Source organism: Dyadobacter sp. CY345, assembly GCF_021502725.1.
Taxonomy (GTDB): domain Bacteria; phylum Bacteroidota; class Bacteroidia; order Cytophagales; family Spirosomataceae; genus Dyadobacter.
Genome location: NZ_JAKFFS010000004.1, coordinates 1 through 115,343, shown reverse-complemented (window position 1 = coordinate 115,343; position 115,343 = coordinate 1). Strand labels below are relative to the sequence as shown.

Here is a 115,343-nt window from a genome sequence, read left to right as displayed (position 1 = left end):
TCAATGGATAAACCCCAGCTTTCGTAAAGTTTTTCACCACTTTTCTTGGCAAAAAGATCGTTTGCAGCTTCATCCAAGGCACATTGCGCAAAAGAATCATCCGCCAGGTAAGGATTTACCTTCGCCCACAAAATTTCAGGAGAAGCCAACTCGTCCGCCTCGATAATAGCGCGTATACTTTCCAGTGAAGCGATCATTTTTTCAATCGTAACACCATAATAAGGATTCGACGTCGCTTCTCCGAACCCACGAAAATCACCATCCCTTAATTCTACAATAAGTGTTGGCTGCACATCGCGGGAATCGTGTGCAATCGTAAAAGTATGTTTTAGTTCAAGATTGAAGGGATGAAAAAAAAGCTGCATGCTGTATTTTTAAAGAAGATTATAATCTGTTTCGCATGTCAAGACCCCAAGACAATTTACTGCGCAGGGTATCGAGGAAACTGTCGTCTCTCATTTTGATCAATCGTGCTGTAAAATCTGCTTTGCTTACAGTCAATTCGGTAACTTCATCCACAACTCTCGAACGCGAATCCATGGAAACCAGGAAATTATTACTTCGGCTTTTTACTTCCAAACGGATTACCGAGGAATCTTCCACAACCAGAGGGCGCACATTCAGATTATGCGGACTAACTGGCGTTATAATAAAATTCTGGGAATGCGGCACCAACACCGGTCCGCCACAACTTAAAGAATAACCTGTCGATCCTGTCGGCGTTGAAATAATGAGCCCGTCTGCCCAATATGAATTAAGAAATTCGTCATTCAGATACGTATGAACCGTGATCATGGAGGCCGTATCCGTTTTGGTGATGGTGAAATCATTCAAACCGAAATTTCTTCCTTCAAATAAATCGATATTAGATTCAACTTTAACTAAAGTTCTTTCGTCAATCTTGTACTGATTGTTTTCCAATGCCTCGATCATATCGGATATGCGCTCCGGAGAAACCGTTGCGAGAAATCCTAAACGGCCTACATTGATACCAATAACTGGAATTCTTCTTTTTCCAACGTGCGAAATTGTTTCGAGCAAAGTTCCGTCGCCGCCCATACTTACAACAAATCGCGCATCGCAGAGCTCGTTAGGATTTCCATAAACCATATGAGAACAATGCTGAATATTCTGCTCATCCAAAAACGATCTGAATGTTGCCGAAAGCTGAACATCGATTTTCCGACGAGACAACTCACCGAACATAGACTCTATATACGGGCGGGCAGATTCAGTAAAGTTACGTCCGTGAATTGCTATTTTCATGAAAGAAAAAGTATGTGATCCTTTATGCCCGAAAGATACGGGACAAAATGCCGATTGGCAATGTACTATTCCGGGAAATTAGGTGGCTAAATAACGAAGTAACATATCAAGGCGCTCCTGATCGACACTTTCGATCGGATCGTTGGCATGCGCTTCTTCAATATCGTAACCAAAGCGTTCCAGCGTCGCAATTACCGGCGTTATATTTGTACGATTCAGCTTCAAAGTAAGAAGAGAATGATCGGCCGGATGCAAAGATTCGCTGGAAGAATAATAACTGCTGAGCACCTTCGTACCATTCGATTCAATCAGGCGGCTGATCTCAGAAAGAGAATAATCACGCTCTGCAATTTTCAGCACAATCACTGCGCCTTTTTCCTGGATACCGAGTTCACTTACAAAGCGTTCCACCAGATCCTTAACTAAAATGCTTCCGGACATTGCCTTTCCTTCATGAACCACTGGAATAATATCCAGCCCGAATTCATTGACAAGCCTTAACAGCTCATAAGGATGATTATCTTCGGAAGCGAAAACATCTTGATGCTGAATAATAATTCTGGAAATGGGCTGCGTAGAATCGGCTATATCAAAAAGAATATCTTCCGAAACAATTCCCTTATAAATTCCGTCATCGGCCACGACAAGCTGCCCGATCCGAAATTCATCCATCCAGTCCATAGCTGTACCTACCGTATCGGTAAGTTTCAGTATCGGAATCATGGGATTAATTAACGTTGCAGCTAGCATAACTGAAAAGGTGTTTTTGTCTAATCTATGAAAAAACTAATTACCTGTCAACTTTCTTGTAAAAAGAATATTTATAAAACAAAAAAGAGCCGTTAAAGGCTCTTCGAAAAATGACTATTCCACCGGAACTGACACATGTTTTTCTAAAAAGCGTTCTACTATGACATTAAATTTGTCGGGATGTTCCATCATCGGAGCATGACAACATTTATCTATAAAATGCAATTCTGACCCTGCAATAAGGCGATTAAATTCGTAACCTACGTGAGGCGGTGTAATCGTATCATTCAGTCCCCATACTAATAACGTCGGAACCTTGATTTTATATAAATCCTTTGCGAGATTATGACGTTGCGCCGACTTTGCAATACCTACGATACTCATGCACTTTGGGATGCTTGAAGTTGTTTCAAAAACTTCGTCGATCAAATCTTTCGTCGCAACTTCCGGATCATAAAAAGTGTATGCCACACGTTCCCTGATATATTCATAACTTCCTCGTTTCGGGAAGGAACCACCCATAGAATTTTCAAAAAGCCCTGAACTTCCGGTTAAAACCAGACGCTGAACATTTTCCTGATTCTTTAAAGTATAAAGCAAACCAATATGTCCTCCCAGAGAATTCCCCAAAACTGTCATATTGGTCAGATTTTTGAACACAACAAAAGCTTCGAGAAAGTCCAGTAAAGCGTCCAGACCAGCTTCACGCGGAGGAAGCTCATAGATCGGCAACAGGGGAATAAGTACGCGGTAGCGGTCGGAAAAGCACTCAATTATTCCATCCCAGTTACTCAAAGCACCGAAAAGCCCATGCAATAGCAGTAACGTTTCGCCCTTTCCTTCGTCGATGAATTGAAACTTGCCTTCAGCATGTACCTCGTATTTCATTCTGTTACCGGGGGTTATTTTATTCAGAATTTCTTTAAAAGCGAAAAAGTTCAATTATTTCGACTAAAAATATAGTGGGATAATGAAATTACCTTTCCGATAGTATACAAAACTAGTTCTTTTTTTTAGATTGTCCGAAGCTATCAGACAATTAATATCATTTTATTTTCTTGTAAATATTATATTAATATATCAATATCAATACATTTTACATAGAAAGGTGCAATTTGGGATATTAGTTCCGGCGAACCGTAATCTTATCGAATGGATCGTATTTTATATGGGTAAATCCAGGTATAAATTGTCTTAGGTTGGTTACGGCTATCTTAAAACGAAGAAAACAAAAGAATGCTGCCACTTTTTGGTCGTGTTATAATTTTCAAAGATGTCCTCTTTGGTTTTTAAACTAAGAACTGATATTATTTATGAACCGCTCCGGCTTTACTTTTTTATTCGTATCCTTTTTATGTTCAGTAACCATAACCTTTGCACAAAAGGTTATCCCTCTTTATTCAGGAAAAATCCCTAATGCGAAATCAGCTACGGATGAAGAGACAACTGAAAAAGGTATTGTCAGAAACGTTTCAATACCTACCCTATCTATTTTTCTTCCGGAAAAAGGAACTGCAAATGGCACATCTGTGATTATTTGCCCCGGTGGCGGTTACGGCGTTTTGGTAATTGAAAGAGAAGGTTATGAAGTAGCAAAAGCTTTTAATAAGGTTGGCATAACGGCGTTTGTTTTAAAGTACCGACTTCCTAGCGACAAATTTTCAGAGGATAAGTCAATTGCACCTTTGCAGGATGCGCAGCAGGCGATTAAATTAGTTCGGGAAAGAGCGAAGGAATGGAATGTTGATGCGGGTAAAATCGGGATTATGGGTTTTTCAGCTGGCGGACATTTAGCTTCCACTGCGGGAACTCATTTTGATAAATCTGTTATCGAAAATAAAGAAAATACCAGCGTCAAGCCTGATTTTATGGTTCTGGTTTATCCGGTAATCAGTTTTCTGGAAGCTCCGACGCACAAAGGTTCACGCAGCAATTTATTAGGATCGACACCGACTGAAGAGCAGATAAAATATTTTTCCAATGAATTGCAAGTGAATCAATCAACGCCACCTGCATTTATTATACATGCCGGAGATGATACGGTGGTTCCTGTATCAAACAGTCTCATTTTTTATGAGGCTTTAAATAAATTCAAGAACCCATCGGATCTGCATATTTATTCCAAAGGAGAACATGGATTTTTGAAAACGCCGCCTTTTGATGAATGGTTTACGCGTTGTATCAACTGGATGAAAACGAATCAATTTATTCCGTAATATTCTTTTCAGCTTTTACAGCCCGTAGGATATCGAGCTTTTCGAATTCTGAATTATGGCTGATATATTCAGGGATTGTATCTTTCAGGATCTGTATCATTTCATTATCCTCGCCGGTATCAAGCGCCTTTTCAAGTTGCGTCAACACATGTCCAACTTCAAATCCATCCACTACCGCTAACCGGGAAATCCTTAGTTTCGGATGATGCGCCGGTGTATCTTCTTCATCAATTCCCGACCTCTCCTCCACAAGCTTTTCCCCTGGCCGCAGACCGATATAGATAATTTCAATATCATCATTTGGCTGAAGACCGGTTAAACGAATCATTTTCTCCGCCAGTGCTTTCAGTAACACCAGCTCTCCCATATCCAAAGTGAATATCTCATTGGCATGACCGGTCGCACCTGCTTCAAGCACTAACTGACATGCCTCATTCATCGTAATGAAATAACGTTTTACGTCGGCATGCGTAATTTCCACCGGGCCGCCTTTGTCAATTTGTTTTTTAAAAGCAGGAATAACAGAGCCTTTTGTACCCAAGACATTACCAAATCTCGTTACGATGAATTGTGTGGAGTTATTGGTTTTATTGAGATTTTGCAAAATTATTTCTGCAAATCTTTTTGTCACGCCCATCACATTCGACGGATTTACAGCTTTATCTGTGGATATCAAAATAAATTTTTCTACCCAAAATTCAACAGAAAGATCCGCTAGCACCTTTGTTCCAAAAATATTTGTTTTGATTGCTTCGTACGCATTTCTTTCGAGAAGAGGTACGTGTTTGTTAGCCGCTGCGTGAAAAATAATCTGAGGTTGATTTTTTTGAAACAAAGGCTTCATCCGCTTGTCATCTGAAACATCGCCTATGAATGAAACTATTTCTATTCCAGAAATCCGCATTTCCCTAATCTCTTCATCCAGTTCATAAATAGCAGATTCCGATTTATCAATTAAAATGAGTCTTTTTGGTTTGAATAAAATAATCTGTTTCACAAGATTTCTCCCGATTGATCCGGCCGCGCCTGTGATCAGGATTCTTTTATTCTTAATAAATTCACTGATATTCTTGTTATCAAGGTTGATAGCTTCCCGATCCAAAAGATCTTCCAGTTTAAAATTCAGAAGGTTTTGATGATAACGGGATTTCCTAAAATCTTCATTAAATTGAGGTATTTCATTCGAAGAGAAATCTGTCATAGCAACAATAATTAAACGTGTAATTATAGACTAGTGAAGATTTTCAGAGACGTTGGGGGAGTTGTTATATCCTTACGGGAATTTGGGTAAAAAGTAACAAAAAAAGAGCCACACCGAAGCGCAGCTCTTTAAACCTTTGGCTATCTATCTTTTAAAAAATCCCTTCTAACAATCCAGGAGCCAAACCAAATACGATGGTTAGCACCGTAGCAAGAATTAAAACAATTTTATAAAACGGCGCAACGCGAATTTCCGCGATATCACCTTCTTTCAGGTATGATGCAATAATTACACGGAAGTAGTAATAAATACCAACAGTTGACATCAGAACTGCAATTGCCGGCACCCAGATAATCCCGCGTTCCGCAGCACTGCTGAATACCATGAATTTCCCCCAGAAACCTGCTGTTAATGGAATACCTGCCAGAGACAACATCGCAACAGTTAATACAAAAGCAAGGAAAGGATTTTCTTTCGCCAATCCGTTGAAGGCATCGTAACGCTCGTCCGGCTGCCCTTCAAAAGTTCTTTGTTTAGAAACCAACATTAATATACCAAACGCTGCAATTGTTGAAAGTGAATAAGCCAGTGAGTAAAATACGATTGCATTTTGTGTTGGTTTCGAAAGGGCTGTTAATGCAATCAGCAAATATCCCGCGTGGGAAATCCCTGAATACGCCATCATCCGTTTGAAGCTATTCTGTGTTGTTGCACCGATATTTCCAACCAATAACGTAAGAATAGCAATAACTGCGATTACAAGCCACCAGAAACCGTATACTCCGGTAAATGAATGTGATAATAATCTGTAAAGTGCTGCAAAACCGGCTGTTTTTACAATCGTTGACATGAACGTTGTAAAGATTGTCGGTGCTCCTTCGTAAACATCCGGTGTCCAGAAGTGGAAAGGAGCAGCAGAAACTTTGAATAACATTCCTATTAATAACAACAATAATCCTGCATATAAAATGTAAGAAGGAGCGGCTTGTTGTGTTGTAGAAACGAAGGCCTGAATATCATTTAATTCGAATGAGCCGGTTGCTCCGTATAGTAATGTCATACCGAAAAGCATGATGCCGGTTGCAAATGCTCCCATCAAAAAGTATTTCAATGCCGCTTCGTTCGAACGCAAATTACGTTTGTTGCTACCTGTCAATACGTACATGGCAACAGAAAGTATTTCAACCCCGATGAAAAGCATGATCAAATGCTCAAAACCCACCATCATAATGGCACCGACCAGAGAGAAAAGCATTAAAGCATAATACTCAGCCGGTTCAGCTTCTGCGTTATCCTGAAAACCCCCGGAGATCGCAACGATCATAAAAGCAGAGGCCAGAATGATGCCGTTGAAGGCCAGTGTCAGGTTATCAACCCGGAACATATCGTAAAAATATAACAACGGCCCTTTGTTCCACTCAAAGAAATTACCCGCCAAAGCAATGGCAAGGAAAAGCAGGACAGCTGGCAATAAGATATTCTTCGATTTCGAGAACCCTAAGAAGAGTGTTACGATTCCAAGAACTGACAACAAAACAATGGGATACATAATTATTTATTATCGTTTGTCATTAATAGTAGCTTTCGGCGGTCGGCTTTCGGCTATCAGACTATATTAATTATTCTTTTTCCTTAGAAACTATTTCCCTACGAATTGCAAAAGATTATTTACAGCTGGTTCGGAAATGCTCAAAAATGTATTTGGGTAAATTCCAATCCATAACACCATAATCACCAAAGGCAATAAAACTGCTTTTTCACTAAACGTCAGATCCTGGAAACCTTCAACCCATTTGGATTTTGGTCCGAACATTGACATTTGGAATAGACGAAGCATATATACTGATCCAAGAATGATCGTCAGACCTGCAATAGCACCTAACCAACCGTTGAATGCAAAAACACTGGAAAGCAATAGAAATTCTCCAACAAATCCGTTGGTCAAAGGCAATGCGACACTTCCTAAAAGAATGATCAAAAAGTATACACTCAACTGAGGCGCAACCTGCGTAATACCACCCAACTGATCCAGACTACGCGTTTTGGTACGGGAAAGGATAATATCAATTACAAAGAATAAACCAACGACGTTGATACCGTGAGCCAGCATTTGAATCATCGCGCCCTGCAAACCATTTGTTGAGGCGGCAAAAACACCAGCGGCCATCAATCCAACGTGAGCGAAAGAAGAATAAGCGATCAGGCGTTTCATATCACGCTGCTGAATGGCGATGATCGAACCGTAGATAATTCCAATCACCGATAAGATCACGGCAAGCATTCCATAAGACTGTAAACCAAGCGGAACGATAGGAAGTAATAAACGGATCAAACCATATACCCCCATTTTAAGCATAATACCGGAAAGTAACATCGTCGCCGGTGTTGGCGCTTCTGTGTAAGTATCAGGCTGCCATGTATGGAAAGGAAATAATGGCATTTTGATAGCAAAAGCTACAAAGAAAGCCCAGAATATAAATCCTTGTGCCTTGGCAGTTAATTGTAAGTTATAAAAAGCAGTTATTTCAGAAGTATGCGTTCCTGGCGTCTGGTAGTATAAATAAATCAATGCAACAAGCATGAACAAACTACCGAACATGGTATAAATGAAGAACTTGAACGTTACTTTCAAACGATTTTCTCCACCCCAGACAGCGGCCAGGAAATAAACCGGAATAAGTGCTGCTTCGAAGAAAAGGTAAAATAAGAAAGCGTCTGTGGCAGTGAAAACACCCACAAGCGCAGCTGACATAAACAGAATTAACGAATAAAATGCAGCACTGTTTTTATAAGTGTGGTTGAAAGTCGAAAGGATAATCAGCGGTGTCAGAAAAGCTGTTAATAATACCAGCACCAAACTGATTCCGTCTAATCCGCCGGCAAACGAAATTCCTGCGGATGCAAGCCAATGATATTTAAAACCAAACTGAACCCCGGCCGCCGGATCAAATTGAGACCAGACAAAAAGAGCAAGTCCTAACTCCGCAAGAGCGCCGACTAAGGCTACCTGTTTCGCCAGATTAGCTCCAACCAAGAGGGTAATAACGCCGGCCACAATGGGCAAAAGTATTAAAAGAAGAGTAAGCATATTTTCAAGTCAACGGTCAGCAATAAATGGTGAACGGTATAAATATTTAATATGTCAGTTTCAACAAAATGCCTATAACAACAGCTTCCAGAACAGAATCACTACGATTCCAAGAACCATGGCAAATACATAATCCCCGGTTGATCCCGTTTGAGTTTTTCGTAACAATCCTCCCAGAAAAGCAATAAGCCTTGCTGTGCCATTCACAAAAAGATCAATGAAAAATTCACCGAAACTGTAAAGGACGTTGGATAGTGATTTGATTGGTTTTACAAAAACAGCATTGTAAAGTTCATCAACGTAATATTTGTTGTAAATCAAATTCTGAACCGCTGATTTTTCTTCCGAGTCCGGAGCCGGCACATTTTCCTTTTGAACATACATCACGTATGCAATAATCAGAGAAATTAAAGCAACGCCAACCGAAACAGCCATCAGAATATATTCTTCTGAATGCGATAAAGTTGTTGGAAGGAAAGCTTCAGGATTAACCTGACGAGAACCTTCATACAAAGGACTCATAAATTCAGCGAGTTTGTGCGTTCCATGCAAAGCTTCCGGCACTCCGATAAATCCACCCAAAGCAGAAAGAATGGCAAGGATTACCAGAGGAACTGTCATCGAAGCAGGCGATTCATGTAAATGATGTTCCTGATCGTGCGTTCCGCGGAATTTCCCAAAGAAAGTAAGGAAAAGCAGACGGAACATATAGAAGGAAGTCATCAACGAACCCAATACACCAACTACCCAAAGTAATTTGTTATGCTCAAAAACATGCGCTAAAATCTCATCTTTTGAGAAGAAACCTGCAAATGGCGGAATCCCTGAAATTGCGATGGTTGCGATTAAAAATGTCAGGAATGTGATAGGAAGTTTTTTACGCAAACCGCCCATTGAACGGATATCCTGTTCGTCGGACATGGCGTGGATCACACTACCAGCTCCAAGGAATAATAATGCTTTGAAAAATGCGTGGGTAATTACATGGAACATCGAGGCAGAATAAGCCATCGCGCCTAAACCCATGAACATATAACCTAGCTGACTCACGGTAGAATAAGCCAGTACTTTTTTGATATCGTTTTGTAAAAGTCCGATCGACGCAGCGAAAAGCGCTGTGGCACCACCAATAACTCCAACCAGTTCAAGCGTCGAAGGCGCAAGAGAATAGAGGACGTTGGAACGGATCACCATATAAATCCCGGCCGTTACCATCGTTGCTGCGTGAATAAGTGCAGAAACCGGTGTTGGTCCCGCCATCGCATCTGGTAACCAGGTATATAACGGAATCTGTGCTGATTTTCCCATGGCTCCAATAAATAGAAACAAGGTAATCGCAATGATTACAGGATCACCAACCTGAAAACCTGTGGCTTTACTAAACACTTCAAGATATTCTACTGAACCGAAAGTAGCGATGATTGTAAAAATTCCTAAAAGGAAACCCAAATCACCTACACGGTTCATGATGAACGCCTTACGTGCAGCGTTGTTGTAGTTTGTATTTTTATTCCAAAACCCGATCAGTAGATAAGAACAAAGTCCTACACCTTCCCAACCGATAAACATAATCACATAATTGGAACCCAGAACGAGCAGCAACATGAAGAAAAGAAAGAGGTTCAGATAAGCAAAAAACTTACCGAAACCTTCGTCATGTTTCATGTAGCCAATTGAATAAATGTGGATCAGCGAACCTACACCGGTAATGATCATCAACATCAATAACGAAAGCTGATCGATCTGGAAAGAAAATGGGATGTTAAGATCGCCAACAGTGATCCAGTCAAAAAGAGGCAGAACGAATGGGGTGCTTCCCGCAGCTACAAATGCGTTAAATGCATTCAGAGAAAGAGCAAAACTACCGATAACAGCTAATGACCCGATTATTCCAACGGCACCTTTTGGTATAGTACGGAATCCGATACCATTGATCAGAAAGCCGAGAAAAGGTAATAATGGAATCAGAACTAGTAATGAAGCAGACATATTCTATATTTTGTATATTAACCAATAAGGCTTACCATTTCAATTTATTAAGGAAACCGATGTCCGTATTTCGCGTATTCCGGTAAATCATAACGATAATCGCCAAACCAACGGCTACTTCTGCTGCGGCCACAGCCATGATAAAAAACACGAAAACCTGCCCGGAAGGATCCGACCGGTAGGATGAAAAAGCAATCAATAAAATGTTGGCTGCATTTAACATCAACTCAACAGACATGAAAATGATGATCGCATTACGACGCGTGAGTACGCCAATAATGCCAATCACAAAAAGTAATGTGCTGAGGATGAGATAATATTGAAGTGGGACATTCTGAATAACCTCTGGTATATTCGGGTTCGGGATCATAGCAGATTTACCTAAATGGGTATTCGTTTAAAATAGTCAATGATTTAAAATTTTCAGGATCAAGTATTTTCTACCTTCATCACTGAAACTTATCGGGCAAAAATAGACATAAATACCGCTTACTCAAATGTTAAGCGTACCTATTATATTATCTCTGTGTTAAAGCGCGTAATTTTATTTCTGTCAACTTGCGTTTGGTATCCAATGGAAACTCTGCTTTCATAAGCCAATCATAAAAAGATGGCTCGCTTTTCAAGACATCCGCAACACGTTTTCCATTGTGTTTTCCAAAGTTGAAAACCTCTTCACCCTTCTCGTTATAAACCATTCTTCCGGCAAAATCTATAAGCTTGGATGCTGTTAAAGCATGTAAGGCGGCAACATCATTTTCTACCGTTCCCAATTCTTTTCCGTGCGAATCAATTACCTTTTGACCCTCATAACGAGCGATTTGACCCTGCAAAACTTCAAAAGTTGCTATCGTATCTGCTTCGGCACTATGTGCATCTGTCAGCGATTTATCACAATAAAATTTGTAGGCAGCAGAAAGATTTCTCGGCTCCATCATGTGGTAAATCCGCTGTGCATCCACAGTACGGCGGTTTTTGATATCAAACTCAACACCAACCCGCAAAAACTCTTCAACAAGCATTGGAATATCAAAACGATTGCTGTTAAATCCGGCCAGATCACAGCCTTCCAGAAACGTTGCAAGGTTTTTTGCAAACATTTTGAAGGTCGGCGCATCCTTTACGTCTTCATCATAAATACCATGTATCAGACTGCTTTCCAGCGGAATAGGCATTTCAGGATTGACGCGTCTTGTCCGAATTTCCATTTCCCCATTAGGCAGAGCCTTCACCACCGAAATTTCTACGATCCGATCCCGGGCAATGTTTACACCGGTAGTTTCTAGATCAAAAAAAGCGAGTGGCTTTTTAAGATGGAGGGTATGCATAAGGCTACTTTAATTAGGTTTTCGCGGCGCGAAGTTACGCTTTAAAGGAACACAGGCCAACAAAAGAGTTTAGTTTATACAGATTATAAAATAGTTCATTCATGCATTAAATTTTTATTAATCCATCCAGGCGTATGATTTTGTTACCGCTTTTTGCCATCCTTTATATAATGTTTCTCTTTTTGTTTCGTCCATATCCGGGTTCCAGGTATGTGCAATGGCCCAGTTACTTTTCAGTTCGTCTGTATTTTTCCAATAACCAACGGCAAGTCCTGCCGCATAAGCAGCACCCAATGCCGTTGTTTCTGCAACTGCCGGAGAAACGACTTGCGTATTGAGCATATCAGCCTGGAATTTCATCAACAACTCATTCAAAACCATTCCCCCATCGACACGCAGTGAAGATAATTTAATACCGGAATCCTGCTCCATCGCATTGACAACATCCAGCGTCTGATAAGCAGTTGCTTCCAAAACTGCCCTGGCGATATGTCCTTTCGTAACATAACGGGTCAAACCGGCAATGACACCACGTGCATCATTCCGCCAGTAAGGTGCATATAATCCGGAAAATGCGGGAACAAAATAGGCACCACCGTTATCTTCAACTGTCTTCGCCAGACTTTCGATATCACTGCTTCTTTTAATTAATCCCAAATTATCCCGCACCCATTGAACCAGCGCACCGGTTACCGCAACACTGCCTTCCAATGCATACTGAACAGGTTCGTTTCCAAATTTATAAGCGATGGTAGTTAACAAACCGTTATCAGACATTTTCAATTCTGTCCCGGTATTCATTACTAAAAAGCAACCGGTTCCGTAGGTATTTTTAGCCATACCCGGTTCAAAACAGGTTTGTCCGACCAACGCAGCATGTTGGTCACCCAGAATACCAGCCACAGGAACGCCTGGCAAAACCTCATTGCTCACCGTGCCATAAACCTCGCTGCTGCTTTTTATTTCAGGCAACATAATTGCAGGAATATTGTAAGCATCCAGCATATCCTGATCCCATTGCAAAGTCCGAAGATTCATCAATTGCGTCCGGCTGGCGTTAGTAACATCCGTAACATGAATTCCACCATGGCCTCCGCCTGTCAGGTTCCAGATTAAAAAAGTATCAATATTTCCAAAAATGGCTTCACCCTTTTCCGCGTCTGCACGCAATCCTTCCACATTTTCTAAAAGCCATTTTAATTTTAAACCACTGAAATAAGTTGAAACCGGAAGTCCAGTTTTATCACGAAACTGGTTTAGTCCGCCTTCTTTTTCATATTTTGCTACCAGATCCGTCGTTCGGGTATCCTGCCACACCAATGCGTTATAGTATGGTTTTCCTGTCCGGCGATTCCAGACAACCGTTGTTTCTCTTTGATTTGTAATACCAATGGCTGCTATATCGGCGGCTGTGGCAGAGGCTTTTATTCGGGAAATAGCAATTACTTCCAGCGTATTTTTCCAGATTTCTTCCGGATTATGTTCAACCCAACCCGGCTGCGGGTAAATCTGTTCGTGCTCCTTTTGCCCGACGGAAACAATATTTCCCTGATGATTAAATAGAATGCAACGTGTGCTCGTTGTTCCCTGGTCAATAGCCGCAATATATTTTGACATAATGGTATTATGATTGTCTTTATTTGTAATATGTCAGTAAATAAGGAAATTTTGGCGGGATGGGCAAATGGAAGGAAATTAGATCGGAATATTTATTTTTATACACTTCAAATCCTTAAATCATATTTTCACAAACCTGATTGATCTTTTATGATTTAAGCTGTTATTGAAACTCTCTTTTTATAATTTAAATCAAATTGTTGTTGTTAAAATCCGTTAATAAATCTTTCATAAAAAAGGCAGCCATTACATTGGGCTGCTTTATCACTGCATTTTTTCTACTCGACCTCCTCTTCCCATTCAAACCAAAAGTCCAATACGCAACCCAAATCACCGCCAATGACGGCACCGTTTTACATGCGTTTTTAAGTCCGGATGACAAATGGCGGCTTTATACCAACATTTCTGAAATCACACCGCTTTTACAGAAAACCCTTATCCATAAGGAAGATCAGTATTTCTATTATCATCCCGGCATAAATCCCTTTGCAATGCTTCGTGCGACGGGTAGAAATATTTTTAGCGGTAAAAGAACTTCTGGCGCTTCAACCATTACCATGCAGGTTGTCAGGTTATTGGAGCCTAAAAAACGAACTTACCTGAATAAATTGACTGAATCTTTCCAGGCTATGCAGCTGGAATTACATTATTCAAAAGATGAAATTCTTCAATTGTATCTTAATCTGGTGCCTTATGGTGGGAATATTGAAGGAATTAAAGCGGCTTCACTTTTCTATTTTGGTAAAACTCCTCAGCTGTTAAGTCTGGCGGAAATTACTGCACTTACCATTGTTCCAAACCGGCCGTCAAGTTTACGGCCTGGAACGAGAAATGATGCGTTGAAAATGGCCAGAAATCAATGGCTGACACGGTTTGGTAATGAAAATTTATTTGATAAAAACACAATTCAGGATGCTATGGCAGAGCCTCTGACTGTCAAAAGGCTGACCGCGCCAAAACAGGCACCTCACCTTTCGCAGCGTTTGAAAAAAGATTTTCCTGACGAGCCAATTATCAATACCACCATAAAAATCCAGACGCAAAAACAGATTGAAGAACAGGTAAAAAATTATGTCAACAGGCTGCAAAGTATGAATATTCATAATGCGGCGGTTTTGGTTATTAACAATGAAACGATGGCGGTTGAAGCTTATGTCGGTTCGGCTGATTTTAACAATCCTTATGACGGCGGACAGGTGGACGGAATCCGGGCAATCCGTTCTCCCGGAAGTACGTTGAAACCGATACTTTATGCGACCGCTTTTGATAAAGGAATTATTACGCCGAAAACAGCTCTAAATGATGTTCCGACAAATTTCAGCGGTTATGAACCCGAGAATTTTGATCAGCATTTTAACGGTCAGGTTACAGCGGAATTTGCCTTGGCCAATTCCCTGAATATTCCGGCAGTCAAGATTTTGAAGGAAGTGAGCACTCCGGCTTTGATTGATAAATTGAAAGAAGCAGATTTTCAAACAATCAGAAAACAATCCAAAGATTTGGGATTATCCATGATTTTGGGAGGTTGCGGCGTGACGCTGGAAGAGCTTACCCGACTTTTTGCAGCTTTTTCGAACGAAGGAGAATTAAAACAATTACAGTATTGTAGAGAAACGCCAGTTTCTAAAAAAGGCGAACAACTTGTTTCAAAAGAAGCGACATTTCTTTTAAATAACATCTTAACGCAAGTCACCCGCCCCGACCTGCCTACAAACTTTGACAATACTTATCACCTACCGAAAATCGCCTGGAAAACCGGAACGTCTTATGGAAAGCGGGATGCGTGGAGTATTGGTTATAATAGAAAATACACGATTGGCGTCTGGGTTGGAAATTTTTCCGGTGAAGGTGTTCCTGAGTTAAGTGGTGCGAATACTGCTACGCCCTTGTTGTTTTCAATCTTCAATTCGCTGGATTATAATGCTACCAATAGCTGGTATCAAATGCCGGAAAATGTGTCGCTACGAAAAATCTGTGCAATCAGCGGAGACATTCCAGCTGATTTCTGTGATCATCAGATTACGGATTACTTCATCATGGGTGTTTCTCCTTATCGAAAATGTCAGCACCTGCGATATGTTTTTACGGATCAGGCTTCGAGAATTTCTTATTGTACTTATTGTCTGCCTGAAAGTGGTTTCGTTAAAAAAACATATCCCAATCTGGCTCCGGAATTGATTGCATATTACGAATCAAAAAAAATTCCATATCAGAAATTGCCTTCGCATAACCCTTCCTGCGAAAGGGTTTTCCGGGAAGGTTCGCCTTTGATCATTAGCCCGAATGACGGAAGTGAATATTTTATTCAAACGAGTGAGCCGCAGCAAATTCAGTTAAGCTGCCAGACAGGGAATGATGTGCAGGAGGTTTTTTGGTATGTGAATGATAAGCTCGTGAAACGTTCTGCGCCGCATGAAGCGGTATTTATTAGTCCGCCGGTTGGGCGGGTTAAGATTTCTTGTAGTGATGATAAGGGGAGGAATTCGGATATTTCAATCTTGGTGAAGAAGCTTTAAAGGGTTTCACGCAAAGACGCAAAGAGAAAAACGCTAAGACCGCTATGGACTAAAAACTTAGCGGTCTTAGCGTTTCAACTTTTTTGTTTTGCGTGAAACTTTTAAAACTTAAAGCACAGCTTCACTCTCCTGATACAAAACCTGGATCAAAGTTTGTCCAACTGCTTGCAAAGTTTTCGGATCTATATTTTCGAGATCATCATGCGCTGTATGCCATTGATCAAAAAACGTCCGTTCCGGATCATTTTGTTTGATGTGAATAATATCAATCATCGGAATTTTAGCCGTTTCGTTGACTGGAATATGATCATCTGTAATAGATGGACCTGCTTTGTCAATAAAATAATTACTATATCCAAGCTGACTGGCAATTCCCCAAACATTCCGAACTACGCCTTCCGCCATACTTACTGAATAACCCTCCTTCGGGAAAGTAGCTCCCTTCGCTCCTACCATATCCAGCAATACACCAAAATAAGCCGTGTAATTTGGAATATGTTTATTCGTAGCCCAGTATTGAGATCCTAAACAAAAACCGCCAAACTTATCCGTCGCCTTTTCAGAATTGCCCCAGTCTTCGGCATCAAAAAGAATTATATCTACACCCAGATTTAATTTATTTCCGGAAGAAGAAAGCACTCTTGCGATTTCAAGTAGCACCGCTACTCCGCTCGCACCATCATTTGCTGCCAAAACAGGCTTATCCTTTAAAACAGAATCCTGATCAGAAAACGGACGGGAATCCCAGTGCGAAGTCAGCAAAATTCTTTTAGTCGCTTTTGGGTTGAAACTGGCAATAATATTTCTGGCATTTAATTTTTTACCATCGTAAGTCGTAGGCGTAAAATTTTGCTCCGTTACTTCCAGTCCAAACATTTTAAAAGTCCCAACCAGATAATCGCCACACGCTTTATGCGCAGGCGAATTGGGCACCCGCGCTCCAAATTCAACCTGCTTTCTGACAAATTGAAAAGCTGAATCTGCATTAAAAGCCGGACTTGCTACTAACTTTTCTATTTGTTCTGTGGCCTGTTCTGAACTCGTTTTTGACTTACAGCAATACAAAAATAATGTGCAGGTCAAAAAATAAGCCATCAAAACGGAACTCAAAAATCCACTTTTTCTCATTTTCCTACTCTTCATATGCCCAATCCACACGCAATTTGCTATCACGGATCGCAAGTCCCTGAAGTTTGAAATAAGTACGGATCTCATCCACTTTTTCGTAATTCTGAACCGCTTTGTATTCGCGGTAAAGATTTAACATGCCGTCCAGCACCGCGTGTCCTTCGCTAAGCTCCTCTTTTACCCCAAGTACATTTTCTATAAAAACAATAAAGTTTTCCAGCAAAGATGTAAAAGTTGACTCACCCAAAGCGGCTGATTTCACCTGGTTCATGTTCAGCATATTGATGTATTTCAACATATTAAACAGATTGGCAATGGCCACAGCCGTGTTCAGATCATCATTCATGGCGTCGTAGAAACCCTGAATTGATTTTTCTATATCTTCAATTTTCTTATCGTCACGAGCAACTTCCTCGTCAGAATATTTTAGCATTTTAGCCAAACGGATACCATTTGCCAATCTTTTATATCCTTTTTGAGCCGCTTTTAAGGCATCGTTAGAAAAGTCAAGCGTACTTCTATACTGACTCTGCAACATAAAAAAGCGAACGGTCATCGGACTATAAGCCTGGTCCAGCAATTCATGATCTCCTGAAAATAACTGACTTGGAAGGAATGAATTGTTCAGCGATTTTGACATTTTTTGTCCGTTTACCGTCAGCATATTCGTATGCATCCAATAACGAACCGGTTCGATGTTGGTCAACGCTCTTCCCTGCGCAATTTCACATTCGTGGTGCGGGAATTTTAAATCCATTCCACCGCCATGGATATCAAACTGTTTGCCTAAATATTTGGCACTCATGCAAGTACACTCCAAATGCCAGCCAGGAAAACCCATTCCCCATGGAGAATCCCATTGCATGATGTGCTCAGGACTTGCTTTTTTCCAGAGCGCAAAATCAAGCGGATTACGTTTCTCGGACTGTCCGTCCAGATCACGCGTTTCATTCAGAAGATCTTCCAGAATTCTTCCAGAAAGTTTTCCATATTCATTTCCGGCGTCATTATATTTTGTGATATCAAAATAAACTGAACCGTTAGATTCGTAAGCCGCGCCTTTTTCGATTAGTGATTTAACCGCTTCAATTTGTTCAATCAAATGTCCCGTTGCAGTCGGTTCGATACTTGGCGGCAACAAATTAAATTCAGCCGTAACATCATGAAAATCATTGGTATAGCGCTGAACAATTTCCATCGGTTCAAGCTGTTGCAGCTTCGCCATTTTGCCAATTTTGTCTTCGCCTTCGTCACCATCACCCACCAAATGACCAACATCCGTAATATTTCTTACATATCGCACTTTATAGCCAATATGCGTCAGATAACGGTACAGTATATCAAAGGATAGAAAAGTCCGGATATTTCCAAGGTGAACGTTGTTGTAAACCGTTGGCCCACAGACATACATGCCCACATAAGGCGCAGCAAGCGGTTCAAACAAATCCTTTTTACGTGTAAGTGTATTGAATATTTTAAGGGGCTGGTAAGTTTTATCAGTCATGAATATTTTACTTTCTTGTAATCAATTTAGTAATTCACTTTTCAGGTTTTGAAAGTCTGTTTTCAACCCAACTTATAATTTTCTCTGCTTCTTCGATTCCTATTTTGGCTAATTTGGCACTTTGAGCTCCTCCATATCCCATGTCCAAGTGCAATATTTGATAGGCTGTTGAGAAATCAGAAAGGACTCTTTTATCGATGCCCGATATTTCTTTTTGATACCATTCAACACTTTTTTTTGTCTTCTTCCTCTTTTCTCCTAACAATTCATCAAGTGCAAGTAAAATTCCTGTGTAGGCAGTGTGTCCGGCTATTTTCACATACTTTTTATCTTTATACAGGCCATCTTCCTTATTTGCATTATTACTAAGAAATCCCTTTGCATTGTCAATGTGTCTTCTTGCTTCGATAATTGCTTCCATGATAGTGCGATTCTTTTGTATGAAGAAATAATTGATTTAATAATTCATTAAGAAGTTTTTCACACCATATTTAACGTTGCCTGACAAAAATAGCAAATAACTTAGGATTGACCGCCAACTGTTTAGCATTATACATTCTTATAAATGTGCTATTCGGACGTTTTTATTATCTTCGCAGCGTTTTTGTCTTCCAATCAAAAATTGAAACTTACTTAAAATCAATACTATACTTCTTTATGAGTTTATTAACAGTTGGCTCTGTGGCGTTTGATGCCCTTGAAACACCCTTCGGAAAAACCGATAAAATCATTGGCGGCGCGGCAACCTATATCACACTATCTGCATCGTATTTCACCAAAAAAAATAATCTGGTAGCCGTTGTAGGCGGCGATTTCCCTCAGGAAATGGTTGACCTTCTTGTAGAACACGGTGTTAATACCGAAGGTTTGAAAACAATCCCTGATGGTAAAACTTTCTTTTGGTCGGGTAAGTACCATGAGGATATGAATACACGTGATACGCTTGAAACTCAGCTGAATGTAATGGCTGATTTTGATCCCATCATTCCTGAATCTTACCAGGGCACAGAATATCTGATGTTGGGAAATACGGTTCCGGCTACACAGAAATCTGTTATTGAGCGTATGGCCAAACGTCCGAAACTGATCATGCTTGATACCATGAATCTTTGGATGAACATCGCCATGGATGATTTGAAAGACGTTATTTCATTGGTTGATGTTTTGACGATCAATGATGAGGAAGCACGCCAGCTTTCGGGAGAATATTCTTTGCGTAAAGCAGCGAAAACAATTATGGCGTTAGGGCCAAAAACTTTGATCATCAAAAAAGGAGAGCACGGAGCACTTTTGTTTCAGGGAGAAAGAATTTTCTTCGCACCGGCATTGCCACTGGAAGTTGTATTCGATCCAACCGGAGCAGGCGATTGTTTCGCAGGCGGATTTATCGGATATCTTGCCAAAACGGATGATATCTCTTTTGAAAACATGAAACGTGCGATCATTTACGGTTCTGCTATGGCATCTTTCTGTGTTGAGAAATTTGGTACCGAACGTATCATCAATCTTACACAAGAAGAAATTGATGCGCGTGTTCAGGAATTTGTGAAATTGTCGAGTTTTGAAATAGTTTAATAGCTATGGCTGTTAGCGGTTAGCTTCTAGCCAAGATCAAATAGGTAATTTCTGATCAATATAAAAGGTCTAAGAATTTGGGAGAAAAAACCTCACTTTCTTAGACTTTTTTCTTAACACTTATAAGTGGCCTGTATTGTAAAAAAAATAGTATAGAAAGGCGTTTTACTCGTTTTTCAAACAACAAATTAGTTTTACAATGTCCGCGTACAAAAATAATTTTCTTCTGATTCAGATTATATTCTGTTTTATTTCAACCCTTTCAACAGCGCAGAATTTACCTGCAAGTAAGCACAAGCTGATTGTGATTGCTCATCGTGGAAATCATGTTAACGTTCCTGAAAATACACTGGCCTCAATTGATGAAGCCATTAAATATGGCGTGGATTATGTTGAAGTGGATTTACGTACCACGAAAGATGGCCATTTGATCATTCATCACGACGGAAATGTCGACCGTACTACAAATGGGAAAGGGAAAATAAGTGATCATACCTTGGCTGAAATCAAGAAACTTCAGGTATTCAATCATAACCATAAAACACACAAAATACCGGAATTCAGAGATGTTTTGAAATTGTGTAAAAACAAGATCAATATTTATCTGGATTTTAAAGATGCAGATGTGGCGCAAACGTGGAAACAAATACAGGAAGCAGGTATGGAAAAACAGATTGTAGTCTATATCAATAAAAAGGAACAATATCCGCAATGGAAATCGATAGCACCTCAAATGCCATTAATGACCAGTGTTCCGGACGAGATTAAAAATATTGAACAGTTGTCCTCCTTTTTAACCGAAATTAACATCAGCGTTATTGATAATGTTGTGAATCCGGGCATGGAAAAAATGATAAAGGAAAAGAAAATTTCAACCTGGCTAGACGTTCAAAGTCCAACGGAGGGGCCAGCCTCGTGGAATGAGGCGATAAATAAGGGCGTTCAAGGTTTACAGACAGATCATCCGGAAGCGTTGATAGAGTATTTGAAACAGAGAGGTTTGAGGTAAGGAATGAGTTTTAGGAAACGGCTCCATTGGAGCCTCCTGTTTATAGAAAAGCTATCTAATGGCAGATTCCTAACTCCATCGGAGTTCCCTACACATTCGAGGAGGCTCCGAAGGAGCCAGGATTTGGTACTTCGAAATGGTTGCTATAAACAGGAGACTGCGATGCAGTCATTTAATTGCCCAAATTCTTTCATAAATCTTTCGTCAATACCTTCCTTTAAAATTCAACTCAATATATTTACATCCACAAAAATTTAAAATACCTTACCATGCCAAGACAAAATATCCTTACCGGTTCGCCGTGGGAAGATAAAATGGGTTATTGCCGCGCCGTTCGCATCGGAAACATTATTGAAGTTTCAGGAACTGTCGCTATTGTTGACGGAGAAATTGTGAAAGCGGATGATGCTTATGCACAAACCAACAACATCATAGAAAGAATTTCAAAAGTGCTTGAAGAAGCTGGTGTATCGTTGAAAGATGTTGTACGCACAAGAATCTTTACAACGGATATCACCAAATTTGATGCTATCGCCAAAGCACATGGTGCTTATTTTGGAGACATAAAACCAACGACCGGAATTTATGAAATCAGCAAATTAGTGTCGCCTGATTATCTGGTTGAAATCGAATTTACTGCTATTGTAGAGTAAATTATATTAAAACGATTGGTCTACGAACTAGATCGTAGACCAATCGTTTTTAGCTAAATAATGCCATTATATCATCCTGGCTTAGCTTTTTGATAAATCCAGCTTCGCCGCCTACCAAATCTTCGGCCAGTTCCTGCTTGCGTTCTTGCAGCAGCAATATTTTTTCTTCAATTGTATCCTTACAGATCATTTTATAAGCAAACACCTTACGCGTTTGTCCGATTCGGTGCGTTCTGTCAATCGCCTGACGTTCAACCGCCGGGTTCCACCATGGATCCATCAGATAAACATAATCCGCTTCCGTAAGGTTAAGTCCTACTCCACCAGCTTTCAAACTCATTAGGAAAACACGACAATTCTGATCATTCTGAAAACGATTTACACGCCCGGCACGGTCAACGGTTTGTCCATCCAGATATTCATAAGGAATATTTACCTTTTCCAGATGCTGACGGATTAAGTCAAGCATACCCAGGAATTGACTAAATATAAGAATCTTATGGTTTGACGCATTTTCCTCAATCTCCCTTACAATCTCTTCCAGTTTTGCAGACTCATTTCCATAGTCCACATCATCCGAAAGTAACACCGGAGAATCGCAGATCTGACGAAGTTTCAGTAATGCTTCGAAGATTAAGAAGTTACTTTTATTCAGGCCATCCGTTGCCAGCTTTTCAGCAATCTGTAATCTGTATTTTTCACGAATGGTTTCATATACCTTCCGTTGCTTCTTGCCCATCTCACAATACAGGATCGTTTCAGTCTTATCCGGCAAGTCAGTTGCAACCTCCTCCTTCGTCCGTTTTAACATAAAAGGATATACCAGACGACGTAATTCTTCGGCCTTCACTTTGTCCTGAAACTTGTCGATCGGCGTAGCATATTCTGCACGGAAAAAGTCAGCATGACCTAGTAATCCCGGATTTAAAAATTCAAACTGAGAATAAAGATCGAAAGTATTATTTTCAACCGGCGTACCCGTCATCGCCAGACGATTATTTGATCTCAGCAATCTGGATGCTTTTGCCGTCAATGAATCCGGATTTTTGATTGCCTGCGATTCATCTAAAACGATATAATTGAATTGTATTTTTTTCAACAACTCCACGTCACTTCTCATCGTGCCGTACGTTGTCAAAACAATATCATAATTCTGGAAAATTTCGAGATCTTTCCGGCGGTCCATCCCGCGGTGAACGTACAATTTCAGATCCGGCGTAAACTTGGCTGACTCTGCCTGCCAGTTAAAAATCAACGTGGTAGGAACTACGACTAAATTCGTAGCCAGCGGATTCTTGTTTTTCTGGTGTTGCAAGAAAGTTAGCATTTGCAGGGTTTTTCCCAAACCCATATCATCCGCCAAACATCCGCCCCAGCCAAATTCTTCAAGGAAATTCAGCCATTTGTATCCTTCCTCCTGATATTGTCTCAGCGTCGCATTGATATTTTCAGGAAGCGGCACACTTGGTATCTCTTTAAAATTCAGGAGTTTTTGTTTTTTTTCCCAAAGCTCCTGCAAAACTTCTTCGTTATCAATTTGCGAAGCAAGTTCTTCAATCAGCGAAAAATGGAATTTTGACAAGTGCACTTCGTCGCCATCCACCCTTCCGAATTTCAACAAAGGTTCAAGTTTCTGGATCCATTCTTCCGGCAAAATTCCCATTGAGCCATCTTTCAGCTCCACGTAATTCTGTTTTTTCAGCAAGGCTTTTTTAGCATCTGCGAGTGATACCTGCTGATCTCCAAAAGTAATTTCGATCTGCATATCAAACCAGTCGATACCCGAAGAAGCTCTGATCTGCACCTTTCCCCGATTTGGGTTAATGCGCATTTTTTTCAGATCTTTAAAACCTAAAAGCTGGACTTCCTTTTCCTCAACCGTATCAACAAAATGGAATAACCACCCATCTTTCATAACCTCTTCAAAAGGTATGAAGAAAAATGGTTGGTCAGGTTGCTGCGCAAAATCAGGATGCAGTGATTTCACCCATTCCCAATGTACCTTCTCAGCGGCGATATCACGCTCCAATAACTGAATTTTATTGTCTTCAAATCCTGCTTTAGTACGCTGATTATCGTGAATTAATTCTGCTTCCTCCGATTCTTCATCGCCCTCGTAAACATAAGTAGGGACGATCAATAAATTAGCGTCATCTTCTTTCAGATAAATTCTGCCTTTCACATATTTCATTGCGCTTGTTTCCAGCGCATGACGCGTTTGGAATATAACCTCGAAATGTTCTGTTACAGGCATCACCCAATCTTTCATGAAACTGTCGGAGTGATCTTTGCGGACACGGATTTTAAAACCGTTCTGACGCAGGTAATCAACCATTTCAGCATCATTGATACTTGCCCAACGGAACAAAATGTCCTCCTTGTAAATGCCAAGCCAGAAACTATCAAATGTTGCAGCAACCTGCTGAAGATCAATCGGCTTGCCCTTTTCAATTTCTGCGTATGGATTCAGGCTTATAAATTCCTGATCCTCTGTTAAAACAAAAAATATCTTGGCAGGCGTCGGGTGAAGTTTTACTTCCTGAAGCTGGTTTTGATTTGTGACGTAATCATTTTCAGTAATGAATAAACGCTCTCCGCTCAGATCCTTAAAAATCCTGACAAGCTGACGACCTACCCATTTATGTGCCTCACTCTGATAATCGGAAGATTCGTCGCTTAAATGAGCGCTAGACTGCCCACGACTTTTCATATATTTTTGAAGACCTTCCGGGCTGAAATGTCTTGCAATTCTTACTAATCTGGAATCACCTGCTGTTAAAACCGGAATTTCCTCTGGCAAATAAGCTGTTCCGGAGCCTCCGGCAATACTGCGGATATGCGTATATTTCTGCGTTTTCGAACTGCTTTTTGCAGAAAAAATTCCAAAACCAACATCCAGCGAACTATCAGCACCTCTCGGCCAAAACACATAAAGCGATAGTCTTTCATCTCCCGAATGTGAATCGTTATCCGTAACCTGATAGGTCGGCTGCAAATCTGGTATTACCTTATCACGCAGCGTGCGCCAGTTTTGGAAAGAGCCTACTTTCTGAATGCCTTTATCCTGCTTTATCAACTGTAAAGCACCGCTCTGATCAATTTTGAAATCAAATTTCCCTTCCAGATTATCTTCCAGCGCATAACCATATTCCGCAAGAAGATTCGTTTTATCTTCCGTCCAGTCACGCATCATATCAAACGCACGCTCGCCAAACTGGTCCCGCAGTTTTAATAATGCAGCCAGTTTGTGCTCGCAAACGGGAACATATAATATTTGTCCACATGAGCAGCTTGTCTGTATCTGGTTTGAATTCGGAACTTTTGTGAATTGAACCGCAAAGTCGATATCCCGGACATTGACTTTACATGCTGCAAATCCGTCCCGCGTAGAAACGATATCAACCTTTGCAAGCTGATTTCGATTATTCCAGGTTTCCCTTTGGACAATATCTTCAAGATATACGTCTTTCAGTGACGGAAGTACAACCATGGTGTCCGCCATGTCATGTTCCGTTGGCTTTACGTACGCTGGCATTTTATCCAGAACATACAATGTCATTGCGATGCGATGCTTGCAAAGTCCGCCGTAATCATGCGTACATGTACAGGAAGTACTAATATTTGGGGTAAGAAAATCCTGGATTTTTATAACATAATCCCGGACCGAGTAATCACTTTTTACTTTGAACTCGGCATAACCTCCTCCATTGTAGTCCAATTTCACGATATTATATCCACCGCTGCTGAAAATGGAACGCCCTTGTGATAATGTCTGGCCCTCAGAGTTCCGCCTTAAAAACTGTGATAATCGCTCCTTCCTCTCGTTGTCCATTTATCCTAGAAACTCGTTAAACCGCAAAAGTACGGTTTGTTTCTGTTTTTGTGAAGCCTATTCTAAAAGTATAATAGAAATGGCATAAAAAAACATTTTATAATTCAAGTTTGGACGATATTATATTTTCGATTTTGGGAATTAACGCCGTGTGAAGCGATTTAGAATTTATCTGATGGGAAGGTTCAAGTGAAGATTATTACTTTTAGATATACTTACATATTATTTTGCATAAGGCTGGTCAATTACACCAATGTAGGCGGATTTCAGAGTTCCATTTAAATATTCCAAAATTTCCTTTCCTACATTGGGATATATCAGCCTGTCTTCCAATTCTGAATATGGCAGCCAGACGACTTCCAATGCGGTTGTTTCCGCCGGGTTAATGATAGGCTGCCCGTCTGCAATTTTTGCTTTGAACACCATATGCAAAGTTTCCTTTCGCGTTTCACCCCACAAAACCTCACCGCAAAGGACCATTTCATCAATTTCAACTGTTATTCCCAGCTCTTCCATCAATTCACGTCGAAGTGCTTCCGGCAGACATTCATCCGGATCAGGGTTTCCTCCGGGCAGTGCAAACACTTCTTTTTCGCCATACTTGTATCGCATGGTCAGAACAGCATTTTCCTGAACAATAATAACTGCCGGACGTACTTTCATATAGATTTATTTTCGTGCTGGTGCAATGGCAAAATAGTAACTTTCATTTTAAACTAATTTCCGATCACCATTTTTTCGATCAGAAGCATAAAAATATGTATCACCTTGATGTGTATTTCCTGAATCCGATCAGCATATCCGAAGTGAGGAACACGGATTTCGACATCAGCCTGTCCCGCCAGTTTTCCTCCATCCTTTCCTGACAGAATCACAACTTTCATCCCTTTTGCTTTTGCAGCTTCAACAGCACGGATAATATTGGCTGAATTTCCGCTCGTGCTAAGTCCCAAAAGCACATCTCCCGATTGTCCCAATCCTTCAACAAATCTTGAAAATACAAATTCAAAACCGAAGTCATTACTGACACAGCTCAAATGACTTACATCAGAAATTGCGATTGCAGGCAATGAACGGCGATCATCCCGGTATCTTCCGGTTAGTTCTTCGGCGAAGTGCATGGCGTCACAGTGCGAACCGCCGTTTCCACAAGATATGATTTTATGATTATTTGCAATTGCATCTGCCATAAGAGACGCTGCTTTTTCTATTTTTTCTATTTGAACAGGGTCACTTAAAAATGTTTCGAGAACGGTTTGTGCTTCACGAAGTTCCTGGCTAATAATATTCTGAAATTCCATATTGATGATTTACAAAGATCTTAACGATTGACAAAAGTATTTAATAACCATACCCGGACAAACTAATTACCCAGCCGAATAAAATTTGTCAGATTTTTATTGCTTTCAAAACATGCCACTTTTTACCCGGCCCCTTATGTTTTTGGACAGAAAATCCTGCCGCTGCTAATGCTCTTTTTACAATTCCTTTTGATGAATAAGTTACCAATACTCCTCCTGTTCGCAACTGAGCCGCTATTTTTGACAAAATTTCTTCGGTCCATAATTCAGGCTGTGCTTTTGGATCAAAGGCATCATAAAAAATCACATCAAAAAGTTCATCAGTAGAAAATTCCTGCAAAGTCAGCTGTTCTTTTCTAAATGTAAAATTCTCTGACAGCTGATGATTTTCGAACCAGGCAGCTTGATGTAATTTCATCAAACCTGTAAAAGAAGTTACAATGTCATAATTGAGCTGCGAAGCTTCGTCCATTGAAACAGGAAATGCCTCAACACCGGTATATAAAATGGATTTTCTGTAAAAATCAGCGGCCTGCCAGGTAAGAAATGCATTTAAACCAGTTCCAAAACCCATTTCAAAAACGCGAATAGGTGCTTCTGTGACTTCAAGAAGGGGAATTAGTCCAAGATTCATATAAATGTGTCTGGACTCTTTGAGAGCTCCAGACACAGAGTGATAATGCTGATTGTATTGTGAATTGAGTAAGGAGTGCGAGCCGTCCTCCGTCAATTTAAGGCGTTCCAAAATAAAACTAATAGTTAGATGCGGCCTTAAAACTACTCAAATCATTCTTCGCAGCGTGAGCTTGGTGAAGAAAATATTTCCATTCCGTTTCACAAGTAAATCAATATTTCTTCCGTCGCCGCGCTGCATCAGTTTATAAATTTCACTTACATTCAATTCTGTTGCAGCATGATCGTCAATAAAAAGTAACTGATCTCCTTCGATAAGTCCTGCACCGGCGGCCGGAGATTTTTCCTGAACGTGATTGACAAAATACGAACGCAGGTCACTTCCTTCTGCACGAATTTCCATTCCGCTCATGTCATGTTCAAATTTTTCACGCAAGCGGCTTTTGTTAGGTTTTAAAACCATATAACCCTCATGGTAATTCATCGTAACCTTGAATCTCCGAAGCAGTTCGCAGCCAATATTTCCCTGACGCTCCACATTACTTCCCATTTTTGCACTAAAACCGGCACTATCAGGAAAAGACGCCACAATATTGTCCAACTCAAAACGTCCAAGTTTCATCCTGTCAACGCGGCCAAGATTTCCGTTTATCACGCCATTTAATCCTCTTCCCAGCTGCGCACGCATGACTTTTTCCGGAAGCCTGTAGGTTTCTTTGGGGGAATTATTTAATAACAATGCGTGGCCTGCACCCGTATCAATCAAAACGCGGATTGGTTTTTCGCGCCCGTCTGCATACAAAGTAACCGCGTCCGTAAATGGTTTGGTATCTTCAATCACGATCGGATGTTTGTCACCCTTGCTCGCTTTATATTTATATTGCCCATTCTGCGTCAGCAGTAATTCCTTCTTAGCAAAATCGATTGTCACGACAAAATTGTTAAAAATATCATATCCAAAAATGCCGTGTACAGGCACCCCGACATACTCGGAAAGGCGCAGGAAGTCTTGTTCAATCACGACAATATTTTGATGATTCGCTCTGAGCCTGCCCATTGCAAAACGATTATCAATAGCGACATGCGCCGCAACTGATTTCCCTTCGCCTGCTCCGGACAAGTTGACTTTTCGCGTTAAACGCAGTTTGTCTGGTTTTAAGATGGATGGATCTGTGATAATAATTGAACTGACACCCGTATCCAGAATAAAGCGTAGTGAATCAACATCGTTAATGCGGGCATAAACCAGAATAAGATTTGAGTGCATTTCAAAAGGTATGCGGGCCGTCTTATGGTTCTTTTCTAAAAAGTAACCGTATTTTTCTTCGGTGTTCTCGATGCCATCCGCTGAGACGGCAAGTGCAGCATTAGCAATGAAGTTTGTGCTGATTAACAGTAACCAGATAAAAGTTTTCATCTTGGCCTCCTTTCTTTTTAAACCTTGGTTTGTATTTTATTTCCATGAATTAACTGGTCTCATTACGAATGATTTATATCCTCTTTGGGGTGATAAGTAGTCATTTGTCAGAAATCGGTTTCTTATGTAAAAATACTTTTAATTTCTATAATAAACACAAAAAAATCTTGTAATTTCCTTATTATATTGAAGATATTTTTAAGGAAGAATAGAATTCCGGAAATGAGGAAATAATGGTAAGTTTGTAGCGCAAAATGAGGATTTAACACAATAAAATTAATTATGCGAAATAAAATAGTTGCCGGTAATTGGAAGATGAATAAGCTTGCAGATGAAGCAGTTGCTTTGGCGTCTGAGCTTGTAAATATTGCGAAAGACGAAGTGAAGGGAGACGTAAAAGTGATCCTTTGCCCTCCTGCAATCTATCTGACTACCCTTCAAAAATATATTGAGACTTCTCCAAATTTTGCATTAGCTGCGCAAAACTGTTCGGATAAGGCTTCGGGAGCGTTTACAGGCGAGATCTCTGCGGCCATGCTTCAGTCGATCGGTATTAAATACGTTTTGGTCGGTCACAGCGAGCGTCGTCAGTATTTTGCTGAGTCAAATGAATTGCTTGCTGCAAAAGTGAATATCGCACTTGAAAACGGCATTTCTCCAATTTTCTGCTGCGGTGAATCACTGGATCAAAGACAAAACGAAGATTATATCGGATTTGTAAAAAATCAGATCTCAGAAAGTCTTTTCCACCTTTCTGCTGAACAATTGCAAAAAGTAGTTATCGCTTACGAACCAATCTGGGCAATCGGAACAGGTTTGACGGCGAGCGCTGAACAAGCTCAGGAAATGCACGCTGCGTTACGTGCGCATTTGGCTGGAAAATACGGAAGTGAAGTTGCAGACGAAATCTCTATTCTTTACGGAGGAAGCGTAACAGCTGCAAGCGCAGACGAACTTTTCGCTTCTCCTGATATCGATGGCGGCCTTGTTGGAGGTGCCTCTTTGAAATCACGCGAGTTTATTAATATTATCAAAGCGAGATAATCCGAAATTAAAAAAGGTCATTTAGGTAGCTCTAAATGACCTTTTTACTTTATTACTGAGTAGTTTTTATCTGCGTAATTACAAATTCAACCCTTCTGTTTTTTCTTTTTTCTTCCTCGGAACCGTTTTTTGCCAGAGGCTTCGTCGCTCCAAAACCTTTTGCTTCAATACGGTATTCGCTGACTCCTTTGCTGATCAGATATTTTTTCACGGCAGCAGCCCTGTTCGCCGACAATTCAAGATTTTTATCAAAATCACCCACATTATCCGTATGACCTTCCACCCGGATTTTTATATCCGGATTGTCTTTCATCATACCGGCCAGCCGATCCAGTTCAGAGTACGATTCAGCAAGTAAGGTAAATTTAGATGTTTCAAAGTATATATTTGGCAGCGCAATAGTCTCACCAACAGCAAGCGGAATTAAATAAAAGTCCTTCGAAAATGAGCCTTTTCCAGAAGAATCCGCAGGAGCCAGACTGAAATTTGTTCCATAATATCCTTTGGCCAAGACCCGGAAGTCATAATTCGATTTTGGATCGATACCGATCCGGTAATTACCAGATGAAGATTTAAACTCAAGCGAGTCTCCTTTTTCAAAATAGGTGATCTGCGCAGGAATCGGATTTTTAGTTTTTGAATCGTAAACCGTTCCTTTGATCATCACATATTCATCTTCCACCGCAGCTGGCTTTTCCTCAATTTTTGGCTCTGGTTTCTGCTCAATCGGAGTTTGCGGAGCCGGTTTTACAGTCTTTGGAGCAACCTTCGCTGTTGATTTGGCATTTTTCTTCAAAGGGTTTTTGATATGCACGCCATAAAAATTCCAGGTCATGGTTTCTTTCGTAGAGCGGCCTTCATAAAAATCAAAAACTTCAATTCCAGGAGAAAGCCTCTCGAAATAGGCTACGAAATTTACCGTGTCTCCTGAATAAACCTCCTTTCGCATATCAAGCGGAATATCCTTTGCCCGAATCAATTTATATTTTTTATCAATTTCACCTGGCTTATATAAACGGGTCTCCGGATCAAGCCCAATCGTTGAGGTCGAAGGCACTTTCCGTTGCTGAAAATCAGGCATTCCTCTAAAATTAGGGTTTAGTCGTTTCATAGAAGGACTTTCACGTTCTACAAAACGCATGTAAACTATCGTGTACTCATCCGTCAGTTCAACCCGTTTAATTTTCACATAAGGCGCAGATTGTTCCTCTACTCTTGGGTTTTCAGTTATTTGCCCAAAAGCAGCAGTAAGTGAAAGCGCAACAACACAAGTAAAGACAAAAAGCGATTTATAGGTCATGGTTATTCATTGTTAATTTTTTACGAATTAACTTCAAAAACGCCGCAAGACAGGGGATAGTTTGTTAAAAATTGTTAAAGCAGATTTTTCTTACTTTTCCGGGATAAAAGATGCCCAAAATTCCGGGTCATAACGTTCCCAAGCATGACATGCAAAGGGAAGCTGATGATTTGTGATCTCGTAGGTTGCAGCAGGACTTTTTTCAAAAGAAAAATGCAGTGCCTCCTGCCATGTAGGTAATTTCAAAAATAATTTCATCGGAATAAGGCGTGTCGCCTCCTGCGAAAACAGCATATCTTCATTGCCAAGCCAGGCCGGATAAAAGGTATTATAGATTTTCAGATAACGCAGAAAAGAAGAAATTTTCCTGAGCGATAAGCCTCCGTTCAAAACAAACCGGTTATTGGAAAGTGCGTTCGCAAATGTATCTTTTTCGCCTGACGAAAGCGTATCGAATTCTTCCCGGTGCAGTGATGGAGCGCCAATATAATCATATCCTTTCCGGCACCAGTCTATTAGTTCATCCTTGAATACGTAAGCATCCAGTTGGTAAATTAATATGTAGTCAAAGTCAGCGAAGGTTTTGTAAAAATTCGCTGAAATCATCAGTTCATTGTAGGCGTCAATTCCCTTAAAATATAAATCGTCGAATGACTTAAAACGGATAGCCGGGTATTCTTGTTTTATCTCCGGCAAATCCAGACTTTCAGGCTTAACAATGATCACAGGAAACTTTGACAAGACTTTCATGCATTGCCAGAGCGACAATTTTTCTGAATATGTCAACTCCGATTTATAGACAGGGATAACAATCGCTGCGCTCGGTTCCTGTTTCACTATTTTCACTTATGAATTAATTATTACTCAAATAAATCGCCGAAAACCGGAAGCCACCAGTGTTTACTGCTGAACAAATATCTGCCTTTCACGATATCCGTCATCACAGGTACCACGCGCGTAAGACGGTTTTTAGGCAACTTCGCTCTTTTTTTGTAATGTTCCTTCGCTATTCGTAAGTTCTTCAATTTGTCTTTTGGAAACAGCGGAATCCCCATAAGCAGTTGATAAATCTGTTCAAGCTTATCAGCTCGCTCCTGCAAAGGAAGAAGTTTTTCATTCCGATCACGGAAAAACCGGTCTCTAAATCTTACTGGCTCCGCTTTTGCTCCAAATCCAACTTGCTGCCTTGCGTGAATACGATATGAAATCAGCGGTTCATTGATAAAATCAATTTTTTCCTGAAGACCTAAAATCAGCGCGATATAGGCATCATGAATTAAATCAGGTATATGCGTTGGAAAAGGCATTAATCTTGGTAAAGCAGATTTTCTAATCGCCAGCGTTGCGCCAGTAACTACAAAACCTTTAAAAAGAATCTCATGCGCTTCGCCGATTACCCATTTGTTTTGGGCAACATCATCAAATTCTATTTCCTGCCATATCGTCCGCCCCGTTGGATTTGAATCATCATCCATCATCATCGCATCTGAAAAAACGGCGTCGATGTTCGGGTGCGTATCAAAATAGGCTATTTGCTTTTGGACTTTGTCTTTCTGCCAGGCATCATCCTGATCCGAAAAGAAAATTATATCGCCTTTGCACAATGAAAGGCATTTTTCGAAATTTTTTGTAGAACCAAGGTTGTTTTCATTCTGATGAATAAAAACAGGAAAAGCTGCCTTTTCCGAAAAAGATCTTAAAACCTGAATGGTATCGTCATTCGAACCGTCATCACACACAACCAGCTCATCAACAGGGACTATCTGATTGGCTATGCTCTCCAACTGCTCAGGCAAATATTTTGCGCCGTTGTAAGTGCACATGGCCACTGAAATCATAATGTGTATCAAAATTTAAAATACATAAAGAGTGCAAGTTACAAGCCTTATGTATTTATTCAATGGCTTAGAGCTTTACGCACTAAACTATTCTTCATATTTTGGGATTTTGATAACATTGTTTTCAATCGCCCAATGGAGTTTTGCAGAATAATCTAAACCGTTTCCACCATTTATTAGTGGTATATCCTTGTTATTTTCAGATTTTTTAACAGATATCATTAATTCTTCATTTGACTGTTTCAGTACTTTCAGATTATTGTTAAAGCTCAGGCTCCAAACTAAAAATGCCGAAAATGTAATATATTGAAGTACGCGTTTTTTTAGAAAACCCATATCCAGCAAAATCAGAAGTAGAATAACTGGGATTGTCGCTGTAAAAAACATGTACCTTGGAGCGATTCCACCGGCCGCTTTGGTTGAAAATCGGGAGATCGCAATGACAATGCCCGTCAGGATTGGAAATGAAAACAGGACATAAAGTAACGGATTCTTGAATGCATAACCATTTAAAAACAAAACGATCCAACAGCTCAACACGGCCAATCCTGTGATCATGCAAAAAATAATGTTTGCCTTGTACCAAAAAATATCGGGCGGATTTACAAAAAGAAAACTCCCTAAAAAAGTAAATAGCAGTCTGCCCATCCATTCGAAATTGAAAGCTTCCGCCTCCGACCCATTGCCAGTGGTTCGTGAAAAATAAAGAAATGATAAAAGCAAAAGCGACACTACAATCCAAACAACAAGAGCGGATTTCTTTTTTTGAACAAAAAGTAAAAAACCTCCCAGAAAAAGAGCCAGCACCCCATTACCAAATGAAAAAATGGCAAGGCTGGCAAACAGACAAGCCAGTATGAAATATTTTCCATTCGGCTTCTCTGCCTTACTTAGCAAAAACAAACTTAAAAAGGAAAAGAAAAGGACAGTATAATGCTGTATACCAGCCCAGTAATAAAATGAGACTTGCCAGAATGACAGGCTAAATAAAAATATTGTTACAAACAACGCAGCTAGCGGAGAAAGAAGATTTTGCTGTTTCATAATAGCCAGAATGACAGCATAGAACCCTAGTAAGAAGAGATTTTGGTATAAGACAAGATGTGTAAAATTAATTTCTTTGAAAATGGCGTAATAGATTGAGGCAGATAAACGGGAGATCATGATGCAATGCTCATTATGAAGATCAAACAGCATTCCTAACCTCTCCGGATCGGTGCTTTTTTCAAAATAAAAATTACGGATAAATGCCAGCGTGGCATCGTAATCATCAAAGGATGGAATATTTTGAGAATTTGTAAAAAGGATATATCCGAAGGTAGTACTGATGAATATACCTACGACTAGGTATAAATATTTGCTCATAACGCACATTTAATAAAAGAGTAATTTTACTTTCAATTATTATAGTGTGCTTGGATACTGTTCAAAGGTATCCTTGTTTTTTTAAATACCAACTCAAACTTTTAACGGGAAACCGATATGCCAATAGAAGATCAATTGAAAAAGGCGATTATTCAAATGCCGCCAAAGGAGAAGGATAAGCTGCTCATCAGGCTTATTACAAAAGATAAAGCGCTGACCGACAAATTGTATTTTGAACTAATTGAAGATTCGTCAACGATACCGGAAAGACGGGAATCTATCATGGCGCGGATTACCCGTCTGACTAAATATGTTCAGGATTCACCGGGATGGATTTTGATGGATATGCGAAACCTGAGCGGTGATATTACGTATCATGTGAAGGTGACAAAAGATAAAATCGGTGCGCTGGAATTGAACATTTTTTTATTAAATACTTTCCTGACCAGTTATTCCGACAAGCTGAAAGTATACACTTCCAGGACCGATAAATGTGCTTTGTATATCGCGAAAAAGGCGCTGACAATCCTGAATGGTTTGAACAAACTAGAAGAAGATTACCGAGTCGATTATAAAAAAGACACCAATAAAATGCTGAAACTCGTGCATCAGTTATCCTCTAAAATGTATGCGCGGCAGTTAAATGTGCCGGAAGAGTGGGAATAATGATGATCCAATCTTAATCCTGGCGTAACAGACTAATCCCGAATTATATATTTCTTGTCAACCGAAAAGCAATTCCTGATATGAACAACAAAACAACAGCATTATTAATTATTGATGCTCAGTTTGATTTCTGTAATCCAAAAGGCACTTTGTTTGTGCCCGGAGCAGAAAAAGATGTTGAAAGAATAGCTCAGCTTATCGCTACGTATGGAGAAAGCATTGATCAGATTTTTGTGACACTCGACACGCATAGCGTTCTTGATATTGCGCATCCGTTATTTTGGGAAGATCCAAATGGAAATACCGTTGCACCTTTTACCTTAATCACGGCAAATGCAGTAAAATCAGGAAAATGGACACCGCGTTATAACAAAGATTTCGTCCTGAATTATCTTGATACGCTGGAAAGTGAAGGAGAATTCAAGCATTTTATCTGGCCGGAACATTGCCTGATCGGATCACGTGGAGCTTCGCTGGATGATACCATTTTACAATCTCTGCTTTCGTGGACGCACCGTACAGGAACTGACTATAAAGCTATAATTAAAGGGACAAATCCGCTGACGGAACATTTTGGAATTTTTCGTGCGCAGGTACCGATTGTTGGTAAGAAAGAAACAGAACTTGACCAGGAATTCATTACAGAACTAGAATCGTTCGACCAGATTCTGATCGTTGGCGAAGCGCGCTCGCATTGTGTCGCCACGAGTATCAAACAGATTTTAATTTACGCTCCCCAGCTTTCTCCAAAAGTGAAGATACTGACAGACTGCATGTCGGACGTAACCGGCTGGGGGCATTTGGCTGATCCGATTTTCGAAGAAGCCAAAGAAAATGGAATAGCTTTTAAAACTTCCCGGGACATATTTACCAGCTCATGAGATTTTTCTGTTTGCGACAAAGATCATTCTTTTTACCATTCTGCCTTATCTGGATATTCCTCGGTATCATCCAGTTATTGTTCAGCCAAAATGTAATTCTTCTCTTCGTAAACAAACACTGGGCGCCAGTCGCTGACCTGTTTTTCAAGAATTTCACCCATGTCGGAGATGGCGCATTTATACTTATTGCAGGTTTAATAGCTGCACTTTTTTCTTATCGGCTCGCTGTAAAAATCCTGCTTAGTTATGCCATTTCAGGAATTGTCGTGCAATTCCTGAAACAAATGGTCTTCACAGAAATTTATCGGCCTCCAAAAATTCTTGCTTCCATATTGCCAATGCTGCACAAAGTCGAGGGCGTTCAGCTTTATCATTTTAATAGTTTTCCCTCCGGCCACACAACTTCCGCTTTTGCCTTGTTTACAGTACTTGCACTGGAATGTAAATCTTCGGTCTATAAACCTTTCCTGCTTATCCCTCCGTTACTCGTCGCCTATTCGAGAATGTACCTGTTGGCGCATTTCCTTGGCGACGTATATGTCGCGGCCTTTGTTGCCATTCCCGTTTCAGTACTTATTTATTTTTACATGAATTTATATTGGGAAGCGCAAACTGATCCAAGGCTTGGTGGGGGGCTGACAAAATTATTTTAGAAAAGAATTTTACCAATCATCCTCTACACATGCTCTTCACTGAAACACACCGTAAAATTTTTCTTATTGTATTCGTCTTATTTGGATTTCTCTGGGGAATCGGAAATGCCCCGTTATTCGATGAAGACGAAGGCTTTTTTGCAGAAGGTACAAGAGAAATGGCAGTCCGCGGAGATTTTGTATCCACTTTTATCAACAAGGAACAGCGCTTTGATAAACCTCCGTTGACAAACTGGCTTCAATACGGATGTGCTCAAATCTTCGGATGGAATGAATTTTCCATGCGGCTTCCCTCCTGTCTGGCTTCCGTTTTCTGGATGTTTCTGATCTATTTTTTTACCAAAAAGAAATTAGACGAGCGCTCTGCATTTTTTGCTACGCTCATTGCAGCATCTTCAATCCAGATAACCATTGTTGGCAAAGCCGCGCTGGCTGATGGCATTTTAAATATGGCTCTGACGGGAGCAATGTTGTGTCTTTTTGATTTTATTCATCAAAAAAATAAAAAATTCATCTGGGCATTTTACGTTTTTACCGGTATCGGATTTCTTGCAAAAGGGCCCATCGCTGTGCTAATCCCCGGTGCCGTTTTTATGATTTATCTGGTAAAATGGAAAACCTGGAATGCTATCCTGCGCCTCTTAGACCCGATCGGAATATTTCTTTTTCTGATCATCGCTGCTCCGTGGTATATCCTTGAATACCAAGCAAGCGGAGAAAATTTTATCAATGGATTTTTCCTCAATCATAATGTTAACCGTTTTCAAACTGCTTTTGAAGGTCATTATGGCGGAATACTTTATTTTGTCCCCGTATTGCTTCTTGGCTTACTTCCCTTTACCGCCGTCATACTGAAATCGTTTACCAAAATAAAATACATCTGGTCAAAAAAATGGCTTTCATTTCTGATGATCTGGTTTTGTTTTGTCTTTATTCTTTTCTCTCTCTCCGGCACCAAACTACATCATTATATTATTTACGGATACTCGCCGTTATGCGTTTTGGGCGGTTGGTATGCAGCAAATAACAGTCGCCTTCCGGTGGTCTGGCCAGCTCTCGTCTTCATAATTTTGCTGATAGCCATCCCATTTTCAGTTCCTTTTGCCATTCCAAAAATCAACGACGTCTATGTCGTGGAAGTTTTGAAAGCAGTTTCAATTGAATTCGATCAATTTTATCTGTTTTTTATGCTTACCATTTTTGCAATATTATTACTGGTCTGGTGGATAAAAAGCTGGTCGACCGAAATCAGGATGGGAATTGTGGGTCTCATGATGTTGATTACCATTAACATTATCTGGATGCCCCGGCTTGGTGCTTTACTACAAAAACCGGTTAAAGAAGCTGCGCTTTTTGCTAAAAATAAAAATTTGAAAAATGTGGTAATATTCAATCATTACAACCCCAGTTTTCACTTTTATTCGGAATTATATGCAGAGGAAAGAGAGCCAAAAACCGGTGAAATTGTCTTTACAAAAACAGACCGCCTGGCGAGTATTCCTGTTCAGGAGGTTTTTTATAATAAGTACGGATATATCTTGATAAAAGTGGGATCAAAATAAATTGATATTTTGAGTATCAAAGTTCTGTATTTTTTTATAAATTTTTTCTACTTTAAGTATCGAAGCTTATAACAACTGTTAGGAAACACAAACTAATTGCACGATTTTTGGGTTAATATAAAGATCGGGACACCAAAAAAATCCCACGCAAATTGACCTGATTTTCCATATATGATGCAATTACCTGTGACCCGGATTGACGTTTCTCAATTTGATGAATTAGATCCGAGAAAATATATTCTCATCAAAGGCGCACGTGTTAATAATCTGAAAAGTGTTGACGTCGCTATTCCAAGAAATAAACTGGTTGTGATTACCGGACTTTCAGGTTCCGGGAAATCGTCTTTGGCTTTCGATACTTTGTTTGCTGAGGGCCAGCGGATGTATGTGGAAAGTTTGAGCAGTTATGCACGGCAATTTTTAGGACGTATGGAAAAACCTGAGGTGGAATACATCAAAGGAATTTCTCCGGCAATCGCGATCGAGCAAAAGGTAAATACCCGTAATCCGCGATCGACGGTCGGGACTTCAACAGAAATTTATGATTATTTAAAACTGCTCTTCGCCAGAATCGGCCATACTTATTCTCCTGTTTCAGGTGAGTTGGTAAAAAAGGATTCTGTGACTGATGTTGTAAATTATATTCTTAGTCAGGAAGAAGGTGCCCGTGTCTTGATCGTCACGCCACTTTTAATTCGTGATGGGCGATCGGTCAAAGAAGAATTGACGATTCTTTTATCAAAAGGATATAACCGGATAATGATCGGTTCGGATACGGCCTACATTGAGGAAGTTCTGGAAAAACCCGAAGAACATCAGCTTGAAGGAAAAGAAATATTTATTCTCATCGATAGAGCTTCGGTTCATAAAGATGATGAGGATACACAATACCGTCTTTCAGATTCTGTCCAAACTGCATTTTTTGAAGGAGAAGGTGCCTGTTTTGTTCAGGTTGTGGGGGGAGAAGAAAGAGTTTTTTCTGATAAGTTTGAGCTAGACGGAATCATTTTTGAAGAACCTACCGTAAATCTTTTCAGCTTTAATAACCCTTTCGGAGCTTGCAAACGCTGTGAAGGTTTTGGTAAAATCCTGGGGATAGATCCTGAACTGGTTATTCCTGACAAAAATCTTTCTGTGTATGACGGAGCTATTGCGCCATGGCGTTCTGAAAAAATGAGCGAATGGTTGGTACCCTTGGTTCGTCAGGGCGTCAAATTTGATTTTCCAATTCACCGCCCCTATAAAGACTTAACGCCTGAACAAAAAGAATTGCTTTGGACAGGTAATCAATATTTTTCCGGTATCAACGCTTTCGTCGCAGAACTGGAATCTCAGACTTATAAAATTCAGTATCGTGTCATGCTTTCGCGTTTCCGAGGCCGGACAACCTGCCCGGATTGTCGCGGTTCCCGTTTGCGGAAAGATGCGTCTTACGTAAAAGTGGGCGGCGTTTCGATTACGGATCTGGTATTAATGCCGATCAAAGATGTGATCACTTTTTTCAAGCATGTCGATATAAATGAACACGACCGGAGCATTGCAAGAAGAATTCTAACGGAAATTGAAACCCGTCTGGATTATATGAACCGGGTTGGACTGGGTTATCTGACTTTAAACCGGTTGACAAATTCGCTTTCAGGCGGAGAATTTCAAAGGATAAAACTCGCCACCTCTCTGGGAAGTGCGCTTGTTGGTTCGATGTATATTCTGGACGAGCCCAGCATTGGATTGCATCCACGAGATACCCAGAGGCTGGTTGGCGTTCTGGAATCGCTTCGGGATTTAGGCAATACTGTGATCGTTGTTGAACATGAAGAGGAGGTTATGCATGCAGCCGACCAGATTATCGATATCGGGCCGGAAGCCGGTACGGGTGGAGGAAATCTTGTTTTTCAGGGAAACTGGGATGAGATTCGTGAGTTGAAAACGAGCGGCGCGGAAAACAGTTTGAATTCCCATACACTTGATTTTCTGTTAGGCCATGATTCAATTCCTGTTCCGTCGGTTAGGAGAAAAACGGTACATTTTCTGGAAATAAAAGGTGCGCGGGAGAATAATCTCAAAGATCTGGATGTAAAAATTCCGCTGAACAATCTGACCGTCGTGACTGGTGTTAGCGGATCCGGAAAATCAACTTTAATACGCAAGATTTTGTATCCGGCACTGATGCGACTGAAAGGTGAGTTCAGCGAGGAAGTCGGAAAGTTCAATGAATTGAGCGGAAGTGTGGACCGCGTTGAGTCTATTGAAATGATTGACCAAAATCCGATTGGAAAGTCTTCGCGCTCAAATCCGGTTACCTATATCAAGGCTTATGATCATATCCGTCAGATGATGTCTGATTTGCCATTATCGAAAGTGCGCGGTTATAAACCTTCCCATTTTTCTTTCAATGTGGACGGTGGACGCTGTGAAATTTGCCAGGGTGAAGGCCAGGTGAAAGTGGAAATGCAGTTCATGGCCGATATTTACCTGACCTGCGAAGGTTGTAACGGAAAACGTTTCAAACAGGAAATTCAGGAAGTGTTATATGAAGGCAAGAATGTTTCGGATATTCTGGACTTGACCGTGGATGAAGCGATTGAATTTTTCAGAAAATCAGAACCAAAACTGGCTGAGAAACTGATGCCTTTGCAGGAAGTTGGTCTGGGTTATGTTGGTTTGGGGCAGTCGTCAAATACACTTTCCGGTGGAGAGGCGCAACGCGTGAAGCTGGCTTCTTTCCTTGGCAAGGGCTCTTCGCATAAAGGCAAAACTTTATTTATTTTTGATGAGCCGACGACCGGACTTCATTTCCATGATATTAAAAAATTATTGAAGGCAATTAACGCTTTGGTGGATCAGGGCGACAGCGTGATTATTATTGAACATAACATGGAAGTCATCAAATGTGCCGACTGGATTTTGGATCTTGGTCCGGAAGGCGGCGATGGCGGCGGTTACCTGACCTTTGCCGGAACACCTGAGGAAATGGCAAAAATTGAGGGCAACTTTACTGCTGATTTTCTAAAAGAAAAGATATAAAAATCTGGTTATCAATTTTTTAGTTGAAATTGGAATAAAAATTGGAATTCCGAAATAAGTCACTTAGATTTATGACAGAATTCCATTTTTAGTTATACGGATATGGCGGAATATAAAATGTTTGAAGATCGGGCGGCGTCTTATCATGCAACGCCCATTTCTGATTTTTCAGTTATCAGGGCTTCCCGTGAAGGCGTTGATCGTTCTTTGGTAGATACTGTTTCTAATTTGGTGAAACTTACCGATAACGAAATGGCATATCTGTTAGGGATGACGCCCCGAAATCTGCATCGTATTCCTGTTGATAAACGTTTGGGAACGGATGCTTCTGAGCGGCTTTTGCTGCTGAAAAATATTCTGATTCATGCGCTGGATACTTTTGAAGGCAAAGAAACGATCGTACGGAATTGGTTGAGAACGCCGTTATTTGAGCTTAATGACCAGAGCCCACTTCAGATGATGGATACCATTACAGGTTTTTCATTAGTAGATGATGTACTAGGCCGGTTGGATTACGGTTTGCCTGCCTGAGTATGCCAGTTGTTTACAGAATCATCAGAGAAAAATTCCGTGACCAATCTTTGTCGGCCGAAGGAAGCCGTTTGTATGGTTCGCGCTGGAATCCGAAAGGAACTGGCATTCTTTACACAACTTCTACACCGGAATTAGGTCTGGTTGAAACGCTTGCGCACGCGCCTGCTGTCAGGTATGAGGATCTTCCCACTTATTGGCTTTCATCCATCAGCATTCCGGAAAATATACGGTTTTACGGCCGTGAGGATATGCCTGATTTTTGGCAGGATAAAAATTATGAACGAACTCAAAAATGGCTCAATAGCTGGTTAAAAAATCCGGATGTTCTTGCCATTGCAGTCCCCTCGGTCATTGTTCCTTTTTCGCATAATATTCTGCTGCATCCAAAACATCCGTTATTCGCTCAGATACAATTAATTTCTCAGGAAAAAATCCCGATTGACAGGCGGCTTTGGCGTGTGGAGGATTAAAAATATTTATTTGTTCATAAAAATTGATGGTTCAGATAGACCAAAAGCGTCATATTTAGTACTTATCTTAAAGTATAGGCACCACTTTTGTGGCTTATGAAACAAAACAAATATCGAAACCATGAAGTTATACAAAACCGAACACGGGATAATACTTGAAAAAGGAGATACTTTCTATCGTTTGCCAGAAACAGATTGGGATATTGTAGTCAATCGTGACGACTTGTATGAATGGCTATTGCTACAAACGGAGAGTCTTATCGCGCTGACTTTTACGGAAGAGTATCCAATGCCGGAGGTCCTTGCTCCGATTGGAACCCAGGAAGTTTGGGCGTCTGGTGTGACGTATAACCGAAGCAAGGAAGCAAGAATGGAAGAATCCGAAAAAGCTGGCGGGGACACTTTTTATGACCGCGTTTACGATGCCGAACGCCCGGAGCTTTTTTTCAAATCCACCGCCTGGCGTGTAATCGGAAATCATGGAACGGTCAGAATCCGCAGGGATTCGACCTGGGATGTGCCTGAACCTGAATTAACATTATTTGCTTCTGAATCAGGAACTTTGGTTGGTTATACCATCGGGAATGACATGAGTTCGAGAAGTATAGAAGGCGAAAATCCTTTATATCTGCCTCAGGCAAAATCATATACAGGAAGTGCCGCGTTGGGGCCTTGCCTTTATGTTCCGCAAGAACCGCTTTCTCCGGACACTGTTATTGATCTGTCGATTATCCGTGAAGGCGAGGAAGTTTTTAATGGAGAAATTACGCTCGCTTCCATGAAACGTAAGGCTGACGAACTGCTGCGTTTTTTATATCGGGAAATGTCCTTTCCGACCGGCTGTTATCTGATGACAGGCACCGGAATTATTCCTCCATCTGATTTTACGCTTCAAATTGGTGATACTGTGCACATTACAATTGAACCTATCGGAACACTTACCAATACTGTTGGTTAAAATAAAAAAGCAGGTATGATCCGAAAATCATACCTGCTAACCTTAATTAATATTGGGCAAAATAATAATCTAACTTACGATCTTGACAACGCTGACGCGCCAAGGCAAGCGTAAAGTACGTCTTTGATAAATCCGGCCAATCTTGAAGCAATTGAATTATTGATTTCAACAGTTTCTTCTTTCTCAAAAAACGAAACTGGCGCTTCTTCCAAAATTCTTTCATTCAGCGTTACCATATGGCTCATTTTCGTCGCCAGATCTTTAGTGTAAGAAATAGCAGACAGACCTGATTGCTGAATAACCGTTGTTTTGTGAACGACTGTTTTTGCAGGGCTTTGTCTGGATATATGTTCTTTCACCGCACGAAATTCTTTTCCTGCCTGAAGCTTTTTATGCGCAACAAACATATTGTGCGAATATCCGGTAGCACTTGCCTGTAAGCTGAAAAGGACTAATACGATAAGTAATTTTATAGTTTTCATGGCTCTGTTATTTCAGTCGTTTACAAAAAATTAGGGTCGTTGAAATCTTGTAACTAATTGACAGTACAAATATATATGTTTTATCAGGTACATTGCAATACATAGTACCTTGTTTTTAACATTTTTTTTAATTTTTTTTCAAACAAGCTAAATAAACATCAACGAACGGTCCGTCAGCTTGTTGAGAGATGGAAAATTAGGAAGAAAGGTTGCACCAATAAAATAAAAAATGCTGAACTGAATGAAAAGGTGGATGGAGTTGATGATTTTGGTGATCAAGTCTTGTTAGCTAGGTGGTCAAATATGGTCAGGGGTTGTCAGGAGATTGTCATTTATTGGGTTGGATAAAGATTTTTGGAAACGGAAGACACAATATATCTGGGATAGTCACTAAACTGATAACTCTGCTCTCTGACACCTTTCCATGAGTACCAATTTACCGCTTTTGCTGAATATCATCTTGCAACAGATAGATTTATGTTACTCCGTTAGGTCACCGTATTTTAAAAACAGTATATAAGTCTTAAATAAATCTTTACAGAATTAAGCAACAATCTAATTATCAGCAAATGTATGTGGTGGTTCATTCTTATAGTACTTGTTATCATAGTATTTGGGTTATTAGTAGCCAATTACGAATCCAAGAAAAAAGCTGAAAGAAGCGGTTTCTTGCAATCTAAACTTACAAATATTGAAAATTTCAAAATTTCAACACAGATTGATGGCTACGGAGGGTCGTATATTTTTGCAATTGATGACTCTAACAGGAAAATAGGACTAGTTACTATAAATAATCAGACGATTGTAGATTTCTCGGATATTATTGGCATTGAACTTATAGAAGACGGAAATATAATATCAAAAAAATCCATAACTTCTACTGTAAGTGGAGCTGTCATTGGTGGTTTGTTGGCAGGTGGCGTTGGAACAATCGTAGGTGGACTGTCTGGTAGTTCGACTGAAAAAAACCAGGTATCGAGTATTTCTGTAAAGATATTATTGCGAAGCTTAGAAACACCATCCTTAAATATTAAATGCTTTGATTCTAAGGCTATGACAATTGAACGTAAATCAAGTATTGAAACGGAGGGGACAATTGACAGCTACATCTATCAAACTTGTAGAATAAACGCCGATAAAATAAAGGATTTGTTAAGTGTTATTATTGATCAAATGAATACTGAAAACAGAGAAAAATTTAACTCAAATGCTGCAATATCCATTTCTGATGAATTGTTGAAGCTTAATGAATTAAAAGAAAAAGGAATCTTAACAGAAAGCGAATTCAATACCCAAAAATATAAATTATTGAATAACTAATTAGTACAAAGAGATATACTGAATTATCCTTAGAGACCTTCTCCGCAAATTACCCCACCGAATCAACCTTTTTATTACCACTATACCGCTCTTTCAACTTCAAAAAGTAAGTTTCAAAATAATAATAACTTAATGTAGCGATGATATACGTGAAGACCAGGCTGCCGATCAGGTTCACAACCCAAAACTTTGTAGTCAGAAATATTTCAAAAAGTTTGAAACAGAAAGGGTGGAAAACATATAATCCGTAACTAACCTTTCCTGTGTAGATGAGTGGCGTTTGTGATAAAAATTTCTTTAACCAGTTACCTTTCTGCAAACAGATCACAAAGCCGATGAGACTGCAAAAGGATATAGAAGTTTGTAAAAAACCGATGGAATCAACAATTGACGGGCCAACCAAACGGTTCAAAACCCAAACCATATTGACCGGAATCAGGAGCAAAAGAAAATAGATTGCATTCTTTCGTTTTACAAATCCATTGTATTCAAGAAGCGCCAGAATCGCACCGATTGCCAAATCATCCATTCTGGTGAAAGTGAAGTGATGGATAAGCGGGTAACGCTGGCTCATATAAATCCGCAGCACAAATGACGTAACGATGATTACGCCGATCCAGAAAACTATTGCACGTTCTCTTAAATAATAAATCAAAAACGGCCAGACAAGGTAAAAATGCTCCTCAACGGCCAGCGACCAGAATTGTCCAGGCCCTTCAGATTTCCATCCAAACGTAGTTGAAAAATCCTGGAGATATATCCAGTAGTAAATTTGTAAACCGAATTCAGGAATAGCGCCGCCGAAAAATAATGGCGTCAGATAATAAATAACCAGAAACAGATAATACAACGGAAAAATCCGCAGCGATCTTCTGACAAAAAAGTTGTAGAAATAATTTTCACTTTCCCGAGTTGATAATAATATTCTCGTGATGAGAAATCCGGATAAAACAAAAAAAAGCGTCACGCCTGTTTCGCCTTTCATCGCCCATTGTTTCAGGAACTGGAATATGCTTCCATCAGTTTCGAAGTCTGAAAAAAAGTGGAAAAACATTACCATCAAAATGGCGATCGCCCTTACACCATCTAATTCTTTATAGTAGCTTAATTTGGTTTTTTGCTCACCTGAAATCATTCACGCCTGAATTATACTTATCAAAGTTTATGAAGAGAGGGTTGTTAAAATCTTGTAATTTTTAAGCCGGGAAATTCTCTTGAATTATCCCGGCTTAAATTTTTATTTTTCTCTGAAGAATATTGTGATCGGCACCCCGGCAAAATCAAAGTTTTCACGCATCCTGTTTTCCAGGTAACGCAAGTACGGATCTTTAACATGTTTTGGATTGCTGCTGAAAAACACAAAAGTCGGCGAAGGCGTTGGCAACTGGATCATATACTTGATATTGATATATTTTCCACGATGTGCCGGCGGCGGATATTTTTCAATTTCTGCCTGCATCACGTCATTCAGTTTCGAAGTTGTGATTTTTTTCGTTTTATTTTTATAAACCTGCATCGCCATTTCCATCACCTGGTGAATACGTTGTTTTTCAACAACAGATGCAAAAATGATCGGCATATAATTCATCGGTGCAAGTTTTTCAAGCAGCTGTTTTTTAAAAGTATCAGCCGTTTTTGAATCCTTTTCAACCAAATCCCATTTGTTCACCATGATCACGATACCTTTTTTAGCTTTATCAGCCTGACCAATAATCGTGATATCCTGGCCTTCCAAACCTAAGGTTGCATCCAAAAGAATGATACAAACGTCAGATTCTTCCATCGCTTTGATCGAACGAAGCGTTGAATAATATTCGATATCTTCATTCACACGTGATTTACGGCGCAAACCAGCCGTATCCGTCAGAATGAACTCCATTCCAAAAGCATTGTAATGCGTGTGGATCGCGTCACGTGTCGTTCCGGCGATATCGGTAACGATACTGCGGTCTGTTCCTGTCAAAACATTCAGGAAAGAAGATTTCCCAACATTCGGACGACCCATGATCGCGATACGCGGAATACCAGCTTCCGGATCTTCTACACCAGCTGTTTCAAAATGTTTGATTACCTCATCAAGCAAATCACCTGTTCCAAAACCAGTTTGTGCCGAAATCGGATAGATCTCGTCGCCCATACCCAATTCATAAAACTCAGCTGCTGATTGGTAACGATCTGTTGTTTCAGCCTTGTTGGCAACCAGATAAACCGGTTTGTTGAAACGACGCAAAACGTTTGCAAAATCTTTGTCAAGGTCTGTTAGTCCTGTCATAGTATCGACCATAAACAAAACAACCGTCGATTCTTCGATCGCCAGCTCAACCTGATCACGGATTGCTCCTTCAAAAATATCTTCTGATCCTACAACATATCCGCCCGTATCGATCACAGTAAAATACTGGTCCGTCCATTCGCCATAACCATAGTGACGATCGCGTGTAACGCCGCTCTGGTTATCCATGATGGCCTTGCGGCTTTCGATCAAACGGTTAAAAAGTGTAGATTTACCCACGTTCGGGCGCCCTACGATTGATATAATATTTGCCATTTTTATTTTTCTAATCTCTGCCCGAAAGTTTTTGGACAGAAACCCATTTTATTTTATTCTTAATGATAGAACCACGATTGTCAGGATCTGAATTCAGGACTGAGAATGACGCTCCTTACTCTTCATATCCAAACTGACGAAGCTTGTTTTCCTTGCTTCTCCAATCCGGTTCTACTTTTACATGTTGTTCCAGGAAAACTTTTTTACCAAAGAAATCTTCCATGTCCTTGCGCGCCTCGCTGCCGATTTTTTTCAGCATGGCGCCTTTTTCCCCGATGATAATCCCTTTCTGGCTTTTGCGTTCCACGAGAATCTCAGCTCGGATCACAATCATATCGTCGCGTTCCTTAAATTCTGAAATAACCACCTCGCTGCTGTATGGAATTTCCTGGCGGTAGTTCAGAAATATTTTTTCGCGAACGATTTCCGAAGCAAAGAAACGTTCAGGTTTATCGGTTAGTTCATCTTCATCGAAGTATGGTGGATGAAATGGTAACCGGGTAATTATTGCATCAAACAAAGTTTGCACGTTGGCATTCAACAGCGCCGAGATCGGGATAATTGCAGCAGGCTGAATTTCCTTTTCCCATTCTTCTGTCTTACGTTTCAGTTCTTCTTCGTTTGACAAATCAATTTTATTCAATACCAATATAATTGGCGCGTTTGTTCTTTGCAGTAACGGAATCACTTCGTGCTCTGCTGCTTTTTCTCCAACTTCGGTAACAAAAAGTACCACATCCGCATCTTCCAGAGAACCTTTCACGAAGGTCATCATGGAATCGTGCAATTTATATGCCGGTTTTACAACACCCGGCGTATCCGAATAAACAAGCTGGAAAGGAATATCTTCATGTTTTCCGTTCAAAATTCCCATGATACGGTGGCGCGTAGTTTGCGCTTTGGATGTGATGATAGACATCTTCTCTCCTACCAGCACATTCATCAGAGTGGACTTACCAACATTGGGTTTCCCTATAATGCTCACAAATCCGGCACGGAAGTCGCGGAGAGCAATTGGATTTTCTATATTTTCGTTCATAAGATTTTTATTGTATTTCGTTGATTCAGAATTCATTTGATTCTATAAAAAACGAAACTATTAAGGTGTTACGATCAGCTTATCTTCCAGCATACGGTGGATAGATTGCTGTGCAAAAGCCTTAACTTTTAATTTCAACAGGCCGGATATGGCGGGTAATCTATCCTTAAATCTTTTTTCAAGAGCTTATATTCCTGATAATTATACAAAACTACGGTTTTCTATCCATCAAATTGCAATATATATGGATCATTAAATGGTTGCTTTCTTGCATCATCCTTTATCGAGAAGTCAATTCGCGGTTTTAAAAGGAAATTTTGCCCAACACAAAATATGGTTTATCGTAGTGCAGGGAATTTCAATCGATACCATTTTATTGATTAATAACAGAGATTTTTGTATCACAGCCTGCCATTACATTGTTGCCATCGGCAAGATGGTTGAAAATATTTTTCGATTTTTTTTACAATGAAGTTGTTTATATCAAAAACAGTTCGTATGTTTGCACTCCAATTCAACGACACCGCGGGATGGAGCAGTTGGTAGCTCGTTGGGCTCATAACCCAAAGGTCGCTGGTTCGAGTCCAGCTCCCGCTACAAGAAAAAAGGTCACTATCGAAAGATGGTGGCCTTTTTGCGTTTTCAGGCATTGATGCAAATTGATATCCGTTACAGCGAGCTCCGATAGGAGCATCCTGTTTATAGCAAAAGATTCCACAAACAAACTCTTCTGGCTCCATCGGAGCCGCCTCCTATGGCAGGAAACTCCGAAGGAGTTAGGACTTCCACCCCAACAACGAAAACTTCTAGAAACAGGATGCTCCGATGGAGCGGTGAGGAACGAGAAGATTTTATTATAAAAAATTCGTTGCATTTCGATTGATCGGCTCATAATCCAAAGGTCGCTGATTCGACCGGGCAGGCGATCCTGGCCACATCCCGCTACAAGAAAAAAGTCCCTATCGAAAGATGGTGGCTTTTTTGCGTTTTTGGGTAGTGAGATAATTTAAGGCGGCGGGAACATAATTCAAACAATGCTGGTCGACCGAGGCTGGTAATCTCGAACAGCATATGTAGTAATTACATACACATTAACATCGAAAAATGATGGACATTCGGGGTTGTCATTAATTTAGACCTAATCCCAAAATTCCTAATAAATAAATCTCAAAAACCTCGTCACTTACCAAATCTATCTTACGCAAAATCGATTGAAATGTCTCGTGATTAAAATTTAAAAAGAATACAAATCCATCATTAACGGACGGCTTTGTAACTGAACTAAATTTACCTATTTCTACTTGAATAGCATAGTTTTTTTCAATTTCAGAAAGAAGTCTCAGCAATTTGGAAGAAAACTGAGTTTTATCCATTTTCATGTCTGCAAGAACCTCCGCAGAGACATTATTAATGTTGTGAACTGCTATTCCATATTCACTACAAATAGTCTGAAAAATAGAATAAGATGATATGGCATATGCTCCATCTCTAAATTGTACATTCACGTTTCTATCTTTGACTATCAAATTACCCTTATTTTCTAAGTACTGAATGACAATGCTCCGATAGTCAGAAATTACCGGATCCATAATAAAATAGATCGTGGTAAAACTTTGCAGTCTAAGATTATAAAGAACGTTTGATAGGGTTTGAAAACTGCCTTGAAAAGGAACAATTGTATATTCACCACATAACCCAATTAGTTCTTTTTTAGAAAAAAAATCTGTATACGATTCATTCATTCTTGCTTGGTCTTGGTCATAGTATTGCAGATAATAATATATATAATCTAACAATGTTGATACCTCCCTTAAATTCCCACCCTCGAGAACTTCTCGAAATAGTTTTCTCAGAGCAACAGAAATCTCTCTACGGAATGCCTCTGATTTCTGTGAAGAAATAATATTACTTCTGGAAACGTCAAAGTCTATTCCTTTGGGTTTAAAATTTACTTCCCCACCAATAATGTAAGGAAACTTATATGGGACAATTTCGTGAGAATACTGAGTTATTAAAAAGCCAGAGATACATGCATATAAAAATCTATGGCTTGATCCAATACCCAAACGTACTTCATATTTTACATTTTTGTCTGTGTATTCATAAATGCTATTTTCTGTATTCCAACTTTCTTCATTATGCACTTTGGATTTATCTAAATAAACATCAAGATTTTCGATATGACGACAAAACCTACTCACATGTGCATAAGAAGTTTTTACATCATAATCTCTTTTTAAATATACCCTAATGCTAGTTCCAGAAGATGCTATAAGATTTTCTGAATCAGCAGACTTGTAATTAAACCCTTTGAACACATCTTGTATTTCAAAAGTCACTTGCTCATCACCCTCACTTTTTGTATTAATTACGACCTTTTCTGCCACGATAAACGTACTAATGAATCCTATTCCAAACTGCGAAATCAAATTAAAATTACCAGTACTATCATTGAATTCTTGACTGATACTTTTTCCTATTACTGAAAAATGATTTTTTAATACACTTTTAGACATACCATCACCTTCATCAACAACTTCAATATAATTATCTTTACTGTCGACGTTGATGATAATTTTTGGAGACAAGTGAGTGTATCTCTCCTTTACTCGATTGCAAGCATCTACTGAATTTTGAATTAGTTCTCTAATAAAAATATACGGATTAGGATAAAGTGATTTCCCAATTAATAATTTAACAATCCGTTGTACATCCGCGGTGTAACCATCTGGTAACTCTCGATCATCGTTGTTGGATTGTTCTGCCAATTTAAAGTAGTTATTCTTACTTGGTAGTTTTCCAGCCATTATTCCACCTGGCAAAGCATCCGTATCTTTATCAAATCGATATCCATTGAGCCTAATAAATTTTTGTGCATATAATACATAAGATTTGTCTTCTAGATTTACATCTAGAAGATTATAGCCTAGTTGAAAAAGGCTCGACGTTTCTTTTGAATTGTCAAACGCAGATCTGCCATTAAGAGAAAGATATCCGCCAGATGATGATATGATACTATCCGCTCTATGCCGATGACTGTGACCAAAAAAAGCAATCTCGAAATCTTGAGACTTAAGTATATTTTCAACTTCCTCCCTTTCTGATTGATTAATAGCATCTAACGGATGGTGAAATATTGCAATATTAATAAATGTGCCCGCAGCAGAAAAATGGCGTTTCGCATTAAATAATTGGTTATAACCTATAAAATGTTGCTCTGTTTTCAAATCTGATGAGCACCTCCATGAATCATTTAATAAAGCAAGTCCAATTTTTTTCTCTCCAATGGTTATAACCGCTAACGATTCATTATTGGAATATACGTAGTCAATAGTATTACTATGAAAATTACTCTCAAAATCTTTAAATTTTTTAATTCTCTCATTTGATCGAGTAAACTCATTTCTCATTTTAATCAACTCGTTATTAGCAAGATCCTTGGTCAATTTCGAGCTAAGGAAAAATTCTGCCTGCTCGTCTATTTCTTCACGGTTAATATCATGATTACCGGGAACAAAAAAGATTCTATCCAAAGGAAATTTAAGTTTATCTGCGATGGGATGTACAACTTCATTTTGAAAATGTTGATAAAATTGCTCCCCTAGCGATGATCCGCCTTTATCAACTAAATCACCAGTAAAAAGAATTATGTCAATAGGTGTAGATTTATGAAATTTGGACAGATCTTCGACAAGTGCCTCGATGTAGTAATTTCTTAAATCCTGCAAATTTTGGATTGACAAATGAATATCTGAAAGTTGAATAATTCTCATTTTAAAACCCTGATAGGGTTAACTAATTACTTGTAATGTAACAAAAGATGGACGATGTCGAACCAACTGACTCAACCTTCCCTAGGGTATGTACCATAATTTTCCATTTAATCCGCGATCAAATCCCGAATTACAACTGATGCACAAGTCGCGCCGAAAACTGCCGGCAAATAAGACATGGTCCCGTATGCCGACTTTTTATAGTTACTTCCATCTGTCAGCATCAGAGATTCTTTCAATTGCTCTTCGGTTGAAAAAACAGCCTTGATCCCTTTATATATTCCCTCCTTCTTCAAATTTTTTCTTACTTGCTGAGCGAAGTTGCAGTTATAGGTTTTTGAAATATCAACTACCCGGATCATCGTCGGATCCATTCTTCCACCAGCGCCCATGGAACTTACGATCGGAATCTTACGCTGAAAGGCTTCTTTCAAAAAAGCAATTTTCGGGGTGACACTGTCAATAGCATCAACAATATAATCATAGGTATAAGCCGACAAAATTTCGTCAACAGCTTCAGGATTGATAAAAGTTTTTACAACGTGCAAAGTCAGTTCCGGGTTGATCGCCTTTAACCGTTCCGCCATAATATCGGCTTTGCTCACGCCGTGATTCGTAGAAAGAGCTGGCAACTGGCGGTTTCTATTACTTGGATCCACCGTATCTCCGTCAACAATCGTCATAGCCCCAACGCCATTTCTGCAAACAAATTCCGCAGTAAAAGATCCTACCCCACCCAGACCGATAATCAATACATGCGCTTTACTCAGTTTAACAAGCTTTTCCCTTCCAATCAATAACTCGGTTCTGGAAAGCCAGGCGAAATCTTCCATTAATTATGAAATACGTTTAAAAAGTTTTTTTCAAGCTGCAAAACAATCTCTTTTTCAGAAATTTCTTTTATCTCAGCAGCTGATTTATAAATTTCTCTGATATTAATATCCGCATCGTCCGTCTCTAAAAATACCTGTTCTAATGGAGTTTTTTTAAAGGTATTTAGAATAGCCGCATTTCCTCCGAGCAGCGATTTTCCGAACGATAAATAAAAACCAGCATCAATTACAGGCTGTACAATAGACAATTTATTATTTATGCCATGAAAAATAACCGGAACTTTCACGCTTTTCAATTCTGCAAGAACCTCGTTAAAAGCCTTCACACAATGAATTATAAGCGGTTTGTTCAAATCCCCGGCAAGTTTTATTTGTAATTGAAATGCTTTTAACTGCAAACCCCAATCTGTTGACGAAAGCTTATCTAACCCGCATTCTCCAATCGCAAGAACCTCAGCTTTTCCGGCATATGCTGCCAGATCATCAAATTGCATGCTGAGATTATCTTTATCCAGATACCAGGGATGCAGCCCCATACTTAGCTTTCGTCCATCCGTTTCAAGATCGAAATGCTTGTATAAATTCTCAATAAGAAACACATCATCACTTTCGGAATGCGGATGTGTGTGGACATTGTAATACATAGCAGCCTATGATTTAAGTCAGAAAAATCAATTCGTTTCAATAATAAAATTGTGCGAATCGACATCAATTTATTAAAATTCCGGGGATTCATTCTTAGCCCTTTCACTCGAACGGGAGCCGATTCTTCAAATAATTGTCTTATTTTTGGCCATCTGCTAGATCATAATTGCCGAGTCCCAACAAATATGCACTACTCTACCTGGTTTGAAAATCCCGACAATAAGCTGAAAATCATTCTATTAGCCTTTGTTATCCTGTTATTGCCATTTCTCATTCTATCATTCTTTGTTTTCCCCACCACCGACGACTATTGCCATGCGCTCGGCGTCATTGACATGGGTTATTGGGGATATCAGGAACATTACTGGAAAACCTGGTCTGGCCGATATATCGGGACCATAATCTCCGCCACACAACCACTTTCTTACGGGTCATACCTTGGTTATAAAATCGCACCGATCATTTTGATCTGCTTGTATGCCCATGCCATGTGGTTTTTTGTGAAAGCCATCACGCTAGATAAGTTAATAACCTGGCAAACAGCACTGATCACATTTCTGCTAACTTTTGTTTTAATCGCAGAACTGCCTATTGTTTCAGGCTATTTCTACTGGTATACAGGTTATTATTACACATTGGCCGATATCGGGACACTATATTTATTTGCCTACTTATTCAGAAATTATGTTTCTATTACCAGCAAACATATCGCAATCATCTGTCTGTCAATGATTATTTTGATAGGTACGAACGAATACACATTGGTATGGCTGGTTGCACTGACGGGTGCATTTTTCCTGTTTGGTTCTCTGGCAAAGAAAAAAATCCAGTATGCTGCGCTGATTATGTTTTTAGTCGCGCTGGCTTTTGGTGTATTATCAATTACCGCGCCGGGGAATGCTGTCCGCGCAGCATCCGGATTGTATCCAACGCCTCTAAAGTTCAATCTGGTTTTTTCAATACAGAATAGTCTCGTCACTGGTGTTTTGAATTTCTCAAAAATGGCACCGACCTTATGTGTATTGGCGCTTGTGCTTATCCCATTTGCTGCACAACTTTATCACAAAAGGGAAAAAGACGAGTTCAAATTCTTATCTGTTCATCCGATTATTTCCCTGATTGTTTTCTTTGGCTGCCTCTTCCTGACTTATTTTCCAACATACTGGTCAATCGCCGGCCCTCCTAATTTACGCGGTCAATGCGTTATTACTTTCTGGACGCTGATCGGTTTTACCTACAATGTTTTCGTTATCACCTTCTGGGCGATTAAAAAATATAATTCCAATATATCTACCCGATTTGGATTAATTGGCTGGGTGATTGCCTTGTATTTCGTTACCGTTTATACCAGCAATTTTAACTACCGTTCTGCCTGGTCTGATATTGTGACAGGCCGTGCTTCGCGTTTTTATGCAGAAATGGAAGCCCGCACCCAACAGGTTTATGATACAAAAGAGCATTCTGTATATGTTCCCAAATTAAAGAATACCCCATACTCGATTTTAATTATCACCGAGGCTCCGGATCCTGCCTGGGGATCGGTAGAATATAACAACGGCTGTGCGGAATGGTATTTCAAAAAGAAGTTTTTTTTAAAATAATTTGAAACCGGCGGGGCCTCCGAAGACGAAAATGAGGCAGAAAATTTCTTAAATTTCATATAACCTGCACGTTATCTGAAGAAAAAAGTTTTTGAGCCTTGTCATAATTCGAAAAATTATTTACCTTTGCAAGCCAAAATTACGGGTAGAAGAGATTTATAGCGCAATAATTTGATAATGAGATGAAACGTACCTATCAACCATCGAATCGCAAGAGGAGAAATAAGCACGGATTCCGTGAAAGAATGTCTTCGGCTAATGGCCGGAAAGTTGTAACGGCCCGTCGCAAGAAAGGTCGTTGGAAACTAACGGTTTCAGACGAAAAACGTCATAAGCAATAATCAAGGTTTGAAAGTTTGAGTAGGGTAATACCTTGTTGGTAGTACCAAATCGGAGACACCTTGTCTTTAATCGTGTATTAAGTTCGATTAACTCTCAAACTTGATACACGTTTTTTTTCTACGAGAACTTGAAACAAACATTTGGTAAAAATGAGCGTTTGTGCAGCCACCGCGTAATCGGACGGCTTTTTCAGAGGGGTAGTGCGGATGTACAAACGTTCTACCTCTTTCCTTTTCGGGTTTTGTATATTTACGAAACCGAATCTCCTCCCCCATTTCCGCAGCTTTTATTTTCAGTTTCGAAGCGACAATTTAAGAAAGCTGTCGACCGGAATCTTGTAAAAAGACGTTGCCGCGAAGCCTATCGCCTTAACAAAGCCGCATTACTTTCTCTTCCTGCCGAATCGCGCCCGGCTTACATCGCTTTTTTGTATATTGCGAAAGAAATATCAACTTTTGACGTTATTGAAACAGCTATGAAGCAATCGGTAAATCGTTTGCTGAAATTGCCTTCCGCTCTCCGGAAAAATCAAAATCCATGATTTACGATCCAAGATGAAAAAATATCTTCGTTCACTCTTAATTGCCGCTCCGGTCGTTGCCGGACTAGCGTTTGTGTCGTTCAAACAAGAGGACCGTCTGTTTGAAATTGCGCGCAATCTGGATATTTATGCCACGCTTTTTAAAGAGCTGAACGCATACTATGTCGACGAAATAAATCCTAACCAACTGATTAAAACCAGTATAGATGGTATGCTGCGGTCGCTTGACCCATATACTGTTTATTACGCCGAGGATGATATTGAAGATTATATGACCATGACGACCGGGAAATATAATGGTATCGGAGCGATGGTAAATTCTTCGGAAGGAAAACATACGGTGATGATGGTTTATGAAGATACGCCAGCGCAAAAAGGTGGGTTACAACTTGGTGATGAAATCATTAAAATTAATGGGATTGACCTTTCAACCCGGGAAGATTTTGATTCCGGAAAGTTATTAAAAGGACAAACTCAAACGAGCGTTACGCTGACAATCAAGCGATATGGCCTTCCAAAACCTTTGGAAATTACCTTGAACCGTGATATCGTGAAGGTTACCAATGTTCCTTACTACGGAATGTTAAGCGAAGATGTCGGATATATTGATCTGAAAGATTTTACTGCCACTGCTTCCCGTGAAGTAAAAAGTGCGTTTCAGGAATTGAAAGGAAAAGGAATGAAACACTTGGTGCTCGATCTTCGCGATAACCCGGGAGGTTTACTAAATATGGCGATTGAAATCTCGAATATTTTTATTCCAAAAGGGGAAGAAATTGTTTCTACAAAAGGTAAAGTGACCGAATGGAACAAGTCTTACACGGCTTATAATCCAGCGCTGGATACTGAAATTCCTATTGTCGTTTTGACAAATAACCGCAGTGCCTCCGCAGCTGAAATTGTTTCAGGTGTTATTCAGGATTATGACCGTGGCGTTTTGATTGGGCAGCGAACTTATGGAAAAGGGCTGGTTCAGACGACTCGTGACCTTTCCTACAATACCAAAATGAAAATCACGACGGCCAAATATTACATTCCAAGTGGCCGCTGTATTCAGGCTATTGATTACGCCCATCGTAATGAAGATGGAAGTGTGGGAAAACTTCCTGATTCGTTGATGACAGCTTTTAAAACACAAAATGGTCGTGTTGTTTATGACGGAGGTGGAATTTTGCCTGACATTGTAACAGAAAAAGAAACTTTTTCACCTTTGGCAACTTCTCTTGCAAGAAACCGATTGTTCTTTGATTACGCGATTAAGTATCACTTTGAACACGCAACTATCAAGCCGGCAAAAGAATTTCACCTGACAGACGGTGAGTATGGTGATTTTACGAAATGGCTGAGTGATAAAGAATACGACTATACCACGCAGGTTGAAAGAGATTTGAATGACCTTGAAGCATCTGCGAAAAAAGAAAAATCCATTGATGTTATTCAGGATCAGCTGAAAGGACTTCGTGCCAAACTGGCGCATAGTAAGGATAATGATCTGCAAATTTCGAAAACGGAAATCAAAAAGATTCTGGAAGAAGAGATTCTGAAACATTATTATCTGGAAAAAGGTGTGCGTGAAGCTTCCTTTAACGAAGACGCTGAGGTTAAAGAAGCTTTGAAATTGTTCAAAGAACCGAGCCGTTATGCTGAACTTTTAAAAGGGAAGAAATAGCTGTTAGCTATCAGGTCTGATCGATTGCTGATTGCCGACCGCCGATGTAATTAATTTTATTCATGCTTTTACTTAGTATAGACACTTCCACGCGCGGTTGCTCCGTAGCACTTCATGGAGATGCCGGGTTGCTGGCAAATTACGAATTATATACCGACCGTTCTTCTTCTGCAATGCTCACTACTTTAATGAGCAGCAGTGTTACGCATGCAGGTTACACTTTGCAGGATTTAGATGCCATTGCGGTGGCAAAAGGACCAGGTTCATACACAGGATTACGTGTTGGGGTTTCTACCGCCAAAGGTTTATGTTACGCACTTGACAAGCCTTTAATCGCAATCAATACGCTGGAAGCGATGGCACTTCAGGTGAGCTCTTTTTTTTCGAAAGATTTTCTTTTTTGCCCTATGATTGATGCACGGCGTATGGAGGTTTACGCATCAGTTTTCGATGCTGAAAATAATATTGTTGAGCCGACGAAGGCGATAATTCTGGATGAGAATTCTTTTCAGGCTTTACTTGAAGAAAACAAGGTTGTATTCTTCGGTGACGGTGCTGCAAAATGCAAGCCGCTTTTTGAGCAAAATCCGAATGCTTTTTTTATATCAGAAGAAATTCGCCCGTCAGCCAAAACAGTTGGAAGATTGGCCGTAACAGCTTTTGAAAAATCTGAATTTGAAGATGTTGCCAGCTTTGAGCCTTTTTATTTGAAAGATTTCATGACCCCTCCTTCACGAAAAGTAAGCCCGGCAGTTTAGCAGAATTGTTTTTTACCTGAATACTGAAAACAAAGTCCGGCTATTTCGTGTTATCCTTTTCAAACACCAAAATTTCCTATGCAAACCGAAGAGATAGTAAATCGCGTTGCTACAAGTGGTCTTATTTCCTTTGATCTTGAAGAGCTTTATCATCCCGGCGAGCGCGTGCTTTATGACATAAAGGATAATTTATTCATGGGTATGATCCTGAAAGAAAAGGATTTTCGTGAATTTCTTAAATCACATGACTGGACGCAATATGCGGGCAAAAATGTAGCGATTATTTGCTCAGAAGATGCAATTGTTCCAACCTGGGCTTATATGCTTTTGGCAATCCAGCTTGAACCGCATGCAAATGCTGTCGTTTTTGGTGATTTAAGCGTACTTGAAGACAAATTATTTTCTGACGCGATAGGCAAAGTGGATGCCGAAGAATTTCGTGGTAAAAAAGTTGTGGTCAAAGGCTGTAGTAAAGTTGCTGTACCCGTTTCAGCTTATGTTAAAATCACCACTTTATTAAAACCTGTTGTGCAAAGCCTTATGTTTGGCGAACCTTGCAGTACCGTTCCTTTGTATAAAAAACCAAAAATTTAAACCTCTTCCTGTTCCTTCTCCGCCTTCAGTAACCTGAATGTCATTCGGTGGTGCTGGCATGGACCATGTAATTGTATGGCACTTCTGTGATGAATCGTTGGATAGCCGACATTGGTTTCCCAGCCATAATGTGGAAATTGGGTTGCCAACTGGCTCATCAAATCATCACGATATGTTTTTGCCAAAACCGAAGCTGCCGCAATCGACAAATAATGCGCATCACCTTTGATGATACAAGTATGCGGAATCATCGGATAAGGTGTGAAGCGATTTCCATCCACCAGCAAATGTTCAGGTTTCATATGCAATTTATCCACGGCATAATGCATGGCCAGAAAACTTGCTTTTAAAATATTAATCCGGTCTATTTCGAAATTATCAACTTCTGCAACGGACCAGGCGATGGCTTCCTGCATAATTTCCTTTTGAAGAATATCCCGCTGAACACGGGTAAGCTGTTTGGAATCATTAAGAAACAAATGAAAATAATCCGGAGGAAGAATTACCGCAGCTGCCACCACAGGCCCCGCCAGACATCCTCTGCCCACTTCATCCAATCCTGCTTCGCGGACGTCTTTATTATAAAATGCCTTTAACATCAGTCTTCAAGAATATTAGCCATAAACGTACTTTTTGTGCTCAGCGCAATCAGCAAAAGTAAAATGGCCCAATTAAGGTAAATACGATAATAATCACTCACATCCCTGGACACAACATTCCGGGATTTCACTTTTTCAATCTGGTTGATTTGTTTAAAAACAGATCCCAAAGCCGTATTATCCGTCGCTCTGAAATATTTCCCGTTTCCAAGGGCAGCAATTTTTTGAAGCTCACTTTCATCAACCAGGGCACTGGAAATATTTAAACTATCCTTCCTCGCAACTCTTAACGTCTTTCCGACCGAAATACTATACACACGGACGCCAAAAGCTTTTGCAAGCTGCGCAGCGGTTGTCGGGCCCAGGTTTCCTGACGTATTATCTCCGTCGCTAATTAAAATTGCAACTTTACTTTCACCGGAAGTTTCTCTCATACGATTCACAGCTACCGCTAACGCGCTTCCAATAGCAGTTCCGGCAGTTGGAATCATCGTTGGCTGGATTTCATCCAGGAAACCGTAGAGCAGCTCATAATCTGTCGTAAGCGGGCAAAGTGAAACTGCTTCACCGGCGAATATAACGAGTCCTATCCTATCCTGTAATCTTCCGCGGATAAATTGCCGCGCGACCAGCTTGGCAGCTTCCAGCCTGTTTGGACTCAGATCCTTTTCCATCATGGAGTCAGAAATATCCAACAACAGCATAATATCAATTCCCTCAGAAAATTTATCCGTTCGTTCCGTAACAATTTGCGGACGGGCGAGCGCAATCAGGATGAATGCAATGGAAAACGCAACGCAAACAGGCTGAACAAAGCGCAAAAGTGTAAGCCAGTCGGTTCTACCGTTTTCGCGGCTATAAGTAATGACCAGCCTTTGCTGATGTTTTCGGTGAAAAGCACTTCTTAACCAGAACAAAAATGGAATTGCAGGCAAGGCATACAAAAAATACGGATATACACATTCATAAGATCTGAGTATTTCCCATGTAAACCATCGTGGCGAAAACCATTCTTCCATATTCACTTAAATTTCGGAAATTAAAGCACCTTCTAAAATCTGACGGCGCTTGTCACGATAAAGACGCATAGCTCCCGATTTTAATACTTCCAGCGATTTATCCATATCTTTTGATTTTTCCTGACCATAAATAATACCATCCATATTTTTCAGGGCAGCCGCCAGACCTTCATCTGGCATATTGTCCATAATTTCCCGGGTTGTATAGGTCGCAAACGGTTTTTTTTCCAGACGCTCCAAATAATTTTTCCAAACAATAATTGCCTTTTCAGCGTCCTTGATATTCTCCCGCTCCCTGGCATTTCGAAGTAAGCGGTTAAATGACCGATTGTATTCGAGGTGCCGCCGCTGCAATTTGATCAATTGCCATTGTTTATAAATATCACTTCCAAAAAGCCAGTAAATACTTCCGGCAACTCCAATCGTTAAAGCAAGGACGCCAAGAAAAATTGAAAAATTGAATTTATGACTTAGCGGCAGCAGTCCAACTTCCGGCTTTAAAGATGTAGTATCAGTTATCCCTTGAAAGTTTTCCTTTCTTAAAAAAATGGTATCCGCATTTGTATAAATCGCGGTGCAGTCTTTTCCGGTAAAAACAAAAACCGGCACTTTCAAGGATTGTCCTAATGATACATTGAACGACACAAGCTGATAAACTGTGCTGTCTAAACTACCCTTTTGATCTGTTCGGGTAGTAAAGTTCTTCTTTGAAATAACTTCAAAAGGCGAGAAGCTGAAAGTTGAATCCGGAAAAAAAACTTCTGTTTTGGGAGCATGTAAATAACTCAATGCGTAGAAAAACGGTTTCCCGACCTCAATACTATCTGATAAAAATCTTCCTTCGGGTAAATTTTTTTGAGCTGCAACAGGCCCCGTTGCCAGGAAAAAACCTGTCAGAAAAAAACAAAAAACGTCTAATATCTTCTTTAAATCAGCAGTAATACCGGCAGTCGACAACAATTTCTTTTACCATTTAATAAGTTTTCAAACATTTCCGGGTGCGTCAGGAGGAGGTCATTCCGCTTTTGGCATACCGCCTGACTTTGAATAAACGAATAAGTGCCGGAACATAATCTTCCTGCGTATTAATCGAAATATAGTCTGCCCGGTTTTGATGACAAAGTTTTTCAAGCTCAGCACTTCTGCTTTGAAAACGATTCGCCATATCGTCGCGATATTGTTTCGACGAAGTATTAACCCAGCTTGTCCGCTGTTTTTCAGCATCATACAATGGGATAATTCCTAATCGCGGCAAGCTCGTTTCGCGGGAATCGTAAAGATGGATCACGATCAAATCATGTTTTCTGGCAAGCGCTTTCAGGTTATGCTGGTAGTTGGTATCAATAAAATCAGAAATCAAAAAGATCAGACTTCGTCTTTTCAAAACGTTCAAAGCAACTAAAATTGCCTCCGATATGCTGGTTTTCGTTGATTCAGGTACCAGTTTATAAATTTCCGACAAAACGCCATATCCATGTTTCATACCATCAGATGGACGAATATACCTTTCATTACGATCAGAAAAACATAACAACCCAACACGACTGGCCTCCTGAATTGCAGATAAAGTCAGGACACCGCATATTTCTTTGGCAATATCAATCTTCAGCTTACTGGCCTCTCCTACTAGTTGAGATGCACTCACGTCGAGCATGAAAAAAGCAGTTTGCTCTTTGTCTTCCTTAAAAATTTTTATAAATGTCCCGTGACCTTTGGCTGAAGTATTCCAGTCAATGGCGCGCACATCGTCGCCATACTGGTAAAGCCGAAGGTCGTCGTATTCAAGGCCAGAACCTTTGAATACCGAATGAAAGTTTCCATGCCTTTCACTCGTGACCGCTTTTCTCATCCTTATTTCATACTTTCGGAGTTTCCCCAAAAACAGTTCAAACATATGTTTTCCGAAAAAATAACCACCTTTGCAATATAGAGCAGCTAAACAAAGATAGGTATTTTGAGAATTATGACGCGACGGATTATTAATTTCTCGTTCAGTTTAGTATTGGCAGGAAGTATGGCAATCATTTTTCCGGGCTGCACTAAGGAAGAAAAACCGCCGGAAGGCACCCTATCGGAGGAAAAAATGGCTTTGATCCTCACAGACATACATATTGCCGAATCCCGGGTGACGCGCTTACAATTAAAATCGCTTGATTCTTCAATCCTTATATTTGACAAATTAAAAAAGCAAATATGGGAGAAGAACAAAGTGGACACGGTAGCTTACCGGAATAGTTATAATTATTACATGACACATCCGGAATATATGTCGCGTATCTATGAAAACGTTGCCAAAAAGATTGAGGCCCGCGAGAAAAAGAAGGACATTAAACTTTAAAAAAAGTTAAAATTTTATAATTAAAACGCTACGTTTTGAATACTTCGTTATAGATATCAACCTAATCTATTTCTATACCCTAATTAAAGATTCACAGTGAACCATAGTATCGTAGTAATCCCCACCTACAATGAAATTGAGAATATTGAGGCCATAATCAGAAAGGTTTTCAGCCTTCCAAAGCCTTTTGACGTGCTCATAATTGATGACGGATCACCAGATCAAACGGGAGCTGCTGTCAAAGAATTACAGAAAGAATTCGGCGAAATACTTCATTTGGTTGAAAGAAAAGGAAAGCTAGGTTTAGGGACGGCCTACATTCACGGCTTCAAATGGGCACTTGAAAGGGGTTATGAATATATTTTTGAAATGGACGCTGACTTCTCGCACCCACCGGAAGATCTGATCCGACTGTATCAGGCTTGTGCAGAAGAAGGCCGCGATGCCGCGATTGGTTCACGTTATATTACGGGAGTAAATGTCGTAAACTGGCCGATCAGCAGGGTTTTAATGTCTTATTTTGCAGGTTATTATGTGCGGATGATTACCGGTATGCAAATTATGGACCCGACCGCCGGATTTATCTGCTACACAAAAAAAGTATTGGAAACGATTGATCTGGATAAAATCAGGTTTATTGGTTATGCATTCCAGATTGAGATGAAATTTAATACCTGGAAATTCGGATTCGACATTGTAGAGGTTCCAATCATCTTTACAGACCGGACAAAAGGAGCCTCTAAAATGTCCAGGGGAATATTTAAAGAAGCGATTTTCGGCGTTATCAGCCTCAAAATCAACAGTTATTTCAAACGTTATATTCCTGCTAAAAAGCTAGCTCAGAAACAGCCAGCCAACTCATAAGACCGGGTGCAATTTCGAGCGAAGTTTCGTCTACATCGAAGGTTGGGGTATGCACGCCGGAAATAATTCCTTTGGCTTCATTACGCGTACCTAATCTATAAAAGCAGGAATCTACAACCTGAGAATAAAAGGCAAAATCTTCACCGGCCATCCAAAGGTCAAGATCGATTACATTTTCGGCGCCCATATATTCCGTTGCGGCAGCTCTCACGCGACGGGTTAATTCAGGATGATTTTTAAGGAAAGGGTAACCTTTGATGATTTCGAAAACGCAGCTTCCGCCCATCGCCTCGGCCATACCTTCGGCCATTTTTTTCATTTTGCGTAAACCTTCCTCGCGCCACTGTTCGTCCATGCAGCGCCATGTTCCCTGCAAGGTCACTTCATTCGGGATCACATTCGTAACGCCGTCGGCAAAAAATCTTCCGAAAGATAAAACCGCAGGGTTCGACGGTTTCCGATACCGGCTGATAATTTGCTGCAACGCAACAACAATATGAGAAGCAATTAAAATCGGATCAATTAACTGGTCCGGAGCGGCAGCATGGCCACCTTTTCCTATAACGGTCACGTACAACTCGTCGGTGCTGGCCATATACATTCCTTCCCGAAAACCGATTTTTCCGACCGGAATATTTGGAGCCACATGCTGACCGACCATACTTACAGGTCTGGGATTTTCCAACACACCTTCTTTAATCATCAGCGAAGCTCCGCCTGGCGCTTTTTCTTCTGCCGGTTGAAAAACAAGTTTTACCGTACCTTCAAACTGATCACGTATCTGCGTTAAAATTCTCGCAGTACCAAGCAAAGAGGCGGTATGGACGTCATGCCCGCAAGCATGCATTACACCCGGAACCTGAGATTTATATGGGACGTTATTTGCTTCAACAATGGGCAAAGCGTCCATATCTGCACGCAAAGCAACAATTTTTTTTCCTGGATTTTTTCCTTCAATCAGCGCAACTAATCCTGTTCCTGCTATTCCTTCCTGCGGCGAAAGTCCCAAAGCACGAAGTTCTTTTGCAACGAATTGTGCAGTTTTAAATTCTTCAAAAGAAAGCTCAGGATTCGTATGCAAATGCCGGCGGTTCGCAATGACACTGGCAGCCTGATCCTTCGCGAGTGACTTTATTTTTTCTTGCAGGTCAAACATATAGAAAGAGAAAATTGAAAATTTTAGGGTATCCGCTCCAAAATGAAGCCAGACAAAAGTGGTTCAAAGGTACAAAGAAATAGAATCGGGCTGAATATGTGCCTGGTACTATTGAGAAAATCGGCTGGATTTTAAGCCCAATTAATAATTAGGATTTCTACATATATGAGTACTTCTAAGAAAAACAACTAATTTTGGCTTAACACATTAATATAGCAAGAAACGTAATGACGCATCAGGATTTTCTAAAAGCGTTGGTTTGTCCACTTACCGGCAGTCCATTAACAATCGCCGAAGACGGCAAAACGCTTACCAGTGAAGATGGTACAATATATGAAGTAGGTGACACAGGCATCGTTAATATGCTTTACCCCAAAGAATTACTTCCAGGTGATGCACATGAGCAATTTCTTTACGATCAGGCATTTCTTCGTTACGACAAAGGAGTTTCATGGGTTTTTGAAACATTAAATCATTCTGATGAAGCAGCCACACGCCGCTTTTTTATTGATCTGATGGATTTGAAACCAGGAATGAAGGCATTGGAAGTTGGCGCAGGAACCGGAAAAGATTCTGCACTGATTTTGGAAAAAGTTAAACCGGGCGGAACTGCTGTTTTGTCAGACCTTTCTCCGAATATGCTTAAACTGGCTCAGGAAAAACTTTCTACTGAGGATGTTAATGTTCATTATTTCCTTGGCAATGGCTCCTATCTGCCATTTGCGGATGATACATTTGACGCGGTTTTTCACTTTGGTGGTATCAATACTTTCTCGGAAAGAAAAAAAGCTTTTGATGAATTGACACGTGTTGTTCGTCCGGGTGGAAAAGTTGTTGTTGGTGACGAAAGTGTTGCTCCATGGTTACGGAACACGCCTACTTATGCTACTTTGCTAAAAGCAAATCCTCTTTTCCGTGCTGAGGTTCCTATCGAAGATGTACCTGCCAACGTAGAAAATTTCAAATTATACTATGTTTTTGGAAATGCATTTTACGTGATGGAATATACCGTGACGGCAAAAGCTCCGGAGGTAGATATCGATCTTCCGATTCCTGGAAAAGACTTTGTAGACAACTGGCGCCTGCGTGCTGACAAAGCAGACGCTTAGAATTGATATTATTCATTCATTGATTTTGCAGTAAATTATGCTGCAACGATTTGCTGAAAAGCAAACCTTTGAAAAATTATAAATATGTGGGTTAAAAAGGGAGTAGTTTACAAGCCTGACGGAAGTTTACCGCACAGTCTTTCTCATGCACAAGTTCCGTTTGCTTACAAGCACAAAGATTTCTTACGCGTTTATTTTTCTTCGCGTGATGCCAGCGGTCAGTCCAGACCGACCTTCATCGACGTAGATTACGAAGATCCAACCAAGATTTTATATATCCATGACAAACCGGTTTTGGAACTGGGCGGTCCTGGTGAATTTGACGAAACGGGTGCTATGCCTGCCTGGTTTGTAGATATGCCGAATGGCGACATCTGGCTTTATTATACAGGCTGGAACAGAACGCATAATTCTTATCGTTTGTCTATGGGATTGGCGGTGAGCCATGATGGTGGATTGACATTTGAAAAAATGTTTAAGGGCCCGATTATGGATCGCAGCATTCAAAATCCGATCTGGGCTGCTCAGCCTTCCGTTATGCGGGAAGATGACGGCACCTGGCGGATGTGGTATATTTCAGGACATAAATGTGAATACATTCACGGATACCCTGAGCCATTTTATCGCGGTCAGTCAGCAACTTCGAAGGATGGAATTCACTGGGAAATCAGTGATATTCCAACGCTTGACTTTGACGATTTCCTGCATGCTGTGGGTCGCCCGAGTGTTTTTAAGGAAAATGGTATCTATAAAATGTACTATTCTTACCGACATACCCGCGACTATCGTACAGATCGTAATCAAAGCTATCGACTTGGTTATGCAGAATCGACAGACGGCGAAAATTGGGAACGGAAAGATAATCTGGTAGGAATAGGTAAATCTGACAATCCGGAAGATTTCGATTATCAGATGATCAATTACGCCAATTATTACGAGCATAACGGCAAAAAATATTTACTTTATAATGGTAACGGTTTTGGTGCTGCCGGGTTTGCTTATGCGGTTTGGGAAGATTAAGTTTTCCAATCATAAAAAAGAATAACGAATGTCATAAATTTGACTTCGAAAAGAGTTATAAATTTGCGGGTAACAATTAATCGGATCTATGTATAGTTATGTTTGGATAGTTTACTGATTTTCAATTGTCTAAACATAACCATTCAAGTATCTGTTTTCATTTTTCAAAATCGCAAAACCAATAAAAAATGAGCACACTTCAGCAGCAATTCAATAACGACGGATATGTTATCCTGCGTGATTTTTTAGATAAAGATTTAGTTAATTCGATCTACACCGAAGCCCGTAAAATCTTCGCTGCACAGATCAAAAGAGTAACCGGAAAGTCAGTTGACATCGACGACAAGGATGCGTTTGAAAATGCAATGTTTGAATTTTTTGAAAAGGATTTCAATGCATTTGTTAATACAGGAAAAACTGTTCAGCATTCTTTTTCTCTTCACCGTCTTGGCGTCGACCCGCAGATCGAAAATATTCTGAAACAAGTTGGATTGGAGAATCCGATTATTGGAGCTCGTCCAGCGATGCAGTTCAACAGCCGATTCTTATCGAAAGACGGAAGCAAACACTGGAAACTGGATGCGCATCAGGACTGGCGTACCGGACAGGGATCTTTGGACAGCACAGTGATCTGGTTCCCGATGGTTGATGCAGGTGCTGATATCGGTGCTTTGCAGGTGATACCCGGAAGCCATAAATCGGGTTTGAAAGAATCCAGCACTTCTGGTTATCAGGGTGGGATTACTGCCGGAATAAACGATGATGAGTTTATTCAAACCGAATTTAAAGTTGGTGATATTCTGGTTTTTTCGGCGTTTCTGATTCACCAGTCGGGCAATAATATTACAAATAATATTCGCTGGTCAGTGCAGTTGCGTTATAATAATCTTGACGAACCAACCTTCATCGAACGAGGTTATCCGATGGCCTACATTTATGCTCCTGAAAAAGAGCTTGTGACGCCAAATTTCCCTAGTGTAGAGCAATTGCAGACCGTATTTAGCTGAGAAGTTTATGCCTTGGGCTATTCTGAAAAGAAGTGTGGAGAATATCAGCTAATCTATTGACATTGAAAATATTATGATTAAAGTAAGTGTCGTTATACTTACGTTCAACCAAGCCGCTTTTATTGCTAAAACCATTGAAAGTGCTTTGAATCAAACAACAAATTTTGATTACGAAATACTTGTAGGCGACGATTTCTCGACAGATGGTGCCCGAGATATTATTCTTGACTATCAAAACCGATATCCTGGTAAAGTAAAAGCCGTTTTGCATTCCAAAAATTTGGGGCAAAACGGCCTTTTTAATACGATTGAAACATTAAAACTAGCTCAGGGACAATACATTGCTCCGCTTGACGGAGATGACTACTGGACCAACCCGCTAAAACTTCAGAAACAGGTTGATTTCATGGATTCGCATCCGGACTATTCTGCCTGCTTTCATAATGCGTTGATTACCTATGAAGATGGTTCGCCGTCTGTGGAAGTAAATCATCCGGATCAGAAGATGAAAATTGAGATGGAAGATCTGATCGGCGAAGATGAGATATGGTTTATGGCTACTTCCGCGGTGATGTTTAAAAACCATGTGATGCATTATCCTGAATGGTTTTTGAAATCTACAAGCGGCGACATTCCACGTTATGTCATTCTGGCCAAACACGGCCCGATCGGGTATATCCCTGAACTTATGTCAGTTTACCGGAAAAACAAAGGCGGAGCAAGTTTTAAAGACCATTACCGTGACGAACGTTTTCTGCAAAACCGGATTATGATGTATGAAGGAATTAATGAGGAAACGAATCATCAGTTCGATAAATCACTTCGGTTAAATATAGCCCGATATTACAGGATGATGCTGGATGCCAGACAATTATCAAAAAGTTATTTCAAAAGAGCCGCGCTAGCTGCCAATTATCTTGTCATGAAAAAAGCAGATCTTCGGGAATGCAAGGAGATCACCCGGGCATATATTTTACCAAAATGGGTTATGGATGCTTACAGTTTCGTTGCCTTGTTGCCGTATAAAATCCGTCAATCCAGTCATTGAAAATCTGTTAAAAACACACGCTATGATTAAGGTTTCTGTCTGCGTTCCAACGTTTAACCACGAGCATTACATTTCCAGGATGCTCGATGGCGCTCTGGAACAAAAAACAACATTTCCTTTCGAAATTGTAATCGGCGACGATGGTTCAACAGACGGGTCGCAAGAGATTATCCGCAGCTATCAGGAAAAATATCCGGACATCATCAAGGCATTTTTACATCAGGAAAATCAGGGACCTTTTGAACCAAGAGAATTTGCCGGACGCAACAACGTTTTGCAGCTCTTGAAAGCATGCCAGGGTGAATATGTTGCTATGTGCGAGGGAGATGATTACTGGACAGATCCTTACAAATTGCAGAAACAGGTAGATTTTATGGATGATAATCCGGATTTTTCTATCTGCCATCATAACATGCTGGTTACTTATGAAGATGGTTCTGAGAGTCATACCTTCAATAAAGACAATCAGGCGCTGGTATCAACCATAGACGATATTCTTCAGGATCGTTGGTTTATGGCGACCGCAAGCTGGCTATATCGTAATTATTTCCTTACAGAAAATTTTGCCGACTGGCATGCAACTGCGGCGGCAGGCGACTGGGCATTAAGTATCCAACTGGCTGCAAAAGGTAAAATTGCTTACCTGCCTGAGGTAATGGGTGTATACAGAAAACACAGTGCAGGGCTTAGTAACGTACATTCGCATAGCAATAAATGGTTTTTGAGAAACCGCAAAGAAATGTTTGAAAATGTAAATGTCTGGCTGGACAAAAAGTATGAAAACACAATTATTCAGACGGTCGCCTGGTATGAGGAACAAATTGAAAAGTTAGAAAAAGTTGGCAGTTGATTAGATTAATCTTTAATTTGTACTGTTTTTCAATCTCGACATACATGAAGCTAAGTGTTGTAATACCAGCATATAACGAAGAAGAATCCATTTCAGACACTTTGAGGTCGCTTTACCAAACCTTGAAGAAGTACAATATCCCCCATGAAATTTTCGTAACAAACGATAATTCAAAAGACGGAACGCTTCGTGTTCTAGATGAACTTTCTCTTGAAATTCCAACTTTGGTTTATCAGACAAATCCCGGCCCGAATGGTTTTGGGTACGCCGTGCGTTTTGGCCTTGAAAGATTTTCCGGAGACTGCGTGGCTGTTTTTATGGCGGATATGTCGGATGACCCTGAGGATCTTGTGAAATATTACAACAAAATGGTCGAAGGTGATTATGACTGTGTTTTTGGCTCACGTTGGGAAAAAGGCGGAAAAGTAATCGACTATCCGGCCTTGAAAAAAGTGATCAACCGTGTTGCGAATTTTATTGTCCGTATCATCATGGGAATCAAATATAATGACACGACAAATGCGTTTAAATTATACAAAAGAGAAACAATTGAAGGAATAAAACCTTTTCTTGCACCACATTTTAATCTGACAATTGAGCTTCCATTGAAGGCAATGGTTCGTGGGTATAACTACGCCGTGGTCCCGAATAGCTGGACGAACAGAAAATATGGAGAGTCAAAATTGAAGATTAAAGAAATGGGAAGCCGCTATTTCTTTATTTTGATGTATTGTTTTATAGAGAAGTTTTTCTCCCGCGGTGATTATATGAAAAAATCAGTTGCGCCTAAAAAAGAGGTCAGCAGATAGTATCAAAATTTTACTATATCTGAAAGCGTACATTTTTTGTAGGCTTTTATTTTATCCACTCCTGAATAAAAGTCATTTTGTGGGCGATATAGGAAATGAAGAATCCCCAGCCCAATGCGCTAAGTGTCATCCATAAGAAGATAGACCCTCTGGGTACTCGGAATGCGACAGCAAGGGCAGTTCCAAAGATTGGCGTAAAAAGTGGCGGAGTCAGAAGTGCAATACCAATTATGCCGAATTTTTTCCAGATTCGCACCGCCATCCTGTTTGTTTTACTGAATCTTTTGGGCGTACTTTTTCTATATTTCTTCATTAGCGATTGAATGCCTTTGCCCACAAACGTTACAACAGCAACGCTAAACAACATTCCGGCAATGGAACAAAGGGCAGTCTCAATCCAGGTTAGATTTAGTATCACACCGGTAATCGGACCTCCAAAAAATTTAAGCGTACTGGCGAGGGCAACAGATATATATTTCAAAAAAATTGCTTTCATTTATACTTTTACTTGAATCATTTCCAGGGCAAAGCGCCTTGTAGCTTCATTGGTGTCAACATAATCTGAATATCCCGGGTTCTGAATGTAATTGATTTTGGCAACACATTCAATAATGACATCAGATATCTCTAAGAAACGGATTTTGTCAGTTAAAAATGCATCAACAGCTATTTCATTGGCTGCATTGACAATACACGCAGCATTTCCTCCTTTTTCCAGTGCTTCATAAGCAACGGCCAGATTCCTGAAAGTTTCCAAATCCGGTTTTTCAAAAGTTAGCGAAGGATATGCAGCAAAGTCAAAACGGGGAAAAGTAGATTTCAATCGATATGGATAATGAAGCGCATATTGAATCGGTAATTTCATGTCGGGCAATCCCATTTGCGCTTTCATACTTCCATCTTCAAACTGCACCATCGAATGAATGATACTCTGCGGATGAACAATCACATCAATCTGACTGGCAGCAAGATCGAATAACCATTTAGCCTCGATTACTTCCAGACCTTTGTTCATTAACGTAGCCGAGTCGATGGTGATTTTTGCGCCCATGCTCCAATTGGGATGTTTCAAAGCCTGCTGCTTTGTTACCGCTGCCAGGAACTCACGATCTTTTCCCCGAAACGGTCCGCCGGAAGCAGTCAAAATAATTTTTTCGATCGCATTATTTTCTTCGCCGACAAGACACTGAAAAATCGCCGAATGTTCAGAGTCAACCGGATAAATACTTACATTATTTTCCCTTGCAAGATTGGTTATTAGCTCACCGGCAACTACCAGCGTTTCCTTATTGGCAAGCGCAATATTCTTTCCGGCTTTAATCGCATGTATCGTTGGCAGAAGCCCGGCATAACCGACCATCGCCGTAAGTACCATATCAATTTCCTCAGATTCCACAACGGAAACTAGCGCGGCGTCACCTGAATAAACCTGAATTGGCAACGAAGCAAGCGCAGAAATTACTTTATCTCTTAATGCCTCGTTTCCTATAACAACCACTTTGGGTTTGAATTTTACGGCCTGCTCAATTAACAAATCGGCGCTATTCTGAGCAGTCAGTACTTCCACGGAAAAAACTTCCGGGTTAGCTTCAATTACGTCCAGTGCCTGAGTTCCGATCGATCCTGTGGAGCCCAAAATGGCTATTCTTTTTATTGACATATTTTTAAATGTAAAGCTTTACAACGTATTCATTTTCGTCAGCTCGTCGGCTATCTTACGATCGTTGGAAAGTCTTGGTACTTTATTTTGACCGCCCAGTTTTCCGCTGGCGCGCATGTAATCAATGAATGAATTTTTACGCAAAGGGGTCATAACCAGCTGGCGCAAAATATTTCCTTTGATTAAATCGTCATAATAAACATTCAGTTCCGTCAATCTTCTGTCAATATCCTGAACGAATTGTTCCATATTGACTGGCATTTTTGCAAATTCGACAAACCATTCGTGATATGGTAAACTACCCTGATTTGGTGTTACCATTGGTGCAACGGTAAACTCGACAACTTCAACTTCCGGGTGTCTTTCCATCGCATATCTCAGCGCCTTTTCAATCTCCTCTCCAATCACATGTTCGCCAAACGCAGAAATAAAATGTTTGATTCGCCCCGTTACTAAAATTCGGTAAGGATCCGTCGACACAAATTTAATCGTATCACCAATAGAGTAACCCCAAAGACCAGCATTACTACTTACGACAACAGCATAATTTTTCCCTACTTCGACGTCATTAATGCGAAGACGTTTCGGTTTTTCATCGAAAAAATTTTCTACGGGAATAAATTCGAAGAAAATCCCTGAATTGAGAAGCAAGAGTAATCCCTCCTCTTTCTGGGAATCCTGGTAAGCAAAAAATCCTTCGGATGCCGGGTACAGTTCAATAGAGTCAATTCTCTTTCCGATCGATTCGTATAGCTTGGCACGATAGGGCTCAAAATTTACTCCGCCATAAATAAAAAGTGAAAAATCAGAAAAAACATCCTTTATTTTCTTCCCTGTTCTGTCTGTTATTCTGTCAAAATACATCTGGACCCACGGCGGAATTCCGGAAATAAGCGACATAGGCTGGTCTATCGTTTCATCGATGATTTTGTCAAGTTTTGTTTCCCAATCTTCAATGCAATTGGTTTCATAACTTGGCATTTGATTGGCCCGCAAGTAACCAGGAACATGGTGATTTGAAATTCCCGACAAACGGCCCGTAAGTACGCCGCATGTTTCCGTCATAACGGGACTCCCTGAAAGAAAAATAAGTTTTTTATCCAGGAATTCAGCTTTTTTGGTTTCAGCAATATAGCTCAATATTGCATTTCGGGCCGAATTGATATGATTTGGGATCGATTCTTTCGTAATGGGGATATATTTTGTTCCTGAAGTAGTTCCCGAAGTTTTTGCAAAATAGAGCGGTTTTCCTGGCCATAATATATCCGGTTCACCCGCTTTAAGGTGCGCAATATATCCTTTCAGATCTTCATAATCCCTTACCGGAACGGCTTCTTTGAACTCTTCGTAGGTATGGATATCTTTGAAAAAGTGGTCTTTCCCAAACTGTGTGTTCATTGCTTTTTCAACAAGTTTAGCGCGCCATTTTTCCTGTACTTCTGTACTCCTGACGATCCAATTTTGCTGCTCCTCTGCGATATATTTAGCCAGCGGCTGGCTCAAAAGTGCTCTGATTCCCATAGTAAAAACAAATGTACACAGGATTTATAAATTCTATTCTACAAGGGCAAATCACGGCACTTAAATGACCAAAATATGGCCTGTAAGTGAAATTTGTTAAATGCCTTTGTTTGTGGGTAATAATCTGTAATTTTGCACACCTGAAATCAAAGTGAGCGAAAATTTTTAAAAATATATATGGGATTGTTTGATTTTTTGACAAGTGATATTGCGATTGATTTAGGTACGGCCAATACTTTGATCATCCACAAAGATACAGTTGTTGTAGATGAGCCATCGATTATTGCCATGGATAAAACTACTGGCAAAGTGTTAGCGATCGGCCATACAGCAATGCAGATGCACGAAAAGACGAATGAAAATATTAAAACCATTCGTCCTTTGAAAGACGGCGTAATTGCCGACTTTACTGCCGCAGAAATGATGATCCGGGGTATGATCAAGATGATCGATACCGGCAGCCGCTTTTTCACTCCTTCCCACCGCATGGTTGTTTGTATACCATCAGGAATTACCGAAGTTGAAAAACGTGCTGTAAAAGATTCGTGCGAGCATGCTGGTGCCAAGGAAGTTTACATGGTTCATGAGCCTATTGCCGCTGCCATTGGTATCGGAATAGACATCACGCAGCCAAACGGTGTGATGATTGTAGACATTGGCGGTGGTACTACCGAAATCGCTGTTATTGCACTTTCTGGTATTGTCTGTGAACAATCTGTTCGTATTGCCGGAGATGTATTTACGAGAGATATCGTAGATTATATGCGTCGTGAACATAATCTTCTGATTGGTGAGCGTTCTGCTGAATTAATCAAAATGGCTATTGGTTCTGCTTCGCCTGAACTTGATACAGCATTAGAAGATTACCAGGTTCGTGGTCGTGATTTGATGACTGGTATTCCAAAAGAAATTCGTGTAACGTATAGCGAAATTGCTTATTCCTTAGATAAATCAATATCTAAAATCGAAGAAGGCGTTATGAAAGCGCTTGAAATCTCTCCTCCTGAGCTTTCAGCTGATATTTTCAAAAATGGTATCTGGCTGACTGGCGGTGGCGCCCTGATCCATGGTCTGGACAGACGCATTTCCCAGAAAACTAAATTACCCGTGCATATTGCAGACGATCCGTTAAAGGCGGTGGTAAAAGGGACTGGTGAGGTTCTTAAAAATCTGGAATTGTACAAACCCGTATTGATCTCGTAGTATAGGAACGTTCACAGCAGGTCAGTTTCTGGTCAAAAACCTGTAACTGACTTGCTGCGTGTGAACACATTAGCCCATGCTTCAACTCGTAGATTTCGTTGCCCGGAATCGGTTTTTTTTGGTGTTCATTTTGCTGGAAGTTTTCAGCGGATGGCTGATCGTGCGCAGTAATTCTTATTGGGGCGCAACTTATTTTAATACCTCCAACTACTACGTTGCAAAAACGCTGGCTTTTTCTAATTCAGCCCGGGAGTATACGCGTTTGGGAGAAATTAATTCTGATCTTGCTAATGAGAATGCGCGGCTGAACGCTCTGGTAGCTACTTTAAGCCAGAAAAATGCAAAGGACGCCCCAGCAGGTTATGTACCTGATTCTGCTTTTAATTCCAGATTTACTTACACCGTTGCGAAGGTAGTTGACAACGAAACCAACCGGGCTAATAATTACATCACGATTGATAAGGGTTCTGCAGACGGAATTGAGCCGGATATGGGCGTGATTTCTGCCACCGGTGTTGTTGGAAAGGTACGTTTCTGCTCGAAGAATTATTCAATCATTACATCCATCCTGCATCCTCAGTTTATGGTTTCGTCCAAACTGGTAAGAAGCAATGAGATTGGGACAGCTAAATGGCCCGGAAAAGATCCTAATTTTATAGACATGGTTGATGTGTCCCGATATACGAAAGTTTATAAAGGAGACTCAGCTGTAACTTCTAATGTGAATTCTGTTTTCCCTCCAGGAATCATGGTTGGCAAGGTAAAATCTGTCACAGTTCATCCGGATCAAACTTTTTACAATATTATCCTGGAACTGGCGACCGACTTTAGAAACCTATCTTACGTCTATGTGGTGAAAAATCGTCAGCTTGGGGAACAGGAAACTTTAAAACAACGCTTAGGAGATCGCCAATGAGTTTACGTGAGGCAATACAATATAGTTTGATGGTAATACTCTACCTGCTGCTGCAGATATTCTTCATGCGCAACATGGTTTTGTTCAACTATGCATTCTGTTTTGTTTACATCGCCGGCATTTTAATTCTTCCGGCAGAGATCAGCCGGATGTATCTTTTATTTATCGGTTTTGCCATTGGTTTTACAGTTGATATATTTTCGAATACGTTTGGAATGCACGCTGCAGCCACGGTTTTGATTGCTTATCTCAGACCTTTTTTGATCCATTATCAGATGGAATCAAAAGGAGCTGACCGCGTTGATATCGGTATTAGAAGCCAGGGAATCGGCGCGTTCCTTGCCTATATCTTGCCTTTGATTTTTATTCATCATTCGATGCTTTTTCTAATGGAAATAAATAATTTTGGCATGATATTGCATACGCTGCTCCGAATCGCAGCAAGTACCCTCTTCACCATGCTAATGATAGTGCTCTTGGAACTTTTTTCAAGACGTTAGCCTGACATTTTGACCGTGCCGGATTTAGTGGCTCGAAAATTGATGTTTATACATGAATAAGCGGCAAATCGTAAAATTTTACGTCAGCCAGTGTTAGGTAAAGTCCTTTCAGCGAAAAAATGTGCATCCCGAAATAACGACAGTTCACTAACTTATAACTGCCGTTCATCAAAATTTGCTTTGTACGATTTGGAGCTGTTGATAATCTTTGTAAATTCAGCATTCCTATGTCAGTTGCCATGTCAGAATCAATCACCACTAATGGATACACAGATGATCTCAGATATGAGATTTTCAACCGTGAATTCATGCCACACATAGACTCCATGTACAACTTCGCCTTCCGCCTAACCATGGACGAGGACGATGCAAATGACTTGGTGCAGGACACTTACCTAAAAGCTTTCCGGTTTATTTCTTCTTTTGAGCAGGGTACAAATGCTAAAGCATGGCTTTTTCGTATCCTGAAAAACAGCTTTATCAACGACTATCGTAAAAAAAGCAAAGAACCTTCAAAAGTTGATTACCAGGAAGTAGAAACTACTTACAACTCGGAAGAGGCATCGGACACGACTTATACTGTCGATCTTCGTGCTGATGCGGTCCAGGAATTAATCGGGGATGAAGTGGCCAATGCACTAAACGCGCTGCCGGTTGATTTTCGTACAGTTATTATTCTTTGTGATATCGAAGGATTCACTTATGAAGAGATGGCAAAAATCCTGGATATTCCAATCGGAACGGTTCGGTCAAGACTTCACCGCGCCCGTAATCTTTTGAAGGAAAAACTTAAAAGTTATGCTAGTTCAATGGGTTATGATTCATAACCTCTGAACTTTTTTTATGTACTATTGGGTTATAGGGTACAGTCGTACATATATATTCCAACAATCAATTTACCAGCATAATTTGTGATGAATGCATCTTCCCATACGCCTTCTGTTACAGAAGAAGCGCAAAAACAAACCATGAAGCAAAGTTGCGAGCATCATGCTGAATGCATGAAAATCATTCAGTCGATACTTGATGACGAAGCTACGGAAGCAGAAAAGGACCATTTCAGGGAAAACATGGATAAATGCCTTCCCTGTATCGAGGCTTATCGTCTTGAAAAATGCATTAAGGAGTCATTAAGTCTTAAACTTGTGAAAAAACCTTGCCCTCAGAGTATCATGGATACTATTTTGACCAAAGTAAATAGTTAATCCGGTTAGCGTGAAAGGAAAGCTTATCATATTTTCTGCCCCATCAGGTTCTGGGAAGACCACAATAGTCCGGCATCTTTTAAGCAAGTATTCCTCGCAGTTAGCGTTTTCAGTTTCAGCATGCACGCGTTCGCAGCGTGAATATGAGGTAGATGGAAAAGATTACTATTTTCTATCTATTGAAGATTTCCGCCAGCGCATTGCAAATCAGGAATTTGCTGAATGGGAGGAAGTTTATGCCGGTAATTATTATGGAACACTGAAATCAGAAATTCAAAGGCTCTGGGATGAAGGAAAACATGTAGTTTTCGATGTGGATGTCAAGGGTGGCCTTAAACTTAAAGAAGCATACGACGAAAGTGCATTGGCTGTGTTTGTAAAAGTTTCTTCGGAAGAAGAAATTCAGCGAAGACTTAACAGCCGTGGTACAGAAACACCCGAAACGCTGGCAACACGCTTAGCAAAAGTTCGTTACGAACAAAGTTTCGAACAGGAGTTTGATACAGTACTTGTGAATGATAATCTGGATGAAGCACTTGCAAAAGCAGAAGCCCTGATTACACATTTTATTCATTCCTGATCAATGTCATGCTGCTGTCAGTATATTGTCAGTTTTGTCATGTAATTATGATAGCTGATAATACTTCCCTAAATTCTCCTCTATCTATTACAATTTCCTATTAGTAATTTATGAAAATTGGTCTGTTTTTTGGATCCTTCAATCCGATTCACATTGGACATTTAATTATTGCCAATACGATGGTGACGGCAACGGATCTGGAACAGGTTTGGTTTGTGGTGAGCCCGCAAAATCCCTTTAAAAAAAATAGCAGTTTACTTCACGAATTTGACCGTTATGATCTGGTTTCCAGAGCTGTTGCCGACAACGCATTGTTGAAAGTAACAGACGTTGAATTTCATATGCCTAAACCAAGTTATACCATTGATACTTTGATCAGAATGCAGGAAAAGTTCCCCCAGCATGAGTTCAAACTGATAATGGGTGAAGATAATCTGGCTCAGTTTCCCAACTGGAAAAATTATGATAAAATTCTGGAATATGTGGGCTTATACGTATACCCAAGACCAAATTCCGCACCTCACAATTTCAAAAACCACGCTTCGGTAAAGTTTGTTGAAGCTCCCCTGTTAGATATTTCTGCCACGTATTTGAGGGCTTGTCTGAAAAGTGGTAAATCAATTCGATATATGGTTTCTGAGCCGGTTGAAGAAATGATCCGGTTAAAGAAATTTTATCTTTGATAGTTCTTGCCGGTTACCTGACTTTTTTTAGTTCATCAATCATGGCCGAACGTTTAGGATATTTTGACCGGAGCAATTGTACAGCTTCAATAATTTTCGATCGGCTTCCAGGCATTTGCTCAATAATTTCCAGCATTTGATAAGCCAGATTGGCATATTCCCGACGGGAATTAGCCTTGTCACCCTCAATAATTAGTGCCGGAACGAAAAGATCTGCAAGCTCAGACTCAAATCTTGGCGAGAGATGCGGGAGATATTCAAAAAGCAGGTCCAGTCTTGGATATGATTCTACTACCCTATAAAGACTTTCCCACTTTTTTTCCTCAACATACAATGGGGCCAGCATTTTTAACAAGTGATAACTGGGTGACCACCATGAATGATGGAGATGTTCCCTGGCCTGGACATTAATATCCGAAGTAAGTTTTGCTACTAACTTAAAAAACGCAGCTTCCCGTTCTGATTCTTGAAACGTGTTTTTCCAGGCATGATAATACGTTACATCAAATCCCTGATCAAAGGCAAATTCAATCGTATAATGTCTGATCGCCTGCAAATCGCCTTCGGCAAAAGCAATTTCCAAAAGTCTTCTTTTCCACTCCGTAACAGTGCCCGGATGATCCTTACTTTCAGCAATCGAAATTCCTTCGGCTATTAATTTTTTAGCAGAAATATAGTCTTTTCTTTCAAGAAGCTCGTGTAAGTATTCTTTTCTAACCTCGACAAAATTTAGGTTCTCAAGAATCAGCCTTTCCAGTTCAGGTACATTTCCAGTTTCCCGGAACAATAGTAATTTCTGCTTGATAAAATATTCAGTCCGATAATTATCGTTCTCCTCTTCGGAATCGTCTATTTTAATCCTACTGGCAGATTTCAGAAAATCCTCCGTCTTCCCAAGCGATACCGCCAGAGAACGAAATATATTGAAAAGATCATAACCGAAATCTCCGTAGTCAAAATACACATCCTTGCTAAGCTCTTTATTCAAAAATAAAAATAGATCTTTTTTGATCTCATGTGAACAAACCGGGGACGTAGCAACTTCTTGCATTAAAAAAATGGCATCTGCGATAGTTTCTCCAAGGTAACCACTGGAATCATCGATGTTCGGCACAGCTTCTGTTACCAAATGCGATAATACTGTACAAACAATAGCAGAGGCATCGCTAAAACTATTAAAAAGAATTGCTTTTTTCGCCTTCGCAAGGATTGAGTTCATTCCCTGAGCCAAATCATTGGACGCATAATAATCTTTAAACCGTCTGTCCATTGAAGAGCGAATTGCTTTTTTCACCAGGTCGGCATATTGTTTTTTAACATCTACCCCCGCATTTTTATCGGCAAAATGCAGGGCAAATTGACGCTTAAATTCCTTGTTGTCGCTGGCGTAATATGTTACAAAGCCTTTCAGTTCAGCCTCTGTCAGATTTTTTAAAATATCTTCAAAAGCTCCGGTTCCTGGCTTTGCTCCCGGCTTCAATTGAATTGTCTTAACCTTGTCTTTCAATTCATAAAATACAGCTGCTATATGCTTGCATACATCCGCGTCATGAGGACAATCACATAAAAACGAATCTATTTCATCACCTTCCCCCAACACCACTTCCACATGGTAAATCTCTGATCCCTCCACCGCTGCATTCCATAATCCGGCTTCCTCTTCTTCAAGACTAATTACGGCACCTTCGTTGTAATAGTCTTTTCCGCGTTGGAGGATTATCCGGGGGATTTCCTGGTGGAAGTTTTTAAGGTTCATCTATTGGAGTTAATTGTGTTCAATTGCTGTCCAATTTAATAAATAGAACTTTGCTACAAAAGTCGTCAGCTCACTTCAGGCGGCTCCGATGGAGCCTGGAACGTTGGTTTGGGTGTAAACTTGCTATAAACAGGAAGTCCCTATGGAACAAATTGTAGATATAGCGATTTCCCTGGATCTAAAATCATGTATTCAATCACTCTGGAGGAGTATCTGTTTATAGAAAGAGATGTGGATTGGTTGAATTTGGCTCCGAATGAGCCTCCTGGCTTATATTAAGGGTTCATTGATTTTCTTGCATGCACATATATTTCTTGCAACAAGAGAATTATTCATATCTCTAATTTGCTGCACCCAATTATTGTGTAGAAGGGCGGTAAATTCCCCTTCTCAAATTATCCTTTATCAGCAATCAACACCTTATTCAAAGAACTTTTCCCTGAGCTATTTGTCCAGGTTAAAATTGTGATCGGAGCGAAATCAAACCAGGTATAATCTTTAAAAACGCGAAACTTTTCGAGGCCGAAGCCTTTGAGTTGGGTTTGCATAGGTAAATTCTATTTTTTGGGAAACAATCTATTGAAGGTCATTACGAGCAGATGGAACCGATTTCTAGCTTCACTTTGTAACATACTTCAAATCTTTACGAGCCCGATATACAATAATTGGGTCAGCGAATTTTTCGTGAACAAGATCGACTTTTGTATGGAGTATTTCTTGTAGTTTTATTTTCAACTGTTCACGAATTTTGTAGTCCATATTTTGTTCGAGCAAAATATCTATGTCACGGTAAGATTCTTCCTGGGCGAACGATCCAAAGACAGCAAGCCTGTTAAGGCCAAACTCCTCAAATATTTTTTCCTTGCGTAGTATGGCGGCTAAATCCGATATCGTCTTAACAAATCTGTTTACAATTAAAATTTTCCCTTGTTGTCCAAATGTTAATTTCCGGAATGTTATAATTAAAATATTTCCAGAAGCCCATAGACTTCTGTTTGATAGAATTGAAGAATGTCTGGTAATTTATTGATGAGTAGTTTTGATATGAATCGGGTAGATGAGTTTCCTGTTCTTAATAAAATCACTTTGGGAGGAAAACCATTCACGTTTGCAAGGTCCTGAAAATCCTCATCAAATGTTATGATTAGGAAATTATTGGCCTCGGCATAACTCCATATTTCGCGATCTGTTGGTGGTTTATTTAAACCACTTTGGCTGACATGAATACTTTGAGGAACTGCGTTACTAACCTGTTTGACGATCCGGAATGAAATGTTCTCATCAAATAAAAATTTCATACCGTTGTTATCAAAATTTTTGTATTCTCTTCCCTATTAGCAGCAAAAGCTAATGCGGCCAGAATATCACCTTTTGTCAACTCCGGAAAATCTTCTACTATTTCGTCATAGCTCATATCACTCGCAAGCCACCCCAAAATATCCCAAACTGTAATTCTCGTACCTTTAATACACGGTTTCCCAAAACGTATTTCCGGATTGAGACTGATTTTTTCCTGCCAGTTTTGCATAGCTGTAAGATTCATTTTCTCAAATATACAACTTTTCACTTCTTATTATTCGGATCGGAATACATATCAGAACTGCGCTTTAGACCGGATCAATGACGTCAAAATTTCCGAGAAAATGTTAACACTGGATAATATTCCTGATCCAGAAAGATATTTCACTAATCTCATTGGTATTAGTCTGGAAGGTGAATTGACAAAATGTTGTCCTGATTAAAAAGCCGTGCGCCTATTACATCCGGACAAACATTGGCATCCCTCACAAAGCGAAATTCAGGAAACAGATGATCTTATTGATTTTGAATGGTATGTCTACACCAATTGGAAGCTAAACTCAAAAACTTTTGAGCCGAGACATGAGGCAGAAGTTAATTCGCTTCTTACTTTAAAAAAACCTAATCGAAAACATCACAACGGCCGACTCTGATAAGTAATCTCAGACATCAAACCAATTGCATTAAACTTCATAATCACTTTTTTTGCTTCTGATTTTTTTGTGATGTCGTCACATTGAGGACCTTTTTCCAGAAAATAGACATAGAATTTTGTATTCCCCGCGCCAAGCTGGTGTATATCCGGCTTACCGAGAATTTTCCCAATGTCATCGGCAAACTTTCCCATCAATTGCTTTTGCTCGCCTCTCAGATCCGCAACCAGATCTGAACGCTCATTTTTGCATCCTCCACGATCCTGACGCCATTTCTTTAAGTCGAGCTTACCAAGTGTATCCGGAGGTGTTGAACACGCTGCAAGTCCCCAAAAAAGGCACGCCATCGATAGCAATGATTTTATCTTTATCATATCAATTTCTACAAACTTCAATCACTGTAAAACAAAAGCGAATCTACTCATATATTCATAAGGGAAGAAACCGTTTTTCGAAAGAATATGACGAATCGGCTGGAAAAGTAACCCACTATTATTTTTATATAAACATTTTATAAAAAACTTGCAGGAGAATACGCTTTTTATCAGATTCCAAAAATATTCTTACACTTTAAAAAATCAACGGAATTTCGATGAAAAAGATAATGCTTTTAAGTTTTCTCACACTTGCTGGGTTCTGTTCATACGCACAGGCTAGCTTTTCCCGTCCGCAGGATGCTACTGAATGTTCAAATGCTTTTTTCAAAGCCTTATTAGATGAAGATACTAATGCACTCAACGACATTTTAGCTGATGATTTTTCAATAGTCAGTTTTGATGGTCAGCAAGTTGATCGGGATATGCTCGCACAGGGGGTTGCACAAGGTTACATAACCGTCGATTCAGGAATAATTTCTGGTTCCCGCACAAAAAATTACGGTGATGTCGGTGTGATTAGCGGCACCTGGAATGTCAAAGGGAAGATTGAAAATAACAATTTCCAAAACCAGGTGACTTACACAGTTGTCTCGATTAAAAAAGGAGGTAGTTGGAAAGTCTCTACGGTGCAGCTTACTCCGGTCCGGTAAGTTTCAAAATAAAAGGAGCTTCCCGCAAAGGAGGCTCCTCAATAATATTTTAATTTAAGAATTATTTACCAATTGGCACGAGTATACCAATGTGAGCTGATGCTCCGCGATTGTGAACTTTGGAATCATCGCCATCGTCTGTGGTCGCTAGATTTCTTAACCCAAAATGATAACGACCCTCGACAAACACTTTTACGATTCCCAGGGGATATGCAAGCCCGGCACCACCAACCATACCAAAATCAAATTTTTGCGTATCGTCTCCTGAACCGTAAGATTCGTCTTCGCTGGTATCGCTGACCAAGACTCCATCAATATAAACCTTTGAACTGGATTTGGCTTTTATGTTACCTGTCATCAAACGCACCTCAGGTCCGATAGATAAAAGTCCTTCAAGTTTGCCCAGTTTCGGTCTGTATTGAAATAGAACAGGCATTTCAATATAATTCACCAATAACTTTCCATCAATCTCTGCTTTGATCTGCTGGTTATTAAAAAATTCATTAGTCTTTGCGGAAATCCTGGCACCACGCTGTGAAAAACCTGGTTCGATTTGAATACTGGTTGAAGCACCCAAAGGAAGATTAAATAAAATAGCAAAGTTCAATCCCGTCTTTGGCTTGAAAGGAAACTCCTGATCATCACCTTCAACAGCAAAAGTGGCAAAATTTGCTCCTCCCCTGACGCCCAGACTTACCTGAGCCCAGGACACGGTCGTCGCCAGAAAACAAATTGACAGTATAAAAATTTGGCGTAGGGATTTCCTCATAATCGTCATGGCTTTTAGATAAATTGTTGCGTTATTTTTTTAATTATTATTCCAAAAGAAATAAAATTATCACATATTCTATGTAAACAAATGGTTAATTATTTCAAGAAAAAATTTAAATGCTCAGCCTGGACACAAAAAAAGCCGTCCATTTCGGAACGGCTGATTTCTCAAAATTATATAATCAAATACTAAACATTCATCAACGATTCACGACGACGCATTTTGCCAGCAGGGATACCAAACATCATTTTGAAACGACGGCAGAAATAAGCTGTGTCTTTATATCCAACATCAGAACCGATAGCGCGTATACTTTTCTTCGATGTACGAAGCAAGTCAACCGCTTTTTCCATACGCTGATATTCGATATAATCCTGTGGGTTAATACCAGTCAGCATTTTGAAATACTGCCCCACGTAATCTTCTGATACGTTTGCAACGTTTGCCAAAACTTTATTGGATAGATCGCCACCCAAATTGTCTTTGATGTAAGCAAAGATGTCAATCAAACGAGGATCTTTGAAATAGGTACTGTTTGTTACAAGTTGTTCAACAAACAATTTATTTTTAAGAATGTAACGAATAATTTCGATAACAACTTCTTCTGTTTTGATTTTAATGATACGTCCTTTACCAGGAATATCAAGCATATCTTCTGTCAGGATCTGGTTGATCGTGATCGCAATCTGATCGTCTCTTTTGATCAAAAACGGCGGAACATCCAGAGAGGTAAAGAAGTTAACGGTATCAAATACTTTCGCTTCAAAGGAGATCAAACCAAACGAATTTGGCAATTTTCCGATTAAAGCAGGGTCATGTCCGGCTTCTATATAATTATCCCGGTTTGTCATGAACTCCTCGTTTGATACGGTTTTCGCAGATTGCGTGTTTCCGTAAGTAACAGTCGCATGTTTTCCGCCTGGGATAAACAACATATCGCCCTCTTCTACCTTATGGGATTCTTCGCTTCCAAAAGAAACTTCTCCGTCGTACAAAATTGTAAGTGAATTCTGTACATCATAAAAATTCTTGATTGTGATAGGTTGCAGGATACGAATGTGTCGTGCCTTCACAAACTTAACTCCCAATGACTCGATAATCTTATTATAGTCTTCCATACATGTATATATTTAAGGGCCGAAAAGACCGATTACTCAATTTTTGTACAAATCTAATAAATTGTACAAAACTAATACAAGCATGTAATAACAAAATATATAAAAAAAGTATCTTTTTTACACTAAATTAATACCTCATTTAGAACAATATGTAGAAAAATGCCCTGAATGAGCTATTTTAGCAACTCACGGGCAATCACTAATTTTTGGATTTCAGAGGTACCTTCATAGATTTGTGTAATTTTTGCATCGCGCATAAGCCGTTCGACATGAAATTCCTTCACATACCCGTAACCCCCGTGAACCTGAACGGCTTCCGTTGTCACCCACATTGCCACATCGGATGCATATAATTTCGCCATTGCGGCCGCTTTTACATAATCTTTCCCCTGATCTTTCAGTCTCGCTGCTTTATATACGAGCATCCTGGCCGCCTCAATTTTCGTTGCCATCTCGGCAAGCTTAAATTGTATCGCCTGGTGGTCACTTATTGGTTTTCCAAAAGTTTTTCTTTCCTGCGCATATTTTAGAGATAATTCGAAAGCTCCGGCCGCGATACCCAGCGCCTGTGCCGCAATTCCTATTCTTCCGCCATTCAAAACCGTCATGGCAAATTTAAATCCGAAACCGTCTTCTCCTATCCTGTTTTCCTTCGGAACTCTGACATCCGAAAACATCAGGGTATGCGTGTCCGAAGCCCGGATCCCCATTTTATCCTCTTTTCTTCCAACTGAGAAACCGGCAGCCCCCTTTTCTACGATAAGCGCGTTGATTCCCTTATGTCCCTTATCCGGATGCGTCTGGGCCATAACCAGGCATATTTCTGAAGAGCTCCCGTTTGTGATCCAGTTCTTCGTGCCGTTTAATAAATAATAGTCGCCCATATCCACTGCGGTTGTTTGTTGCGAAGTAGCATCCGAACCGGCTTCCGGCTCTGATAGACAAAATGCGCCAACCATTTTTCCGGACGCGAGCTGTGTCAGATATTTTTCTTTCTGCGCATCCGTTCCATAAGCCTGAAGTCCCCAGCAAACCAGAGAATTATTCACCGACATGATTACAGATGCCGAAGCATCCACTTTGGAAATTTCCTCCATCGCAATCACATATGAAAGTGTGTCCATACCTCCTCCGCCATATTTCGGCAACACCATCATGCTCAAAAAACCTAAATCACCCATTTTTCGGGTCAAAGCAGGATCAAACTTTTGCTGATTATCACGATCAATTACTCCTGCCAAAAGCTCTGTCTTCGCAAAATCACGCGCCGCAAATTGTACAGCCTCGTGTTCCTCACTCAGATTGAAATCCATCCCGATAAGTTGTGCGTTATATGGCATAAGAAGGTGCTTTTTATGATTGTGGTTAACTCAAAAATAGACTTTTGTAAAATAGTATGCAAGCATACGAATTTGTAACGTATTAAATCTTTGCGTTTTGCTGATCATTTTGAAAAAAAGTTATCTTAAGTTTGCGGCTTGATATGAGCCCAAACCGCAAAAATCAACACACTTCATAAAAGACATTTACTTTAACATGCCCATTCTTACCGTTTTTTATATCAAGCTTTTCATCAACCTGGGGCTCACCCTGGGTATTTTCTGGGTGATCAGCCGATCCGAACTTTTTGCAAAATGGCAGCTTGAAAAAGAAAAAGCCGTTTTTGCAGCAGGTTTTATTTTGCTTCGTTTGATTCCATGGATTGGAATTTTCCTGATTGTCAATGAAGATCCGCGCGGCGATATTCCCTTCTTTTTCTATAAAGCCGAAGCTGCGAAAGCCGGCGGTTTTGTATACCGAGATTTCTGGTCATACCATGCGCCGCTGTATGCCTACATCATAAGCATCCCGGTCTGGATCTGGCATAATTCCCGTGCGATTGTTTTATTTATGGTTTTGATGGAAAGTGTAATTCTCTGGCTTACTTACAGAACCTATAAAGTTAGAAATACCAGGGCATTACAATATGCCATGATATACCTGATGCTTCCTGCGGGATTCATGTATATTCTCGTAGACGGACAGGAAGAGGTCTGGTTTTGGGGAGCCGCGTTGCTAATCTGGCGTTATACGATCAAGCATAAAGAAAATTATGAAGTTGGCGCAGGGCTGCTTTTTGCACTGACTTTGCTGACCATAAAAGTGACGTTTATATTTCTGCTTCCTGCCGTTTTAGTAGTTGTGAAAAAGCCGGTCAAAATGCTTTTAGTGATGGCAGCAGTCGGAATTCCGGCGGTTGGGTTTTTATACTGGCAGATTGGCGATCTGTTTTTGATGCCGATTCAGCATACCGAACAATTGATGACGCCAAATTTATTCTCTATAAGTCGTCCGTTTGTTGAATTGTTTATTCATATCAACGAGAAAAAATCGACCATGATCAACTGGATCGGGTTGCTGTTTACCATTTTTATTCCGGCTTTCATGGCATTCAAAGCGCGCCACAGGCATATCAGCGAAATCCTTCCCGGAATTTTCATCGCTGTATTTGTTTGTATGATGATTTTCCAGGCCAGTGCCATGGGTGCTTATCTGATCGCATATTTAATGGCTGTTCTTTTTGACGTTATTGATATCAGAAAAACCTGGCACGTCATCGTATTACTGGCTGTAAACTGGCTCACGGTTGTTCAGCCTTTCGTATGGGTTTATATTGATCAACCTTCGTATACATCTTTTGGTATGTTTGGAAACCTGTCAAATCTTTTTGAATATGTTTTACAAATTCTAAACGTATTAGGTTTTATCTGGATTTTGCGGAAGACTTATCAAAACGTTGTAAATTCTGAAAAACTGGCTGTGGCATGAGTGTAGTTCTAGCAAAAACAGGTCTTAGCCTGGCGTGTATCCTCCTTCTGATTATTCTTTTTTCTCAACGAAAAAGACTTTCTGCATGGCTTGAAAGTAAGAGTGTCAGGGTTTCTCTTATCACAGGCTGGATTATTTTCCGGCTTATTCCATTTATTGCGGTTTATTTAATTGCCAATATTACACCAACATCGGACGTACTAGGTTTCTGGGATGAAGGCAGCAAAGCATCCATGGGCCAGGTTGTCTACCGCGATTTCTGGTCGCCCTATTCTCCCTTATATGCTTATTTTTTAGGCATTTGGCTTAAAATCTGGTATAGTCCGAAAATGATCGTTCTTACAATGGCGGTTATGGATGGCGTAGCTCTTTGGCTTTCCTGGCACTTTTTCCGGCCGTTTCAGTCACGAGGATCATTTTTATTCAAATCATTAATGTATTATCTCCTTCCGGGATCGCTGGTTTTGTGTATCGTCGGCGCACAGGAAGACGTCTGGATGTGGTTATTCGTTGTGCTGGCCTATCTGGTTAGAGAAAGAACAGTTCGTGTTGAATGGTATGCTGTGATTTTGGCTATCGGCTTATTAATGACCAAAGCCATTTTTGTCCTGATACTGGTTCCGCTATTTCTTATCGAAAAACAAAAGATCAGATTTCTTATTCCGATGGTAATCATTGGAATAATCTCGCTTGGTATACTTTATCCGCTCGTCGGCATGGAATTCATGCAGCCGATGGACGAAGCTAAAGTTTTACGTGCCCCCAATATTCTTTCCAGTATCAATCCCTGGTTTTTTGACGGTATCGGTGTTGGCGAAAAATTCTGGAACTGGGTTGGACTGGTCATTTCTGTTGGTTTGGCAACGCTTGCCGCTTTTCGTTTGCAGCATGCCGATTTCCGTGTGATGCTTTCCCGCGTCTGGGTTGTGTTGTATGCTACCATGATGGTGATCCAGCAAAGCGCCTACAGCAATTACATTTTCCTGTTTTTAATACCCCTCGTTTTTTATATCATCGATTGGAGTAACAAAAAACAGGTTTTTCTGCTGATTGTTTTTAATATTCTTTGTGTGGTCCATCCTTCTTACTGGTGGAGACTGGGAATGCCGCGTTATCTGAGTCCGTCTGATATTACCGTTTCCAGCGATTCTATTATCGATTATTTGATTCAGGTGAGTATCATTATCCTGACCGGATATTTTGTTTGGCTTGCTTTTCCAAAAAAAATTGCCAAAGCTGGTATCGCTGAATAATCATAACCTACTGAATTTTAAGTTTTTTTAAGAAAATTGGGTCCGGGTATCTGCATACTTTTGAAGATCGTAAAACCTTCACTATGCAATCTGTCGACACCCAAACGCTTCATGAGCTTCAGATCATTCCAAAAACCAGCCAGGAAAGAAGTATCCTGAATTTTTTTGATCAAACCAGAACGCAGGGAGGACAGGATGCGCTGAAAAGGCTGATTGCTATACCTAAAAAAAGCATTGAAGAAATTTTATCGTTTCAAGAGCTCCTCGCCTTTGTACATGATAATCTGGATCGCTGGGAATTGAATGTTTCAAGAGCATATATCGCAGCGGGTGAAAGTTATTATGCTTCCAATATTTCTTACACTATGTCACAGGATGTTTTCAAACATTGGGTTGACACATTTTTATTTTCCTGGCGAAATCCCGCTGAGTTTTATTTTGTTCAAAGTGGCCTGACTGCGACTTTACTACTTATTCGTGGCATGCGTGATATGCTTGCCAGATTCACTGACGAGGATATACCAAAAAAACTGAGGCAAGACTTTTCATTTCTTCGGGAATTTTTGTTCTCTGATAGTGTAAATTCTTTTACCAAAACGAAAGGAAATCATGTGTCCTTAACCTCCGTATTTTACCGGGATTACTATTTCCGGGTTACGAATAAAAACGCATTCCGCCGCCTCCTCGACATTTGTTACACCTTTGATGCTTATGCGTCCATTGCTAAAACCCAGAAATTGCATCATCTCGTTTTTCCTGAATTCATTGGAAATGAAATAATATTTCAGGCTGAAAAAATATGGCATCCTTTAATTTCAAATGCTGTTCCAAACAGTTTCGAGCTGGGCAATCAGCAAACGCTCTGTTTGCTGACAGGTGCAAATACAAGCGGAAAAACTACTTTCCTGAAGACTTGTGGCGTAGCAATATATCTTGCACATCTCGGCTGGCCGATCCCGGCGAAAAAACTTCGTCTGTCGTTTTCAGACCAGCTATTTACCTCAATACACCTTTCCGATAATCTGGATTTAGGTTACAGTCATTTTTACAATGAAATTATGCGTATCAAATCGATCGCCGAAGCGCTTCATACCAGCAAAAAATGCTTTGTAATCATCGACGAACTTTTTCGTGGTACCAATCAGGAAGATGCTTTTCAATGTTCGAAAACTGTCATTGAAGGGTTTTTCAGAAGAAAAAATTCTGTTTTTCTCGTGTCAACACATCTTTACGAGTTGTTGGAAAATTTTAGTAATTCACCTTCAATCTCTTTTCGGTGTTTTAGAACTGTAATTACGGATAATGATTTCCTGAATACCTATCAGATTGAAGAAGGTGTCGCCTCTGAAAAAATCGGGCAGTTGATTTTGAAAAAAGTAGGTATTCCGGAATTACTAAAAATTGTTAGTGCATAAAAAAGCCCTCACAATGAACGTGAAGGCTAATTCTATACTAAATAATAATATTTTACTCAATCGTATCGAAACCACAGTAAGGCACCAAAACAGCCGGTACACGGATTGTTCCGTCTGCTTGCTGGTTGTTTTCCAACAAAGCTGCCAGAATGCGTGGCAGAGCCAAAGCTGAGCCATTAAGCGTATGCAGCAACTGTGTTTTCTTATCAGCAGTTTTGTAACGTAATTTCAAACGATTTGCCTGGTAGGTTTCAAAATTAGAAACAGAGCTACATTCCAGCCATCTTTCCTGTCCGGCCGACCAAACTTCAAAATCAAAAGTCAGCGCAGAAGTAAAGCCCATATCACCACCGCAAAGGCGCAGAATACGGAAAGGCAATTCAAGTTTTTCCAGCAAGCCCTTAACATGATCTGACATATCCGCCAGAGCCTGATAAGAATCTTCCGGTTTACAGATTTGTACAATTTCAATTTTATCAAACTGGTGCAACCGGTTCAAACCGCGAACGTGCGCTCCCCAACTTCCTGCTTCACGGCGGAAACACGGCGTATAAGCAACATTTTTAACCGGCAATTCGTTTTCTGAAACAATCACGTCACGGTACAAATTCGTCACCGGAACTTCTGCCGTCGGAATTAGATAAAGATCGTCCTGGGCGTCATGATACATCTGGCCTTCCTTGTCAGGTAATTGTCCTGTTCCAAAACCAGAATCTGCATTGATTAGGATCGGAACCTGCACTTCGGTATAACCAGCTTTTCCTGCTTCATCCAAAAAGAAAGCTATCATGGCACGTTGCAAACGGGCCGCTTTTCCTTTGTAAACCGGGAAACCGGCAGCAGTAATTTTATTCCCAAGTTCGAAATCAATAATCGGAGCAAGTTTTCCGCCCAGTTTTTTGATCAGATCCCAATGCGCCTGGGCACCTTCCGGAAGTACGGGTTTCGCACCTGCTTCCAGTTCATTGACATTATCCTCAGCCGTACGCCCTTCCGGAACGCTTTCGTGCGGAAGATTTGGAAGTTTTACCAGCTCAGCCAACAACTCTTCTTCCGTTGCCTTATGCTGCTCTTCCAATAATTTCGACCTTTCTTTCAAAGCAGCCGTTTCACCTTTTGCAATTTCCGCTTCGGCTTTTTTGCCCTCCTTCATCAGGCCACCAATTTCCTTTGCTTTTGCATTGGATTGCGTCAATACAGCATCAAGCTCCTGCTGTGTTTCACGACGCAGACGGTCAAGTTCTATAATCCTGTCAACAGCCGCTTCCGGATCTTTGTAATTTTTTTTCGTCAATCCGGCGATTGTCAGTTCTCTGTTTTCGCGGATAAAAGTTGTTTGTAACATGTTTGGCTATTAGCTTTTAGCGATTGGCTATTAGCTAAATGCCAACAGCTAATCGCCGGATAAATGATCAGGTGTGAAATATCACGGTGCCGTGAAAATATCTTTCATCGCATCTTCATAATAAAATAGACGCTCGTTTAGCACGTTAAGCGCTTCTGCTTTGTATTTCGAATGAATCAAAAGCGAAAGATTATGCTCCGAAGCACCATACGAAATCATTCGTATAGGTATATTTTTCATCGCGTCAAGTACTTTTAAAGCAATTCCTTCTTTGTCGGCACTGAAATTCCCAACAACACAAATAATATTCTGATCGCTGTCATTTTCTTCCAGATCGGCAAATTCACGCAACTCTGCTGTGATCGATTCCAGGTGTTCTGAATTATCAATTGTTACCGATACCGACACTTCCGAAGTAGTGATCATATCCACCGGCGTTTTGTATTTTTCGAAAATCTCAAAAACGCGTCTCAGGAAGCCATATGCATTCAGCATACGGGTCGAATGAATGTATATCGCTGTAATATTATCTTTCGCAGCGATCGCTTTTATTTCTCTGTCAGAAGACTGCGTGGCGATAAGCGTTCCCGGAGCTTCCGGCTGCATTGTATTTTTCAAACGAACCGGTACACCACGAAGTTTCGCAGGCGTAATCGTGCTTGGGTGAAGAATTTTTGCACCAAAATAGGCCAGTTCAGCAGCTTCTTCAAACGTAAGTTCACGAATAGGGAAAGTGCGTTTCACAATACGGGGATCGTTGTTATGCATTCCGTCGATATCCGTCCATATCTGGATTTCTTCAGCACGAATGGCACCGCCGATCAAAGAGGCAGTATAATCAGAACCGCCGCGTTTCAGGTTATCAACCTCCTCACGCGGGTTTCTGCAAATAAACCCCTGGGTAACGATCGTTTGTTTATCCGGATGTTGTGCTAAAATCGCAGTAAGTTTTTCTTCGATTTTTTCAAGTTCTGGTTCGTTATCTGCGTCAATACGCATAAATTCCAAAGCAGGAAGTAACACAGAATTATCCCCTACTTCTTCCAGATATCCCTGGAAAAGCTGAGTACTCAACAATTCACCCTCCGCAACAATTTCCTTTTCCTGTTTAGAAGCAAAAGGTTTGATACCAACCAGCGAACGAATAAATCCAAATTCATTATCAATAATTTCCTGTCCCTTGGCAAGACCTGCTTCGGTAGAAAAGAGCTCCTTGATAAAAGCATCGTAATGTGCTTTCAAATCATCGATCTGTTTCGAAGCTGACGCATCGTCATTTGCTTTGGCAGATTCCCCTATTGCGATAAGCGCATTGGTTGAACCCGACAAAGCAGATAATACTACAATTTTCCGACTTGGATCCGTCAAAAGAAGTTCACGGATTGAGTGCATACGTTCAGGTTTCCCAACCGAAGTGCCGCCAAATTTCCAAACTTGCATAATTATTAATTATTGAAATTTTTGATTTACTAAATTTTAAGGGTCAGGAAGTTGTCAGGGATTGTCATTTTTTGTCAGATGTTGTCAGATGTTGTTATTGCTCGTAAAACGATCTTGACTATTTCCTGACTACTCTTGACCGCGCGGCGGCCGCAACAAATGCCCACCTCTTACTACACCTGACAATAAATGTGAATTTCCTGACCACCTCCTGACTATTTCTTGACAAAAACCTGATCCTTCAGCCCCACCATTTTGATGGCCGTCATCGCTGCTTCGTCACCTTTGTTACCAAATGCTCCGCCAGCTCTGTCGATGGCTTGTTCCATGTTGTTTGGGGTCAAGACACCGAAAATTACAGGTTTGTTATTTTGGATGCTGATGTTTGTAATGCCTTGTGCAACGGCGTGATTGATGTAATCATTATGTTTTGTTTCTCCCTGGATGACTACGCCTAAGGCGATCACAGCATCAATATCTTCGCGTTGAGCAAACCAGTGAGCACCAAGAGTTAATTCAAAACTGCCTGGAACATTTCCTCTTTCGATGTTGGATTCCAAAGCACCGTAAGTGATCAAAGTCTGATACGCTCCTTCAAAAAGTTTTTCAGTGACCTCGCTGTTCCATTCCGCAACCACGATCGCGAATTTTTTATTACTGATATCAGGAAGTCCTGTCGTATTGAAAACACTTAGATTTTTATCTGCACTGGACATATAAGTACTTGTTAATGTTCGATTATGAGTCAAAATATTTTATATAAAAAAAGGATAAAACCAGTGTCGGCTTTATCCTTTTTTGGAACAATAATGTATTACCATTTATTTGCCGACTTGTCCCTCTAACAATCCCATATATTTCTTAGCATTCACAACTTCCGATGAAAGTGGGAATTCTTCGATAATACGTTTATAGGAAGCAATAGCATCAGCAGCCTGGTTCGCCTTTTCTTGAGCGAGTGCAAGCTTCATTAAATAAACTGGTGTAAAAAATTCGTTTTTATCGTTGTCAGCCGCCTTCTTGTAATAAGAAATAGCCTCAGCTGGCTGATTTTTTTCAAGATATGCATCACCGATCAATGATTGAGCACGCGCATGAACCAACAGATCAGAAGAACTGAAGGATTCAAGGTGACTGATTGCATCGTCGTATTTTCCTTGCTTCAGCAAAGCAACACCTGCGTAAAAGTTTGCAAGATTCGCAGCGTCTGTACCTTTATAGCTATCAGCAATAGACAAAAGTCCTTCGTTTCCTCCGCTTCCGTTCAATGCTTTTGACAAAGAATCAGCCTCGAAGTCATAAACCACAGAGGAAAGTGCATTTTGTGCCGTTCCTTCTTGTCCATCTATATAAAAACGATATCCCGCAAACGCTACTACTGCCACAAGGATTGCTCCTCCGATACCTATCAGTACTTTGCGATTTTTAAGGAAAAAAACTTCAGCCTTATTGATCTGGCCTGCTAACGCTTCCGGAGTTTCAATAATTTCAAGCCCGGACTCGTCCGTAATTTTCTTGCTCATATCAATTAATTCGTATTTTGGAGTGCAAAGTTATGAAAACTTATTTAAGTCAAAACACTTCTCGCACAATTCTTTACAGTCAGCTTAAATAGCTGTTCTTTATTATATTAACTTTTTGTTTGATTTTTTATTTTTTCGCCACAATTCCTGCTTTGAAAATAAGTTAAAAAATCTTTTCCAGACAAAAAGAAAACTGCGTAACAATTACATTATCAGTAACGTTACGCAGTTGAATTTCTTATAAATTACTATAAATTAGCTGTACAGTGGATACTGAGTCATCCAGTTATTGATCTCCTGTTTCACAGCTGCAATTTTTGTATCCTGATCATGGTTAACCAAAACTGTATCGATCAGATCGACGATGCGCTCCATATCAGTTTCAAGCAATCCACGTGAAGTCATAGCGGCCGATCCTACACGCATACCCGAAGTTACCATCGGAGATTTGTCATCGAAAGGCACCATATTTTTGTTGATCGTGATATCAGCCTTGATCAAAGTATTTTCAGCAAGTTTCCCGGTAAGACCAGAAGCAATTCCATTTTTAGTTCGCAAGTCAATCAGCATCAAGTGATTGTCTGTTCCACCAGAAATAATCTGATATCCTTTTTCTACAAATGCTTTTGCCATGGCTTGTGCATTTTTAGCAACCTGCACAGCGTAATTATAATATCCTTCGCTAAGCGCCTCACCAAAAGCAACCGCTTTGGCAGCAATAATATGTTCTAACGGTCCGCCTTGTGTTCCAGGGAAAACACCTGAATCAAGCAAAGATGACATGGTACGAAGTTGTCCTTTTTGTGTTGTGATACCGAAAGGGTTTTCAAAATCGTCACGCATCATGATGACACCACCGCGAGGTCCGCGCAATGTTTTATGCGTTGTTGTGGTAACAATATGGCAATGTCCCATAGGATCATTCAACAAACCTTTTGCGATAAGCGCAGCCGGGTGAGAAATATCAGCCAAAAGAATGGCTCCGATCTGGTCAGCAATGTTACGAAGCCTTTCATAATCCCAGTCACGGCTATATGCAGACGCACCGCAGATCAACAATTTCGGACGTTCCTTCAACGCAGTTTCTTCCACTTTGTCCCAGTTGATAAGGCCTGTTTCCGCTTCTACGCCGTAAAATACCGGTTGGAAATATTTACCTGAAATGTTTACCGGAGACCCGTGAGAAAGGTGACCTCCGTGTGCAAGGTTGAAACCCATGATCTTATCACCAGGATTCAAACAGGCCACAAAAACCGCCATATTTGCCTGAGCACCCGAGTGAGGCTGAACATTTGCCCATGTTGCACCGAATAACTCTTTCAAACGGTCAATAGCAATTTGTTCAATTTCATCAACTACTTCACAGCCACCGTAGTAACGCTTGCCCGGAAGACCTTCTGCATACTTATTGGTAAGCACACTTCCTGACGCTTCCATCACTTGCTTGGATGTAAAATTTTCGGAAGCAATCAGCTCGATACCTGATTCCTGACGATGTTTTTCTTTATTAATAAGGTCAAAAACTTGGGTATCACGTACGACGCTTGTGAGTGTAGACATGGTATTTCTCTTGAAATGATGTGATATTTTTCTAACAGGGTACAAAAATACAATAGATTATTTGGTAATGAAATTTTAACATACACTTTATCATGAAATAGTCTTGAAGCGTATGCGTGTACGAGCACCCTTAATCTAATTGCACAAAAGTTATTTTTAAATTATTTTAATAATATTCACTTTCTGTTGTAATTTTACGCGCAATATTTTTATCATAACTTTAAGCTTCCCTATCTGGTTCGTCTTATTATGATTAAATTTATCAGAAGGATTTAAAGAATTTTCTAAACCGGCTATTCCAGTTCATTCTTACTAAACTCTTGATTAGAACTCACATTTAATTAAACCCATGGATCAACAATCTCTCAATCCCGAAACAATTTTGATGCAGGCAGCTGATACTGCTATTGTCTCAGGCGAAAGTGTCGGACAGCCGATTACCTACGAAAAGATTCCAACCCAGATCTTTGCAGATTCGAAAGACGCTTCCAACGCGGTGGCTCAGGAAATAGCAGATCTTATCCGTCAGAAACAAAAAGAAGGCAAGCCTTGTGTTTTGGGGTTGGCGACAGGTTCTTCTCCTAAAACCGTTTATGCAAAACTGGTTAAGATGCATAAAGAGGAAGGCCTCAGCTTTAAAAACGTGATTTCATTCAACCTGGATGAATATTACCAAATGGAGCCGGATTCTATTCATAGTTATCATCGGTTCATGAAAGAGCAATTGTTTGATCATGTCGATATACCATCAGAAAATTATTTCCTGCCAGATGGTACAATTCCTGCGGCAATGGTGCGTGATTACTGCGCTTCTTACGAAAATAAAATAAATGCAGTTGGCGGACTTGATTTTCAGCTTTTAGGTATTGGTGGAAATGGTCACATTGGTTTCAATGAGCCTGGTTCCCTGATCAATGCACGTACACGTCTGATCACACTTGACCATTCGACACGTGCTGCGGCTGCGATGGAATTTGGTGGATTGCACAAGGTTCCTCGCAAAGCGATCACATTAGGTGTTGCTCCTATATTAGGCGCGCGTCGTATTGTTTTGCTGGCATGGGGTGAACGCAAGGCTGCCGTGATCAGAGGTGCTGTTGAAGGACCTGTTACTGAACGTAATCCTGCGTCTTATCTTCAGGCACATCCAAATGTTGCTTTTATATTGGATGAAAGTGCTGCTTCTGAATTAACCCGTGTGAAATCCCCTTGGGCTGTTGATTCTGTTGTTTGGGATAATAAAATGATCAAAAAGGCTGTGACCCATTTGTCGCAAAGCCTTAAAAAACCGATTCTGAAACTTACGGACAAGGATTATAATGACAATGGTATGAGTGATCTGCTGGCACAATATGGAGCTGGGTATGAGATCAATATCAATGTTTTCAATCAGTTGCAACATACGATTACAGGATGGCCTGGTGGAAAAGCCAATGCGGACGATACAAATCGTCCGGAACGTGCGCAGCCTGCTAAAAAACGCGTACTTATTTTCAGCCCGCATCCAGATGATGATATTATTTCAATGGGTGGTACTTTCCAACGCCTGGTAGATCAGGGACATGAAGTGCATGTGGCATACCAGACTTCCGGAAATATCGCAGTAGCGGATGATGAAGCCCTTCGTTTCATTGATTTCGTTGTCGATTTTAATAAAGAATTTGGTATCAATAGTCCGGAAGCGACGAAGATTTTTACAGACGCAAAAGAATTTTTAAGACATACCAAGGACAGCGAAATTGACACGCCAGAGATTCGCCACGTAAAAGGAACTTTACGTCGTGGTGAAGCAAAAGCAACTTGTCGTTTTGTTGGTATTCCAACTGAGAACGCACATTTTCTTAATATGCCATTTTACGAAACTGGTACCGTTCAGAAAAACCCTATTGGAGAAGAGGATATCAAAATTATCGAAAACATTATTGAGGAGATCAAACCTCATCAAATTTATGCAGCCGGCGACTTTGCCGATCCGCATGGAACGCATAAAGTTTGCTGGGATGCTATTGAGGCTGCACTTGAACGCTCGAAACACAAAAATTTCATGAAAGATTGCTGGGTATGGTTATACCGCGGTGCATGGGCTGAGTGGGATATTTATGAAATCGAAATGGCTGTGCCGATGAGTCCGGACCAGGTTTTGAAAAAACGTCAGGGAATTTTCAAGCACCAGTCACAAAAAGACGGTGTGGTATTCCAGGGCGATGATTCCCGTGAGTTCTGGCAGCGTGCTGAGGAGCGTAACCAGGGAACAGCGAAATTGTATGATAATTTAGGTCTTGCAGAATATGAAGCAATGGAAGCTTTCGTTCGCTGGAAATTCTGATTCGTGAAATGACTTAAAATGAAAAGAGCTGTAAAAAATTTTACAGCTCTTTTCATTTTTGTTAGTATCTGAAAACTTGAATATATATCCTGTAATAGTTGTGCGTAGTGAATTCCATACTAATTGACCATCAGTACAGGTTGCAAATTAGTCTTGAACTCATTAGAGTTCCATATCAATCCACATGCGTTGAGCCATTTTCTCAACCATGTTCAGTATTCCCTGCACTGCTCCGAAAATAATGCAAAGAGGCAGGATAACCGGCAAAAAGATGAGCCACTGGAGCGCCATCGTGAAATTGAACTTCTTTAAAACTGGTGCTTTCATAGAATGGGGTTATTCACGGTTAACTTTCGGAATCACAAATTAATTATTTTTTGTTTATGATCAACGCAAATTTTATTTAAAACGTTTTATTAATATTAAACATTTCAATAAAATATGTAATTATTTCGATTCAATTTACACACAAAGTAACGCTACACGCATACCTACCTTTCAAAATACCGCCTCTTTTAGAAAAAAATTTGTTAATTTGTTATAGTAAAGCAAAACCTACACAGTAAAAACATGGCGTCTTCCGACATCATTCAATTATTACCCGATTCCATAGCCAATCAGATCGCCGCCGGAGAAGTGGTTCAGCGACCTGCATCGGTTGTGAAAGAACTTCTGGAAAATGCCATAGATGCAAAAGCTGGTAACATTCAGGTCATTTTACGTGAAGCCGGCAGAACATTAATACAAATTATTGATGACGGGATTGGTATGTCAGAAACTGACGCAAGAATGTCATTTGAACGCCACGCCACATCTAAAATCCGCCAGTCTGAGGATTTATTTCGTATCCGCACGATGGGTTTCCGGGGTGAAGCTTTGGCATCCATTGCTGCCATCGCACAGGTTGAACTTCGTACCAGACAAGCAGATAACGAACTTGGCACACTGATAAGAATTGAAGGTTCAGAAATAAAAACACAGGAAGCTGCTGCCTGCATTCCCGGTACAAGCTTTTCAGTAAAAAATCTTTTTTATAATGTTCCGGCAAGACGCAATTTTCTGAAATCAAATTCGGTGGAAATGCGCCATATCCTGGATGAATTTCAAAGGATCGCGCTGGCACATCCGGAAGTCGGATTTACATTACACCATAACGATACTGAAGTTTTTAACCTGGCCCCGGGCAAGCTGGTTCGCCGGATTATTGATATTTACGGCCGCGCTTACAGAGAGCAGCTTGCATTTTGCCAGGAAGATACCTCATATATCAGTGTTCGGGGCTATATTGGAAAACCTGAGTTTGCAAGAAAAACGAGAGGTGAACAATTCTTTTTTGTAAACGACAGGTATATCAAGCATAATTATATGCACCACGCGGTAACCAGTGCTTTTGACGGCACGATTCCTGATGGTAGCCATCCCTTTTATGTTTTGTTTATAGAGATTGATCCGTCTCATATTGATATCAATATTCACCCGACAAAAACGGAAATTAAATTCGACGATGAAAGGTCGGTATATGCGATTATCATGGCTGCTGTGAAAAAAGCCGTTGGGGTTTATAATCTTTCACAATCTATTGATTTTGAGGATAATATAAACTTCCTGAATCCCTCACCTTCGGATCAGAATCATGATAATATTCCGCGCACCGTTATGCCGGACTGGGCAGCACAATCCCGTCATGCCGAAAATGGACCCTCCAAAACAAACCTTACAAACTGGAATAAATTATTTGAAGGTTTGCAAAATACCGATGACAGAAGCCGGGAGCTGGCCGCTTTTGAAATGAATTCCACGACAGTTTCCCGCCCGACTTCATACGAAGAGCAACCAATGACCATCGCGAGCAAAGTAAACCGCATGGCTTCGGAAGTTATTTCAGCACCGGAAAGTGATGCGGTACTTTTCCAGTTACATAACCGCTATATTCTTTCGCAGGTTAAGGACGGGATCATGCTGATCGATCAAAAAGCAGCTTATGAACGTATCTTGTATGAACGATATCGTAAAATGCTTACGAACCGTAATGGCGCGTGTCAGCAGCTTTTGTTTCCGAAAACTATTCGTCTTACACATTCGGATATGCAACTGGTAAATGAGACAAAAAAAGAGATCAGAAGTCTGGGTTTTGAATTTGACGAATTTGGCAATAACGAATTAATTATCCGTGGAATTCCTGCGGATCTGCCGGAAGAAAGTGAACAGGATCTTTTTGAAGAACTGGTTGAACAGCTAAAACAAAGTTATTCAGACTTGAAATTAAACAAGCCGGAAAGCTTATCCAGATCTTTGGCGCGCAGGTTTTCTGTACGTTACGCAGTAAAACTTTCGTTTCTTGAAATTCATACACTAATTGATCAACTGTTTGCCTCAACCGATCCGAACAGGACGCCAAGCGGTGAGGCGATTATTGTTTTATTAACGATGGATAAGTTAAGCAGTATCTTTAAGGGATAAGGAAACGAAAACCAGCCTGAAATAGTTATAGAATACAAACTTTTGATTTTGAATTAGAATGTTACAAATCACGCCGACTGTTAAAAATCTACTGATACTGAATGTCTTATTTTTCATTGTTGATGTATATATATTGCCTCTCTCCGCAAGGTTTGCGTTAATGCCTGTATTGTCTCCTTCTTTCATGCCTTATCAGTTTGTCTCTTACATGTTTTTGCATGGCGGGTTTGGTCATTTGTTTAGTAATATGTTTGGTTTATTTATGTTCGGGCCGTTACTGGAAAGAATGTGGGGACCTAAGCGTTTTTTAATATTTTACTTCGTTACAGGGATTGGAGCAGGCGTACTTTTCTCGGCAATCGGATATTATGAAAATACGCAACTCCTTAAAGCTGTGGAGGTTTATGTACAATATCCTACGCCGGACGGGCTTGTTGACTTCATGAGCCACCATGCAAAAGGATTTTATCAGGCTAATCTTGATTTTTTTAATGCTTTTGAAGAAAATCCTACCAATCCTTCGTATATTCAAAATAGTATTAACGCCGTAAAAAGCGTTTATCAGGCGAGTATCAATACCCCGATGGTTGGCGCATCCGGGGCAGTTTTCGGGATTTTGATGGCGTTTGGGTTATTGTTCCCAAACACAGAATTGTTCATGCTTTTTATACCGTTTCCGATCAAGGCAAAATATTTTGTCACGTTTTACGGTTTATATGAGTTGTATTCAGGTATACAAAATACACAATCCGACAATGTCGCTCATTTTGCGCACGTTGGAGGAATGCTATTTGCTTACATATTGTTGCGTTATTGGGGCACACAGAAACAAAATTTTTATTGAAAGAAGACGATGAGCAATATTGTTGACGACATAAAGAGAGAATTTGAGAAATCGGAAAATTCGCTCGTAAAAATTATTTTAATTAATACCGCCGTTTTTCTGGTATTGTTATTGGTAAAAATCGTCTTTACACTTAGTCAGTCATCCAATATTTATTACTGGATCACAGATAATTTACAACTTCCAGCTTCTCCGCATGAGTTTCTGCGAAAGCCATGGACGCTGATAACCTATTTCTTCACGCATGAGGATATATTTCATATCCTGTTTAACATGCTGTTTTTCTATTGGTTTGGAAAACTAATAGACGAGTATTTGGGTGCCAAACGTGTTGTTGCACTTTATTTTCTTGGCGGTATCGCCGGGGGAGCCATTTACATGCTGATTTATAATCTGCTGCCATTTTTTCAGGCACAGGTAGAAACTTCCATGATGATGGGCGCATCCGCAGCTGCATTTTCAGTTGCTGTCGGGGCTTCAACCCTCTTACCGAATTATACCTTCAATCTGATCTTCTTAGGGCCGATACGGATCAAGTTCATTGCACTTTTTTATATCATTTTGTCTCTAGCACAAACGGTAGGGCCTAATGCAGGCGGTAATTTAGCGCATTTGGGAGGAGCACTTGTTGGGTACATTTTTATCAAATTATTACAAAATGGTACTGACCTCGGCAAACCTATTTACGCAATTATGAATGGTTGGTCAGGACTTTTCAGAAGACGTCCTTCGATGCAGGTAACATATCGCGAAAAACAGGTTTACAGAAGCACCAGCGTGTATTCTTCCTCCACTTCTGCATCCACGATAGAAATGCCTGATCAGAATGAAATTGACACAATTCTTGATAAAATTTCAAAATCCGGATACGAAAGTCTTACCAAAGAAGAGAAGCAAAAGCTGTTCAAAGCGAGCCAGCAAAAATAAAAGTAATACGCATCATGTATTTGCTTAATTTTGCGCATCTTACTAAGTTAAGATCAATTACCAATATCTGATTTTCAATAGCTTTCTATATGCTTATAACACCAGGAAAACTACTTGCTAAGATTGATTCTCCCGAGGATTTAAGAAAGCTGGACCGTACTCAACTTCCACAAGTTTGTAATGAATTACGTCAGTTTATTATAGATAACGTTTCTGTATACGGAGGTCATTTTGGCGCCAGTTTAGGTGTTGTAGAATTATCAGTAGCACTTCATTATGTATTCAATACGCCGGACGACCAACTGGTTTGGGACGTGGGGCATCAGGCTTATGGCCATAAAATCTTAACCGGACGACGGGATAATTTTCATTCTAACCGCACTTATGGGGGAATTTCCGGTTTTCCAAAAAGGAAGGAAAGTGTTTATGACGCATTTGGTGTAGGACACTCGTCAACGTCAATATCGTCAGCACTTGGAATGGCTGTTGCTTCTGCACTTCAAAATCATCATGACAGACAACACATCGCTATAATCGGCGACGGTGCTATGACGGCCGGGATGGCGTTTGAAGGGCTAAATCATGCGGGGTCGATTGATTCGAATCTGTTGATTATCCTGAATGACAACTGCATGGCGATCGATCCGAACGTCGGCGCTTTAAAAGAATATCTAACGGATATCACGACTTCCAAGACGTATAACAAATTCAGAGATGAGGTTTGGAATATGCTCGGAAAAATGAGCAATTTTGGAAAGAGCGCACAAGAGGTTGTATCGAAAGTAGAAACTGTGATGAAAACGGCAATACTTCGTCAGAGTAATCTGTTTGAATCCTTGGGTTTGCGTTACTTCGGCCCCATTGACGGAAATGATATTGGCCATTTAACAGAAGTTCTAAACGATCTTAAAAGTATTCCCGGTCCAAAAATCCTTCATTGTCTAACAGTGAAAGGAAAAGGTTACGGACCGGCAGAGAAAGATCAAACAAAATGGCATGCGCCAGGTGTTTTTGATAAAATAACCGGGGAGATAAAGAAGAAAATTTACGACGTTCCACAGGCTCCAAAATATCAGGATGTCTTTGGGAATACATTATTAGAATTAGCCGAAAGCAATCCGAAAATTGTTGGCGTAACGCCGGCGATGCCGTCAGGATCTTCTATGAATATCATGATGAAAGCAATGCCGGACAGAGCTTTCGATGTAGGTATTGCTGAACAGCATGCAGTAACTTTTTCGGCCGGAATGGCTACGCGTGGTGAAGTCGTTTACTGTAATATTTATTCCACTTTCATGCAGCGCGGATATGATCAGGTTGTTCATGATGTGTGTATGCAGGAACTTCCGGTAATTTTCTGCCTCGACAGAGCCGGATTGGTGGGCGCTGACGGGCCGACGCACCATGGGGTTTATGATATTGCATTTATGCGATGCGTGCCTAACATGATTGTTTCTTCTCCGATGAACGAACAAGAGCTGCGGAATTTGATGTATACTGCCCAACTTGATAAAATTCAGAAGGGAACAAAAGCATTCACAATTCGGTATCCGCGTGGAAACGGCGTAATGCCGCAATGGCAAACTCCTTTTGAAGAAGTTAAGATAGGAAAAGGAAGAAAAATTAAGGACGGCTCAGATATTGCCATTTTAACATTAGGCCCTGTTGGAAATTATGCTGTCGATGCCTGCGAAATGCTTGTTAAGGAAGGAATCAGTGCAGCGCATTACGACATGCGTTTTGTCAAACCACTTGACGAAAGTATGCTTCATGAGATTTTCAGCAAGTTCGACAGGATTATCACAATAGAGGATGGTTGCCTTCAAGGTGGCTTTGGCAGTGCTGTGCTCGAATTTATGGTGGATCATGGATACAATTCGCGTGTAAAACGACTTGGTATTCCAGATGCATTAGTTGAACATGGCGAGCCTGATGAATTGCACCGTGAGTGTGGTTTTGATAAGGATGGGATTGTTGGAGCAGTTCGTGAACTTATGCATGCTTCTTTACCTATGGACTTCTAATTTGTTCTTTAGCGCGTTAGCAGAATTCTTCTGATTTGATAAAATAATCGTTCAATAAGTCTCAAATCCTCCGTTACTATTTCTGCTGATGCCGCCATTCCGGTTTTATAAACCAGCGATTTATTAAAATTTGTCCTAAGGCCATCAGGCAAAGATACTGTTGCGAGAAAATACGTGTTATCCTCAGACGGAACTTTCGCAATCGAAGTCACATTTCCTTCCACGGCTCCATATTCCTCAAACGGATAACCTTGAAATTTTACAAGCACCCGTTGACCAATATTTACCTTGCCCGAATTAATTTGCGGAATACGAATTTCTCCCATATACTGACTTGTTCCGCTACCAATATACATAACTTCCACTCCTGCTTTTAGAGATTGTTTCTCTTGTAAGGTTGTGGAAAAAAATACGTTTCCCGCCTGTGGCGCAACAAGCAAATAGCGGGATTTCCATGATTCGATAGCACTTCTGAGTGTATTAAGTGCCTGTCCAAAATTTTCAGTTTGCTCCTCAACAGTGCGATCCAGCTCTAACAAATCGTTTATTTTAGTATTCTTCTGATTGTCATTTGTAATACGCAATGTTTCTATATTTTTAGCAGGAAGTAATTTGGCCAACACTTTACTTTCCTCCCTGTAAATTTCAATATCCGGTATAACTTTCCCTGCATGAAGTTTTTTACTGATTTTATATTCCTGATCGGCCAACTCTGAATCACGTGTATAAATACTTCGCTGTTCATTAAGTTGTTGATCCATTAATTCAGCCCTGTTGATATCGCTCATCAATAACTTTTTCTTTCTGTCATAAAACCGGTCTGCATACAACATTCTGACCTGGACATACACTTGTTGAAAATTCTGATATGGAGTTTGGACTTCTCCTAAATGTTCGAAGTTATTTAGCTTTATAGTGCCGAGTTGTGAAAAACGATGCTGTTCAATAACATTCCTTATATTGTTTAATTCTTTTTCCAAAGCAAGTATTTCCTGATGTCTGGAAGTACTTTCCACATAAGCCAGTATGTCTCCCGCTTTCACCCTTTGATTTTCCTTTACAAATAATGCTTCTATGCGTCCATCTGTTTTAAGTACTACCGGCTTTGGCAGATTACTCGAAATAAGACGAAAATCAGCACGAACAATCGTGGGGTAATGAATTAGCCAGCTAACAGCAAAAGCCACCATTAAAACAAAACATAATGACATTGTTCCCCATCGGATAAGCCATTTGGGAGGCTGATCCATAAAATCACGGACAGCTTCGCTTCTAAGGTCTATATCATCCTGAATCTCTTCCATTAACTTCCTAATTCTAATTGATTTTTCACCAAAGAATAATAATATCCTTTGCTTTGTACCAGGGCGACATGCGTACCTTTTTCTATTATACTTCCTTTATCTAATACAATAATCTGATCTGCGTTTTTAACAGTACTTAGCCGATGCGCAACAACAACTACTGTTTTTCCTGTAAAAAACGCTTCAAGATTACGCATAATCACGGCTTCATTATTGGCATCCAATGCACTGGTAGCTTCGTCAAAGAAAATATATTCGGGATCTTTATAGACAGCCCTTGCAATAAGAATTCGCTGTTTTTGTCCTCCGCTGATACCCATTCCACTGGATCCTATCCTGGTATTATATCCGTTTGGAAGTTCCTCTACAAAATCTCCAATGTTGGCAACATGGACAGAATGCGCTAGTTTTTTCCGATTTACACCTCCATTTTCATCCGATTCGCTGATATTACGGGCGACTGAATCAGCGAATATGTATCCTTCCTGCATCACCACACCGCACTGCTTCCGCCAGAAATTATAACTCAAATTTTTAAGATTTCCATTTCCTATTTCTATTTTACCGTCTGTGAGATCATGATATTTCAAAAGCAATTTAAGCAAGGTAGTCTTACCACTTCCGCTGGCACCAACAATAGCGGTAACCTTTCCCTGGGGAATTTGAAAATTGATATTATTAAGTACCAAAGCAGATGTGCTGCTTCCATAACGAAAATTCAAACCGGATACCTGGATTGTTTTATCCTCGGGCAATTCACTTATCAGCAATTCTTCAACATTTTCTTCATTCGTTTTATTATGAATTTCTGCCAAACGTTCCAGACTTAATTTAGCATCCTGATAACTACGGATAAATGCGATGAAATTATTAACAGGCACATTCATCTGTCCGATAATGTATTGCACGGAAAGCATTGCACCCAAAGTTAATTCACCATTGATGACTGATCTCGCAGCGATATAGCTGATCAGAATATTTTTGACTTCATTGATAAACCTGCCGCCTTCATTTTGGGATTGCGATAAAGAAAGGCTTGCCATGTTCAATTTGAACAAACGCGCCTGAATAGCTTCCCACTCCCAGCGTCTCCGTTTTTCAGATCCATTCAGTTTTATTTCCTGCATGCCGTTGATCAGCTGTATCGTACTGCTCTGGTTTCCTGAGGACTGGTCAAAATATTGATAGTCAATTTTGGCTCGTTTCTTCATAAATAACAGAACCCAGGCCATATACAATGCCGAACCAATAATAAATACAAGGAATAATTGAGGATTGAAATAATAGAGTATTGCGCCAAAAATAGTAAGGGTGACCGTCGAAAAAAGAACATCCAGAGTAGTGGCAGATAAAAATGCCTGTACCCGGTTATGATCCTGAATTCTCTGCATAATGTCACCGGTTGACTTTGATTCAAAAAATGAAATCGGAAGATTCATCAGTTTCATTAAAAAATCAGACAACATACGTAGGTTTATCCGGCTTGTTACATGCAATAATATCCAGTTTCGGATCACACTTAGGCCAGACTGCGATATAAACAAAACCAATTGCGCTACCAGGACGAGTGTTACAAAATTTAAATTCCGGGTATTTATACCTGTATCGACAATCTCCTGTGTGAGAAAAGGCAATCCCAACTGAAGTAAACTAGTCAGAAAAAGACCTAAAAATAATTGCCAGATGTGTCGTTGATAGGGTCTGAAATAAGGTGCTAAAAATCCCTTTACTGATTTTGAAGAAATCTGATTACCCTCCTGCGAAAAGAAGGCTGGTGTAGTTTCAAACAGTAAAAGAATTCCTTCCGAATCTTCATTTGCACTTTTTTCAGGAATCCAACCTTTCAAAAAATCCTGTCGTGAATACGTAATAAGTCCATGCCCCGGATCGGCAACAACAACTTTGGTAGCTGTTGCTTCGTAAACCACAACATAATGCCGCTGCCGCCAGTGCGCAATACAAGGTAATGGAATTTGTTCAGCAAGGGTTTTATAATCCGAAGTTAATACCAAGGTACTGAATCCAATATTTTCAGCGGCATCAACCAATCCTCCCATTGTAGTACCATCTCCTCTCAAACTTGTAAGCTCTCTGAGATAAGCACCATCGAAAGATTTTCCATAAAACTTGCTGATCATTCGTATACAGGTTGGCCCGCAGTCCATTCTGTCATATTGTCTGTAAAAAGGATATTTTCTACTCAAAGTATTGTCATTTAACTTCAGTCATTTTCCGTAGCTCTTCCATAGTCCCAAACTCCTTTTGTCCCTGCAAAGGCCAAGAGGTATAAATTCTGTCTATGGTTAGGTTTTTTGAAGTGATCAGATCGTACACTGCTTTTCCTCTCTGGCCCGCAGATGAAACCCTTCCACCTAATCGAAAATTGAGTAAATCACCAGTCCACAAAATTTTGCTGTCTGGAAAATAATAAACCAAATGCTCATTGGTGTGCTCTGTACTTTTACCAATTTCATAGGCAACTACATTGCCCATAAACCTTTTCTCTCCGTTTAAGGGTACGAAGTCGAACCGGAAGTTCTGTGTATTGTCGATAAGGACATTGCTCATTGTGTGAGACTTCTTCAAAATTTCTTCAAAATATGCCTGATTCCCGGCAGTAGTAACAACAGTGAGGGGCAGAGCGGAATAAGCCTTCAAACCACCAGCGTGATCAGGATGATGGTGCGTCACAAACAAATACTTTAAAGGTTTACCGGGATATCTCTTTTTCAATTGCGCTATAATATTTTCGTTAAGCTCAATTCCGGAAGGAGTCTCAAACAAAGCGATACAGTCGGTAAATTCTGCCACAAGCATTTTATTATTCTGTGACACTATTTTTATAAGATTGATATTGGAAGCAATATTTTCAAAAACCATGCTATCTCTTGTCTCTATACGTTCAGCCATCTTTCTTTTGAAATACTCGGGGACCAGAGTCATTTTCAAGTCAGCAGTATCCGGTTTTATATTGGATCGGAAAGCTTCATAAGTAACTTCTCGTTCCGCTTTTCCATATTCAAAATCAATGCGGGAAGCTGGCATTTTAATACCATTTTGATCAGTATACCCTTTATATTCAGTCGCGAATACTATATCTCCATACGTATTGTCATAGCCTAAATATTCAGTTTTATCTAAAAGTTTAGTTTTCTTGTTGATGAATAAAGTAACTGGTTTAGATCCGAACGAAATCCATGTATGTGATTTATCTTCTCCCAAATAACGCAGCGAAATTCTTGACAACCAGGCTAGTTGAAGCAACCTGGCCGGAACCTTGCGGGCAAGTTCAAATGCAAAGTCAGTATTTTTGTCTTTCAACAATTTGTTTTGATAAAATCCCTTTTTGTAAACAGAATCCTGCTTGCTGACAGCCAATTCAACAAATGTATACCCGTTGTTTACTATCGTACTGCGCATGTAGCCGGATTGCTCTTTTGCAAAAAATACATCGGTTTCCTCATAAGGAATGTCTTTTGTTTTCCCTGGCACATCATAATGTCCCAGATTATGTATAACGCCTTTGGAGCTTATATACAAACTGTCAGGAATATGGGTACTTGTAGTGCTTATTGATATTTCTAATATTTTTAATGCCTTTTGATAATTTTCCGTAGTTTGGGCAAAAGAAATAAAGGGTATAAAAAAAATGATGAGTGTGTATATTTTGGTTTTCATGTATTAAGAGATTTGATTTCCCGTTCACATATTTTTTGACAATAGATTTGATTCCTTAAAACGATCATATTGAAAAGTATAAGGCTGGTTGCTATAATCAAAACCTTGTATTTCTTTCTTATACCTTGCCAATATTTCATGAAAACCCTCGCTGAACTGGCGATGAAAGTCAAGGCCAGCATCGGTGAGTATCTCCGGATTGTCCATAAGTTTTAAGTCTAGATAAAACTTGTGCAAATAGAAGCCAATTCTACCCAAGGCCTCAAAACGCAAATTTTCATCAGTAAAATATTGGTTTTGAAGAACTTCGTCTAACGCATGTAATATGCATGTATAGGTAAACAGGCCATGAAACGCTCCGTAAGATCCTCTCTTTTCACCCGGATTGCTTGAATAATTTTTTAGCGGATGATCTTTGGGGACTTTCAAATATTTAGGAGTATCCAGCGTAAGTACATTAAAGATAATATGACCACATTGGTGGGCAATGTCATCGATAAAAAAAACCGGCGTTTGTATCTTGTTCTCTGTATTAAAATATGCAGTACCGTGATGCATGATTCCCGCAAAAGAATTGTGGTTAGGACTGCTGAATACTACAAATTCTCTTGTAACGGATGATATCAAACTCCAAAAATCGGGTAATTGTTTCTGCAAGAAATTTGTGGCTATGAATAAAGCATCTTCATTTTTGGCCAGTGTCTGTTCAACTGGTTCATGAAAACTGACATCCCGCGCGTATGCCAATAAATCCGTAGGATGCAGACAAAGCCGGATTTTACTGTTTTCAACAAATTGATTAGGTATCAGTCCAGTCAGGATATTTAAATCCACCGGAATGATATTGTGTGAGTCAGTACGAATATAGCCAAGATTAGGTAAGTTAACCATTCCAAACTGATCAGCGCTAAGCGATAGCATGGCTAGCCTTTTTGCAGCAGGAATATAACCAACCACGGACTGAAGCAAGGGAATTTTATCCGTTTTGCTAATATCCGATAGGAAATAGCAAAATAATGAAGGCTCTAGAAATGTAAAATCATCTTCGTAATCAAGAATTTCAAAGAGAATTGAATCTTCTTGGTGGAATGCCATTAGTATAGTATTGGACAAAGACAATTGATTAATTTCTAATAATTCAATTTCGACAAAAAAACTATTTATTTTCATATGGAAGTATAGCAAATAGTTCAATAATTTTAACAATTTTCACCTCATCCATGGACTGAAATAATTGCATGTGTCCGCCGTAGTAATAAATATTAACCTGATTTTTGTTCCAAAGTGTATTATCCGATGCAATTGTAATTTTATCTTTCTGACCCCAAAATGCCACTGTAGGTATATGATTAGATAAAACTTTTAATGAATTTTTAGGGATTTTTAAATCAGGCTTGTGTAATCGGTGCAAAATCTCTTCCAAATTAAGCATTGCTGAATCCAAAATAATAAAGTCCGGTTTTTCCCTAAGAACCATTGGAAAGTACCCACCCATTGAAAACCCCCATACCCCAATACTACCATTATTTTTACTTTTCACCTCCTTTAACACAGTTTCATAATCCAACAAAAATTCATTGTGAAACAATAAGGTAGTATCAATTTTAAAATCATCACTTTCACCAAAACCGCGATAATCAAATAATATAACCTTAAATCCATTTTGATGAAGAACATTAGCTTGACGTAGGTAATAACCCATATTCCCTGCATCTCCTGCACAAATAATTATAGTTTTTCCAGTTCTAATTTGAATTTCTGATTCTATTTCCCAAATATTTATATTAAAATTGTCCGGTGTTTTAATCTTAAATTCTTTATAATTCATTTTAAAATCTAATGGGCGGGTATGGTAAATACGTTCTGGCTTAATAGCAAAAGCTTGACAACAGTAAAGGCTAATTATTAGCAAAATTTTTACAAACACTACAGCTTTCATCACATTCTAGATTTAAATACGTGTAATACAGACTAAGAGGATTGAAATACATAAGCCTTCCAATGGAAAAACAATATTCATATTGTTTCGACAAAAAAAATATAATCTCTTTTAAAGCAAGACTGCTTAAAATATTTATATTAAATGATATTGAAGGGTGAATGAGGGATTTTGAAAATAGCCGTTCATGTTCATGAAAAGAATAATGTTCACCATGCTCCTTTTTAATGTGAGCATTCATCGCATTATCACAACTAGTAAATCCGGGAATATATAAGGGGCCAATCTTTAGATATTCAAAGGAATAAGCTATAATAAAATAAGGTACTTCTATTTTAAAGCACATTTTATTTAAATTTGTCCTGAATCCAAGATTAGGATCGCACGCCTGAACAACCAAATTAGGTTTTTCTGATATTATAATTTCCTCAAGTTCAAACTCCGAAAGTAAATTCAAAGAGCGTGTCGTAATACTTATATTAAAATTAGTTTTTATTCTGTCCCTCAATGCATTTACCTTCAAACTTCCTAAATCATTAAAGTCGAATATTAATAATTTTTCAATTTCTGATTCATTAACTTCATCAGCATCTACAACAACTAAGTTTTTAAATCCAAATTGCGCTAATAAATATGTAAGTGTAGCACCACCTGCACCTGCCCCAAAAATTAATATTTTTTTCTCTTTAAAGTCATTATCAATTTTTCCTTTTGTAATGTATTCTAAGAAAAGATCACCTCTTTTAGTGATCTTTTTTGATTCACTTATTTCCAAAAACTTAAACTCTCTTAATTTTTGAAAAAGTTTATTATTTAAAAATTCACTTTCTTTAATGCCGTCTTGAATTATCTTATTCAATTGATTTATAATTTCTTCATTGTAAATAAGCTCTAAATACTCATTCTTGTCACCTGCAAAACCAATGCAAATATTATTACCTGCTTTATAAACGGGTACAAATTGTTTTAGAAAATATTTCATCTTGTTTTATTTATAATTTTAAAATTGCCCTAAGACAATTTCTTAGGGCAATCAAATTATACGTTATCGCACTGAGTAACAGGTGGCTTTGGGGCATCAATGTGACAATCAGCAACACTTCCCCCTTTTATAGCTTCAAGACTTAAAAAGGCTTGTCCCGCTTTTTCTTTCAATGCTTTTAAATCACTTAGAGTTAATTTGTTCATGACTTGTTTTATTTAAAGTGTAAAAACCAACCTCCCCACCTTCTGGCCAGATATTGTTTCGGATTGTACTACAAAACTGCAAAACAATATTTAGTTCAACTATTACCTTAATAATAATCAATGACTATATCCAAAATTATTGCTTAGGTAATAGTTCTGAACTATCTAAAATACATAAGTATCTAATTATTAATAATTTACTTGATGATAATTTCAACCGGATTATGAAAGTATCTTGCGAACCTCTTCATTATCACTATCTTTACGGCACAACGATATTAAAAGCTTCAATTTTGAAATAAGAATTTATTGCAAAGCGATTTGTATAAATGATATTCAGTAATCAAAATTGTTGTAGAATGACAGCCGAGGAAGCATTACACACGTATTACAAAAAAAGGGAAATCTCCCAACCAGAAATAGCACTCATGCTAGAAGTAAGCCAAACCAGCGTTCACAATTGGCTCAGCGGAAAAAATAAAATTCCAATTGAATTTTATGATCGTATTGCGAAGCTTTGCAATATTGATCTAATTGAAATTCTGCCTGACGGGTGGAGAAATCTACTGGATAAAGAAAAAAAACAAAACAGCTGGCTATAAGCTGGTTATATGAATACAAAAAAAGACCATCTCGAAAGAATGGTCTTTTTTTGTATTCATAGTATTGCGGGTTAGGTTGAGCGTCCGGAAGCGGTGCCCATAACCAAAAAAATCCCATCTCTTGTGAAGATGGGATTAGTTATAATAGTATTGTGGCGACTACCTACTTTACCAGGTTTGACCCAAGTATCATCGGCGGTTCTGGGCTTAACTTCTCTGTTCGGGATGGGAAGAGGTGAACACCAGGCCAATAGTCACCAACAAGATCTTTGTGAGTGTACAATGGTTGAATTTTGAATGAGTGAATTTTGAATGTATTCTATCATTCACTCATTATATCATTCGACATTGAATTTCATGTCATATTGGAAGCAAAAGAGAATGAGTTAAAAGTTGTGCAAGCTATTGGGTAATTAGTACTGCTCAGCTGAATGTATTTCTACACGTACACCTGCAGCCTATCAACGTCGTAGTCTACAACGACCCTTGTGTGGAAGATTCATCTTCGGGCTAGTTTCGCACTTAGATGCTT

Annotated in this window: 106 protein-coding genes, 1 tRNA gene and 2 rRNA genes (1 of these 109 running past the window's edge); 47 read left to right on the top strand and 62 right to left on the bottom strand. The window is 39.9% G+C overall.

All coding sequences use genetic code 11. The features are described 5' to 3' along the window. The 4 genes from L0657_RS17720 to L0657_RS17705 all read right to left on the bottom strand — a co-directional run. A protein-coding gene (locus tag L0657_RS17720; RefSeq protein ID WP_235152090.1) for a dipeptide epimerase crosses the window boundary here: on the bottom strand, positions 1–365 show its 5' portion. It extends 646 nt beyond the left edge of the window; only the first 365 of its 1,011 coding nucleotides appear in the window; it begins with the start codon at positions 363–365; the stop codon falls past the left edge of the window. A 19-nt stretch (positions 366–384) separates the two neighbouring features. After that, entirely contained in the window at positions 385–1,266 is an 882-nt protein-coding gene (locus L0657_RS17715) for an NAD kinase (protein ID WP_235152089.1), read from the bottom strand. Between the two features lie 78 nt (positions 1,267–1,344). Continuing rightward, on the bottom strand, positions 1,345–2,016 hold the full coding sequence (locus L0657_RS17710) for a CBS domain-containing protein (RefSeq protein ID WP_235152088.1): 672 nt from the start codon (positions 2,014–2,016) through the stop codon (positions 1,345–1,347). Positions 2,017–2,130: 114 nt separating this feature from the next. Beyond that, entirely contained in the window at positions 2,131–2,904 is a 774-nt protein-coding gene (locus L0657_RS17705) for an alpha/beta fold hydrolase (RefSeq protein WP_235152087.1), read from the bottom strand. A gap of 425 nt (positions 2,905–3,329) precedes the next feature. Between L0657_RS17705 and L0657_RS17700 the strand changes: the two genes are divergently transcribed. Then, a complete protein-coding gene (locus L0657_RS17700) occupies positions 3,330–4,232 on the top strand; it encodes an alpha/beta hydrolase (RefSeq protein WP_235152086.1) in 903 nt (300 codons plus the stop codon). Here L0657_RS17700 and L0657_RS17695 read toward each other — a convergent pair. The 7 genes from L0657_RS17695 to glpK all read right to left on the bottom strand — a co-directional run bounded on the left by L0657_RS17695 (position 4,222) and on the right by glpK (position 13,455). After that, complete coding sequence (locus tag L0657_RS17695; RefSeq protein ID WP_235152085.1) at positions 4,222–5,433, bottom strand: polysaccharide biosynthesis protein; 1,212 nt, start codon at positions 5,431–5,433, stop codon at positions 4,222–4,224. The two genes, L0657_RS17700 and L0657_RS17695, sit on opposite strands and share 11 nt — an antisense overlap. Positions 5,434–5,584: 151 nt before the next feature. Then, entirely contained in the window at positions 5,585–6,982 is a 1,398-nt protein-coding gene (locus L0657_RS17690) for an NADH-quinone oxidoreductase subunit N (protein WP_235152084.1), read from the bottom strand. Positions 6,983–7,072: 90 nt separating this feature from the next. Next, on the bottom strand, positions 7,073–8,521 hold the full coding sequence (locus L0657_RS17685; RefSeq protein WP_235152083.1) for a NuoM family protein: 1,449 nt from the start codon (positions 8,519–8,521) through the stop codon (positions 7,073–7,075). A 72-nt stretch (positions 8,522–8,593) separates the two neighbouring features. Then, entirely contained in the window at positions 8,594–10,510 is a 1,917-nt protein-coding gene (gene nuoL / locus L0657_RS17680; protein ID WP_235152082.1) for an NADH-quinone oxidoreductase subunit L, read from the bottom strand. A gap of 31 nt (positions 10,511–10,541) precedes the next feature. Next, positions 10,542–10,880 carry an NADH-quinone oxidoreductase subunit NuoK gene (nuoK, locus tag L0657_RS17675; RefSeq protein WP_137338024.1) on the bottom strand — a complete coding sequence of 113 codons (339 nt, stop codon included), beginning with the start codon at positions 10,878–10,880 and terminating at the stop codon, positions 10,542–10,544. A 148-nt stretch (positions 10,881–11,028) separates the two neighbouring features. Then, positions 11,029–11,838, bottom strand: a complete 810-nt coding sequence (locus L0657_RS17670) for a 3'-5' exonuclease (protein ID WP_235152081.1) — start codon at positions 11,836–11,838, stop codon at positions 11,029–11,031. Between the two features lie 117 nt (positions 11,839–11,955). After that, on the bottom strand, positions 11,956–13,455 hold the full coding sequence (gene glpK / locus L0657_RS17665) for a glycerol kinase GlpK (RefSeq protein WP_235152080.1): 1,500 nt from the start codon (positions 13,453–13,455) through the stop codon (positions 11,956–11,958). 203 nt (positions 13,456–13,658) lie between these two features. On the opposite strand from glpK, the gene pbpC reads away from it, so the two are divergent. After that, positions 13,659–15,971 (top strand): penicillin-binding protein 1C, encoded by a 2,313-nt coding sequence (gene pbpC / locus L0657_RS17660; RefSeq protein WP_409015077.1) that lies wholly within the window; start codon positions 13,659–13,661, stop codon positions 15,969–15,971. 108 nt (positions 15,972–16,079) lie between these two features. On the opposite strand, the gene L0657_RS17655 is transcribed toward pbpC, so the two are convergent. Genes L0657_RS17655 through L0657_RS17645 form a run of 3 tightly spaced genes read right to left on the bottom strand, consistent with a single transcriptional unit; the run spans position 16,080 to position 19,024 of the window. Beyond that, complete coding sequence (locus tag L0657_RS17655) at positions 16,080–17,099, bottom strand: M28 family peptidase (protein ID WP_409015076.1); 1,020 nt, start codon at positions 17,097–17,099, stop codon at positions 16,080–16,082. Between the two features lie 4 nt (positions 17,100–17,103). Further along, positions 17,104–18,603 carry a cysteine--tRNA ligase gene (cysS, locus tag L0657_RS17650; protein ID WP_235152079.1) on the bottom strand — a complete coding sequence of 500 codons (1,500 nt, stop codon included), beginning with the start codon at positions 18,601–18,603 and terminating at the stop codon, positions 17,104–17,106. Between the two features lie 34 nt (positions 18,604–18,637). Beyond that, positions 18,638–19,024: a DUF5618 family protein gene (locus L0657_RS17645; protein WP_235152078.1), complete on the bottom strand. Its 387-nt coding sequence runs from the start codon at positions 19,022–19,024 to the stop codon at positions 18,638–18,640. 236 nt (positions 19,025–19,260) lie between these two features. Here L0657_RS17645 and L0657_RS17640 point away from each other — a divergent pair, with 236 nt between their 5' ends. The 3 genes from L0657_RS17640 (at position 19,261) to L0657_RS17630 (ending at position 21,840) form a co-directional block, all read left to right on the top strand. Continuing rightward, positions 19,261–20,178 carry a PfkB family carbohydrate kinase gene (locus L0657_RS17640; protein WP_235152077.1) on the top strand — a complete coding sequence of 306 codons (918 nt, stop codon included), beginning with the start codon at positions 19,261–19,263 and terminating at the stop codon, positions 20,176–20,178. A gap of 199 nt (positions 20,179–20,377) precedes the next feature. Next, the gene (locus L0657_RS17635; protein WP_235152076.1) at positions 20,378–21,187 is read left to right on the top strand and encodes a glycerophosphodiester phosphodiesterase family protein; all 810 of its coding nucleotides are present in this window, start codon (positions 20,378–20,380) and stop codon (positions 21,185–21,187) included. Positions 21,188–21,456: 269 nt separating this feature from the next. After that, the gene (locus L0657_RS17630) at positions 21,457–21,840 is read left to right on the top strand and encodes a RidA family protein (protein WP_235152075.1); all 384 of its coding nucleotides are present in this window, start codon (positions 21,457–21,459) and stop codon (positions 21,838–21,840) included. 49 nt (positions 21,841–21,889) lie between these two features. On the opposite strand, the gene L0657_RS17625 is transcribed toward L0657_RS17630, so the two are convergent. The 5 genes from L0657_RS17625 to L0657_RS17605 all read right to left on the bottom strand — a co-directional run bounded on the left by L0657_RS17625 (position 21,890) and on the right by L0657_RS17605 (position 29,023). Then, positions 21,890–25,672, bottom strand: coding sequence for a DEAD/DEAH box helicase (locus L0657_RS17625; protein WP_235152074.1), 3,783 nt, complete (start codon positions 25,670–25,672; stop codon positions 21,890–21,892). A gap of 222 nt (positions 25,673–25,894) precedes the next feature. Next, entirely contained in the window at positions 25,895–26,335 is a 441-nt protein-coding gene (locus tag L0657_RS17620) for an NUDIX domain-containing protein (protein ID WP_235152073.1), read from the bottom strand. A 53-nt stretch (positions 26,336–26,388) separates the two neighbouring features. Next, entirely contained in the window at positions 26,389–26,973 is a 585-nt protein-coding gene (gene lpcA / locus L0657_RS17615; protein ID WP_235152072.1) for a D-sedoheptulose 7-phosphate isomerase, read from the bottom strand. Between the two features lie 88 nt (positions 26,974–27,061). Next, positions 27,062–27,703 (bottom strand): tRNA (5-methylaminomethyl-2-thiouridine)(34)-methyltransferase MnmD, encoded by a 642-nt coding sequence (mnmD, locus tag L0657_RS17610; protein ID WP_235152647.1) that lies wholly within the window; start codon positions 27,701–27,703, stop codon positions 27,062–27,064. 51 nt (positions 27,704–27,754) lie between these two features. After that, the gene (locus L0657_RS17605) at positions 27,755–29,023 is read right to left on the bottom strand and encodes an aspartyl protease family protein (protein WP_235152071.1); all 1,269 of its coding nucleotides are present in this window, start codon (positions 29,021–29,023) and stop codon (positions 27,755–27,757) included. 282 nt (positions 29,024–29,305) lie between these two features. Here L0657_RS17605 and tpiA point away from each other — a divergent pair, with 282 nt between their 5' ends. Continuing rightward, positions 29,306–30,067, top strand: coding sequence for a triose-phosphate isomerase (tpiA, locus tag L0657_RS17600; RefSeq protein ID WP_235152070.1), 762 nt, complete (start codon positions 29,306–29,308; stop codon positions 30,065–30,067). 52 nt (positions 30,068–30,119) lie between these two features. Here tpiA and L0657_RS17595 read toward each other — a convergent pair whose 3' ends face one another. The 4 genes from L0657_RS17595 to L0657_RS17580 form a co-directional block, all read right to left on the bottom strand. Continuing rightward, positions 30,120–31,367, bottom strand: coding sequence for an OmpA family protein (locus tag L0657_RS17595; RefSeq protein WP_235152069.1), 1,248 nt, complete (start codon positions 31,365–31,367; stop codon positions 30,120–30,122). Between the two features lie 90 nt (positions 31,368–31,457). Beyond that, positions 31,458–32,213, bottom strand: coding sequence for a DUF5672 family protein (locus L0657_RS17590; protein ID WP_235152068.1), 756 nt, complete (start codon positions 32,211–32,213; stop codon positions 31,458–31,460). Positions 32,214–32,227: 14 nt separating this feature from the next. After that, positions 32,228–33,205: a glycosyltransferase family 2 protein gene (locus L0657_RS17585; protein WP_235152067.1), complete on the bottom strand. Its 978-nt coding sequence runs from the start codon at positions 33,203–33,205 to the stop codon at positions 32,228–32,230. 87 nt (positions 33,206–33,292) lie between these two features. After that, positions 33,293–34,570, bottom strand: a complete 1,278-nt coding sequence (locus L0657_RS17580) for a hypothetical protein (RefSeq protein ID WP_235152066.1) — start codon at positions 34,568–34,570, stop codon at positions 33,293–33,295. Positions 34,571–34,687: 117 nt separating this feature from the next. Between L0657_RS17580 and L0657_RS17575 the strand changes: the two genes are divergently transcribed. The 8 genes from L0657_RS17575 (at position 34,688) to L0657_RS17540 (ending at position 43,318) form a co-directional block, all read left to right on the top strand. Then, positions 34,688–35,236 carry a hypothetical protein gene (locus L0657_RS17575; protein ID WP_235152065.1) on the top strand — a complete coding sequence of 183 codons (549 nt, stop codon included), beginning with the start codon at positions 34,688–34,690 and terminating at the stop codon, positions 35,234–35,236. An 80-nt stretch (positions 35,237–35,316) separates the two neighbouring features. Beyond that, the gene (locus tag L0657_RS17570) at positions 35,317–36,117 is read left to right on the top strand and encodes an isochorismatase family protein (RefSeq protein ID WP_235152064.1); all 801 of its coding nucleotides are present in this window, start codon (positions 35,317–35,319) and stop codon (positions 36,115–36,117) included. Next, positions 36,114–36,770 carry a phosphatase PAP2 family protein gene (locus L0657_RS17565; protein WP_235152063.1) on the top strand — a complete coding sequence of 219 codons (657 nt, stop codon included), beginning with the start codon at positions 36,114–36,116 and terminating at the stop codon, positions 36,768–36,770. Before L0657_RS17570 ends, L0657_RS17565 begins: the two co-directional genes overlap by 4 nt. A 29-nt stretch (positions 36,771–36,799) precedes the next feature. Further along, positions 36,800–38,332 carry a glycosyltransferase family 39 protein gene (locus tag L0657_RS17560; protein ID WP_235152062.1) on the top strand — a complete coding sequence of 511 codons (1,533 nt, stop codon included), beginning with the start codon at positions 36,800–36,802 and terminating at the stop codon, positions 38,330–38,332. A 171-nt stretch (positions 38,333–38,503) separates the two neighbouring features. Continuing rightward, positions 38,504–41,356, top strand: coding sequence for an excinuclease ABC subunit UvrA (gene uvrA, locus L0657_RS17555; protein WP_235152061.1), 2,853 nt, complete (start codon positions 38,504–38,506; stop codon positions 41,354–41,356). Positions 41,357–41,458: 102 nt separating this feature from the next. After that, complete coding sequence (locus tag L0657_RS17550) at positions 41,459–41,887, top strand: antitoxin Xre/MbcA/ParS toxin-binding domain-containing protein (RefSeq protein WP_235152060.1); 429 nt, start codon at positions 41,459–41,461, stop codon at positions 41,885–41,887. A 2-nt stretch (positions 41,888–41,889) separates the two neighbouring features. After that, positions 41,890–42,360, top strand: coding sequence for an RES family NAD+ phosphorylase (locus L0657_RS17545; protein ID WP_235152059.1), 471 nt, complete (start codon positions 41,890–41,892; stop codon positions 42,358–42,360). Between the two features lie 121 nt (positions 42,361–42,481). Next, complete coding sequence (locus tag L0657_RS17540; protein ID WP_235152058.1) at positions 42,482–43,318, top strand: fumarylacetoacetate hydrolase family protein; 837 nt, start codon at positions 42,482–42,484, stop codon at positions 43,316–43,318. A gap of 74 nt (positions 43,319–43,392) precedes the next feature. Here the strand turns inward: L0657_RS17540 and L0657_RS17535 are convergent, their stop codons facing one another. Then, positions 43,393–43,800 carry a hypothetical protein gene (locus L0657_RS17535; protein WP_235152057.1) on the bottom strand — a complete coding sequence of 136 codons (408 nt, stop codon included), beginning with the start codon at positions 43,798–43,800 and terminating at the stop codon, positions 43,393–43,395. Positions 43,801–44,373: 573 nt separating this feature from the next. Between L0657_RS17535 and L0657_RS17530 the strand changes: the two genes are divergently transcribed. Next, positions 44,374–45,120, top strand: a complete 747-nt coding sequence (locus tag L0657_RS17530; RefSeq protein WP_235152056.1) for an SHOCT domain-containing protein — start codon at positions 44,374–44,376, stop codon at positions 45,118–45,120. Positions 45,121–45,169: 49 nt separating this feature from the next. Here L0657_RS17530 and L0657_RS17525 read toward each other — a convergent pair whose 3' ends face one another. From L0657_RS17525 to era, 3 genes are all read right to left on the bottom strand, one after another. Beyond that, on the bottom strand, positions 45,170–46,255 hold the full coding sequence (locus L0657_RS17525; protein ID WP_235152055.1) for an acyltransferase: 1,086 nt from the start codon (positions 46,253–46,255) through the stop codon (positions 45,170–45,172). A gap of 102 nt (positions 46,256–46,357) precedes the next feature. Next, complete coding sequence (gene der, locus L0657_RS17520) at positions 46,358–47,668, bottom strand: ribosome biogenesis GTPase Der (protein ID WP_234650625.1); 1,311 nt, start codon at positions 47,666–47,668, stop codon at positions 46,358–46,360. Positions 47,669–47,783: 115 nt separating this feature from the next. Beyond that, positions 47,784–48,707, bottom strand: a complete 924-nt coding sequence (gene era / locus L0657_RS17515) for a GTPase Era (protein WP_235152054.1) — start codon at positions 48,705–48,707, stop codon at positions 47,784–47,786. Between the two features lie 524 nt (positions 48,708–49,231). Between era and L0657_RS17510 the strand changes: the two genes are divergently transcribed. Beyond that, positions 49,232–49,304: transfer RNA gene (locus L0657_RS17510), tRNA-Met, on the top strand. 530 nt (positions 49,305–49,834) lie between these two features. Here the strand turns inward: L0657_RS17510 and L0657_RS17505 are convergent. The 3 genes from L0657_RS17505 to L0657_RS17495 all read right to left on the bottom strand — a co-directional run bounded on the left by L0657_RS17505 (position 49,835) and on the right by L0657_RS17495 (position 53,957). Continuing rightward, positions 49,835–52,480, bottom strand: a complete 2,646-nt coding sequence (locus L0657_RS17505) for a metallophosphoesterase (protein WP_235152053.1) — start codon at positions 52,478–52,480, stop codon at positions 49,835–49,837. Between the two features lie 107 nt (positions 52,481–52,587). Beyond that, positions 52,588–53,313 (bottom strand): ThiF family adenylyltransferase, encoded by a 726-nt coding sequence (locus L0657_RS17500; protein WP_235152052.1) that lies wholly within the window; start codon positions 53,311–53,313, stop codon positions 52,588–52,590. Continuing rightward, the gene (locus tag L0657_RS17495; RefSeq protein ID WP_235152051.1) at positions 53,313–53,957 is read right to left on the bottom strand and encodes a TatD family hydrolase; all 645 of its coding nucleotides are present in this window, start codon (positions 53,955–53,957) and stop codon (positions 53,313–53,315) included. The genes L0657_RS17500 and L0657_RS17495 overlap by 1 nt, the downstream gene beginning before the upstream one ends. Before the next feature lie 186 nt (positions 53,958–54,143). Here L0657_RS17495 and L0657_RS17490 point away from each other — a divergent pair, with 186 nt between their 5' ends. The 6 genes from L0657_RS17490 to L0657_RS17465 all read left to right on the top strand — a co-directional run bounded on the left by L0657_RS17490 (position 54,144) and on the right by L0657_RS17465 (position 59,463). Continuing rightward, entirely contained in the window at positions 54,144–55,559 is a 1,416-nt protein-coding gene (locus L0657_RS17490; protein ID WP_235152050.1) for a hypothetical protein, read from the top strand. Between the two features lie 182 nt (positions 55,560–55,741). Then, positions 55,742–55,900, top strand: a complete 159-nt coding sequence (gene rpmH, locus L0657_RS17485) for a 50S ribosomal protein L34 (RefSeq protein WP_090336744.1) — start codon at positions 55,742–55,744, stop codon at positions 55,898–55,900. Positions 55,901–56,028: 128 nt separating this feature from the next. Then, positions 56,029–56,442: a ribonuclease P protein component gene (locus tag L0657_RS17480; RefSeq protein ID WP_235152049.1), complete on the top strand. Its 414-nt coding sequence runs from the start codon at positions 56,029–56,031 to the stop codon at positions 56,440–56,442. A 13-nt stretch (positions 56,443–56,455) separates the two neighbouring features. After that, positions 56,456–58,111 (top strand): S41 family peptidase, encoded by a 1,656-nt coding sequence (locus L0657_RS17475; RefSeq protein ID WP_235152048.1) that lies wholly within the window; start codon positions 56,456–56,458, stop codon positions 58,109–58,111. Positions 58,112–58,173: 62 nt separating this feature from the next. Continuing rightward, positions 58,174–58,869 carry a tRNA (adenosine(37)-N6)-threonylcarbamoyltransferase complex dimerization subunit type 1 TsaB gene (tsaB, locus tag L0657_RS17470; protein ID WP_235152047.1) on the top strand — a complete coding sequence of 232 codons (696 nt, stop codon included), beginning with the start codon at positions 58,174–58,176 and terminating at the stop codon, positions 58,867–58,869. A 78-nt stretch (positions 58,870–58,947) separates the two neighbouring features. Then, positions 58,948–59,463 (top strand): DUF2480 family protein, encoded by a 516-nt coding sequence (locus tag L0657_RS17465; RefSeq protein WP_235152046.1) that lies wholly within the window; start codon positions 58,948–58,950, stop codon positions 59,461–59,463. Here L0657_RS17465 and L0657_RS17460 read toward each other — a convergent pair. Genes L0657_RS17460 through L0657_RS17445 form a run of 4 tightly spaced genes read right to left on the bottom strand, consistent with a single transcriptional unit; the run spans position 59,460 to position 62,975 of the window. Then, positions 59,460–60,062, bottom strand: coding sequence for a ribonuclease HII (locus L0657_RS17460; RefSeq protein ID WP_235152045.1), 603 nt, complete (start codon positions 60,060–60,062; stop codon positions 59,460–59,462). The two genes, L0657_RS17465 and L0657_RS17460, sit on opposite strands and share 4 nt — an antisense overlap. Continuing rightward, the gene (locus L0657_RS17455; RefSeq protein ID WP_235152044.1) at positions 60,062–61,081 is read right to left on the bottom strand and encodes a VWA domain-containing protein; all 1,020 of its coding nucleotides are present in this window, start codon (positions 61,079–61,081) and stop codon (positions 60,062–60,064) included. Before L0657_RS17455 ends, L0657_RS17460 begins: the two co-directional genes overlap by 1 nt. 6 nt (positions 61,082–61,087) lie before the next feature. Further along, on the bottom strand, positions 61,088–62,041 hold the full coding sequence (locus L0657_RS17450; protein WP_235152043.1) for a hypothetical protein: 954 nt from the start codon (positions 62,039–62,041) through the stop codon (positions 61,088–61,090). Between the two features lie 43 nt (positions 62,042–62,084). After that, positions 62,085–62,975 (bottom strand): DUF58 domain-containing protein, encoded by an 891-nt coding sequence (locus tag L0657_RS17445; RefSeq protein ID WP_235152042.1) that lies wholly within the window; start codon positions 62,973–62,975, stop codon positions 62,085–62,087. Between the two features lie 69 nt (positions 62,976–63,044). Between L0657_RS17445 and L0657_RS17440 the strand changes: the two genes are divergently transcribed. Together L0657_RS17440 and L0657_RS17435 are read left to right on the top strand one after the other, a co-directional pair. Then, the gene (locus L0657_RS17440; protein WP_235152041.1) at positions 63,045–63,419 is read left to right on the top strand and encodes a DUF4296 domain-containing protein; all 375 of its coding nucleotides are present in this window, start codon (positions 63,045–63,047) and stop codon (positions 63,417–63,419) included. Between the two features lie 96 nt (positions 63,420–63,515). Continuing rightward, positions 63,516–64,283: a polyprenol monophosphomannose synthase gene (locus L0657_RS17435; protein WP_235152040.1), complete on the top strand. Its 768-nt coding sequence runs from the start codon at positions 63,516–63,518 to the stop codon at positions 64,281–64,283. Here the strand turns inward: L0657_RS17435 and L0657_RS17430 are convergent. Beyond that, entirely contained in the window at positions 64,246–65,439 is a 1,194-nt protein-coding gene (locus L0657_RS17430; protein WP_235152039.1) for a M20 family metallopeptidase, read from the bottom strand. The genes L0657_RS17435 and L0657_RS17430 overlap by 38 nt on opposite strands. Before the next feature lie 227 nt (positions 65,440–65,666). On the opposite strand from L0657_RS17430, the gene L0657_RS17425 reads away from it, so the two are divergent. The 6 genes from L0657_RS17425 to L0657_RS17400 all read left to right on the top strand — a co-directional run bounded on the left by L0657_RS17425 (position 65,667) and on the right by L0657_RS17400 (position 71,282). Then, entirely contained in the window at positions 65,667–66,548 is an 882-nt protein-coding gene (locus L0657_RS17425; protein WP_235152038.1) for a class I SAM-dependent methyltransferase, read from the top strand. An 84-nt stretch (positions 66,549–66,632) separates the two neighbouring features. Then, on the top strand, positions 66,633–67,568 hold the full coding sequence (locus tag L0657_RS17420) for a hypothetical protein (protein WP_235152037.1): 936 nt from the start codon (positions 66,633–66,635) through the stop codon (positions 67,566–67,568). 188 nt (positions 67,569–67,756) lie between these two features. Next, complete coding sequence (locus L0657_RS17415; protein ID WP_235152036.1) at positions 67,757–68,575, top strand: phytanoyl-CoA dioxygenase family protein; 819 nt, start codon at positions 67,757–67,759, stop codon at positions 68,573–68,575. A gap of 73 nt (positions 68,576–68,648) precedes the next feature. Beyond that, the gene (locus L0657_RS17410) at positions 68,649–69,623 is read left to right on the top strand and encodes a glycosyltransferase family 2 protein (RefSeq protein WP_235152035.1); all 975 of its coding nucleotides are present in this window, start codon (positions 68,649–68,651) and stop codon (positions 69,621–69,623) included. Positions 69,624–69,645: 22 nt separating this feature from the next. Further along, on the top strand, positions 69,646–70,473 hold the full coding sequence (locus L0657_RS17405; protein ID WP_235152034.1) for a glycosyltransferase: 828 nt from the start codon (positions 69,646–69,648) through the stop codon (positions 70,471–70,473). Positions 70,474–70,517: 44 nt separating this feature from the next. After that, positions 70,518–71,282, top strand: coding sequence for a glycosyltransferase family 2 protein (locus L0657_RS17400; protein WP_235152033.1), 765 nt, complete (start codon positions 70,518–70,520; stop codon positions 71,280–71,282). 46 nt (positions 71,283–71,328) lie between these two features. Here the strand turns inward: L0657_RS17400 and L0657_RS17395 are convergent, their stop codons facing one another. The 3 genes from L0657_RS17395 to L0657_RS17385 are packed head-to-tail and all read right to left on the bottom strand — an operon-like array spanning position 71,329 to position 74,463. Then, positions 71,329–71,778 carry a hypothetical protein gene (locus tag L0657_RS17395; protein ID WP_235152032.1) on the bottom strand — a complete coding sequence of 150 codons (450 nt, stop codon included), beginning with the start codon at positions 71,776–71,778 and terminating at the stop codon, positions 71,329–71,331. Next, positions 71,779–72,942, bottom strand: coding sequence for a 1-deoxy-D-xylulose-5-phosphate reductoisomerase (locus tag L0657_RS17390; RefSeq protein WP_235152031.1), 1,164 nt, complete (start codon positions 72,940–72,942; stop codon positions 71,779–71,781). It abuts the gene before it with no gap. A gap of 18 nt (positions 72,943–72,960) precedes the next feature. Beyond that, on the bottom strand, positions 72,961–74,463 hold the full coding sequence (locus L0657_RS17385) for a GH3 auxin-responsive promoter family protein (protein ID WP_235152030.1): 1,503 nt from the start codon (positions 74,461–74,463) through the stop codon (positions 72,961–72,963). Positions 74,464–74,640: 177 nt separating this feature from the next. Here L0657_RS17385 and L0657_RS17380 point away from each other — a divergent pair, with 177 nt between their 5' ends. The 7 genes from L0657_RS17380 to nadD all read left to right on the top strand — a co-directional run bounded on the left by L0657_RS17380 (position 74,641) and on the right by nadD (position 79,550). Further along, entirely contained in the window at positions 74,641–75,666 is a 1,026-nt protein-coding gene (locus L0657_RS17380) for a rod shape-determining protein (protein WP_090336705.1), read from the top strand. A 76-nt stretch (positions 75,667–75,742) separates the two neighbouring features. Beyond that, a complete protein-coding gene (gene mreC, locus L0657_RS17375; protein WP_235152029.1) occupies positions 75,743–76,582 on the top strand; it encodes a rod shape-determining protein MreC in 840 nt (279 codons plus the stop codon). 29 nt (positions 76,583–76,611) lie between these two features. Next, positions 76,612–77,082: a SoxR reducing system RseC family protein gene (locus L0657_RS17370; RefSeq protein WP_235152028.1), complete on the top strand. Its 471-nt coding sequence runs from the start codon at positions 76,612–76,614 to the stop codon at positions 77,080–77,082. A gap of 227 nt (positions 77,083–77,309) precedes the next feature. Continuing rightward, a complete protein-coding gene (locus L0657_RS17365) occupies positions 77,310–77,909 on the top strand; it encodes a sigma-70 family RNA polymerase sigma factor (RefSeq protein ID WP_090336699.1) in 600 nt (199 codons plus the stop codon). 87 nt (positions 77,910–77,996) lie between these two features. Continuing rightward, a complete protein-coding gene (locus tag L0657_RS17360) occupies positions 77,997–78,287 on the top strand; it encodes a phosphohydrolase (protein ID WP_235152027.1) in 291 nt (96 codons plus the stop codon). A 10-nt stretch (positions 78,288–78,297) separates the two neighbouring features. Further along, positions 78,298–78,867, top strand: coding sequence for a guanylate kinase (gmk, locus tag L0657_RS17355; protein WP_235152026.1), 570 nt, complete (start codon positions 78,298–78,300; stop codon positions 78,865–78,867). A 110-nt stretch (positions 78,868–78,977) separates the two neighbouring features. Next, complete coding sequence (nadD, locus tag L0657_RS17350; RefSeq protein ID WP_235152025.1) at positions 78,978–79,550, top strand: nicotinate (nicotinamide) nucleotide adenylyltransferase; 573 nt, start codon at positions 78,978–78,980, stop codon at positions 79,548–79,550. 13 nt (positions 79,551–79,563) lie between these two features. Here nadD and L0657_RS17345 read toward each other — a convergent pair whose 3' ends face one another. The 6 genes from L0657_RS17345 to L0657_RS17320 all read right to left on the bottom strand — a co-directional run bounded on the left by L0657_RS17345 (position 79,564) and on the right by L0657_RS17320 (position 83,605). Further along, positions 79,564–81,306 carry an SWIM zinc finger domain-containing protein gene (locus L0657_RS17345; protein ID WP_235152024.1) on the bottom strand — a complete coding sequence of 581 codons (1,743 nt, stop codon included), beginning with the start codon at positions 81,304–81,306 and terminating at the stop codon, positions 79,564–79,566. A 395-nt stretch (positions 81,307–81,701) separates the two neighbouring features. After that, positions 81,702–81,854 carry a hypothetical protein gene (locus tag L0657_RS17340; RefSeq protein WP_235152023.1) on the bottom strand — a complete coding sequence of 51 codons (153 nt, stop codon included), beginning with the start codon at positions 81,852–81,854 and terminating at the stop codon, positions 81,702–81,704. A gap of 70 nt (positions 81,855–81,924) precedes the next feature. Continuing rightward, positions 81,925–82,161 carry a nucleotidyltransferase family protein gene (locus tag L0657_RS17335; RefSeq protein WP_235152646.1) on the bottom strand — a complete coding sequence of 79 codons (237 nt, stop codon included), beginning with the start codon at positions 82,159–82,161 and terminating at the stop codon, positions 81,925–81,927. Between the two features lie 107 nt (positions 82,162–82,268). Further along, positions 82,269–82,604: a DUF5615 family PIN-like protein gene (locus L0657_RS17330; RefSeq protein WP_235152022.1), complete on the bottom strand. Its 336-nt coding sequence runs from the start codon at positions 82,602–82,604 to the stop codon at positions 82,269–82,271. Further along, positions 82,601–82,849 (bottom strand): DUF433 domain-containing protein, encoded by a 249-nt coding sequence (locus L0657_RS17325; RefSeq protein WP_235152021.1) that lies wholly within the window; start codon positions 82,847–82,849, stop codon positions 82,601–82,603. Before L0657_RS17325 ends, L0657_RS17330 begins: the two co-directional genes overlap by 4 nt. Positions 82,850–83,239: 390 nt before the next feature. Then, the gene (locus tag L0657_RS17320) at positions 83,240–83,605 is read right to left on the bottom strand and encodes a hypothetical protein (RefSeq protein WP_235152020.1); all 366 of its coding nucleotides are present in this window, start codon (positions 83,603–83,605) and stop codon (positions 83,240–83,242) included. Between the two features lie 245 nt (positions 83,606–83,850). On the opposite strand from L0657_RS17320, the gene L0657_RS17315 reads away from it, so the two are divergent. After that, on the top strand, positions 83,851–84,285 hold the full coding sequence (locus L0657_RS17315; protein WP_235152019.1) for a nuclear transport factor 2 family protein: 435 nt from the start codon (positions 83,851–83,853) through the stop codon (positions 84,283–84,285). A gap of 61 nt (positions 84,286–84,346) precedes the next feature. Here L0657_RS17315 and L0657_RS17310 read toward each other — a convergent pair whose 3' ends face one another. The 3 genes from L0657_RS17310 to L0657_RS17300 form a co-directional block, all read right to left on the bottom strand. Further along, positions 84,347–85,054 carry a porin family protein gene (locus L0657_RS17310; RefSeq protein ID WP_235152018.1) on the bottom strand — a complete coding sequence of 236 codons (708 nt, stop codon included), beginning with the start codon at positions 85,052–85,054 and terminating at the stop codon, positions 84,347–84,349. 191 nt (positions 85,055–85,245) lie between these two features. Continuing rightward, complete coding sequence (locus L0657_RS17305; protein WP_090336674.1) at positions 85,246–86,175, bottom strand: AraC family transcriptional regulator; 930 nt, start codon at positions 86,173–86,175, stop codon at positions 85,246–85,248. 173 nt (positions 86,176–86,348) lie between these two features. After that, positions 86,349–87,488, bottom strand: a complete 1,140-nt coding sequence (locus L0657_RS17300; RefSeq protein ID WP_235152645.1) for an acyl-CoA dehydrogenase — start codon at positions 87,486–87,488, stop codon at positions 86,349–86,351. A 223-nt stretch (positions 87,489–87,711) separates the two neighbouring features. Here L0657_RS17300 and L0657_RS17295 point away from each other — a divergent pair, with 223 nt between their 5' ends. From L0657_RS17295 to L0657_RS17285, 3 genes are all read left to right on the top strand, one after another. After that, positions 87,712–88,983, top strand: coding sequence for a hypothetical protein (locus tag L0657_RS17295; protein WP_235152017.1), 1,272 nt, complete (start codon positions 87,712–87,714; stop codon positions 88,981–88,983). Beyond that, entirely contained in the window at positions 88,980–90,236 is a 1,257-nt protein-coding gene (locus tag L0657_RS17290) for a hypothetical protein (RefSeq protein WP_235152016.1), read from the top strand. Before L0657_RS17295 ends, L0657_RS17290 begins: the two co-directional genes overlap by 4 nt. An 83-nt stretch (positions 90,237–90,319) precedes the next feature. Then, on the top strand, positions 90,320–91,651 hold the full coding sequence (locus tag L0657_RS17285) for a MutS-related protein (protein WP_235152015.1): 1,332 nt from the start codon (positions 90,320–90,322) through the stop codon (positions 91,649–91,651). 52 nt (positions 91,652–91,703) lie between these two features. On the opposite strand, the gene serS is transcribed toward L0657_RS17285, so the two are convergent. From serS to glyA, 5 genes are all read right to left on the bottom strand, one after another. Next, positions 91,704–92,996 carry a serine--tRNA ligase gene (gene serS / locus L0657_RS17280; RefSeq protein ID WP_235152014.1) on the bottom strand — a complete coding sequence of 431 codons (1,293 nt, stop codon included), beginning with the start codon at positions 92,994–92,996 and terminating at the stop codon, positions 91,704–91,706. 81 nt (positions 92,997–93,077) lie between these two features. Beyond that, positions 93,078–94,436: an aspartate kinase gene (locus L0657_RS17275; RefSeq protein WP_235152013.1), complete on the bottom strand. Its 1,359-nt coding sequence runs from the start codon at positions 94,434–94,436 to the stop codon at positions 93,078–93,080. 215 nt (positions 94,437–94,651) lie between these two features. Then, positions 94,652–95,152 carry a 6,7-dimethyl-8-ribityllumazine synthase gene (gene ribH / locus L0657_RS17270; protein ID WP_235152012.1) on the bottom strand — a complete coding sequence of 167 codons (501 nt, stop codon included), beginning with the start codon at positions 95,150–95,152 and terminating at the stop codon, positions 94,652–94,654. A gap of 105 nt (positions 95,153–95,257) precedes the next feature. Then, a complete protein-coding gene (locus L0657_RS17265) occupies positions 95,258–95,959 on the bottom strand; it encodes a tetratricopeptide repeat protein (RefSeq protein ID WP_235152011.1) in 702 nt (233 codons plus the stop codon). A 255-nt stretch (positions 95,960–96,214) separates the two neighbouring features. Next, entirely contained in the window at positions 96,215–97,519 is a 1,305-nt protein-coding gene (glyA, locus tag L0657_RS17260; RefSeq protein WP_235152010.1) for a serine hydroxymethyltransferase, read from the bottom strand. 385 nt (positions 97,520–97,904) lie between these two features. Here glyA and nagB point away from each other — a divergent pair, with 385 nt between their 5' ends. Continuing rightward, positions 97,905–99,845 (top strand): glucosamine-6-phosphate deaminase, encoded by a 1,941-nt coding sequence (gene nagB / locus L0657_RS17255; protein WP_235152644.1) that lies wholly within the window; start codon positions 97,905–97,907, stop codon positions 99,843–99,845. A 162-nt stretch (positions 99,846–100,007) separates the two neighbouring features. Here nagB and L0657_RS17250 read toward each other — a convergent pair whose 3' ends face one another. Next, the gene (locus tag L0657_RS17250; RefSeq protein ID WP_235152009.1) at positions 100,008–100,172 is read right to left on the bottom strand and encodes a hypothetical protein; all 165 of its coding nucleotides are present in this window, start codon (positions 100,170–100,172) and stop codon (positions 100,008–100,010) included. Between the two features lie 243 nt (positions 100,173–100,415). Here L0657_RS17250 and mutL point away from each other — a divergent pair, with 243 nt between their 5' ends. The 4 genes from mutL (at position 100,416) to dxs (ending at position 106,100) form a co-directional block, all read left to right on the top strand. After that, positions 100,416–102,305: a DNA mismatch repair endonuclease MutL gene (gene mutL / locus L0657_RS17245; protein ID WP_235152008.1), complete on the top strand. Its 1,890-nt coding sequence runs from the start codon at positions 100,416–100,418 to the stop codon at positions 102,303–102,305. A gap of 58 nt (positions 102,306–102,363) precedes the next feature. After that, positions 102,364–103,149: a rhomboid family intramembrane serine protease gene (locus L0657_RS17240; protein ID WP_235152007.1), complete on the top strand. Its 786-nt coding sequence runs from the start codon at positions 102,364–102,366 to the stop codon at positions 103,147–103,149. A gap of 9 nt (positions 103,150–103,158) precedes the next feature. Then, positions 103,159–104,076: a rhomboid family intramembrane serine protease gene (locus L0657_RS17235; protein WP_235152006.1), complete on the top strand. Its 918-nt coding sequence runs from the start codon at positions 103,159–103,161 to the stop codon at positions 104,074–104,076. 89 nt (positions 104,077–104,165) lie between these two features. Then, positions 104,166–106,100, top strand: coding sequence for a 1-deoxy-D-xylulose-5-phosphate synthase (dxs, locus tag L0657_RS17230; RefSeq protein WP_235152005.1), 1,935 nt, complete (start codon positions 104,166–104,168; stop codon positions 106,098–106,100). An 8-nt stretch (positions 106,101–106,108) separates the two neighbouring features. Here dxs and L0657_RS17225 read toward each other — a convergent pair whose 3' ends face one another. From L0657_RS17225 to L0657_RS17195, 7 genes are read right to left on the bottom strand one after another with little or no spacing between them, the layout of a single operon-like run. Further along, complete coding sequence (locus L0657_RS17225; RefSeq protein ID WP_235152004.1) at positions 106,109–107,404, bottom strand: HlyD family efflux transporter periplasmic adaptor subunit; 1,296 nt, start codon at positions 107,402–107,404, stop codon at positions 106,109–106,111. Then, positions 107,404–109,608, bottom strand: a complete 2,205-nt coding sequence (locus L0657_RS17220) for a peptidase domain-containing ABC transporter (protein ID WP_255717895.1) — start codon at positions 109,606–109,608, stop codon at positions 107,404–107,406. Before L0657_RS17220 ends, L0657_RS17225 begins: the two co-directional genes overlap by 1 nt. A gap of 7 nt (positions 109,609–109,615) precedes the next feature. Next, positions 109,616–111,082: an MBL fold metallo-hydrolase gene (locus L0657_RS17215; RefSeq protein ID WP_235152002.1), complete on the bottom strand. Its 1,467-nt coding sequence runs from the start codon at positions 111,080–111,082 to the stop codon at positions 109,616–109,618. 24 nt (positions 111,083–111,106) lie between these two features. Further along, positions 111,107–112,288 (bottom strand): hypothetical protein, encoded by a 1,182-nt coding sequence (locus L0657_RS17210; protein WP_235152001.1) that lies wholly within the window; start codon positions 112,286–112,288, stop codon positions 111,107–111,109. Then, positions 112,239–113,021: an alpha/beta hydrolase gene (locus L0657_RS17205; protein ID WP_235152000.1), complete on the bottom strand. Its 783-nt coding sequence runs from the start codon at positions 113,019–113,021 to the stop codon at positions 112,239–112,241. The genes L0657_RS17210 and L0657_RS17205 overlap by 50 nt, the downstream gene beginning before the upstream one ends. After that, entirely contained in the window at positions 112,981–114,003 is a 1,023-nt protein-coding gene (locus L0657_RS17200; RefSeq protein ID WP_235151999.1) for a ThiF family adenylyltransferase, read from the bottom strand. The genes L0657_RS17205 and L0657_RS17200 overlap by 41 nt, the downstream gene beginning before the upstream one ends. A 56-nt stretch (positions 114,004–114,059) precedes the next feature. Beyond that, positions 114,060–114,209 carry a hypothetical protein gene (locus tag L0657_RS17195; RefSeq protein WP_235151998.1) on the bottom strand — a complete coding sequence of 50 codons (150 nt, stop codon included), beginning with the start codon at positions 114,207–114,209 and terminating at the stop codon, positions 114,060–114,062. 359 nt (positions 114,210–114,568) lie between these two features. On the opposite strand from L0657_RS17195, the gene L0657_RS17190 reads away from it, so the two are divergent. Then, positions 114,569–114,811 (top strand): helix-turn-helix transcriptional regulator, encoded by a 243-nt coding sequence (locus L0657_RS17190; protein ID WP_235151997.1) that lies wholly within the window; start codon positions 114,569–114,571, stop codon positions 114,809–114,811. 150 nt (positions 114,812–114,961) lie between these two features. Here the strand turns inward: L0657_RS17190 and rrf are convergent. Together rrf and L0657_RS17180 are read right to left on the bottom strand one after the other, a co-directional pair. After that, positions 114,962–115,073 (bottom strand): 5S ribosomal RNA (rrf, locus tag L0657_RS17185). Between the two features lie 131 nt (positions 115,074–115,204). Further along, positions 115,205–115,343: ribosomal RNA gene (locus tag L0657_RS17180) — 23S ribosomal RNA — on the bottom strand; the annotation flags it as partial.

What these genes read in the sequence shown, in the direction of transcription:
- L0657_RS17715 (WP_235152089.1), bottom strand. Translation starts at nt 1,266, where the DNA reads ATGAAAATAGCAATTCACGGACGTAACTTTACTGAATCTGCCCGCCCG.
- L0657_RS17710 (WP_235152088.1), bottom strand. Translation starts at nt 2,016, where the DNA reads ATGCTAGCTGCAACGTTAATTAATCCCATGATTCCGATACTGAAACTT.
- L0657_RS17705 (WP_235152087.1), bottom strand. Translation starts at nt 2,904, where the DNA reads ATGAAATACGAGGTACATGCTGAAGGCAAGTTTCAATTCATCGACGAA.
- L0657_RS17700 (WP_235152086.1), top strand. Translation starts at nt 3,330, where the DNA reads ATGAACCGCTCCGGCTTTACTTTTTTATTCGTATCCTTTTTATGTTCA.
- L0657_RS17695 (WP_235152085.1), bottom strand. Translation starts at nt 5,433, where the DNA reads ATGACAGATTTCTCTTCGAATGAAATACCTCAATTTAATGAAGATTTT.
- L0657_RS17690 (WP_235152084.1), bottom strand. Translation starts at nt 6,982, where the DNA reads ATGTATCCCATTGTTTTGTTGTCAGTTCTTGGAATCGTAACACTCTTC.
- L0657_RS17685 (WP_235152083.1), bottom strand. Translation starts at nt 8,521, where the DNA reads ATGCTTACTCTTCTTTTAATACTTTTGCCCATTGTGGCCGGCGTTATT.
- nuoL (WP_235152082.1), bottom strand. Translation starts at nt 10,510, where the DNA reads ATGTCTGCTTCATTACTAGTTCTGATTCCATTATTACCTTTTCTCGGC.
- nuoK (WP_137338024.1), bottom strand. Translation starts at nt 10,880, where the DNA reads ATGATCCCGAACCCGAATATACCAGAGGTTATTCAGAATGTCCCACTT.
- L0657_RS17670 (WP_235152081.1), bottom strand. Translation starts at nt 11,838, where the DNA reads ATGCATACCCTCCATCTTAAAAAGCCACTCGCTTTTTTTGATCTAGAA.
- glpK (WP_235152080.1), bottom strand. Translation starts at nt 13,455, where the DNA reads ATGTCAAAATATATTGCGGCTATTGACCAGGGAACAACGAGCACACGT.
- L0657_RS17655 (WP_409015076.1), bottom strand. Translation starts at nt 17,099, where the DNA reads ATGAGAAAAAGTGGATTTTTGAGTTCCGTTTTGATGGCTTATTTTTTG.
- cysS (WP_235152079.1), bottom strand. Translation starts at nt 18,603, where the DNA reads ATGACTGATAAAACTTACCAGCCCCTTAAAATATTCAATACACTTACA.
- L0657_RS17645 (WP_235152078.1), bottom strand. Translation starts at nt 19,024, where the DNA reads ATGGAAGCAATTATCGAAGCAAGAAGACACATTGACAATGCAAAGGGA.
- L0657_RS17640 (WP_235152077.1), top strand. Translation starts at nt 19,261, where the DNA reads ATGAGTTTATTAACAGTTGGCTCTGTGGCGTTTGATGCCCTTGAAACA.
- L0657_RS17635 (WP_235152076.1), top strand. Translation starts at nt 20,378, where the DNA reads ATGTCCGCGTACAAAAATAATTTTCTTCTGATTCAGATTATATTCTGT.
- L0657_RS17630 (WP_235152075.1), top strand. Translation starts at nt 21,457, where the DNA reads ATGCCAAGACAAAATATCCTTACCGGTTCGCCGTGGGAAGATAAAATG.
- L0657_RS17625 (WP_235152074.1), bottom strand. Translation starts at nt 25,672, where the DNA reads ATGGACAACGAGAGGAAGGAGCGATTATCACAGTTTTTAAGGCGGAAC.
- L0657_RS17620 (WP_235152073.1), bottom strand. Translation starts at nt 26,335, where the DNA reads ATGAAAGTACGTCCGGCAGTTATTATTGTTCAGGAAAATGCTGTTCTG.
- lpcA (WP_235152072.1), bottom strand. Translation starts at nt 26,973, where the DNA reads ATGGAATTTCAGAATATTATTAGCCAGGAACTTCGTGAAGCACAAACC.
- L0657_RS17605 (WP_235152071.1), bottom strand. Translation starts at nt 29,023, where the DNA reads ATGAAAACTTTTATCTGGTTACTGTTAATCAGCACAAACTTCATTGCT.
- tpiA (WP_235152070.1), top strand. Translation starts at nt 29,306, where the DNA reads ATGCGAAATAAAATAGTTGCCGGTAATTGGAAGATGAATAAGCTTGCA.
- L0657_RS17595 (WP_235152069.1), bottom strand. Translation starts at nt 31,367, where the DNA reads ATGACCTATAAATCGCTTTTTGTCTTTACTTGTGTTGTTGCGCTTTCA.
- L0657_RS17585 (WP_235152067.1), bottom strand. Translation starts at nt 33,205, where the DNA reads ATGATTTCAGTGGCCATGTGCACTTACAACGGCGCAAAATATTTGCCT.
- L0657_RS17580 (WP_235152066.1), bottom strand. Translation starts at nt 34,570, where the DNA reads ATGAGCAAATATTTATACCTAGTCGTAGGTATATTCATCAGTACTACC.
- L0657_RS17575 (WP_235152065.1), top strand. Translation starts at nt 34,688, where the DNA reads ATGCCAATAGAAGATCAATTGAAAAAGGCGATTATTCAAATGCCGCCA.
- L0657_RS17570 (WP_235152064.1), top strand. Translation starts at nt 35,317, where the DNA reads ATGAACAACAAAACAACAGCATTATTAATTATTGATGCTCAGTTTGAT.
- L0657_RS17565 (WP_235152063.1), top strand. Translation starts at nt 36,114, where the DNA reads ATGAGATTTTTCTGTTTGCGACAAAGATCATTCTTTTTACCATTCTGC.
- L0657_RS17560 (WP_235152062.1), top strand. Translation starts at nt 36,800, where the DNA reads ATGCTCTTCACTGAAACACACCGTAAAATTTTTCTTATTGTATTCGTC.
- uvrA (WP_235152061.1), top strand. Translation starts at nt 38,504, where the DNA reads ATGATGCAATTACCTGTGACCCGGATTGACGTTTCTCAATTTGATGAA.
- L0657_RS17550 (WP_235152060.1), top strand. Translation starts at nt 41,459, where the DNA reads ATGGCGGAATATAAAATGTTTGAAGATCGGGCGGCGTCTTATCATGCA.
- L0657_RS17545 (WP_235152059.1), top strand. Translation starts at nt 41,890, where the DNA reads ATGCCAGTTGTTTACAGAATCATCAGAGAAAAATTCCGTGACCAATCT.
- L0657_RS17540 (WP_235152058.1), top strand. Translation starts at nt 42,482, where the DNA reads ATGAAGTTATACAAAACCGAACACGGGATAATACTTGAAAAAGGAGAT.
- L0657_RS17535 (WP_235152057.1), bottom strand. Translation starts at nt 43,800, where the DNA reads ATGAAAACTATAAAATTACTTATCGTATTAGTCCTTTTCAGCTTACAG.
- L0657_RS17530 (WP_235152056.1), top strand. Translation starts at nt 44,374, where the DNA reads ATGTGGTGGTTCATTCTTATAGTACTTGTTATCATAGTATTTGGGTTA.
- L0657_RS17525 (WP_235152055.1), bottom strand. Translation starts at nt 46,255, where the DNA reads ATGATTTCAGGTGAGCAAAAAACCAAATTAAGCTACTATAAAGAATTA.
- der (WP_234650625.1), bottom strand. Translation starts at nt 47,668, where the DNA reads ATGGCAAATATTATATCAATCGTAGGGCGCCCGAACGTGGGTAAATCT.
- era (WP_235152054.1), bottom strand. Translation starts at nt 48,707, where the DNA reads ATGAACGAAAATATAGAAAATCCAATTGCTCTCCGCGACTTCCGTGCC.
- L0657_RS17505 (WP_235152053.1), bottom strand. Translation starts at nt 52,480, where the DNA reads ATGAGAATTATTCAACTTTCAGATATTCATTTGTCAATCCAAAATTTG.
- L0657_RS17500 (WP_235152052.1), bottom strand. Translation starts at nt 53,313, where the DNA reads ATGGAAGATTTCGCCTGGCTTTCCAGAACCGAGTTATTGATTGGAAGG.
- L0657_RS17495 (WP_235152051.1), bottom strand. Translation starts at nt 53,957, where the DNA reads ATGTATTACAATGTCCACACACATCCGCATTCCGAAAGTGATGATGTG.
- L0657_RS17490 (WP_235152050.1), top strand. Translation starts at nt 54,144, where the DNA reads ATGCACTACTCTACCTGGTTTGAAAATCCCGACAATAAGCTGAAAATC.
- rpmH (WP_090336744.1), top strand. Translation starts at nt 55,742, where the DNA reads ATGAAACGTACCTATCAACCATCGAATCGCAAGAGGAGAAATAAGCAC.
- L0657_RS17475 (WP_235152048.1), top strand. Translation starts at nt 56,456, where the DNA reads ATGAAAAAATATCTTCGTTCACTCTTAATTGCCGCTCCGGTCGTTGCC.
- tsaB (WP_235152047.1), top strand. Translation starts at nt 58,174, where the DNA reads ATGCTTTTACTTAGTATAGACACTTCCACGCGCGGTTGCTCCGTAGCA.
- L0657_RS17465 (WP_235152046.1), top strand. Translation starts at nt 58,948, where the DNA reads ATGCAAACCGAAGAGATAGTAAATCGCGTTGCTACAAGTGGTCTTATT.
- L0657_RS17460 (WP_235152045.1), bottom strand. Translation starts at nt 60,062, where the DNA reads ATGTTAAAGGCATTTTATAATAAAGACGTCCGCGAAGCAGGATTGGAT.
- L0657_RS17455 (WP_235152044.1), bottom strand. Translation starts at nt 61,081, where the DNA reads ATGGAAGAATGGTTTTCGCCACGATGGTTTACATGGGAAATACTCAGA.
- L0657_RS17445 (WP_235152042.1), bottom strand. Translation starts at nt 62,975, where the DNA reads ATGTTTGAACTGTTTTTGGGGAAACTCCGAAAGTATGAAATAAGGATG.
- L0657_RS17440 (WP_235152041.1), top strand. Translation starts at nt 63,045, where the DNA reads ATGACGCGACGGATTATTAATTTCTCGTTCAGTTTAGTATTGGCAGGA.
- L0657_RS17430 (WP_235152039.1), bottom strand. Translation starts at nt 65,439, where the DNA reads ATGTTTGACCTGCAAGAAAAAATAAAGTCACTCGCGAAGGATCAGGCT.
- L0657_RS17425 (WP_235152038.1), top strand. Translation starts at nt 65,667, where the DNA reads ATGACGCATCAGGATTTTCTAAAAGCGTTGGTTTGTCCACTTACCGGC.
- L0657_RS17420 (WP_235152037.1), top strand. Translation starts at nt 66,633, where the DNA reads ATGTGGGTTAAAAAGGGAGTAGTTTACAAGCCTGACGGAAGTTTACCG.
- L0657_RS17415 (WP_235152036.1), top strand. Translation starts at nt 67,757, where the DNA reads ATGAGCACACTTCAGCAGCAATTCAATAACGACGGATATGTTATCCTG.
- L0657_RS17410 (WP_235152035.1), top strand. Translation starts at nt 68,649, where the DNA reads ATGATTAAAGTAAGTGTCGTTATACTTACGTTCAACCAAGCCGCTTTT.
- L0657_RS17405 (WP_235152034.1), top strand. Translation starts at nt 69,646, where the DNA reads ATGATTAAGGTTTCTGTCTGCGTTCCAACGTTTAACCACGAGCATTAC.
- L0657_RS17400 (WP_235152033.1), top strand. Translation starts at nt 70,518, where the DNA reads ATGAAGCTAAGTGTTGTAATACCAGCATATAACGAAGAAGAATCCATT.
- L0657_RS17395 (WP_235152032.1), bottom strand. Translation starts at nt 71,778, where the DNA reads ATGAAAGCAATTTTTTTGAAATATATATCTGTTGCCCTCGCCAGTACG.
- L0657_RS17390 (WP_235152031.1), bottom strand. Translation starts at nt 72,942, where the DNA reads ATGTCAATAAAAAGAATAGCCATTTTGGGCTCCACAGGATCGATCGGA.
- L0657_RS17385 (WP_235152030.1), bottom strand. Translation starts at nt 74,463, where the DNA reads ATGGGAATCAGAGCACTTTTGAGCCAGCCGCTGGCTAAATATATCGCA.
- L0657_RS17380 (WP_090336705.1), top strand. Translation starts at nt 74,641, where the DNA reads ATGGGATTGTTTGATTTTTTGACAAGTGATATTGCGATTGATTTAGGT.
- mreC (WP_235152029.1), top strand. Translation starts at nt 75,743, where the DNA reads ATGCTTCAACTCGTAGATTTCGTTGCCCGGAATCGGTTTTTTTTGGTG.
- L0657_RS17370 (WP_235152028.1), top strand. Translation starts at nt 76,612, where the DNA reads ATGGTAATACTCTACCTGCTGCTGCAGATATTCTTCATGCGCAACATG.
- L0657_RS17365 (WP_090336699.1), top strand. Translation starts at nt 77,310, where the DNA reads ATGTCAGTTGCCATGTCAGAATCAATCACCACTAATGGATACACAGAT.
- L0657_RS17360 (WP_235152027.1), top strand. Translation starts at nt 77,997, where the DNA reads ATGAATGCATCTTCCCATACGCCTTCTGTTACAGAAGAAGCGCAAAAA.
- nadD (WP_235152025.1), top strand. Translation starts at nt 78,978, where the DNA reads ATGAAAATTGGTCTGTTTTTTGGATCCTTCAATCCGATTCACATTGGA.
- L0657_RS17345 (WP_235152024.1), bottom strand. Translation starts at nt 81,306, where the DNA reads ATGAACCTTAAAAACTTCCACCAGGAAATCCCCCGGATAATCCTCCAA.
- L0657_RS17340 (WP_235152023.1), bottom strand. Translation starts at nt 81,854, where the DNA reads ATGCAAACCCAACTCAAAGGCTTCGGCCTCGAAAAGTTTCGCGTTTTT.
- L0657_RS17330 (WP_235152022.1), bottom strand. Translation starts at nt 82,604, where the DNA reads ATGAAATTTTTATTTGATGAGAACATTTCATTCCGGATCGTCAAACAG.
- L0657_RS17325 (WP_235152021.1), bottom strand. Translation starts at nt 82,849, where the DNA reads ATGAATCTTACAGCTATGCAAAACTGGCAGGAAAAAATCAGTCTCAAT.
- L0657_RS17320 (WP_235152020.1), bottom strand. Translation starts at nt 83,605, where the DNA reads ATGGCGTGCCTTTTTTGGGGACTTGCAGCGTGTTCAACACCTCCGGAT.
- L0657_RS17315 (WP_235152019.1), top strand. Translation starts at nt 83,851, where the DNA reads ATGAAAAAGATAATGCTTTTAAGTTTTCTCACACTTGCTGGGTTCTGT.
- L0657_RS17310 (WP_235152018.1), bottom strand. Translation starts at nt 85,054, where the DNA reads ATGAGGAAATCCCTACGCCAAATTTTTATACTGTCAATTTGTTTTCTG.
- L0657_RS17305 (WP_090336674.1), bottom strand. Translation starts at nt 86,175, where the DNA reads ATGGAAGACTATAATAAGATTATCGAGTCATTGGGAGTTAAGTTTGTG.
- L0657_RS17300 (WP_235152645.1), bottom strand. Translation starts at nt 87,488, where the DNA reads ATGGATTTCAATCTGAGTGAGGAACACGAGGCTGTACAATTTGCGGCG.
- L0657_RS17295 (WP_235152017.1), top strand. Translation starts at nt 87,712, where the DNA reads ATGCCCATTCTTACCGTTTTTTATATCAAGCTTTTCATCAACCTGGGG.
- L0657_RS17290 (WP_235152016.1), top strand. Translation starts at nt 88,980, where the DNA reads ATGAGTGTAGTTCTAGCAAAAACAGGTCTTAGCCTGGCGTGTATCCTC.
- L0657_RS17285 (WP_235152015.1), top strand. Translation starts at nt 90,320, where the DNA reads ATGCAATCTGTCGACACCCAAACGCTTCATGAGCTTCAGATCATTCCA.
- serS (WP_235152014.1), bottom strand. Translation starts at nt 92,996, where the DNA reads ATGTTACAAACAACTTTTATCCGCGAAAACAGAGAACTGACAATCGCC.
- L0657_RS17275 (WP_235152013.1), bottom strand. Translation starts at nt 94,436, where the DNA reads ATGCAAGTTTGGAAATTTGGCGGCACTTCGGTTGGGAAACCTGAACGT.
- ribH (WP_235152012.1), bottom strand. Translation starts at nt 95,152, where the DNA reads ATGTCCAGTGCAGATAAAAATCTAAGTGTTTTCAATACGACAGGACTT.
- L0657_RS17265 (WP_235152011.1), bottom strand. Translation starts at nt 95,959, where the DNA reads ATGAGCAAGAAAATTACGGACGAGTCCGGGCTTGAAATTATTGAAACT.
- glyA (WP_235152010.1), bottom strand. Translation starts at nt 97,519, where the DNA reads ATGTCTACACTCACAAGCGTCGTACGTGATACCCAAGTTTTTGACCTT.
- nagB (WP_235152644.1), top strand. Translation starts at nt 97,905, where the DNA reads ATGCAGGCAGCTGATACTGCTATTGTCTCAGGCGAAAGTGTCGGACAG.
- L0657_RS17250 (WP_235152009.1), bottom strand. Translation starts at nt 100,172, where the DNA reads ATGAAAGCACCAGTTTTAAAGAAGTTCAATTTCACGATGGCGCTCCAG.
- mutL (WP_235152008.1), top strand. Translation starts at nt 100,416, where the DNA reads ATGGCGTCTTCCGACATCATTCAATTATTACCCGATTCCATAGCCAAT.
- L0657_RS17240 (WP_235152007.1), top strand. Translation starts at nt 102,364, where the DNA reads ATGTTACAAATCACGCCGACTGTTAAAAATCTACTGATACTGAATGTC.
- L0657_RS17235 (WP_235152006.1), top strand. Translation starts at nt 103,159, where the DNA reads ATGAGCAATATTGTTGACGACATAAAGAGAGAATTTGAGAAATCGGAA.
- dxs (WP_235152005.1), top strand. Translation starts at nt 104,166, where the DNA reads ATGCTTATAACACCAGGAAAACTACTTGCTAAGATTGATTCTCCCGAG.
- L0657_RS17225 (WP_235152004.1), bottom strand. Translation starts at nt 107,404, where the DNA reads ATGGAAGAGATTCAGGATGATATAGACCTTAGAAGCGAAGCTGTCCGT.
- L0657_RS17215 (WP_235152002.1), bottom strand. Translation starts at nt 111,082, where the DNA reads ATGAAAACCAAAATATACACACTCATCATTTTTTTTATACCCTTTATT.
- L0657_RS17205 (WP_235152000.1), bottom strand. Translation starts at nt 113,021, where the DNA reads ATGAAAGCTGTAGTGTTTGTAAAAATTTTGCTAATAATTAGCCTTTAC.
- L0657_RS17200 (WP_235151999.1), bottom strand. Translation starts at nt 114,003, where the DNA reads ATGAAATATTTTCTAAAACAATTTGTACCCGTTTATAAAGCAGGTAAT.
- L0657_RS17195 (WP_235151998.1), bottom strand. Translation starts at nt 114,209, where the DNA reads ATGAACAAATTAACTCTAAGTGATTTAAAAGCATTGAAAGAAAAAGCG.
- L0657_RS17190 (WP_235151997.1), top strand. Translation starts at nt 114,569, where the DNA reads ATGACAGCCGAGGAAGCATTACACACGTATTACAAAAAAAGGGAAATC.